Source organism: Corticimicrobacter populi, from assembly GCF_003123725.1.
GTDB lineage: Bacteria > Pseudomonadota > Gammaproteobacteria > Burkholderiales > Burkholderiaceae_B > Corticimicrobacter > Corticimicrobacter populi.
In genome coordinates this window covers 403,701-514,980 of sequence record NZ_QETA01000001.1, presented here as the reverse complement: position 1 = coordinate 514,980, position 111,280 = coordinate 403,701, and the positions used below count along the sequence as shown (strand labels likewise).

The window sequence follows — 111,280 nt, the reverse complement described above, 5'->3', positions numbered from 1 at the left end:
AACCGACCTGGTTGCGGCTGATATCCAGCGACTCAGACACAGCTTTGCGCTTTTCATCTGCAGCTTGATAGCCAATCAGCGACTGACGAGCTTCTTCGAGACGCCCCACCTGGAAGCCCTGCTCGAATCGGACCACCCCACGGGATTCGACGTCTTGGCGATAGCTGGCCAGGGGCACATTGGTCGTGTCACCGTAGATTTCAGCACGAGCAGCAGGCTCGGCAACGCGCAGGCTGATGAGTTCATCCTCCCACCGGCCCACCGTCGTGATGCCAGCGATCTCGTCAATGTTGCGCACCTGAGTCACGACGCGTAGCGTGCCCGGGAGCCACGTTTGCAGCATGTGCTGCAGCATGGCACCCGAAGAGGTCGCGGGCCCGGTCAAGGCGCTATCCATCGCACGCAGGCCGACACCGATGGCATCAAGATCGGAGAAGCTGATCTTTGCATCCGATCCGACGCTGACTGCGCCCCGCTTTACCGCCAGAGCGCCGCTCATGTGCATATGCACTTTCGAGGCTGTTTTATGAGACATTTCCGATTTCCTTTTTTATTCGCCGCCGCCCGATTCGGGCAGGGAAACGATGCCGTTGAGGGCGATCACAGCCAAGCGCGGCGTTTCCGCGCTCGGCAGATGTCGTGCGATATGCGCACCTGGGATAACGGTCCCATCGGTACCAGCCGAAATGATTCCTGTAGCCGGGTCAAAAGACACCTGGTCGCCGATTTGACCGGCGCTGCCAAGTTCGACGTACACCTCGCCCATGCTCAAGAATTCGACCGCGCTTGCATTCGGCGCGTATGGGTTGTCAACTGCATACAGGTTCGGGTTGATCAAGATGCCCGCAAACACACCGGTACCGCCGGCCTGCACAGTTTCGACCGACTGATCTTTGTAGGTCAGTGCCCGGCCGAATACGTTGTTCAACACACTCGCACTGTCGATGATGGCCGAGCCAGCACGAGTCGGCCCGTCATGGCTGATGTTGCCGGGGATTCCGGACAACAGATGGGTTCGAGCAGTATTGGGGATCATTTCTTTTCGCTCCAGAGTTTGGCGGCGGCGTCCTCGGCTCGCGCGGGTTTTTGATCAGCGTTGACGATGGTTTCAGAGTCCGGCCGGGCCGCCTGCAAATAGCCTTCCAGGACATCCATTTCAGCGCCGTCATGGGCCTTGATGCCGAGTTTGCCGACGGCGTACTTGGCGACATCAGAGGCAGACAGCATCTGAGCGCTGTCGAAAGCCCCAATGAATGGAGTCACACGCTTTGCAAGCGCATCACGAGCAGATACCTGCTCGGCCATCTGCTTGATGATTGCGCCAGTATCCTGTCCCTTGGCGACCTGCCTGGCCAAGTCGCTGACAGACTGTGCCAGTGCTACAGCATCTGCCGCCTTTGTCGCTTTCGCACGCGCCGCCTTGAGACCATCCATGGCATCCTTCAGCCGTTTGATTCCGTCGGCGGTCGGTGCAGCTTCGACCTCCTTGGCTGCTTCCTGGACTTCCTCCAGCGCTTCCTTGGCCTCGGCTACAGCCTCTTGCGCCAGTTCGACCATTTCGGCAGCCCCTTCAGCAGACTCAACCGTTTTCGCGGCCGCCTCCTTTTCCTCAGGCGTTGCAGCCGCTGCAGTCGCGGCGGCAGGGTCCGCGTCGGTCGATGGCTTCTTGTCGGGATCGACTTCGTCGCCTGTCTTCGGGGTATCGTTGTCCGAGCCAGCGGGTTTCTTTTCCGCCAGTACCTGCTCGATCAACGCACGCAATTGCGCAAGTTGTTCTTCGGTAAATTCCATATTGATGAACTCCGCTGAGTCGTAAGTGATAGTGAGGGCGTCTTGAACCTTTAGATCCGGCCCTGTCCGCCCTTCGTCGACAGATGCCAGATGGTTAAACAGGATGTCCCGCTGGACGGCGTCGTAACGCTGTCCTTCGAACTCTCCCGAGGCGAACTCGTAACGGCATCGGTAGCTTGGCGACAGCTCCACCTTGCCGCGATCAATCAGCCCCTGCATCGACTCCGAATAGAGCCTGATGTTGTTTCGTAAGTAGGGATAGTCAAAATAGGCAGACTCTCCGGTCGTGCCTTGCACCCCCTTTTTCTCGGCTGGAGTGCCTTCTGCACCAAGAAACTCATGCTCATTGATCCACGGCACCAGGTTTGCAGACTTGATCGTCTCCGGCCGTTCCAGTTCTTCCTGTGGCCTATACACCTGATAGACCTTGTCAGGCTCAGGTGCGCCAATTTCGCTGCCCAGATAAGGGAACACACCCACTTTGGTGATCGGATTGTTCCGCACCAGCAGAAACCCGTTCACATCGGTTTGTCGTTGGCTCATGATTCGTCATCAAGATATTGAGTAAAGTCCAGGACTGGCCGCATACGGCATTTGCAATGGATCAGCACACCTGGCAGCCCCTTTTGTCCTGTACGTCTGTCGATGACAGGGGGATCATCCAAGTCAAAAATCTGGCCGTCATACTCGACATGCAACTCTCTTGGCTCCGCGCTGCCACCGCTGTGGATCCATTCAAATCTCTTGACCCCGGCAGACTTCATCCGAGCGTCATTCATAGCCGCAGTGATCTTTCGGGTCTGGTCGGTGGCGATCAGCTTGGCCCGGTTCTTTGTGACCTGGCCCAGGTGTCCGATCTCCTCGAAGACTTCCCGTGTCCCCTGCCCGCCCGACTGAATGGACCGCATGACAATGCCCTGGATTTTCTCCAGATACTGCGCCGGCACGCTCTTGATCAGCGCGACGTTCTCCGCCGTGCTGGCCAGGATCTTGTCGTAAAGTACTGCAGGCATCTGGGGCGTTTTGATAGTCAGGCCGCCAGACATTTCACGCAGCGATGCACTAAGGTTCTTTTTCGAAAACCGATCCACTTGATCAATCATTCGGTTCGCTAACGGGCCGGCACATTCAGAAAACACCCGACTCCACTTCCGCCCCAGACCAGACAGAATGCGGCGTGCCTGAGTGGTCACGCTCTCATCCTGGGCCGCCAGTGGGTTTGCTTCGTAAAGGCCAGCCAGCCCCTTTTCAAAATCGGCAAGCATTGTTCCGATCATCGATTCGATGCTGGCTCGATACCGCTGCTCTGCAGACTCCGGATGAGCAAGCGCCGAACCCTTAAACTGCTCGGCCCGGCGCTCCTGCCCCCACTGCTGGCGGCGTTTCGTTACCATGCGCTTCGCCATCTACGAACTCAGCCTCCTCGATGTTGTGGTAATCGCCTTCGCGGTCTTCTCGCAGCCGAGTCCGGATATCCTGTGCGTCGATAGCGCCCGTGTTAAACAGCACAGAGTCACGGTCCGCCTTGACCTTTTCGATATCAGCCCATTCCTTCGCAGTCGGGCTGTCCAAAGGCAGCCATTGGATGCTGATCTCCATTTCCGTCACGATCTCTTCCGATCGGGCCAGAATCCTGTAGTGCCGCTCAAGCAGTGGCGACAGATCATTGGCCTGGATGCTCTCCAGGTCCTCCCTGTACACACTCTGTTCGTATTCGCCCGTGGCGTTGAAGCCTTTGGGTTGCGTCTGCAGCAATTTCGTCGCAGGCACGTTTGCCACTGCCGCCGCCAGTTGGAACTGAGTCATGATGACTGTGTCCACATCAGCCAGCGCAGTGTCAAATTGCTGGATCGTTTCATCTGCACCGCCCACGCGCACACCGTAGTTATCTCGGTACGCAACCCACTCAGCTAGGTTCTTTTCGAGCGCATCACGGTTTCCGAGTGCCGCATCGCCAACGCCCAGAGACGTAAGCCTCTTGGTCATCAACAATTGAGGGCCCTCATTCGCGCTGCGCTCTGCCGCATATGCCCGCTCCATCATCCTCTGGGGTACAGACACCCCCAAGAATCGATACGATGGCTTTAGGTAGTCCGGCACCGGGTACGGGACGAAGATATGCAGATGAGACCGGTGGTAAACCCGATCTCCGATGCGCCAGAATGTGGGCACGTAGTAATCGCGCGCCGCCGGGTCCCTCAGGTTCCGCTCAGTCAGTACCGGCGTCATCCAGTTGGGATCAATCTGAGACATCCCCCGGTAGGATCCTGGACGCACGCCATCGATGTTGAACGGTGCCTTGTAGTATTCCTCAGGGTTGTCGCTGTCAATTTCGAACAAAACAACACGCCCACCGTACACACGACCAAAATGGATCATCTCGCGCATGTTTGCAACGACCGCGAACCTGCTGTCATATGCCCGAAGTCGCTTCGACACATCCTCAGATCCGCATGTCAGCAGGAATCCATTTCGTATTGCATCCCGCCCAGGCATGCCACAGGCCTTGTCGATCAGCCAGTTGGTCGCCAACATCGCACAGGCTTGGTAGCCGATAAATGCACTGCCCGCCGCGTAAAAACCCAGTTGGGCCTCATTGACTGGAGCGAATCCAACCGCAGCCTTTGGAGACACCCTTTCACCAATGTCTCCACTATCAGACGCAACACCAGGCGCACCTTTCGGCTGCTCAAACGCTGGCATCTCAAATCTGGGCCGAATCTTCTCACCAAGCGGATGCGTCGAGAAAAGCCCCCGGCGCGGCGCGACGGCCGCCTCAGCGTCTTTTCGCTTGAACCAATTGAACATGCTCATGTTTAGCCAAAAAAGCCGCGCGGGCCGTTGAGATTGGTTAGCGCCCAGACCATGGCATCAAGCCGGTCAGGCGATTTTTTTGCAGTGGCTGGCACGTACTCCATCAGCTGGTTTTCCAGCAGGTACAACGCACCACGATGTGACACCCGGCCCTGTTCATACAGAGCAGATATCGGCTCAGCTCGAGCGAACTTGCCCTTGCTTGCGTGGACGCGCACAACGCGGCCCTTGAACCCGGCATTGCGCAGCGTCGATTCCGCCATGTCACCGCCCTGGTTCGTCTCAATGACGATCGCGTCAGCCTGGTGCTGCTCATAGGCAGCCATGGCTTTCTGCGCCCATCCGTTCGGACTGAATTTGCCGCTGTAGTCCCCGTCAACAGAGAACTGGCGATCATCCCCATGCCCATACGAACTGGCCGCCACAATGCCGGTTTCGTCACTCTCATCATTGTTTGTTGTCGCGGGGTCAACCGCTACAACAGTGCGGGCCAACTCATAGCGGATCTGTAAAGCGTGCGCTGCCGCTATCAATCCTTCAGTCCACAATGCCCCTTCAGAATTGAACCGGCGTGGACGCTGCATGTACTGCGCTTCGGCCGTTCTCCGATGCGAGAACAGCGCCGTGCGATGCGACTCGTTGTGCTTGAACGGCCACAACCATCCATCAGGCAGCCCGTGCGCTATCTGTATCCCATGCGTGTTCTCGCTTGGGTACACCTCGCTGTTGTCGATGATCACCGGCAGACACAGGTGATGCCATTGTTCGCCCGATCCTCCACGCAACAAGTAGCCGCTTAGATCGTGATAATGGATACGCTGCATGATGACGACCATGGGTGTCGTCTCCAGCGCCAACCTGGACTTGATTGTCTCGTTGAAGCGGTCATTGATCCCGCCCCGCACAGTCTCGCTGTATGCGTCATCCGGCTTTACCGGATCGTCAATGAGCAGCGCACCCTGCCAGCCTGGCTCCATGTGACCAGCTCGGAAGCCCGTCACTTGCCCTGCGGCAGACGATGCGTACACGCCACCACCATGCTCAGTCCACCACATGGCTTTGCTGTCGGCATCGTCGCGCAGCGTCATAGGCCACATGCCTTGATACGCCTGCGACTTGACAATGCCCCGCGCCGTGCTGCTGTTGAGCAGCGCCAAGTTATGCGAGTACGACAGGTGCATGAACCGAGCGCGATTGTTCAGCGCCAGCCCGCGCCCGATCATATTGATCGTGGCCAATTCGGTCTTGGTGTAGCCGGGCGGCACATTGATGATCAGCCGCGTGATCTCGCCGTCAATGACCCGCTGCAGCGTGCGCTGAATTACCCGGTGGTGCGGGGCCACGATCATCTTGGCCCCCATGCGCTGCTTGAAAAAGTACCGCGCGAAGAACAGCCCCTCGTCCTGGCATCGTACCTTTGCTACCTGGCGGATTACGTCAGGGTCAACATCAGAACTCATCTTCAAGAGCGGAGACGGCAGCGGCGACTGATTTTTCATCGACCACAACCGTCCTATGTTCCATTGGCTTGCCACCCGGGCCGCTCAATTCCCGCTTGTTCGTAAACATGCCACCGCTTTCCTTGGCGGCCTGCTCGAGTAGAGATGCGGCCAAGACGATGTTCTTGCGCTTCATCGACTCATGCACCATCCGCTGAAGTTGGCGCAAACGATAGGCTTGATTGGCCACAGGAATGTCGCTGACTTCAGCAAGAAACCGCTTCCGAGTAGCTTCAAAAATATCCTTGAGCTTCTGGCTCATGCGTGCGCCCGCCTTTGTGGCCGGGTTATACGCCTGGAGCTGTTGGGGGCTCACATCAATCCCGAACTCCTGTTTTACCGCCTCAATCACTTGGGACGGAGCGTCAAAGCATGCCAGCGCTTGGACGATGAACACTTTCTGATCGTCTTTAAGTGCTGCCATAGCTAATATTTCCTAAAACTTGTATAAAACCCGATGCTTAATCTTTCTTGATGGCCACCCATGAGCCCGCATCCATCCCCTAGTTTTCGACTGCCTGCCTTCATATGCCCTCACTGCAGCGCTCACTCTCAAATGACGTGGGAAAAGCTATACAGGCACATTTATGACCCTACGGGAGGGCCGGATGATTATGAGCATGAGGCGTTATGGCAATGTATTTGCTACAGTTGCCGTGGAATTACTCTTTGGCAGGGATTCAATGTGAGCGGAAAAATGCTTTCCCCACAAACAACCTCTGCTCCAATGCCCCATGCCAACCTACCAGATGCATGTTCAAGAGACTACTCGGAAGCGCGCTCAATAGCCCAAGCTTCACCAAGAGGGGCAGCAGCTCTGCTCAGGCTTTGCATTCAAAAGCTGTGTGTAGAACTTGGGCAGCCTGGCAAAAACATCAATTCCGATATCGCAGCGCTGGTAAAAGAAGGCCTACCCACCCGCGTTCAACAAGCACTGGATATTGTGCGGGTCGTTGGCAATGAAGCTGTACACCCCGGGGTGATGACCGAAGAAGACCACGCGGATCAAGTCCACACCCTTTTTGAACTGGTGAACATCATCGTTGAGCAAATGATTTCTCAGCCACAAAGGCTTGAAAACATGTTCGCAAGCCTTCCTGAAGGATCCAGAGAAGCGATCGCCAAGCGAGACTCTAAAAAATAAGCTAAGCGGCTACCTTTAGGCAGGTTCCGCAAGCGCGAGCGATGCTTGTCCTTCCCGCCGCCGGCGCGCGGCTGGCAGCATCAATCATGCGCTGCACATCCCTGGACGCGCCGTATCGCTCAACCACCCCAATGAACTCTTCGACATCATGGCCGCGCATGTAAAGCTTCGGCCTGCCCTCCTTGTCGAACTTGGGTGATTCAAACTCGTCCATCTGCTGGCCGATGTGCATCAGCTCATGCTCGACCAAGCTGCAGAACTCAATGTCGCTGCACTGGGAGCAATAGTCAGCCGCCAGGGTGATGATGAAGTCCGGCACAAAGCCGAACCATTCCCGCATCTGCTGCTCCTGGCGAGCCTTCTGCCAGCCTCCGGCGCGGAACATGAGCTGCTCACACTGGCCAAGGACCGTGCGGCCTTGCTTCGTGAAGGCGGTTGATGCCCACAGAAAGCACAGATCGGCATCGATCAGATGCGAGTGATCTGGATTGTAGAGCGCACCGCCCTCTTCCAAGATGTTTGCCCTTATCCAGTCGCCTATCTCTGGTGCCGGCCGTAGAGTCGTAACGATCGAAGCATCATCACCAACCAGATCGGCGGGCGGATAAGGCCGCGCGGTGATGTCCATGCGTAAGGCTCCAAATAAAACCCCCGCCGATCTCTCGATGGCGGGGCTTTTGTTTTCTCAGGACGCGAGCGCCCTGGCGTTATTGTCGCGGTTTTGGTCGCGGTTTGCCAGAGGCAAATGTCGCGGTTTTTTGATACTGCTTTGACATCTACTCCAAAACGTTAGAACTGTGGCCCTTCCACCAACGCATAAATCAGATGCTGAATGGCGCGATAAGACTCTCTCCACCTACTGTCATCGTTTCGCCCCAGGACATCAATACGAATAGGATTCTCACCACCAGATTTTAGAACACATGGCCTCTCAAAATTAAGCGCCCAAACCTTCTCCCAATAAGGAGTGTCGTACTTATCCTTGATGTTTCGGTCAAATACCAAAGCAACATCGAGGTTTTTTTCACCAAAAAACCACTCAATTCTAGCCCTCAGTTCGCCAAACGGTGTTTTGATAAAAGCGATTTTTTCAACATTGTCAGTGCCAAAATACTCCAATGATAGCCCCAAGGCTTGCACGTCTCTGTGATGAACCGCCATCTCCAAGATCATCTTAAAAAAATTATCAACCGATACTTTTGCCTTTTGGGTGTGGTCTTCCCACATAAAAAGCTTATCGGTTTCGCTGCTTGGCACAACTTTTCCAATTTGACTCAATTTATTCCCCAAAAGGTTTTTAACGACCATTTTTATACCAGAAATTTATCCCCTAAAGATCAATTTCGAGCTATTTCCATTCAAGGCGCACGCCTTATATCAATATTTCCTTGGCCCTGCACAGGAGCATATCGTTGCGCCCACCAATACTCCGCGTCCTCACCATTGCTTACCTCACCCCTGGTGCTACAGATCTGGCCCAGCTCCTCAAGATAAGCCAGGACCCGCTGCACCTGCCGGCGCGCAGATGTCATTGATGTAGTTGCCATCGAAGAAACAGCCACCTTCGTCAGGTGCCGAACTTTGAACCTTCGACCAGGGAATGCCGACATGACCTCGATAATTTCCGGGGCGTATTTCACACTAACCTCCCCACTCTGTCGCGGAACAACCCCAGATAGAGCTTGTATTCATTTTCCGTCAGGCTGACTCCTGTTTCCTCGACAATCCAACGCGATGCGGCCTCGCGCCTTTGCCTTGCGTCCATGCCTGCAAAGCGTTCATGCCGCTGCGGATATTCTGCGGTGACTATCATCCGCTCATGCAGTGGCAGTTCCTGATGAAGATCGTCGACCTTCCTGGCCAGATCGACGACTATTGGCCTGGGATCAACATCCTCATACGGGATGCAATCAGACATATTGCCGACCGTAGGGCCAGACCATTGCCAGCGTGACCAATTCCACAACAAGTCCTCACCAGACACACCGGATCCGATAATTTTGGTTTTGCGAAATTTCGTCATACGGCTGGCCTCATTTGCTCTACTACCATATGAACACCAGGCGTCAGTGAGTACCGCTTGCGTAACGCAAGATCGACGACCTGCACGTCATCGATCCACACGACACCATTCAAAGCATCAAATACAGCCTTGATCACGTTGTCGCTGTCAGGCTTCTTCGCCGGCAATTCAATCCCCTGCAGAGCGGCCTGCTGTTTTTTCTTGGACCAAGACGCGGGTACCGGCATATAAACACCCATCGTGACGACCAACGGTCCAAGTAGCGGTGCGAGCCCAGCCATTGCTTGCTGACCAGCCAGCGCCACCTTGCCCTCGTAGCTGACTGTTTTTGCTGGCGTATACAGCGTGACATGTTTGCCACGCCTTGCGGCGCGCGGCCTCCCCTTGCCGACCGGGATCCCCGGTATCGTGATTTCGACGCTCATTGCTGTCCTCTCTGCTTGCATCACAAGACCTCGTGCACCATGCCGGCCGCTTGCTTTGCCATATCCAGCACGGCAGCCGAATACCGGCGACCGCCCTTTCGCTGATGGTCATCAACGATTCGGCGAGCCCATGCCCGCTTGTCGCTGGGCTGTTGCTGCGGGTCTAGACCAGTCTCCCTGCGGATATGCTCCATGGCTGCAGCAGCCTCGGCCCTTGTCGCCAGAGTCTGCCCTGGCGCAGGCAACGCCGGCGCAGGGTTTGGGATTTCTGGCCATTGTCCACGCGCGAATTCTTCGCGCAGCACCTTTTCCCAATGCAGCCGCAGACGCTGGTATCCGATGTTCAGCAGGTCGTGAGTGCCAATTCGCACGGCGGCCCAGTAAATCGCCGGATGCGTCCAATCGCCACGCAACTCTCGAGCTCTGGCCTCCATGCCAACCGCCGCTTCTCGGAAGGCCGTGTACGGATCAACCTCCGGCCGGCACATGATCCGAAATTCCGGCATTGTCGGAGGCAGCGGCCGTGCGCGGCAGGCCTGCAATCCAGCGGCAATCTCTTGCCCGGTAAGGTCTGAAATCTCCTCTGCCCAGATCTCCGCCAATCGGTCTGGCGACGTGCCAGACCATTGTCGGTCGAATGTCGCGCCGTACATCGCACGCATCCTTTCGATCAGCCGCCCAGCCCAACCCAGAGGCGCAGCGGGTTGTGCCGGCCATTGGTCAGCGTGTTGTGTTGCCAGTTGCATCGATCGTCCCCATGTCGATTGTCTGCGGCCGTCCGCCCTTCCCGGCCTCGATAACCCTGCTCATCCCCGCGCTCCAGGCATCCAGCCTGTCAGCACGTGTTTGCCCTCCCGGCGGTCCTGATTTGTGCAGCCATTCGGACTCAAAGCCACGCCAGCCCCTGGCTGCGCAGATTTCCACCGCCTGCATTGGCGTCATTCCAGCCTTTTCCGATTCGGATACCACCCGGGCCCATGCCGTAGGCGTCAAAGGAGCACGATGGCGCTTGCGCACGGCCAGCCAGTCTCGGGCATGCTGCTCGTTGATGCCAAAAGCGACCAGATCGCGCAAGCCGAGGTTTCGGGGTTTCGCGTCTGGAGGATCGGCAGGAGGAAGGTCGGCAGGCGCGACAGCGCCTTTAGTATTTCCGTCAGGAAATACGTTATTTGGTTCTTGGCTATTGGCTATTGGGGGCTTTTGCTCTGGGTTTCCTGTGGGTTCCTGATGGGTTTCTTTGGAAAACCCAGAATTAACCCGGTGGGTTTCCTCTTCGCTGTACTCTGGTTTCCCAGAATCGTCGTCTAGGTTTGCTTTGGGTTCATCTTTGCGTGGTCTACCTCCCTTCTTGCCATTGGTTCGAGCCCGTTCCCCGGAGGCTCGAGCCTTTTCAATCTCTTCATCGCAACGGCCATGGATCCAGCCGTCCATCGTTTCCTCGAAAAACTCTCCCAAGACGATATCGACTGCCTCTTGCTCTTCCTGGCTTCGGGCACGCAGCAATCTGTACAGTGCTTTTTGTTCGCTGGGCAGCGCCTGCTCGCGTGAGTAGTAAAGGTCCAGCATCCGCCGGTAAGCACCATCCTCGATCATGCTCAAATGGGCTGTAGCCGTGATGTAGTCGCCAATGTGGTGAGGGTAATAGTTCATGCTGCCGCCCTTTCCGCCGCAATCAACTCGGGAACAACCTCGCCGGTATCCACGTAGTACCAATCTGAATCGGTCAGGTTGTTGATCAGCATGCGCTCGAACTCTGTCGGCAGCATGCTGGCCTGGACGCGCAGCATCTTTCGTGACGGCCCGCGCCATGTTGGGGAAACCCCAGCCAAGGCAGCTGCCGCCAGGTTGTGGTGACCGTCCAGCAAGACACGATATGGGCGACCTCTCAGCGATACCTCCATGGTGCGCACCACAAACACCTTGAACTGGCTGGCTTTGCGCAACACCTTATGAGGGTCCAGAAATCGTTGTGAGCTGATAAGGGGCATCGTCATGCCATCGCCTCCTGCTCCTGATCCAGGGCCTCCAGGTCGAATAGCGTGGGCACGCTCATTTCTCGCTCTGCTGCTTTACAGTAAGTGGCACCATCCAGGAAATAGGCCGGATTCAGTTCAGCCGCCCTACCCCTGCGCCCCTGTGCGATCGCCCTGTACGGAACAGTCATCAAGCCACCAAACGGGTCGTATACCCACTCCCCCTTCATGGACCATTGAGCTATCGCGCGATCCACGATATCCAGCGGCAATGGGCAGATATGCTGTTCAGCTTTCTTCGCAGCCTGCATCGTGTTTAACGTGCGCATGCGCGTGATATCGGCCCACACATCCGGATGCCAAGACTGCGTCTGCAGCAGCATAAAATCGGACGGCAACTTTCCCCGGGCTTCCAGGTGTTCGCCGATCATGACATGGTGTTCGAAGTCGTAAACAGTTTCCAAGCTGAACCGCTTGAACAACTGGAAAATGTCCGCATGAGACAGCCCTTCCAGATCCTCGGGCCCCAGCAAACGGTCGCCTGATGACCTGGTGAATCCGTGCGCATCCAACTGCCAGCGTGCGCGGGAATAACCGGTGCTGGTAACCATTGGCGCATTACGATCGAACGGGATACGGTTACCGTCTACGTCCAGGCTGAACGGTTTTTCCTTCACCACAGGAACATCGGCATAGCTCTTTTCCGTACTGCTGGGAGGCTTGCGAAACAGCAGCAGGTATTCGGGCAGCCCGAACGACATCTTGCTCGCATCCTTGCACTGTTCTGACCAGCCCAGCCGATAGGTCTGATTGTTCTCGCGCACCACGTCCGTCACGATGGTCTTCATGCCCATATAGGCAAAGCCGTGCTTCTGGAAATGCTGGATCACATCTACATGGAATGGGTACACCGTTTGAAACCCCATGCCATTCAGGCCACCCGGGACGATACGATCCTTGACGTGAATGGCCGCCAAGCGCCCCGGTTGCAACACGCGCAGAAGCTCCGGAGTCAGGTAATCCATCTGCTGGAAAAAATGCTCGTTTCCATCAGTGCCGCCGAAATCGGCGTAGTTGGCCGAATACTCGTACTGAGCAGCGAACGGAATCGACGACAGCACCAGGCCGATGCTGTTGCTGTCCATGCCGCGCGTTTCCTCGACGCAATCGTTGTTGGCAATGATGTAGTCCTGGCCGCGCACTTCGACGCGCTCCACGCCCATCTTGCGTGTCAGAACCTCGGCCATGGCTGCCGCCGACAGGCCATACTTGCGAATGATTTCTGCCATTTTCTCAGTCATTTCCTTGTGTTGTTGCCACTTGCGCTCGAACTCACGGCGCACGCTACGCTCGGCCGTGGTGTAGATGAAGTCGATGCGCACGGGATGTTCTTGCAGGAACCGCTGCAGCCTATGTATGGCCTGGATCACGTCGGCAAACTTGAACCCTATGCCCATGAAAATGGCCCAGTGACAATGCCGCTGTAGGTTGCAGCCAGAACCAAGCAACACCGGCTTGCTGGCCAGTTCCTGAATCTGCCCATCGTTGAAGGCGATGACGGCTGCTTCCCTGATGTCTGTGTCTTGGGCACCGTACACCGTCGTTAAACCTGGAATGGCCCTTTCCAGTTCACGCCGCTCGTCTTCCAGGTCGTGCCACAGTAAGCGGTGTGCGCCTGGATTTTCCGCGCGCAACTCCAACAGCTTGGCCAGTCGCGCCGGCAAGCTGTTGCGTTTCTCCCGAGCTGCTTCCACGATGCCTATGGCTTCCTGCGCAAACATCTGGCCCTGGCCAATGGAGTCGAACACCCTCTGCTGTGCCGATTCCACCTCATGCCATCGCACGTCCAGCGGCGGCAGCTCGTAGCCGGCATCACTGCAGCCCAGATCTGACGGTTTCTGCACGAACAAAGCCCAGGATGCCATCCACAACCAGAACTCATGCTCTCGATTGGGCATCAGAGTCAGTTGATCTGCCTTTTCGCTGTTGCGCTTGAAGAACCTGGTCTTGGCCTGCGACACATCCATGACGCCCAGAAACGCGCAGTACGCCAGCAACTCGATATACTCATTCGGACTAGGCGTGGCCGTCGCCACAAACCGATATTCGACCTCTCGGCCGCGAATGCGCTGAGACATGTCACGCCGATCATCACCGGCGAACAGCGCCATGAACTCACGGAATGTTTTCGTGCCACCGAAACCGCGCAGGCATGCCGCCTCGTCCAGGCTGGCAACAGAAAACAGGCGCGGGTCCAGCTTCCCGTCCCGCACTGTTTCATAGTTCGTCAGGTAGATCCCTTCCGAGTCATCGCATTCCTCTATACGGCGCACGAACTTGATCTTGATGCCCAGCATGGAAGCGTCGCGGATGAACTCTTGGCGAACACCCAGCGGAATGACGATCAGACCCATGCCGCCAGCGCGCGCGCGGGTGATGCGCACGGCCTCCAACTGGATAACCGTCTTGCCTAGGCCAAAGGCACAAAAAATCGCCCGCCGCCCACCAGCCACTGCCCAGCGAACAATCTGCCGCTGGTGCGGCTTCAGAATGGGATGGATATCGGCATCCGTGATGTCGAAGCCGATTTGCTTTGCCATCTGCACCTTGGCGCGCAGGAAATCTTCGTAGGGCTTCATGCTGACCCCTGGCGCATCTGTGCCGCTTCACTTACAATTTTCTCGTTCATCTTGATTCATCCTCATGGACTTGTTGAACACCGCCCGGCGCAGCTTCACTCTGCGTCGGGCTTTTTCATTCCTGGACCATCCCCAATGCTTGCCGGATATCGGCAGGGGCCGGAAATCTGCGCTCAGCACGCAGCCAATCACCCAATGCGCGGGTTACAGCCTCTGCGTCATCCGATCCGACTGCTCGGAAGTACACTTCGACCAGTTCCTGGGTCAGCTTCGGGCCTCCAAGCAAATCAGCGCAGTAACAAAGCCAGCGCGCGGGGACTTCACTTTCAAAAGGTTTCGACATGGCAAAAAGCTCCATAAAAAATCATTCAATTACCGAAATTCAAGACACGATTTCGGCAGCTCTGTCAGCGTTGTGTGGCGAACCTGTCGCAGTAGAGATCTCTTCGTTCACCGACAACACCGCCTCTTTCCTCAATTGGCAGGTAGATATGAGCCTCTCTGTGTCACAGAAACCGTCACCTGATGACGCGACAATTCCCTTCTGATCCGTCTGGACCATTCCTGCAGCGCGCAGCGCACCATCGGGTACCGCGCAGCCTTGATCCATCAGGATCTGGATGCACTCGCGCAGCAAGTTGATCTGCCGGCCATAGATGTCTTCAAACCGGGCCTTGTGTGGATGGACAGCGATTCGTCCAGGTGCACCAGTGCCGTCTTGATGATTCCCAGCCGACAGCGGCAGAACCAACCAGTGCGCGTTCGGTTTCGTGCGCCCATCAATGTGATGGATGCTCACCATCGGGTCGAAGAATCCATCCTTGCGGCTGGCGATGCAGCCCAGGCTGGCCAACAGATCCCAGAATCGGAGTTGTTCTGCCGTAGGAGCCTTCCCCTTCATGCCACGCGATTTCATCGGACGCCGCTCTTTTGCTGCGCGCGGCCGGTCGTTCTTCCGGGCGGGCGAGACGCGAAGTGGCGTTCTGCGCTGCAATGTGCTGTTCCAGACGCTCATACCCTGAACTCCGACAAGATCGCATCCACAGCAGCCAGCGCCGCCATGTCGCCAACCTCTGGCCACAGGAACCGCGTGGCATGCTGAGTACGCAGAAATGCCACCACTTTGATGTGGTGCTCGTAGAACTCGGCATCGTCCAGGCTGTCGTAGGAAATCGATAGCGGCAGCGCCACCAGCCTGCCTTTCGGACCAGGCACGAACCGGCAGTGCCCAGCACCGACTTCGATCCACTTGCGCATATCCTCTGGATTGGCGAACTGCTCCTGGTTATCGAACAACGCACCCAGCATGGAAAAGTGCAAGCGGTGAAACTTCGGGCTGCGCGGAAACCGATGCTCAAAACTGATCGTGTCGCCCGTCCGCAGTTCAGTCAGCTTGCGCCGGAACCGCGCGTATGCGCGAGCGTCAGCCGGCGTCAGGCCCGCCAGCTTGCCCTGCTCATCTATGCGTAGCGCGATCTTGGCCATACTTACCGCCCCAGCCGCGCCCGCGCATAAGCCATCTGGCCGCGCACATGCTGTTCCATTGCTATGCCCTGTAAAGATTTCGCTCAGCGCGATGCAGCATCGTGCGGGCGTCACGAAAAAGGTCTGCCAACGCATCTTTCTCACTCTGGTCAATGCGACCATCGATAAGGGATTCCACAGTCGTCCCAGCGATCTTTCCCGCCAGAGCGGCAATCTGCATTACTTTTGCTTGCAGGGCTGCAACCTCATCTGGCCAACCGCCAGCGGGCGCTGGAGGTATCACATCCACAGCAAGACCTTGCTCGACCGCCATGGCCTGCATCCAGTCTTTTGCGTATTCCGAACCGCCAGTCTTCTCTTCCATCCACTCAGTCAAGAGAATTGCCATTTCCACGCTGATTGAATCTTCGTGGCTGCGCAGCTTGGCCCGAAGGCTTTCGGGATGGATAGATTTGCCACGACGCTCAGTGAGAAATCGGGCGGCATCCGTTACGCTTCCAGGAGTGCGGCGAACGCTGTTGTAAAGAACGTCCAACCAGTCTGTATTCGAGTATCTGCACGTCACCTTGAAATCTCCGCAATATCAGCGTTTCACCACTAGGTGCCCCGCTCTAACATCCATCCCTCTCGACCAACACTGTCAAATCTGCGGATGGAACTCACATTCAAATCGCCCGAAAATCGAGGCATGGAAACGAAAACTGAACGCCTACTGCGCGAGGCCCATCGCCTCTGCCAAGACATCACCGACCGCCGGGATGTGAGCGACGACCTACTTCATGCAGTCTTTGAAAGGCTCTGCATCGAACAAGAGGGGGTCGAGCTACTGGACAACATCGAAATGGGCACTTACTCGACACTGCACTAGCAGTCAGTCGGGCCGATTGGGATGCGATCGTCTTTGTTCTTGGGATCAGACATTTACCGGCTCCTGGATGGAACTCGACTCGGCTGCAGGCCTGCGTCGCTGGGATCGGGATTTTTTCGAATGCAACGAAATCAGCTTGCTCCCTGCGGAGAAGCCGAACCCAAGACCATCGTCCGATCGGTACACCTGCGATACCCGCCCCTGGGAGACGCCGATATGAACGGCGATCTCACTTTGGGTCATACCCCAGTCCAACAGGTCTTGGATGTGTTTTTTCCATGTGATCATGCCTCTATTATTAGATATCTAATCACTCATGTCAATAGCACACTAATTTAGTTTTCTAATAATCTAGCTTCATGAAATCGAGCAAACCAATCGGATCTCGTTTGCGGCAGCGCAGAACTGAGCTAGGCTTATCTCAGCAGGCTCTTGCTAGCGCCAGCGGGGTAAGCCAAGGGCTTATCGGCCAGATCGAATCCGGCATAAACAAAGGGACAAAGCACATCCTTCAAATTGCAGCGGCATTGCAGGTCGCGCCGGAGTGGCTTCTGTCGGGAGGTGATGATCCACCCTACATAAGCGAGAGTGATCAGAATGCCAATTCGAATGTCTCAGCCGGCCCAGACCTACGCGGCAACGTGCCGTTGATTTCATCGGTGCAGGCTGGTGCGTGGACTGAAATCGCCCATACGTTCCGACCGAGTGATGCGGAGCTATGGTTGCCCTGCCCCGTCAAGCACGGCCCCAGGACGTTCTGCCTGCGCGTTGAGGGTGAGAGCATGAAGAACCCAGGAAGCAAGCCATCTTACGATCCAGGCGACATAATTTTCGTAGATCCTGATGTCTGTGCATCGCCTGGCAGTCGGGTCGTAGTGAAGCTCGACGATCAGGACAAGGCCACGTTCAAACAGTACATGGAGGAAGATGGCAGGAAGCTGCTGAAGGCTCTGAATCCCGACTGGAAGCCGCGCTACATCGAGATCAATGGAAACGCGACAATCTGCGGAGTCGTAATCGGGAAGTGGGTTGAAGAGTGAAACTCTATTCCTGCCAGTGGGTCAAACGAGCATTGAAAACTTAGTAGGTAGGCGCTGAAAAGCGCCTTCTTGCGCAGACCATGCAACAAGAAATGTATTTTTAGATAAAAAGTAAGGAGTCGAACGTGGAAGAATTCAAGCGACGGATTGCAGCTCACATCGATCATGTCAAAAAGGTCGGGGCGCACTGCGTATCGGAAGAGACAACCAAGCAAGCGCTGATTCTGCCGCTGCTCGACATCCTTGGATTTAGCCCTTACGACCCCACGCGGGTACAGGCCGAGTACGGCGCTGACTTCCCCGGTGTCAAAGCCACTGAGCGTGTCGATTACGCTCTGTTCAGCAACGGCACGCCTGTCTTGTTCATCGAGGCAAAGGCACATAGCCAAAACCTGAATAATCATTGTCCTCAACTGTCCCGGTACTACAACGCGACGCCCGAGGTCGCAGTGGCCGCCATTACCAATGGCCGGGAATGGCGCTTTTTCACTGACCTGGTGAATCGCAACATCATGGACAGCGCCCCATTCCTGATTGTGGATTTTGAAAATCCCGACGATGATGTGGCCGAGCAACTCCGGCGCTTCCACTACGATCAACTCGAGGCTGGAGCCCTGCGCGCACTGGCCGAGGAAAACATTTATCTCACATCCTTCAAGGACGCCATCACATCATCCTTGCGCGATTGTGATCTCGATTTTGTGCGATATGTGGCATCGCGGGCGAACGTACAGCGACAACTCAACGCCCGGTTCCTTGAGAGCATTCAGCCGCTGGTAGTGCAGGCGGTTGCCCAGTCAGTCAGCGCCATGGTGGCCACCAGTCTATCCAGGCCAACCAAGATGGAAGAGGCACCTGCTCCTGAAATCGTGCCGGACGAAGATGCGCCAGTCATTGACCCGAGCAACGACAAGATCGTTACCACTGCGGAAGAACGGCGACTATTCGAAATCAGCCAGGACATTCTGCCTGGCGAGAACCTTTCCATGCGCGACACTGAAACCTACTTTTCGGTCGTGCTGGATGGGAAGTCGAACCGCTGGCTTTTCCGCTTCTGGGGTGACAAGCGCCAACCATCTATCCAGTTCATTGAGCCCATCACCGAGGCGCATCAGGTTGAAGCTGAACGCGCCGGCATGGAGTTGGCCAAGAATGGGCAAATCCTGCTTGGCAAGCCGGAAGATCTGTACCGTCTGGCTGGGATCGTGCGCGACGCACTCACTTACTGCAAGAACAATGACAATTTCCGGCGTACCTCCAAAAGGTCTGCTGATGGTGACGAAGGCTAAATCACGCATCCCAAAGTAAGACATAAATCAGCCAGGTATGCACATCGATTTAATACTGGAGAACAGCAAGATGAAAAAAACAAGCATGATTGTGGCGCTCTTGGCAGTTTCAGTACCGTCTGCAGCTCAAGCGGCTGACCTGCCTCGCTACGATCCCGAGACTTACTGCCAACAGATATCCAATACATCAGGGGGATCATCAATGATCTACTCCGGGTGCATCGACATGGAACAATCCTCATATAACAAGCTCAAGTCTGCCTGGGACTCGCTGCCCGGAAGGACACGGGAGTATTGTGATCAGATTGCCAGAACCACCGGAGGCAGCTACGCAATACTAGATGGCTGCATCGACATGGAGACACAGGCAGCATCGAACCAACAAGGGTTCAAGTTCTGATCCAACCCATATGTCAGTGAAATGGGTGATCCAGCCCTAGAACAACGTACTTCAGCGGATGAAATGTTAGGCCCGATGGAGGCTCATGGGCCGATGCGTTCATCTGCTGACTCACAATAATGAGGCTCTCCTTCCATGAACAGTAACGATTCCTCTTCAAAAAATCGTGTTTGGCGCAATTCCACGATGACCTTTTGTTATCTCGGCCATCCCGATATTGTTCAATACGACTGTATCGTCCAGCAGGATGGGAGCACGCTGACAGTAAAGTACGACAGAAAGGGGGAGGCGGCAGAGCAGTCGGTTTGTGTGGTGTACACCGGACAAGAAGCTGGCCCTGGGCACTGGAGGCTATCTGGGTCTGATGGCTGCGACTCGACCCTGCACCAGTTCGCCCCTGAGAGCGCTATTCTCGAAGGGTACTGGCACTTCCCACAATCACAAAGCAATGATGACCGTGGATTCTGGCGCATCCAGCTATCAGATTTGACCAGCCATAATCCTTAGACCACCATGCACAAACTGTCTATTGAACAAAAGCTATTTGCAAAGCGCCAGCAAATCAATCGGTGGCGGCGCTTGCATAGGCAGAAGATGAAAGCCCGACGCGCGCAACACCGGGCACACAAAAAAATCACATCAAAAGCTTATCGTGCTAGGCAGGTAGTTATGCCCGTCCCGGTCATTGTCAAGATCAAGGACTATGAACCTCGCGGACAACTCCTAGCATTCATTGAGCACGCCAACCGCATCCTTATGGGTGGAGGCTCTATCCGGCTGGATTTCAGCAAAATCACAGAGCTTCATCCATGCGGAACTCTCATTTTTATGGCAAATTTTGACATATGGATAGAACGGTATCCCGGAAAAATACAAGGTAACTATCCGGATGACGAGGTTGTCGAACAGTTGCTACAACACTTTAAGGTCATGGAAAAACTAGGCCTGCCTAACAGAAAAACCATCAATCACGATCGCGTTAGATTCTGGCACTATAAAAGTGGGAAGACTGTTGATGCTGCCGCCTATCGAGATTTGGCCACTACCGTGCGTGACAACATCGAACATCCAGAACGAGAACTATTTGCAGATTGCTTAAACGAAGCAGTGGCCAATACCGTTGGACACGCTTACGATTTCGAGAAACCCTGGCTCCCTCCCCATGACCACAGAAAATGGTGGGTCGTTTCATCATTGCGAGATGAACATGTCTTCGTTGCAATTTATGATATGGGGGTTACCATTCCTGGATCGTTGAGGCGCAAACCCGAGTTGAGTGATTTCTTGCGCCTTCGCCGCTTCAAAGATGCTAGACTGATAGAAGCGGCGACTGCAAGCTCCCGCACAAGTACGCGACTCCCTCATCGAGGCAAAGGGCTGCCCGAAATGTTAGAATTTTCGCGAAACTTAGCTTCTGGCTTCTTGTCTATAGTAAGTGGGCGTGGCGCATACTACTACGACCCTCAGACAGGCGTAGCCTCTCGCAAGAACCTAGAGTGCACAATTCCAGGGACACTTGTCCTTTGGCAGATACCATTCGAGCAACATATCGATGAGCGTGAAAATGATCTCAATAGCTAGGGACTTTTCTTTGTCGCCCGCAGCGCGGTACAGAAAAGAAGGGCCTAACTCTGGTCAGCGCTTCCGTGAAGAACTCCTCTACCCTCCCCTTGCGGCAGGTCAAAAAGTTATCGTTAATCTCGATGGTGCGGTAGGTTACGGCTCATCGTTTTTAGAGGAGGCGTTTGGGGGGCTCATAAGATCCGGACTCACACTTGATGAGCTGGAATCTCGACTCACCATTGAAAGCAAGCTAGCAACCTATAAGAACCGAGTATGGCGCTACATTCGATCAGCAGCAGCGTTGGCGCGCCCTCGCGGGTAGGAAATGGATCTCTCCACCTGGCTGAAGGACTATGGTCCCGCAATAGCTTGGGCAGTGGCTGCTGCTGGCTGGCTGGTCAGCAGCAGACAAGCGAATAAACGAGAGCGTCGCAAAGAAATACGTACAGACATTGCGACCATCTCAGCATCAATAAATGAAGTCTTGAAGCATGTAGAATCCACTTTGAGCGCCAAGACACCCAGTGATCGAGATATTGCATACCTAAGCATTACAACAACACTTAGAGATATTGATATGCAATTAGAGCGCCTACTTGGTAGGCGTTACAAGACTTCATGCGAAATTTACCGTACATCCTGCCGAACGTCTTCGGAAAACTTTTTTGACTGTGCGTCAGGGGATAAAGTGCTGCATCCCAGTGAAGATGTACACATAAAAAGAGAAGTTTTTCTGGAGACACATCAACAGGCCATGCTATTGATCCATTTGATGCATGAGCTATTTCTCCACGAATTTGAATCCTAGACAGCCCATTTATTGCTGAAAGGAAGGCAAGCAGGCAGCCAACCTTGCCTTCACTTGCCAATCTACTTCAAGAGATCAACAGTCAGCTTGACTTGAGAGTGGTCGGAACCGTCCATTCCATCAAACAGAACGATGCTTTGTCCGGGACGCACAATCCCGCTCGGGCCCACCATCAAAGTAGCAACGCTGGGACATTCGACGGTGGTCATCGACCGACCATCTGGAGCTACCACCCCACGATCATACAAACGTCCTGCCTTCTCGGTTTCCATAACGACATCGATCAAGACTATGCCATCATCCCCGCGAAAGCCATTGATGCTCAACGATACCTTGTTATGAGATTTACCATCCGCACCCACAGCAGCGTTTGCGCACCTCGGGTCAAAAGACGGCCCTGGCTGCTGGAAAGTAACCGTATCGTTAAACGAGCCGTCGTCACGCACTGACACGGTATGTGTTCCTGACGGATACTGTTCAGACTCAACCTTGACAACGATATCACCAGCCACAGCTACGGCGCTCAGCAGGCTGAGTGCGCAAGCACCGGCAGCCCATGCACCGAGACGTTTTACTTTCATATCATCTCCATAAGGGGTAAACCCTACCTAACGGCAGGCCAAGTTATTTCTTTAGCATTACGCCCCTGAGCTCCTCTCCCCAGGGGGTTTATTGGCCTACGACTTTGCATTCTCGCCGCGCTACCTCTTCATCAATAATTTGCTCTTGCATGGCAATTTGTTGACGCAAGCCATCGGCAACGATCGACATCTCCGGACGTTCTTCGATCCGCGCAAGGTGCTCACGATCGAATCCAAGATCGCGTTTCATTTTTTCCAGATCCATGATGGATTCCTTAAATGTATGCCGCACATGCGGTCCTTCCAGAGTACCGTCACGACTCCTTTTTCCTCAAAAACAAATAAACACAAAATGTTTAAAATCCATGCTTTCTCCCTCCCCTAGGAATAAGCATGAGCACCAGCTTCAGCAACTATCAATTGAAGTCCGAACTTGGATTCATGGACGTCATCGGCCATGTGATCGTATGGATCATCCTGGCGATCGTAACGCTCGGACTCGCCCTTTTCGTGTTCCCCTACTACATGCAGCGATTCATCATCAGCAAGACCTATGCCTATAACGAACAAGGGCAACGCGTTGGCCGGCTGGTATGCACGATCGACTTGGCCAGCATCATCGGCAACATCATCCTATGGGCGATCATCAGCATCATCACGCTGGGTATCGGCTACCTGGTCTTCATGTACAAGATCAATGCCCACTGCATGAACCACACAAAAATCGTCGGTGTGAACGACCTGTAAAGCCTTTCTTGCCGCCACATGCGCGGCATATCAGCAAATAAGCAGCCCGCTATTTGAGCGGGCTTTTTTGCGCCCTCTGCCGCGCCAATCTGTCGGGCCTGCGCTGTATGAGCCGGGCCATGGACAATCTAATCATTGATTGCAAAGAGGCGTGCCTCGCCACAAATTATTAGATTTCTATTGACGAATGAAAATTAGAGTTCTAATATTCATATGTCGACTCACAGACCGCCTAGCGCCAAGCGCAGCAAGCAATGAGTCAGCAGCCCCCCGGCATAGCCGGCACAGCACCGCTCTTTAACAACTTGCATGAGATAAACAGTGAGCACGGCACACGCCAAGCCTCACCAGGACTCAGCCCCCACCTGACAGGAGCGTCGCAACGCTTCGGGAAAAAGACTAGGGGACGAACCGGACAGATCGTTTGGTCAGGAAAGCACTGGCCGCAGCACTCGATTGGAATCCGGGGATCAGGATCGCTACCTGACGCGAAACCCACTATGGATCGCGCAAATCCGATTGCAGGATCAGCCGGCAACCAACGGCAGTCTGCTATGAGACGTGGTGACAGACTGAAACAGACAGTCGAAAAGGGCCTCTTCGGAGGTCGCTTTGGTGGGCAGCTTCATCACGAGGCTGTGAATTGAAGCGAGTACAACATGACACAGCAAATTAACCTCCAAATCCCAGCACAGACACTTTCTCTGTCTCTGGCCAAGTTGCTCCCGCTGCTTGCAGAAGAGCAGCAGAGCAAGGTCGCAGTCCCCGATGTTCCAGCCACCATCGGTGCAGAGTTGCAGGGCGGCATCTACGTCGGCCCGATCATCTTGGATGGCAAGATCGTGCACCTGATCGCAGCGCCAGAGAGCCTGGGCGATCATGACTGGTCGATCGCCACGGAAAAGGCTGCCGAGTATCGCGTCGGCGGATTCGAAGACTGGCGTCTGCCAACGAAAAGTGAAGCGATGGTCGCTTTTGCCAATGCGCAGGAGATTTTTGACAACGTATATCACTGGACCAGCACCGTACACGGTGACTACACCTGGGCGGTCGATTTCGAGGCCGGCCTCGTGTTCGACCTCAGCCGTTGCTACGAGTTCCGCGTCCGCCCTTTCCGCAGCTTCGTCGCTTGATCCATTCATCCATTTTTCCCGTGGCCAGGGCGGCCCCGTAAGGGATATGCCTGGACGCGTAGGCCGGTAGAGCGCGCATGTACATCACCGGCAGTCAGAGCGCCTCGTTGGTTCCTCGCCTCACCTCCTGGATTGCAGAGGCTGCTGCCGCAGCCCTGCAGCGTGATCTGACCGGCTGGCCCACGCACGGGCCAATTGCGGGCTTGGCCGAGTGGTCAGGCTGCAGCCTTCCAAGCTGCCTACGCGGGTTCAATTCCCGCAGCCCGCTCCATCCACTCAATTGCACGTTTGGGAAGGCAGCAAACCCTCTCCCTTGATGCGACTCGCTGGCAGACGAGTGATAAATACATTGCCTCCACGCCGATGAAGCTGGGCGCAGGCAGCGCTGTGGATACGGCCCACGATCATTGAACATGTGCCATTCAATGCGGCTGGCCCACGAGACGGGCCATTGCTGGCATAGCTCAGATGGTAGAGCAGCCGCCTTGTAAGCGGCAGGTCGCGGGTTCGATGCCTGCTGCCAGCACCAAACATCCAGCCACTCAGGCCGCAGCACTCCCTACCCTCACCTGCATTTTCTGCCCGACTGGCAGACAGGAGTGCTGCGCCCTGATGGGCCGCTACGTGAGCAGAGCAAAGCCCCGCCGGGACGCCACAGGGAGAGCCGCATAAGCCGGACCCGGCCCGTCATCACAACATCAGGAGATAGTCATGCGCATCGCAGCAGCACTGCTGGATGATCTATATCGGACAGCCCCTCCAGGGGATGCCCCTGGTGAATGGCCAGCAACGCCCGAACCTGAAGTACTCAGCCCCAGCGCTGCGGCATCGGGTTTTGCGCTGGCACTGGCCGAAAACCGAGACGCCTTCGGCATGTCGGCGTCAGATGCCGCCGACTGCATGCTCAATATTCTGGCGGCTGACGACGATCTTCTCAATGACGCATTCGCGGTACTGCTCGAGCCTGGGCTATATCCGGCTCGTGCAGATCAAATCCGCCGGAGGCTGGCCGACTGGTGCAGCGCGATTGCAAACGAGCATCAGGAGACACAGCCGTGACGACAAATACTGAAAACACGAAACGCAGGGATGTAGCGATCAAAGCCGTCCTGACCCTGATATTGCTCCTATGCCTGTCCGGCATTGCCATTTGCGTGATAGCCCTTCTTGTCGGCTCTGGCGCGGCAGCGGCAAGCAGCATGGCAGCGGCTGCACTAGCGATCGCACGCGGCGGAGATGCATATTTCCAGAGGGAATGGCAATGATCACAAAAAAACTCACGCTGGACGAGTGGGCAGATCTGAAACGACAAGAGTTGAATGATTTTTCTGACGATTGGGCAGAAAGCCAGGGGGAAAATGGGACCAAAGACTGGCCGGAAAAAATGTCATCAGACGAGTGGAATGAGCAGCTTTTAAGTTTTGTCGGAGCCACGAAATGATCAATACGCAGCAACTGCGAAAGGTCCTGTGCGACGGAGATCTTAGCTACGAGGAAATCATGCAGCAGATTGATGTAGGCGGCCTACTCGATCACATCGACGCCCAGGCAGCGGAGATCGCGCGGCTGCGCCAGCCGTGGCAGCCCATCAAGACGGCTCCGATGGATAGAACGCAGGTTCTGCTTTCGACCCCATCAGGAAAGGTTGCTGATGGCATGTTTTATCAGCGGTACGGAATTTGGTCGTGGCCGTATGTGATGGTGAATCCTACGCACTGGATGCCGCTGCCTGCGCCGCCTGCCGCTGAAATCGGGAGGGCTATGCCATGACTGACAAGTACGAAGCACTGCGGAAGGCATTGCCAGAATTGGTTGAAGAAGCCAGACGCCAAGGCGGCACCAACCCCCGCGCACAGATGATCATCGACTTGCTGGCAGATCACGATGCTCTGAACGCCGATAACGAGCGGCTGCGGGTGGCGCTGCGTTGGACGGCAGCCACCCTGCAGGACGCAACAGCAAGCCTAGATCTGGTTTTCGAGGAAGATCAGATCACGATCAACAGCGAAACCAAGACTGTCGCCCAGATTCTAGATGCGGCTGACGCCGCACTGGTCCTCACCAAAGGAGAACTGGATGCATCGTAGCCTTCTCCGCCTGCCCGATCTGCTCATCCTGCGCCCGATCAATGCACTTGGCGACTGGCTTGTGCCGGATTGCGAGCCGATCCGCTGGCCTCACATAGTCGGAGCTGCCGCCGCTTGGTTATTCATCTCAATACTCATGACTGTTGGTCACTGGGCTGGGTTCTAACTCTTTTCATAACAGGAACATCATGAACGAACTGACCATCAACGGCGCGGGCGGATTCAGCTTGACGCCAAAGTCGCTGGACGAGGCAATGCGTTTTGCCGACATTTTGTCGAAGTCCAGCATCGTGCCGAAGGACTTCGCTGGAAACCCAGGCAACATTCTGGTTGCTATTCAGTGGGGGCTGGAACTGGGCCTCCAGCCTATGCAGGCAATGCAAAATATCGCGGTGATCAACGGCCGCCCGTCGCTGTGGGGTGATGCGGTGATCGGCATCGTGCGTAGCTCCCCTGCCTGCGAATACATCTACGAAAACGACGACGGGAACATGGCTACCTGCCGCGTGAAGCGGCGCGGCGAGGATGAGCAGGTGCGCACGTTCAGCATGGATGACGCCAAAACCGCCGGTCTGCTGGGCAAATCTGGCCCCTGGTCAAACTACCCCAAGCGCATGCGCCAGATGCGCGCCCGAGCATTCGCGTTGCGCGATGTGTTCCCCGACGTGCTACGCGGCATGCCGGTAGCCGAGGAGGTCATGGACACGCCAACTGAACGAAATATGGGACCGGCACACCAAACCTCGGCCCCACGCGCCATCGCGTATGAAGAATTGCCGCCCTACCCCCAGTCCAATCTGGCGGAAAACATCCAAGCCTGGCGCAATGCCATCGAAGTAGGCCGTATCACACCTGAGCGCGTCATCGCCAACATAACAAGCAAATACACGATCACCGAAGAGCAACGCCAGCAGATTGAAGCGCTGTCCGAACCGCAAGGAGCCGAACAATGATTACCCACAATGTCCTGCAAGGCAGTCCTGAATGGGATGCGCTGCGCTTCAAGTCATTCACCGCCAGCGAAGCGCCTGTGATGATGGCTATGTCCAGCAAAATGACGCGCAACGATCTGCTACGCATGAAGGCCACCGGCACCGAGCGGGAATACAGCGACTGGGTACAGCGCAACCTATTCGACAAGGGGCATGAATACGAAGCGGCGGCGCGCACCATCCTTGAGCGCATCATCGGCGAAGAGCTCTACCCGACTGTCGGTACTGACGAAGAAACCGGCCTGCTGGCGTCCTTCGACGGCATCACAATGCTGGGCGACGCGATCTACGAACACAAGATGTGGAACGAGGCGCTGGCAGACGCTACGCGCGCCAATGAGCTTCCACCCGAGTATTTCTGGCAGTTGGAACAGCAACTGCTGGTTTCCAATGCGGATCGTGCGATGTTCGTCGTGTCCGACGGTACCGAAGAAAACTTCGTCATGATGGAATACAGACCGGTTCCCGGACGCGCCCAGCAGTTGCTGGCCGGCTGGAAACAGTTCGCTGAAGACCTGCAGGCCTACCAGCCCGCCGAGCCCGAGCTGGTCGTTGTCGGACGGGCACCGGAAAATCTGCCAGCACTGCGCATCGAGGTCACCGGCATGGTGACGGCCAGCAATCTGCGCGAATTCAAAAACCACGCCCTGGCGGTGATCGGGAGCATCAATCGCAACTTGGTTACTGACCAGGATTTTGCTGATGCGGAGAAAGCGGTGAAATGGTGCGGCGAAGTGGAAAGCCGCTTAGCAGCAGCCAAGCAGCATGCGTTGAGCCAGACGGCCAGTATCGACGAACTTTTCCGCACGCTGGACGAAATCAGCGGGGAGGCCCGCGCCACTCGCCTGGAAGTCGACAAGCTAGTGAAGGCACAGAAAGATGTGCGCCGCTCGGAAATACTGACTGCTGCACAGCATGCCCTGGCAAACCATGTCGCTACGCTCAACAAGCGTATTGTGCCGGCCGTCCTGCCGGCTCTTGATGTGAACTTTGCTTTGGCCATGAAAGGAAAGCGCACAATTACTACGCTGCAGGACGCTGCCGACAGCGAGCTGGCAAAAGGCAAAATCCAGGCCAATGATCTGGCTGACAAAATCACAGCAAACCTGAGCACGATTCGGGCAACTGGGTACGCATTCCTATTCGCCGACATCGCCACCCTGGCACACAAGGCACCAGACGATCTGCAATTGCTGATTGCTGCACGCATTGACACACACGAAAAGGATGAAGCGGCGCGCCTGGAAGCCGAGCGCGAGAAAATCCGGAAAGAAGAAACTGCAAAGCTGGAAAGCGCAGCGAAGGAGCAGCAGGAACGTGATGCTGCTGCCGCCACGGCCCAGATCCAGTCCGATGCTATGCGGACCGGCGGTGACCCGGCCAGTCTTGTCCCACACGTTCCGTCCAATACCAGCGTTCCCGCGTATCAAGGCCTAGACTTCAGTGCTACGCCCTCCCAATCTGTGACGGCAAGCGCCGCTTGTGCAGGATACACCCGCTCCCTGAGCGGCAGCGCGGAAACAGCAACACTGCGCCTGGGCCAGATCAATGAGCGCCTTTCGCCTATCACGCTGACCGCTGACGGCCTGACCACCCTCGGATTCACACACTCCGCAACGGACAAGGCTGCAAAGCTGTACCGCGAATCCGAGTTCCCCAGCATCTGCGCTGCGCTGATCCGTCACATTGATCTGGCGCACGCAGCACATGCCAACGCCGCCGATACGACGGAGCCAGTAATCGCCTGACCAAGGAATCATTATGCGCATCGCAAAAGACCACACCGTCGAAATCAGCTTGATCAATCGGGACGTCAGCTCCTTTCGTCTCATCTTGGGGCTTGCCATCAGCCGCCTGCAAAACTGCCCCATGCAACAGATGATCGGCACCCCGCTGAACGTCCAGGACGGTATCAAGGGCCGCGACCTGATCGACGTCAAAGACATGCTCACCAAACTCGCCGACGAGTTTGATTTGGGTGAACCAAACCTAGAGCCTGCTGCAGTCAAACAATTGATTGAGCAGCTGGAGCGGCAACCTCATCAACCAGCATCTCCCTCCCGCCCCAAGATCGGCGAGTACCTGGCCGGCCAGGGAGGCATCTACGCCGGAAATATCCAGGGCGATGACGGCGTGCTGTACGGCCTGATCATCGCCAAGCCACAGGATGTGGGCGCGGCACGCTGGGCCCCTGACGGCGAACGCGATCTGAGCGAGTGGGACGGGCTGACGAACACCAGCCGCCTGCGCAACGAATGCCCGGCGGCAAAACTGGCCAGCGACTACGAGGCTGACGGCAATATCGACTTCTACCTGCCGTCGCGCCGCGAAATGATGGTCGCGCTGGCGAACGTGCCGCACCTGTTCAGCAAAGAAGGCTGGTACTGGACCAGCACTCCACGCAGCGAAAGCTACGCCTGGGCGGTCGATTTCGAGGACGGCCTCGTGGACTTCTTCTACCGTAGCAGCGAGTTCCGCGTCCGCCCTTTCCGCAGATTTCCGCTTTAACCCTTCACCCATTCCCCCTGCATCGCAATCCATAGGAGCCACGCAATGACCACCAACACCATCCCGGCCATCGGCCAGCACTGGCCCGAACAGGGCGGCGTCTATCTGGGACAACGCCTGATCGGCAATATCTCCCACCACATCATCGTCTCGCCCAGCATCGAGCACGATATCGAAGACGTTGAATTCTCAGACATTGATCAGGTCGTGGCTGATGCTGGCGAGATCTACGGCCATAGCGACTGGCGTGCGCCGGAGCAAGAAGATCTGATGCTGGCCTATGTGAACGCGCCGGCGTTGTTTGTGCGCGAGGGCACGGGCAGCATCTACTGGTCCCGATCCGAGCACCATGGCTGGCCCTGGGCGGTCGATTTCGAGGGCGGCGACGTGGGCGACAGCCGCCGTTGCAACGAGTTCCGCGTCCGCCCTTTCCGCAGCTTCGTCGCTTAATCCATTCATCCATTTCGCGGGCGTAGCCCGCACCTGACATGGCACTTCACACTGACACCGAGATATACAAGGCAACATACGCACTATGTCAGCTCGTCACGCAACTTGTGGCGAGCATGCCCAGAAACTACAAGGCAGACTTCGGTGCGGATTTACGCCGTGATTGCATGCGCCTGGTGCGGCGTGTCTATGAGGCGAACACCTCAGACGACAAGGCCGGGATTCTCCAGCGCATGCGCCAAGAGGTCGAGTCCATCAACCTGTCGTTGAGACTGTCGGTGGATCTTCGGCTGGTATCTCGTGGTCAGTATGCGAGGGCCATAGAAATTACCGCGAGCATCGGTAAGCAGGCCTCAGGGTGGCAGAAACACGCGGAGCGTGCGCTTGACGCCGGTCTGTCACGGCAGTCCGGACAATGCGCCATTGAATCTGGTCGAGCCGCTGCCCCAAAAGGGCACCGCCAGGCGCAACAGGGATATCGTCGGCAGCAGCCGCAGTGATCCCGCGCAGTTCGCCTGCTGAATCCTCCGGGCCTCGGCAGGCTGACATGAATAGCTCGAAGACCCTGGGCGGTCGATTTCGAGGACGGCAACGTGAACAACAACAACCGTAACAACGAGTTCCGCGTCCGCCCTTTCCGCAAATACAACCGTGTGTTTTTATGGATACTTGCTATTCGTTCGAATTGCTGGCGCAGGCTTATTTCGACTGCCGCCGGCACAAACGCAATACCGCCAGCGCACTGCGCTTCGAGCAGGATCTGGAGCGCAACCTGCTGGCCCTACACGAAGAGCTGACAAGCGGATCATATCGGCCCGGCCGATCAATTTGCTTTGCCATCACCCGGCCACGTCCGCGAGAGGTCTGGGCGGCAGACTTCCGGGACAGGATTGTCCACCACCTGCTGTACAACCAGATCTCCGGGCGGTTTCACCGAAGGTTCATTGCAGACTCCTGCGCCTGCATCCCTGGACGCGGCACGCTATACGCTGGTCAACGGCTTGAGGCGAAGATCCGCAGCCAGACGCAAAACTGGAGCAGACCCGGACATTACCTGAAATGCGATCTGGCAAATTTTTTCGTCAGCATCGACAAGCGAGTGCTGTGGCCGCTGCTGGCCCGGCACATCCCCGAACGCTGGTGGCGCATGCTCGCCAAGCTGACCCTGTTCCACGATCCACGCCTGGACTACGAGGTGCGCGGCAGCTTGGCCGACTTGGCAGCGGTGCCACCACACAAGCGCCTGACGAGCGCCGACCGATGGCACGGCCTACCGATCGGCAACCTGAGTAGCCAGTTTTTCGCCAACGTGCTGTTGGATGCTCTGGACCAGCATATCAAGCACACCATCGGGTGCCGACACTACATCAGGTATGTCGACGACTTCGTGTTGCTGCACGAATCGCCGCAATGGCTGAACGATGCCAAGGTCAACATCGAATCGTTCCTGCCTAGCCTGGGCCTCGCGCTGAATCCCCGCAAGACCATCCTACAGCCAATCAGCCGAGGGGTGGACTTCGCTGGCCACGTCATCAAGCCATGGCGTCGTCAGGTGCGCCGCAGGACTGTCCGGTCTGCCCTATCAAAAATTGAATCCATGCCGGACAGCGAAACCCTAGAAACCATCAACAGCTATCTGGGGTTGATGTTGCACTCAGACGGATACCACGACAGGTCAACCGTCACTCGCGCCGCACGCAAACGCGGTCACTCAGTAGCCTGGGATGCAACCAAGGCATATCGAAAAAGGAAAATCAATGTGGTTTAAAAACCTGCAAATCTACCGCCTCCCCAGCCCCTGGAACATCACTGCAGAGGCGCTTGAAGCACAGCTTGCAGCGCATGCCTACCAACCGGGCAGCGGTCTCGAAGCACAGCGCCTGGGCTGGATTGCACCACGCGAAGGTGGCGGCCTGGTACACGAGATCGGTCGCCAGTTGCTGATCGCGCTGCGCGCAGAAAAGAAGCTGCTGCCCGCCTCTGTCGTCAACCAGGTGGCCAAGGCTCGTGCCGCCGAGCTTGAAGAGCAGCAGGGCTTCAAGCCTGGCCGCAAACAGATGAAGGATCTCAAGGAACAGGTCACGGATGAGTTGCTGCCCAAGGCATTCAGCATCCACCGCGACACCCTGGTCTGGATCGATCCAGAATCGGGCTGGCTGGGCGTAGATGCCGCCGCCACAGCCAAGGCGGACGAAGTCCTCGGCCTGCTGCACAAATCGGTCAGCCCGCTGCCGCTGCGACCACTGCATGTCATCCAGTCGCCTGCCGCCGCCATGACCGCCTGGCTGGCCAGCGATGAGGCCCCCAGCAACTTCAGCATCGACCAGGATACGGAATTGCAGGCGGCTGGCGAAAGCAAGGCCACGATCCGCTACGTCAAGCATCCCCTCGAGCCAGATGACATGCAACGCAAAATCGCCTCCGGTAAGCAATGCACCCGGCTGGCACTCACCTGGGCCGATCGCATTTCCTTCGTGCTGACCGAGAGCCTGAGCATCAAGCGGATTTCTCCCCTGGATGTACTCAAGGAAAACGCCGAAATCAGCGGCATGAACGACGACGAGATTTTCGATGCCGACATGATGCTGATGACCGGCGAACTGAGCAAACTGCTGGCCGACCTGGTTTATGGACTGGGCGGCGAGAATCCAGAACAGGATCAATCATGAATCTCGCACTCGCGTACGACACAGAAACCACAGGCCTGCCGCTATTCTCCGAGCCGTCAGAAGACCCGCGCCAACCGCACATCGTTCAACTGGCTGCCGCGCTGGTCGATCTGGACACGCGCAAGACGGTCAGCAGCATTGACGTCATCATCCGACCGGACGGCTGGGGCATCCCGAGCGATGTATCCGAGGTCCATGGCATCACAACAGAAATTGCAATGGATCTGGGTATTCCAGAAAAAGACGCCCTGGCCATGTTCATGGCACTGTGGGACGGGCGCACACGAATCGCACATAACGAATCATTCGATGCCCGCATCATCCGCATCGCGCAGCACCGGTTCGGATATGCCGATGAGGTTATGGAATCGTGGAAATCCGGCAAGGCGGAATGCACCGCTAGGCTGTCTACGCCCATCGTGAAATGCCCCCCCACAGCTAAGATGCGTGCCGCCGGCCGGAATCACTTCAAAACGCCAAATCTGGCCGAGGCGTACCGCCACTTCACCGGACAAGAGCTGCAAAACACTCACAACGCCATGGCCGACGTGCAGGGTTGCCTGGCCGTGTACTTTGCGCTGCAGGATCCGGTCAAAGCCGAATTGTCCACATGATCTGTGCATAACCCTGGGGAAAGCCTGGGGTCATGTCACCCAATCGTAATAACCACGCGCTTGGCCTGTTCACTGGTCAGTGATTGCGCACGCCCATACGCACCCCGAGAGGGCCGCGCCACAGAACATCGTGGCAATCCAACCGCCGATCGAGCGCTGAGCGGCGTGCGGGAAGGCCCACATAGAGACGGTCAGTGTCGAGCCTCCGACACTGACCTGGACGGCATGCTGCTCATGCTGCACCCACTGCAAGAGGATCCCGCCGCAGGGATATGACGCAGCTGCTGGAACGAGGGTAACCCAGCCGCGAGCCTGAACGCGCGCAGGCCCATGCCCGGCATGGTGAAAGCCCGGGGTCATCACATAGGCGGCGGCGTGGAAGGACACGCATCAGGGTCAATCCCATGGGTGATTCCTGGGGATACAGGATTGAGGTCACTGGCGGGCATCGCGCAAGCGGTGAAACCAATTCCCGATCAACCGGAGGCAGACATCAATAACCGACCGACGACGAGCTGGTATCAAGCCCAGCCCGCCTATGTGATGACAAAACAAGCGGAGGAACAAGGTATGAGCGACACCATCGACGATTTCCGCGCCCTGAATCAGTACCACAAAGAACAGCGTGCCGCCGGGCGCGAGGCAGCCCCGGAAGCCCTTGATGCGGCAGGCGTCCGGTACACGGTCCACAACGGCGGCGCACACATCATCGTCCAGCATGCCGGCAAACGCGTCGACTTCTGGCCTGGGCCCGGCCGCTGGCGCGACTACAAAGCAGGCAAGCGCGGCTACGACATCGAGTCACTGATTGACTATCTAAAAGGTCAAGGGAAATGAGCAAGAAAAGCAAGCAGCGCAGGCAAAAGCCTGGGCGCGACTATCCAGCACCATGGGAGCGCGAATCATGAACCGCCAGCAACGACGTGCCGCCGAGCGCCAGCAGGCCCGACAGCGAGCCCAGCGCCGTGTAGAGCGCCCTATCCCTGTGCCCATGATTGTCAAGATGACAACCGTACTTGCCCCACTGGAGTCCATCCTCAAACAGCTTGAGCTGGATGGCACCGTGCATGTCGATGATCAAGGATCCCCGATCTTCAAAGTTGCTCATGAAAACCGTTGGTTTGCAATGGTGCCAGCCTTACTGGGCGTGGTTGACATGTTCGAGATGTGGGCAACCCGGCATAGCAAACAGTTTGATGTATCTGCCCTGTCCCGTCTCGCTCACAAGCTCGAGTACGGGATGCCCGTCATGAAGGCCGACACAGACGCCGTGCGTGCGTTGTTGCCTCGCATGCAGCGCGTAGCTTGCTATCTGTCTCACGACGAAGCAAAGAATCTGATTCTGCAGACACAGATCAAGGAAGAAATGGAGGCTGTACGGTCATGAGGCATGACGCTCACACGCTGGAACTTGGTTTCCCGGACGAACTCATCATTGACAACTTTGCGGGTGGCGGCGGCACCAGCACCGGACTGGAAGCGGCATTCGGCCGACCAGTAGATATTGCCATCAATCACGATCCTGAAGCTCTGGCAATGCACGCGATCAACCACCCATACACCAAGCATCTGTGTGAAAGCGTCTGGGACGTTGACCCCATTGAGGTGACGGGCAATCAACCCGTAGCGCTTGTATGGCTGTCGCCCGATTGCAAACACTTCTCGAAGGCGAAGGGCGGCACCCCGGTTTCCAAGCATATCCGGGGCTTGGCCTGGGTGGGAATGCGCTGGGTTGCCTTGTGTAAACCACGCGTTCTAATGCTTGAAAACGTAGAAGAATTTCAAACCTGGGGGCCAGTCATCATCAACGAAGACGGCTCTTCATACCCCGACCCGAAGCGTAAAGGTCGCACATTTCAGAGTTTCATTCGGCAATTACGCCAGCACGGGTATGCCGTTGATTGGCGTGAGCTGCGCGCATGCGACAACGGAGCGCCCACCATCCGCAAACGTCTGTTCCTCGTCGCACGGCGGGACGGTCTGCCCATCATCTGGCCGGAAGCGACGCATGGCGATCCTGCATCGCGGGAAGTGCTGGCCGGGATGCTGACCCCATACAGAACGGCGGCAGAGTGCATCGACTTCGATCTACCCGCGACCAGCATCTTTGACCGCCCGAAGCCATTGGCGGTAAACACCCAGCGGCGCGTCGCCAAAGGGTTATGGCGTCACGTTCTGAACAGCGCCAAGCCATTTATCGTCACCAACACCAGTGGACATCCTGGTGCACCTGCCGATCAACCCCTGCCCACCGTAGCCACCGGCAACCACCACATGCTGGGCCAGCCGGTAATGACGCCATTCCTGACTGGCGCTGGCGGCCCATCGTATTCCGGCAAACCCACACCGACCGACCAGCCGCTGGGAACGCTGACAACCGAGAATCACCGTGCCGTGGTAACACCAACGCTCGCCCCATTCATCACGGAGCATGCCAACGCCAGCAACCAGCGCACCATGCCAGCAGACGCACCTCTGCGTACCGTGTGCGCCCAGGTCAAGGGCGGTCATTTCTCATTGGTTTCGCCCGAGTTGCTACCAGTGGACGGTGAAGGCTTCACACGGCAGGACATGCGGCTATTTCAGCGCATCAAAGAGTTTGATGCAGCCATTAATGCAGAAGCCTCCGGGTACGCGATTGCCCCGCTACGCGGCACCAGTGACTCACAGATGGGTGGCCATGCCGTAGAGCAACCACTCTCCACGGTGGCGGCCAGCGGAACGCACCACGCCCTGGTTGCCGGGCACATCACGAAATTCAACACCGGATCGGTTGGCACGGGTCTGGATGAGCCGCTATCCACAATCACCGCCGGCGGAATGCCGAAGCGACCCAGCACCGGAATCACGCAGGGGCTTGTCGGCGCGCACCTCATCACCATCGGCTACGGTGAGCGCGAGGGGCAAGCGCCGCGCGCGCAGGACATTGAGATGCCGCTTGGAACGGTCGTGACGGCGAACAAGCACGCCATGGTGGCCGCTCATCTGGCCCACCTGACGCACCACGGCGACCGCCCCGGCACAACACCGGCAGAACCTCTGCCGACGGTAACGGGGGCAAATCGTGGAGAACAGGCCCTTGTCGTCGCCAACCTGATCGATATGGGGCACGGGGAATCGTGCAGCACCGGCGCGAAGCGGTGGAGCAGCGGCGTGCGCAGCTTGGAAACACCTCTGAACTCGGTGACGGCCAGCAGCGTGCCCAGCGCGCTCACCTCGGCCTTCTTCGAGCAGGCGAATGGTGGGTTCTACGACGGCGACGGGCGGCCGGCCGGCGCGCCCATCTCCACGATCACAGCCTCGGGTAGCAACCAGCGCCTGGTGACGGCCTACCTCGTCCAGTATTACAGCGAGGGCGGGCAGGACTCTGGCTGTGTCAGACCCATGCCCACCGTGACCACCAAGGCGCGTATGGGCTTGGTGTCGACCATCCAGGTGCCGGTCGATGCGCTTGCCCCGGAGCACCGGGAGAAAGCGCGCGCGTGCGCGGCCCTGCTTCATGAGCATCTACCCGACCTGTTCCCCGAACCGGCCGAGCTGGCGCTGATGAACTACGGCGGAATCTGGTGGGTGCTGGTTGACATCACTCTGCGGATGCTCAAGCCGCGCGAGCTATACCGCGCGCAGAGCTTCCCAGGCGACTACATCATCCACGAAATCCCCGACCCAAAGCTGCTGTTCAAAGACGGCGTGCAAGTACCAGGCGACCCGCGTCTGATTCCCCGCATCCCCCTGACGATCACGGCCCAGGTGCGGATGTGCGGCAACAGCGTCGCCCCTGCCCAAGCCGAGGCTCTGGTACGAGCAAATTTCGCACACGAAGCCAAGATAAGGAAAGTCGCATGACTGACATTCTTGCTGTTGCCCGGGAAACCGGGCTGCGCCAACACCTCCACGGCGTCAACGCTACAGACGCGAGGATCCTGCTCCAAAGGTTCCTGAATGCAATCAACCAAGACCATGCCGGACGAGTAGAGATCGGCGTGTCTATGTGGCTCAAGGTCCCGCCGTGGTCTTTTGCCAAGAAATTTCCGGGAGGGCAGTTCCTGACCCTCGACATCGCCGCACCAGCCAACACACCACCCGAAGAAATTGCAGCAGCAGCGCTGGCCAGGCTACGCGAGTTCAAAGCCATCAAAATCGGAAATGGGGAATGACACCATGGGGCATCTAAATACCGAAGCTCAATCCTGGAAAGCCAGCATCATGATCGTTGCCGACGCCCTGGGTATCGACATACATGCTTTGCCCGGTGATGCCGGAGGGATCGGTGAATACCTAGCGCAAAAGATTCGCCTCCGTCGGCGTGCATCTTCCCACACACCCTACTGCTGGGCTGTATCTGGGCTGTGGACAGTATTTTTCGGGGAGCACGCTGAATGTGATGCTCGAGCAGAAGCCCGACGAATTGGCGGTACGGCAGAAGCATTCCCGTTATACCGCGACGCAGTGCAAGATCGAGAGGATGCTGAGCGTGTCAGAAACGCAGCAGCCATACTCGATACGCTGACAAACAATCTGTGGGAAGGCCACCCGCTGCGCGCCGAAGCTGCCAGCGGATCGAAGCAGGCCGTGGCTGATCTCTTTGCCGATCAACTTGACAGTCGCTCTGCGGCAAAGGGGGAAGCGTGAGCAAATACAACGACAAAGTGGCGTTCGTTGTGAGTGAGGGTTACGAAAACACTTGCTGTGTCGTCTTTGAGCGAAGCCACGTTGCTGCGCGTAGGGTTGGCGCTGGGGAACTCGGATCGGAGTTTGAGGGCGTCTCATGCCGTCGTGAAAAGGCGCTGGATCAGTTCGCTGGCGCAGGGAAAGTGCCGCCCCGATTCCTCGTTGAGGAACTGGGCTGGTGGTTCACATGCGTCGAGTGCGGCAACCGAACATCAGACGAAGGCGAAGACAGGAACCCAATCACGACGGAATACGAAGGCGACATGGTCTTCTGCTGCGGGAACTGCCGCAACAGTTATCACGAGGAACAGCATCGCCGCGCACAGATCAGGCTGCAGCGCGAATCCGCATGTCTTGCGAAGTTCCCCGGCGTCGATGTTGTATGGGTGAACGACCACAAAGAGGATTCCACTGTCTCCTTCCGATTCCCTGGCGGAGAAAACCCGGCAGACTGGAAAGTCGGCGATACCCATGTGAAAGTCGCGCGCATGGATCAGCCCGCATTTGAGGCATATCAGAACAGCGTTATAGCCACCCGTGCGGCAGAGAGGGAGCATGGCTGACGCCCGAGAACTCATTACCGACGCCGAGCTTGCCGCCGCTTTCGACGGGTCAGACTTTGGCGGCGCTGATCATCGCAAACTTTTGGAAGTTAGTGTGCTGAAGAAGGCTGTCGGTTATCACTGCGGCTGGACTATCACGCAGATCATGGTTCGACTCGGCCTTATCCGCAAGAATGGATTGCCATCGCGTAAAGGACAGCGCCTGCTGCAACTGGCATACAACGATCTGATGATCAACCAAGGGGGCTGACCATGACTGACCTGATCCTGCCCCTAAAGCGCGAGTATTTCGAGCAGATCCGGGACGGCGTGAAAACCGAGGATTACGAACAAGCACTATCAGAGGTGCGGTTTCGATTGCCGCGACTGCGCGTATTCATGCAACTACGAGTTGGCACCAATCAACGATCCGGGAGAGCCCACCTCATAACCGGATGACATCCTAGAACTACTCTGAACGCCACGGCGGCGGCACGAGCCTCACATTCCGATCAAGAGGCTTCAGCACTCCCATGACCCTATCTTTGGGAATAGAAATTTTCTCCAGTATGGATGGAAACTTTCCTTCTGTCTGAATCAGGAAGAACACCCACCACCCACGCCCGTCCGCCATATCTTCGATGGCGCATATCGCTTGTGACTCGCTTCCGTTCAGCCCAAGGTGCTCCCCTATTTCGATGCTCCCAACTGTCGATGATGTGTTGGTCATTTTGCCCTCCTCCAGACATAAGTCGGCATAGAAAAACAAGGATTTATCCATGATACATGATCATCAAAACAAATCACCCCACCACCCCGTGCCACCGGGTTACCCTGCTGCCCAGCATGAAAAAGGCATTTACCCTGACGGCCTTTACCGCTGGAAGGAGTTTGCAGGCCTGATTCCTTACTGCCGGGAAACCTGGCGTCAGCGAGTGTTGGCAGGTACCGCTCCGGCACCCAAGCGCATCAGCGCAAATAGCACGGTATGGCGTGGTTCTGATCTCCTGGCGTGGCTGGCCAACCCAAACGAATACATCCAAGAGCAAGATGGCGAAGAAAATACCACCACTGACTGACTCTCAGTGCCGAAGCGCAAAGTATGGCAACAGCGGAAACAAGCTGTTCGACGGCGGAGGTCTGTACCTTGAGGTCTTGAAGTCCGGACACAAGCGATGGCGACTCAAGTATCGGCGGCCTCTGAACAAAAAAGAAAACGCCCTCACCATTGGTCCGTATCCGGCTGTCACTCTGTCAATGGCCAGGGCCAAGCGCGAACAGGCCAAAGCTCATCTTGCGGCCGGGGTTGATCCGGACACTATTGAGGATACGGATGGCAAGCAAGTCGGCCAGAAATTCAGGGATATCGCAGAAGAATGGCTGAAATTACGTCGGCCTGGCTGGAGCCCTGGGTACCATCAGCGCATTTCGAATGCCTTAAACGCAAACGCATATCCAGACCTCGGGCGGCGAGCGATAGCACAGATATCCGGCAAAGCCGTACTGGATGTAGTCAAGAAAGTGGAATCGCGTGGTGCCTTAGAAATGGCGTCTCGCGTACTTGAATCGATCGGCATGGTATTCCGGTATGCGGTCGGCATCGGCATGACAACAAACGATGTCACGCAGGGTCTTGCTCAGTTTCTGCAGCCTCGCCCTCCAGTCGAGCACTTTCCACATGTCGGCATAAGCAACTTGCCAGATCTGCTCACACGCATTGCCCAATACCACGGCAGGCCGGAAACAAAAGCCGCGCTGAAACTGATGATCCACACCTTCCCGCGCACAAACGAGCTGCGATGGGCTGAGTGGGGCGAAATAGACTTTGAGGCATCAGAGTGGCATATACCAGCACAGAGGATGAAAGGCTCTGTGATCCAGAAGGCAACTGCCGGTGCTCACATCGTCCCGCTGTCCAAGCAATGCCTGCTATTGCTGCAAGACCTGCACAAACTCACTGGCCGCCACCAGTTCCTGTTTCCGGGCATGCGCAGTCCCCGGGTACCGATGAGCAGCGAGACCATCAACAAGGCGCTCAAGATCATGGGGTTTGAAGGGGAACAGACAGGTCATGGATTCAGAGGGCTGGCATCAACGATCATGAACGAATACAGCGGGATTCGGGCAGACGTCATTGAGCGCCAGCTTGCACACAAAGACCGAAACAAGATTCGCCGAGCATACAACCACGCCCAGTATATGGACGAACGCCGGGAATTGATGCAGTGGTGGTCAGACTACCTGGATGCGCAGCGCGAAATGCCCGGGGAATAGCGTGCCCCCATCGATCCGGGATGTGCCCCCAAATATGCCCCCATGAGAAATAGGCATCACTGGGCAAGACTTGGCAGTGCTAGCAATGAAAAAGCCGCTAACCTGTTGGGGTTAACGGCTTTTTGGGCAAGGCTTGCAGCCTTTTGCCTGAATTCTGGTAGGCGATACTGGATTCGAACCAGCGACCTCCACGATGTCAACGTGGCGCTCTAACCAACTGAGCTAACCGCCTAGCGAAGAACAGAATAATACACTGTTTTTTTCGTCTGCGTCAAGCGGCGCAGAAAAATTTTCAACTTGTCCATTTCCGCAGCGACCATGCGTGAATCCGGTCAAGCCGGCACGCGACCCGCTACCATACATAGGCACCATCCGCGCACGCGTCCACATGCCGTGCGCCGGATCGACTCAAAGGAGAACCCCACATGCCCGCAAGCACGGCCCATCACCCCGTACGCTCCGGCCCAGGCACCACATTCGAGCGCATTACAACCGACTGCCAACAGGAGTGGACAGCCTATATCCAGCATGAGTTTGTTCGCCAGTTGGGTGCGGGCACGCTGCCAGCCGATGCATTCCAACGTTACCTGAGGCAAGACTATCTGTTCCTCGTGCACTTTGCCCGAGCCTGGGGCCTGGCGGTCTACAAGAGCCGCAACATCCGTGAGTTGCGTCAGGGTCTGGACAGTCTGAAGACCATCGTAGATATCGAAATGGGGCTGCATATTGAATACTGCGCCACCTGGGGTATCACAGAAGATGAACTTGCTGCGCTCCCCGAAGCGCGTGCCACCATGGCCTACACACGCTACGTACTGGATGCCGGCCAGCGCGGCGACCTGCTGGACCTGCATATCGCATTGGCCCCCTGCCTCATCGGCTATGCAGACATCGCGCAGTGGCTGCAGGCACAGCCGTTTACCGTCAGGGATGCAGACCGCAATCCCTATGCGGCCTGGATAGAGATGTATGCCAGTGCTGAATTCCAGCAAGCGGCCCGCGCCGAACACCTCTGGCTGAATGACCGGCTGGCCGAAGTCGGCCCGACCCGCGCAGCCGAACTGACCGAACTGTTCCGTGATGCCACACGGCTCGAAATCGATTTCTGGCAGATGGGATTGCAGGGCGAAAAACAGTCGCATGACCACTGATTCATATGCAGAAAAGTCATAAGCTCATCCTGCCTGCAACCATATGACACAGGCAGGATGAGGGGTATCATCGCTACTCGTTTTTTGCATCGCACCCTACCTGACCGCAATGACCCCCGCCCTGCGCCGCTGGCTGCAATCACTACGTCCCGAAGCATTCAGCATAGATCGCAGGGAAAAATGGCGTGCCCTGATCGGTGCCACCCTCGGCATCATGATCACGGCAGGTCTGAGCTACCAGCTCAACGACTTGTCGGCCACACATCATTACTGGCTGGTCGCTTCGCTCGGTGCCAGCGCCATCCTGATTTTTCTGCTGTATTCCAGCCCATTGGCCCAGCCCTGGTCCGTCATCGTCGGCAATACGCTGGGGGCAGCCGTCGGCATTACCTGCGCCATCCTGATCCCAAATCCGGTGCTGGCACTGACGGCGGCAGAAGCAGCAATCATTCTGCTGATGTTCCTGCTGCGCTGCGTACATCCCCCCAGTACGGCCATCGCCCTTTTTGCTGCCCTCTATGGCATAGAGGACTACAGCTTTGTATTCTTTCCCATTCTTTTTGATTCATGCGTGCTGGTCGGCCTGGGTATGATCTACAACACGCTCACGGGCAAACGCTATCCTCCGCTCAGGCTGCCGGCAGCAACGGAATCCCCGATCCCGGCCCGCCCTGGCCGCTTCAGCGCCGAAGATCTGGATACCGCGCTCACTCGATACAACCAGGCGCTCAACATCAGCCGGGAAGATCTCGAGCATCTGCTGGACTATGCCGAGACAGCGTCGTTCCAGCGCACGCTCGGGACCCGCACCTGCTCGGCCATCATGAGCCACGATCCCGTCAGCATCGGCCCGGAAGCCTCGCTGCAGACCGCCTGGACGCTGATGCGCCAGCATCGCATCAAGGCGTTGCCGGTCATTGATGCCGAACACCATGTCGTCGGCATCATCACTGTGTCCGACTTCATGCAGCAGGCCAACCTGGATGAGCCGGACACACTCGGTGCCCGCCTCAAGGCCTTTATCCGCCTGCCCGGCAAGGCTGCCACCCGCAAACCTGAACGGGTCGGCCAGATCATGACCACGCCAGCCGTGACTGCCCATGCCGACCAGCCGATGGCCGCGTTGATCCCGCTGTTCGGCGAGGGGCGACACCGCCACATGCCCATCGTCAACGAGCAAAGACAACTGGTCGGCATGCTGACCCAGTCCGACCTGCTGCTGGACTTGTACGCCAGCATCAGGCCGACACGGGCAGGATCTGAGTCGCCAACTCAATAACGATAGCTCAGCCCTGCCGTGATGCTGCGACCAGTACCCTGCAAGAACGTAGGCTGTTGGGCCGCAGGTGGTTGCGCGCCGATCTTTCCCCGTATGACATAGCTGCTGGCATAACGACGATCGGTCAAATTATCTGCCTGCAACCAAAGCCGCCATTGGGAACTGGGCTGATAATGCACGCTGAAACCCAGCAAGGCGTAGGAATCCTGATAGGTCGCCGCCGTATTGGCATGGTCCGTCGGCGTGTCGGAAACAAGCCAGCGTACATTCGGCCCAAAGCGCCAGGCTCCGCTGCGCAGCAATACCTCGGCACTCAACAGGTTCCTGGGTACCCCCGCTATCCTGTTGCCTGCGTATTCGCCGCCTCTGAAACGGAAATCACTGTATGTCCAGGCCAGGCGATACTGCAATCCCATCGTATCGAACAACGGAGCCACACCGCTGACGCCTACCTCCACACCTTGGTGACGTGTCCCGTCACCATAGTTGAGCGTGGCCTGATTGTTGCCGCTTGCATCGAACATTGAAAGCAATTCATCTGTCACTTCACTGCGATAGGCAGTAATCGACCATTCTCCTTCCCATCGAGGCTGTCCGTACTGTCCAACAGCCCCCAGCTCCACCGTGCGTGCTTTCTGCACATCAAGACGGGCTATTTTCGAGGTTGCCGCAGCCGGATTATTGGCAGCGACATCGCCATTCACGATCTCCCAGAATGTCGGAGCCTCATGACTGCGACTGTAATTGGCAAACAGACGCAGATCCTGTGTCGGTGTCCAGTTCATTCCCACGCGCGGTGTCAGATAGCGCCAGTCCTGGTCGATCTTGTTGCCCGTATCGCGATTGCGTGCATTGCGCTCCACCTGACTCCACTTCAAGTCGCCGGACAGGCTCCAGTCAGGCGCAAAGCGCCAGCTTGCGCCCGAGGACAGGTCAAGATTGCGTGCCGTCAGATCGTAGTTGCCAAAACGCTGCAATCGCGAACCATTGAGCGGGCTGACCGCATACAGTTTCCGATCCATGCTGCTGTTGGCAAAGGATGCAGCCAGCCGGTAATCCACCTGCTCGCCAGCCTTGCCATCCAGCGACCATTGAGCCCCGGCCGTATCGCTGTCGGTATCCGTATAGAACGTCGGATTCTTGAAGCTGTCATCGGTATTCTGCCAGTACACCCCAACGGTCTGGCTCAGACGTTCATCGCCCCAACGCGACAGATTGGCCAGCCGCAACTGCTGCGTGTGCCGGCGCGGATCGCGCTGGTAGATATTCATCATCCGGTCCTGCGGACTGTTGCCATCACCCATGACGCCGCGCGGATCGCTCCAGATCCAGCTCTTGGGCACCACATTCGGAATCTGGAAACGCAGATCTGTCCAGTTGAGATAGGTGCGATTTTCGAAACCGTTGTCGAGTACGAAGCCCAGGTTGGCCTGCACACTGCCGCGACGCGATCGCGAATGGTGCCGGTAGCCTTTGTACCAGTCCTGACTGGCGCTGATCCGGCCATCGGCCTTCTCGCCTTGCCATCCTCCTGCAGCCTGGACGGCATATTTGCCGAAGCTGCCCGCCTCCACCCGCGCGGATGCGCGTTCGTCGGCCCCCGTCAGCGACTGGAAATCGATCTCCCCGCCCAGGGTTGTTGCCCCCGGTGCGATGGCATTGGCACCACGCCGGGCGCTGATCAATGCGGCATTGCGCGGTTCCAGCAGGCCGATCACGAATGATCCGTCTGCCTCGTTCAGCGGCAGGCCATCCTGCAGCAGCAACACACCCCGGTTGACCGGATTGCTCTGAATACCTGAACCACGGATGTTCAGGCGAGGCTGGTCGGTGCCGCCAAAAAAGTCCTGGATCACGATGCCAGGCTGATAGTCCAGTGCATCACGCAACGTGGCCAACCGGCCCTCGCGCTGCGGTTCTACCAGATTCGTGCCGCCGGGCACGCGCGCCAGCCGGGCACGCTCCTGCTGAACCGACGCACGCAATGCTGCCTCCTGCTCTCCTTCGACACGGACCGGCGACAGTACCGTCGTCTGTGCCTGCCCGACACCAGCAGCCATCAGCGAAGCCATCGCCAGCGCCCAGCGCCCTGCCCTGTTTCCCTTGCTCATGCGACTCGCATGTCCGACGCCCGAACCTGCCATGCTTTTACAACTCCCGAAGATAATGACCGGCCTGACCCATTGCCACAACCGATGTAAAGTCTGTTTGCGCCTGCGCATGCTCGGGAAGGAAAAACCAGGGCCATCATGACCTGGGACACAGTACACTGGCTACTGAGTCAGGTTCACTTCGACACCTTGCCCCAAAAGCAGGAACAAGAAACATTCTCGAAGATGAATGATTGCAGAATGAGTATCTTTTTCAAATGACAATAGTCAAGCAGGATTTCGAGCTTTTCCATGCCCGCCAGTTGCTGTCGGAACACCCCACGCTGGCAGGCCTGGACGCCCCCCTCATCGGCGTGCTGCTGAACCAGGCTCAGATCCGGCACGCCAAGGCCGGGCAAACGCTGTTCCACGAGGGCGCGTCGGCCCAGCACTATCTGCTGGTGCTGGCGGGACAGATCGAGATCATCCGTTTTAGCGACTCGGGTGAAGAGCGGGTATTCGGACAGTTTTCCGATGGTCAACTGGTGGCAGAAACCGCCATGTTCATGCCACATGGCCGCTACCCCATGAATGCACGGGCCCGCACGGATACACGCTATTGCTGGCTTACGCGCGACGGCCTGCGCCAGGCCTGCCAGCAATCGCCGGCCCTGGCCATGCGCTATCTCGAAAACATGAGCATGCGTGTCTACAAGCGTATCAACGAAGTTGACTGGATTGCCCACAGCTCGGCCCCCCAGCGCCTCGCCGCCTATCTGCTAGACGAACAGGCCCGGCAAGGCACGACCATTCAGCTCCCGCTCAGCCAGCGGCAACTAGCCTCGCGCCTGGGCGTACGTGCCGAAACACTCAGCCGTCTGCTGACCAAGTGGCAGGAGCAGGGCTACCTCGAAGGCAGGCAACGGCAGTGGACCTTGCTGGACATCCCCTATTTCCAGGGGCTGTCCACGGAAGCCCAGCGCGCTTTCTGAAAGCAGGCCTCAAAAGACCTCGGCCACCGCTTCGGCAAACTGAGAAACAGGCCGCTCCAGGCCATAATGCTCGCGCAATGTCCGTCCCGTGTATTCGCGCCGGAACAGACCACGCGCCTGCAGCAGTGGCACGACTTCATCGACAAACAGGTCGAAACCGGTCGGAAACCAGGGTGGCATGACATTGAACCCATCTGCTGCCCCCGCCTCGAACCACTGCTGGATGAGGTCGGCGATCTGATCCGGCGTACCTGATGGTGTCCAGTGCCCTCGCGCACCAGCCAGCTTCTGTATCAGCTGGCGCAGTGTGGGCTGCTCACGCTCCACAATATCGACAATGACCCGGAAGCGACTCGATGTGCTCTGAGGTGCATCGAAATCGAGCGCTTCAAGCGGAAAAGCTGCATCCAGTTGATAGCCGCCCAGATCCACACCCAGCAGATTGCGCAGTTGTGCCAGCGAATACTCGGGCTGAATCAGCTCGTTCAACGCCTCGGCATGCTGCCGGGCTTCGGCCGCAGTACTGCCGATATAGGGGCAGATACCCGGCAATATCCTGATCTGCGCAGCATCCCGCCCGGCGGCTGTCGCCCGTTTGCGCAGATCCTGGCTGAACGCATGGGCACTTTCGAGTGTCTGGTGCGCCGTGAAAATAGCCTCGGCATGACGGGCTGCAAAGTCACGTCCCTCCTCTGACGAGCCTGCCTGCACATAGACTGGACGCCCCTGCGGTGAACGGGGCAGATTGAAGGCCCCCCGCACCCGGAAATGCGCACCTTCATGCCCGATGGCATGGACCCTGGCATCTTCCGCGAAAATACCGCTGTGCTTGTCCACGACCAGAGCATCATCTTCCCAACTGTCCCACAGCGCCGACACCACACGGACGAACTCATCGGCCCGCTGATAGCGCGCATGCGCGTCGGGATGCTGAGACAGATTGAAATTGGCTGCCGCCCCTTCCGCCGACGTCGTCACGATATTCCACCCTGCACGCCCGCCACTCAGGTGATCCAGCGTCGCAAACAGGCGGGCCAGGTTATAGGGCTCGTAATAAGAAGTGCTGGCCGTACCAATCAGGCCTATCCGGTCGGTCACGGCGGCGACGGCCGACAGCCAGGTAACCGGTTCAAAACGATAGCGCGAGCCATAGCGAATATGGTCCGCCAGCGAAGGCGAGTCGGCAAAAAAAATGGCATCCAGCCGAGCCGCCTCGGCCTGCTGCGCCAGGGCCTGGTAATAGCGTATGTCGAGGGCACGTTCCGGCACTGAATCGGGGTGACGCCAGGCTGCCTCATGGTGCCCGCCCGGATAAATGAACAGATTGAGACTGAGCTGCCGCGATTGTGTCGTACCGCTCATGATTCGCTCCGCGTCGGCGTATGCACGATACGACCCGTCAAGTCCTGCGGCGTGCGCAGCAGATTCAGGATCGGGCACCAGTGCTCGACGGCGTCGTGCAATGCCTTGATTTCATCGGGATCGGCCGGCGACGACACATGTACCGTATAGCGGATATTGTGCGGATAGAACGGCACCGCCTCATAGCCGGGCCGGCCCCCACGCGGATCCTGGTCCGCTTCGACCTCGACCTCCAGCCGGTCCAGTGGAATCTGCAGCTCGGCCGCCTGGATCAGGAAGATATGGGTCAGGCAACTGGACAACGCACCCAGCAGCAACTCCGGTGACGAAGGCCCCAGGTCATAGCCGGCAAAATCGTCGGGGCTGTCGCTGATGACCTGATGGTCACGGATACGGATGCGACGCACACCGCTGCGGCCTTCCGCCGTGGCCTGTGCCCTCAGTACAAGTGGCGTGACAGTTTGAGGATCGCGACCCAGGCGAACCAGCCAGGCCTCCCGCTTCTGCTGCAGATACGCTCTCAGATTGCTCATTTGCTTGCTTCCATGACAGGGGTAATATCGATCTGGGCACCCTACAGGCGTGCCCCAACAAGTGGCCCGACGGGACGCCGGGCCATGGTATCCAGCACCTCGGAAAGACTTCCGGTCGGCAAGGCCGTCTGCGCAACATCTACCGGCCCGCACATGCTGTCGGGACGACTCCATCCCTGTGCATCGCGTGCCGAGGCAAAGGCCCGTAGCCAGCCCTGCCTGTCCACCAGGAATGCAGCGCCGGACAACTGCTCTGGTGTCACACCGGCCAGCCAGCCATAGGTCTGCCAGGTTCCGGGCTCTGTAGAAACACACTCTGCCTCGGCCGGGACGTCGGCATTGGGTGGCAACAGCCATACATCGACCAGGCGCGGATCCGGCAATGCTCTCGCGGCAACGGATGATGCGCCTCCATCCTGCACTGCGATCCGGACCTTCTGGCCACGCAAGTCGCTCAGAGAACGAGCATGGCCCCATGCTCCCGTGCACCGGATGGACATGCCCGGTGCCGGCAATGGCTGCAGCCAGGCCTGCTCTCGCTGCAAGGTGGTACCGGCAGCAGCTACGCGCAGATAATCCAATATCTGCCAGACCTCGGCTTCACTCAGCCGTTGGGAGTAGGCATGCCCTGCGGCATACTGCACATGGCCGTACAGTTCTCCAACCGGGCGAGTCTCGAACAGGGCCGCCCCCAGCACGGTCGGCCAGCGTGCCATGCCCACTGTTTTTCGGGTAGGCCCCTCTCCCGGTGCGCCATGACAGGTGATGCAATGCCGCTGGTAATTCACCTGCCCCAGCGACAGGCCTGAAACATCGAAAGCCACGTCAGGCTGACGAAAAGAATGCGCCGAGGCAGGGGCCAGCAACAAGGCGGGAGAAGGTATCGGCCGGTACCCCCACAGCACCGCCGCCAATGCCAGCAGCATCCACCCCAGGGGCTTGCTGGCTACCCTCCATGCCAGCCATGCACAGCCCGATGCCAGCACCAGCGCCACCAACAACCATAATGTCTGGCGCAGCGCCGAGCCGGCCAGCGGCACGGCCGGTTCGGGACGCCATGCCGACACCCAGTCGGGATGCAGATCCAGCAATGCCGCCACACCCGGCAGCCAGCCCTCGGCACCCGCCCCCAGCACCAGCAGGACCTGCCAAGGCACGTTTCCCGGCGTCATGCTTGCCGCATAGACAGCCGGCCACGCAAAGGCACTGCCTGCGGCCAGCCCAAGACCGGCCACAGCGAGTCGCCAACGAGCGCGCCCTGACCACCGGAATGCCAGCAGGCCAGTCAGCACCAGACCGATCCCGACCCAATGCAGCCACCGCAGGCCCAGCGCCAGCCATATCATCCAGACATCCATGGCGGGCATTACCAGGAGTCGTCCAGCCCCAGCAAGGTCAGGGCCCGGTGCCTGAGCTCCGCCAGTGCCGGTTCGCCACGCTTGCGCGGATACGGCAGGGTATTGCTGATTTCACCCAATATCCTGGCCGGCCGATCCGACAGGACAATGATCCGGTTCGCCATGAACACGGCTTCTTCGACGTCATGCGTGACCAGCAATGCAGTAAACCGGGCTTGCTGCCAAAGCGAAACAATCTCGGACTGCATGGTGAGCCGCGTCAGCGAATCCAGCTTGCCCAGTGGCTCATCCATGATCAGCACGGCCGGATCATTGACCAGGGCACGCGCCAGCGCCACACGCTGCGCCATGCCGCCCGACAACTGATGCGGATAGGCACTGCCGAACTGCTGCAGTCCCACCAGAGCCAGCACCTCGCTGATCCGGTCATTTTCCTGTCGCAACAGATTGCGCGCCTCCGGCCCCAGTGCCACATTCTGGCGTACGGTACGCCATGGAAACAGCGTCGGATCCTGAAATACCACTACGCGGGAAGGATCGGGTTGCGTAATATCCTCACCATCTGCCTTGATGAAACCGGCAGCAGGACTTTCGAGCCCGGCAATCAGCCGCAGCAACGTCGATTTTCCACAGCCACTGGGACCCAGCAAGGCCACGAACTCACCCGGCTGGATATCCAGACTGATGTGATCCAGCACGGGCAGCGTCGCCCCCTCCAGGTCGAACCGGTGGCTGACATCATGGATTTCGAGATGTGCGCCCTCGACGGCGGTCATCGCTACCATTTCACCACCCCCTTCTGCCACTCCAGGCTACGATCCCGCACATGAAACAACAGTGTGATCAGGCCGGAAAACACCAGCGCCATCACGATCAGGGCACCATACATGTTGGCATACGAAGCCCAGCCCTGGGCCCACGACAGATACCAGCCCAGCCCGGATTTCACGCCCATCATCTCGGCCGCCACCAATACGGAAAAAGAAGCTCCCAGCCCCATGAACAATCCCACGAACACATGTGGCATAGCCGCCGGCACAGCGACCCGGACGATCAGGAACCAGGGCTTCGCCCCCAGGGTACGCGCCACATCGTAGAAAGCCTTGTTCACACTGACCACACCCGACCAGGTCAGCACCGTGACCGGAAACCAGGTTGCCAACGCGATCAGGAATACCGCCGCCGCCCAGCCGCTGGGGAAAAAGAAAAAGGCCATCGGCAACAGCGCCGTAGAGGGAACCGGGCCCAGAAACCTCAGCACCGGGTGAACCCAGTAGCCAAGCGCCCGCGACCAGCCTATCGCCACGCCCGTCAGGAACCCTGACAGCGCCCCCAGGACAAAACCATTGAACAGAAGCCAGAGCGAATTGAGCAGACTGTCGCCCAACCGCCGCCAATCCGAGGCATAGACGTCGATCAGCGATTGAGGCGGTGCAAAGAACGGTGCGGGCAACCAGGCCAGCTTGGCCGTCAGCAACTCCCATACCAGCGTAAAGAGCGCCAGCACCAGCAGCCACGGCCCTGCCACGCGCAGCCGCCGGGTGGCTCGCACCACTGGCTGCACAGGCAATGCGGCAATCGCCAGCCCGATACCCAGCAATACCAGCCCGATACCCAGCTCCCGTGTATAGCCCCACTCCGTAAAACCAACCTGAACGTTTGGCCAGAGCAACGTTATCCAGCCAACAGCCAACCACAGTGCGGCAGCCAGGGCACCGATACGCCAGAAACCCTGCCCTGCCAGCCACCCGGCCTTCGTGGCAGCATCATGCCCCAGGCGACCTGCCGTTGCTTGATCAGACGAGGACATCGGGCACCACCGCAGCAGCATATTTTTCGACATCCAGGTTCGGATTCAGCACCTTGATGGTTTTGAGATCGGTGGCATAGCCGACCACTTCTTCCCTCAGCTTTGCTCCGGTGCTGGCGTGGCCATGCGTATGGCTGCGCAATATGGCCGCCACGCGCTCGGCCGGCACCTTGGAGGGAATGTGCGGAGCAAAAATCCTGGCCGACTCATCGGGATTGGCTGCCGTCCAGCGCTGTGCATCAATTACGGCACGGGAGATCGCGGCTGCGGCATCTGGATCCTCGCGGACCAGCTTGCCTCCCAGCCCCAGCACGCAGCAAGTACGATTGGCGTACTCATGTTCGAGATTGGTGGCGATCTCCTGCAGATCGTTGTCTTCGCGCAGCGTATAGAGCAGCGGATCATCACCTGCGATGGCATCGACTTCTCCCTTGCGCAGCGCCTCGCCAAACAAATCCTGCGGAAACTGGCGCCAGTCGACTTCTTCCGGATCTATCCCCAGTTGCGCCACCCGGATGGCAAAGAAATTCTTGACCGGACTGGCCTGATCCGTGACCGCCACGCGCTTGCCACGCAAATCCTGTACCTGGCGAATATCCGAATCACGCGCTGTCAGCAGACGCATGCAACCGCCATGCGTGCCTACGGCCAGTTTGACATCGAACCCCTGCTCCAGCGGCTTGAACCAGCGCAATGCCATGCCGATGCCGCCATCGGCATGGCCTGTGGCAATCGCCTCCAGCAACTGGTCCGTAGAACCACTGAAATTGATACGTTCGACTTCCAGCCCATAACGGTCGAAAAATCCCTGTTCCAGCGCCACTGAAACAGGCGACTGGCAGACGGCCGTGGGGCTCCAGGCAATCTTGAACTTGCGCGGGGCAGTCCCTTGCGCCCACGCTCGCGCGCCCATGAAGCCCAACGGCGCACTCAACCCGGCTGTCGCAGCCACTTGCAATAACCGACGGCGCGACACAAAACCTGGACGATGAATCGATGATTTATCCATGACCTCACACTCTCCCAATCTAAAAATTGCTACAAAATCTGTAACTGGGAATTCTGCGAGCCTATGAATTGAAAACAAAATACAAGATTTACATATCCTTAATTAAACATAAACTCATTCTGTATAATCTGCGCACGCTGGGAGCAAGATAAAAAAAACGCCCAGCCCATCATTTACGACGAGGATTTATGAAACTCTCCACTCTGGCTGCAGCCATTGCCGGCGCAATCGTGGCTGGTGCCGCGACCTCCTACTATTATTCCCAGAGCGGCTCGGCCGCAGCAGGCAGCAGCGAGACCGTCGTCCTGCAATTCGACCAGGGTGTCGCAGGCGAACTGACCAGCAAGAGCTACCCTAACTACAGCAACGGCGTACGCAGTGCCCTGTTCAGCGTACAGGCCGAAAAGAACCAGATCATCAACCTGACCGTGACGGGTGCCCTGCGCGCGCAGATCAGCGTCCATCACAACGGCCAGATGGTCATCCAGAGCAACGATGGCCGTGGCGGCTGCGGCGGCTGCGGTGGTTATGACCGCGAAAACGCGACCGAAACCACGCTGAGCTTCCGTGCCGAAGAAGCCGGCACCTACGAAATCGCCGTCAGCGGCATCGATGCCCGTGCCTACGGCCCGTTCCGTCTGACCGCCAGCGCCATCAAGCCCTACTCGGGCGAAGCACTCAAGGCAGACCAGAGCGTCACCGATTGGGCAACCGGCAAGGAACTGGAATACAACCTGGCCATCGAGAGCGACGGCATCTACACCATCGACATGCGCGCCAATCCCAACGAGCGCCTTGACCCGTACCTCACGCTGCTCGACGCCAACGGCGTGGAACTCATTAGCGACGACGACAGCGGCGGCAGCCTCAACGCGCGTGTCCAGACCCTGCTCAAGGCCGGTGAGTACAAGATCAAGGCAGGCTCCGGCGACGGCCTCCAGAACTTCCAGGGCGGTTTCACGTTGCAGATCCGCTCGCTGCCGATCCCCGAAGAAAATCGCCTGCAGCCGGGCGAAGCCCTGACGCTCAACGCACCGGCAGCATCGAATGGTCTCTTCACCGGCGAGCGCCAGAGCTACACGCTGCAGGTCGATGATCCCGCACTGGTCAGCATCGACCTGAACACGCAGGGTTTCTATGCCGAGCTGGGCCTCAGCAAGGACGGCCAGACCCAGGCCACCTCGCCGGGCTACGACAACCGCCAGCGCATCCGCAGCATCCTGCAGCCCGGTACCTACAGCGTGACCCTCGACGGCAGCAAACAAAGCGGCCTGTTCACGCTGTCGGCTTCCTCGCAGCCTGTACCCGACAACGCCGGCGGCGGCTCACTGGCCGTGGATGAAGAGCGCCATGCCGTGCTGCTCGAAGGCCTCGACAAGGATGTCTATACCATCGACATCACGCGTCCTGGTCGCTACGTGATCGACATGAGCGCTCCCTCGATCGACAGCTACCTGACACTGCGTCGCAACGGCCGTACCGTGGCCGAGGACGACGACAGCGGTGGCGATCTCAACGCCCGCATCGAGACCAACCTCGAAGCCGGCCAGTACACGATCGAAGCCTCGTCGCTGGGCGGCAGCAGCCGTTCGCAGGACTACACGATCTCGGTTCGTCGCAACTGATCGGCCGTTGACGGCCAAGTGGCGCAGCTTGCTGTTGCGCCACTGCTGAAACACCGCCCCCGTCAAGGGGGCGTTTTTTTGTCTTGGGACAGTCCGGCGGCAAAAAGCCATTGCCCAATTCAATTCGCCCGTTTCCAACAGCGCTTCTCGGTAAAATCCGTGGCATCGGATGCACCGCGCCACGCTTCCAGGTCCTGGCGCACCGCCTGCATCTTCTGTTCGGCCAGGGTATTGGCGATCTTGCCCGCGAACAGATGCACCGGTGGTTCGGGCACAGAGGCGGCTTGCAGAATCAGCTTGGCCACTTTCTCCGGGTCGCCCGCCTGCTTGCCGTCCAAGCCGTTCAAGTGCAGATCCAGCGAGGACTGAGCCTCACTGTAGTCGGCAATCGAACGCCCGGCCACCACCAGCGTGTCCTTGGACAGGAAGCCCGTGCGCACCGGGCCGGGATAAACCACGGTGGCCTTGATGTTCAGTTCGGCCAATTCGGCGGCCAGGGTCTCAGTCAGGCCCGCCAGCGCGAACTTGGAAGCCACGTAGCTGCCCCAGCCTGCGTAGCCGCCCTGGAAGCCGACAATGGAGGCGACATTGAACACATGTCCGCTGCGCCGGGCGCGCAAGTGGGCTAGCGCGTGGCGCAGCACATGCAGTGGCGCGAACACATTGACGTCGAAATTGTGGCGCAGTTCGGTATCGCTCAACGCCTCGATGGTGCCTTGCTGGCCATAGCCAGCGTTGTTGACCAGGCAGTCGATGCGGCCGAAGGTGGCAATGGCCTTGTCGATGGCAATTTGGACGCTGGCCTCATTGACCAGATCCAGCTCCAGCGCAAGCAGCCGCTCGCTGCTTTTACCAAATGCTTGTTGCAGGCTCGCCAGTGTGCGTGATGTCGCAGCGACGGAATCACCGCACGCCAGTGCCTGCCGGGCCAGCGACAGGCCAATGCCACGCGCGGCACCCGTAATGAACCAGACTTTGGAAGAATGTGCTTGTTTTTGCATGGATGAAATCTCATGTGAAATAAATGTCGGGTCAATACGGACTTGCCGTGGAACGCACGATGAGTTCACTCACATCCACGCTGTCTGGCTGTGCAATGGCATAGGCAATCGCCTGCGCCACGGCATGCGGCGGCAAGGCAATGCGACGAAATTCGCGCATGGCCGCACGTGCGGTGTCGTCGGTGATGTGATCGGCCAATTCGGACTCGACTACACCGGGGCTGACCAGCGTCACCCGGATGGCATCGGTTTCCTGGCGCAACCCATCAGATATGGCGCGCACAGCAAACTTGCTGGCACAATAGACCGCAGAAGACTGCCACACCTGACGGGCACCGACCGAGGCAATATTGACAATGTGTCCATGACCTTGCGCCTGCATGACCGGCAGAACAGCGGCAATGCCGTGCAGCACACCGCGCACGTTGACGTCCAGCGTGCGATTCCACTCCTCGATCTTCAACGCGGCCAGTGGCGATAGCGGCATGACACCGGCGTTGTTGATGAGCACATCGACCCGGCCATGCGTGGCGCGAGCCTGGGTGACAATGGTTTGCAGGTCTTCCTGGCGCGTGACGTCCAGCACCATTGCCTCGACATGACCACCCTCGGCGCGCAGTTCGTCCCGCAAGGCAGTGAGCCGGTCCCAGCGTCGCGCGCCGATGTAAAGGTGGTGACCTTGCCACGCCAAATGGCGGGCCGTAGCCTCGCCGATGCCGCTGCTGGCACCGGTAAGCACGATGACCTTGGCTGTGTCCCGTATTGTGGATTGCATGATTTCTCCTTGTGCTTTCCTGGCTGGCGCAAGGGCAAGCCAAGACATTGCTGACAAGGTGAAATCGTAGGCGCGCGTGGCCTGGATGGACTAGATCGATATCTCTTGCATCATTGCCTAATCCTATTCATTACCTACCAAGATAAGCCCTGATGATGCAAAAATATATCCACTTCATCATTCCATGACGGCAAAGCCATGTCCTATGCACAACCCAACCAGTCACGGCAGGCAGAAATGACCGAATTGATCCTGCAACTGGCCCCGCAAGAAGGCTATACCCGCTCGCTGCTCGATGGCGTGCGCCTGATGCGCGCCGATCGTCCGCTGGGGCGCACGCCGGTGCTGTACGAGCCGAGCATCGTCATCGTCTGCCAGGGACACAAGCGCGGCTATCTGGCCAACAGGGTCTACCACTACGATGCACAGCACTACCTGGTGCTCTCAGTCCCGCTGCCGTTCTCGAGCGAAACCGATGCCAGCCCGCAGGAACCTTTGCTGGCCGTGTCCGTACGGCTGGATATGACGGCCGTGGCCGACCTGGTCATCGAAGTCGATCAACAGACCAACCCCACGTTCACAGCACCCGCCGGCATTGTCTCGACACCGTTGGACGCCACATTGGCCGACACCACGGTACGCCTGCTGCGGGCCTTGCGCTCGCCGCTGGAAGCACGAGTGCTCGGATCGGCCATCGTTCGCGAACTGTGCTTCCGTGTTCTTCTTGGGGAACAAGGCAGCGCCATCCGCGCGGCCCTGGCCAGCCACGGCAACTTCGGCCGCATCGCGCGCGTGCTGCGGCGCATTCACACCGACTACGCCCTGCCGCTGGACGTGGCCGCGCTGGCGCGCGAGGCGGGCCTGAGCGTACCGGCCTTTCATGCGCATTTCAAGACCGTGGCCGCAACCTCTCCCATTCAGTACATCAAGTCTGTGCGACTGCACCAGGCACGGCTGATGATGATTCGCGACCATGTCACCGCTGCTGGCGCTGCGGTGCGCGTGGGCTACGAAAGCCCCTCGCAGTTCAACCGCGAGTTCAAGCGGCTCTTCGGCCGCAGCCCCGGCGAGGAAGTGCGCGAAATGCGTTCGGCCTTCTCACTGATGGAGCCTGCCCAGCTTGCAGAAGCTGCAGCGATGCATTGATTCATGACTCAAACGAACTCCCCCGAACTCACACTGACGATCGACGGCACCCGCGTAGAGGGCATCGCAAGCTTCTACGCTGAAATCAATCGCGTATTCATGGCGCAGGAAGACTGGGAACTGGGTGCCAGCCTCGATGCCTTGGATGACATGCTCTATGGAGGGTATGGCGCAGCGCAAGGCAATGCGCCGGTAAGGCTACGCTGGCTGAATGCCGAGCACAGTCGTACAAAACTCGATATCGCCGCGACGCGGGCCCATTACCTCGACAAACTAGCCCGCCCTGACACCTTCAACCATCAACACTGGCTGAGGGCGCTGCATGCCTTGGAGGCCGGCCACGGCCCGACGTACTTTGAACAAATATGTCAGGTCATCGCCGGTCATTCCCGCTTCGCGCTGGAACTAGTTTGAACAGTTGCCACGCAAATCGCTGAGCCATCTCACGACTGCTTGTCGCGCTCTGTTCGTACCGATTGTGATGCCGCCTGCGCCAGACACTCATCCAGCAGACCCGTAGCGTAGGCGATATCCGGTGACTTTGGCGTAAACAGGATGCGGTAGATCACCGGTGCCACCACTTGATCGAGTAGCCTCTGCGAGTCAGGGGGCGAAGCACCTTGCTCCACGCCTCTAGCGATGATGCTGTCCAACGTGCTGAGGATGCATTCCGTGCATTGTCCCGCCCGCTCGGTATTTCCCAGCGCCAGTGCTTCGCGCAGCAAGTCGCGGCCCGGCCCGGAACCCATTTCATCGACAAACTGCTCCAGCCATGTAGACAGATCCTGGTGCCAGTTGCCACTGTCGGGCGGCAGCACATCGGCCTGGAATTGGCGCACCGCCACATCGGCCAGCAACGGTGCCACGCCGCCCCAGCGACGGTAGATAGTCGAAGGCGTCACGTTCGCCCGCTCGGCAATCATCGGTACGGTGATCTCGGCTGTGGATTTCTCTTTCTTGAGCGACTCCACCGCTTCCAGCACGACTGCTTGAATGCGTGCGGCGCGACCACCGGGACGACTGCCCCCCGATGGTGCCGCATCCGTCTGATTTTTCGAGGAAAACCCTATATCTCTCATGGTGTGTCCAAACACTGTCGTCCCAACGCCACTCTACCACTAAAGCAATATTTTAGCTTTAGTGGTAGAGTGGCACCTTAAAGCAATATTTTAGCTTTTATAAAAGACAACATGTTATGACTACTCCCCAGCACACTCAGCCAGTCAGCAGAGGCACCACTTCCTCGTTGGCTCTGCACGGCCTGACCATCATTCTGTTCTTTGCGGCGTCAAGCATGACGACTCCGCTTTTTCCCTTGTACCAAGCCAGTTGGGGGCTCTCGGCCTTTATGATCAGTGTGATCTTTGCGGCCTATGTCGGCACATTGCTGATCTCTTTGTTGTTCCTGGGCGCACTGTCCAATCATTTCGGCAGACGTGCGGTGATTGTGGCGGCGCTCGTGCTGCAAAGCGTCGCGATGATCATGTTTCTTGTTGCGGACAGCGGCCACTGGCTGGTTGCCGCACGACTGGTACAAGGTTTCGCCGCCGGGATCGCAACCACCGCCGTGGCTGCGGCGCTGCTGGATGTGGATCAAAAAACTGGAGCTATGATCAATAGCCTGGCCCCCATGGCCGGCATGGCCGTGGGGGCACTCGGCGCTGGCGCATTGGTCCAGTTCGCGCCACTGCCCCTACGCCTTGTGTATGCCGTTGCACTGGGCCTCAGCCTGATTCAGATCATCCGAACGTTGATTTCCGCGGAAACGTTCCCGGATCGGCGCAGCAACGGCTGGTCGCTGCGGCCAAGGATTGAGATTCCGAGTGGCCTGCGCTCGACCTTCGTTCGCATTCTTCCGCTGAATGTGGCCGTTTGGGGCTTGGGAGCGCTGTTCCTCTCGGTGCTGCCAGGGCTGTTCCATGAAATAGCTACATCCCCGTCCATGGCATGGCTGAGTGGTGGTGCCGTCGGGGTCATGACATTGGCAGGAGCGGCGGCGGTACTGCTGTGGCGCAACAGCTCTCCGGCGAACGCACGTCGCTGGGCCGGGCTGGCGATCATTACCGGCACGGTCTTGATTCTGGCTGGAACAGTTCTGCACAGCTCGACGCTGATCCTACTGGGATCGCTGCCAACGGGCATCGGATTCGGTGGCGGATTCCTGGGCGTACTGCGCAGCCTGGTGACAAAGGCTCGGGCACAGGAACGCGCCGGACTGCTCTCGGCCTTCTACATCGCCAGCTACCTGCCCAATGCGCTTTTGGCAATGGCTGCCGGCTACGCCGCCCAGCACCTGGGAGTGATCCCGGTCACTCAGATCTTTGCTGCCCTCATCATCATGATGGCGATCTGGTCAATAAACATGAAGGTCGCTGACGAATAGCGCCTTCACTTTCAAATTGTGATCACCCATGCCTCACTTCTTTGCCAGGATTTCTTTGACTTCTTTTTCTCGAACCTTCATGGCCATCGCCGTCAGAAAGACCTTGAAAAAGATGCCACTGACAAATGCACTCAGCGTAAGCGTGAAGAACGCAGACACGACAAGATCAGCGAAAAGACTGCCACTACCGAGAATCCTGGGTTGGTAAATCAGGATGCCGAGAAACACCACCCAGTGGCTCATGCAATAGAAACATTGAAAGAGATAACCGACCATGTGCCCCAGCTTTTGCGTCCACGCTCGCAGCGGCGCAAAAACTTCGGTATGCGTGATTGTGATGGCGATGCTGCTGGCAGCGACAGCCAGGACAAGACATGCCAGCAAGGCATGCAGGCTCTCGTGGGCGAGGTAGGTATTCATTTCAATGGCACCGGATTTACGTGTTCGATGAAGACTTGGATTGGCTTTTAATATAACAATCAACAAATTGATTGAATGATAGAGTGAGTGTAGCATGTTGCCAATGAGCACTCACGATCTGTCACCCGTCTTAACGGATCCTGTCGATCTTGCCGATGTGGCCAAGACGCTGGGGCATGCACACCGTTTGGTGCTTCTGCAGCACATTTCCCAGGGAGAGCGTTCGGTGGAACAGTTAGCGGCCCGCTGTGGGTTGTCCCTGGCGAACGCTTCGCAACATCTGCAACTACTCAAGCGTGCAGGTTTCGTGGCAACCCGGCGCGAAGGCAAGCATGTCATCTACGCGATGACTGATGCGCCGGTGACTGAATTGACCTCCGCGCTCTGGAAATTCGTCCAACACAAGCGCAGTCAAATTGCACAGGTCGCGATGGATAGCGTGCATGAACGCGAAAAGCTGGAAGGTCTCACGGTTGAAGCGCTGCTGCGCCGGCTATCTGAAGATACCGTAGTGCTACTGGACGTACGTCCCAGCGATGAATTCACAGGCGGCCACCTCCCCGGTGCCATCAATATCCCATTGGATCAACTGGCTACACGGCTAGAGGAATTGAAGGTGGGTTCCCCTATCGTTGCATACTGCCGGGATCCTTACTGCGTACTGTCATCAGAAGCCGTGACGATGCTTCGCACACGGGGGCACGAAGCGCTGAGATTGTCGGGTGGTTTCCCGGCGTGGCGAGCTGCCGGTTTAAGCGTTGAGGCCGATGAGCGCTGATCCATACAGGTTGCATTGCTCGCTTCCCGAAAGCATTAGGGGTTAAAAAAACAGGCTGGGCACTCTGTGCCGCAGCCTGTTTTCTGCAAGTCATCGCACCGCAGTCCAGTATTCCCTGGCCTGCGGTGTTTTTTTCAGTGGGGCGTATGCACCATGACCCGGCGCACGCACTCTATGGTCCAGATCCAGATGGCCGTGCCGATAAACTCGGAAATAAACCCGTCCAGTCCGATATGCCAAGGCAAGGGCCCCACACCCAACAGCGGCAGCACGATGCAGTGCGCCCCGATAGTGGCTGTTACCCAGGCAAAAGGAATACCCCACCAGGCACCAACTTTCGGGCACCGCTCGACCAGCCAGCAAAACACGAAGGCCATCACCATCGAGAACAGGATATGGACGCCGTTGCCGCCCCAATTGACGACAGTCTGATTGAACATATAGTTCATCGAACCGGCATCGAATCCCATCAGTTCAAGCAGGCCGATGGGTGGCGGTACCGCCGAGGGGGGTCGAGGCGGCAGGATCGTTTCCACGCCGGACTTCACCATGGCAGAGATAAAGCCGGATACCAGACCGATCACCAGCAGGCGACCAAACGGCGTTGACGGTTGCTGCGTACTTTTCCATGCATGCATAGCGACCCCTCCCTCTGAAAAATCCTTCAGACCCTCAGGCGACCGGCGGCTTGCCCTGCCCCGCAGCATCAGCGTGCAACTCGGCATGCGGCTGTGCCTCTTCCTGCGCCTCGTACAACACCCCACCGAGTGCCGCCACCAGCACCATCAGGCCCGTGCCCAACAGCCAGGATAGATACCAGGGTCCATAATCGCCCAGTACCACGCCGAGGATGATGGCAAGAAATGCCAACCCCAGAAACACCATATAGCGGATGAATATCGTCATGACCGTTTCTCCTCAATACGCATGATCATCGGACTTGACGTGCTCGGCATCGACCTTGCCACGCATGACCCAGAACGCCCAGCTTGTATAAGTCAGGATCAGCGGCATGAACACGATGGTGAAGCCCAGCATCCAGCCCTGCGTCATCGTGCTCGCCCCTGAATTCCAGAGCGTCAGACTATGCGACGGCTCGGTCACGGATGGCATGATGAAGGGGAACATGGCGGCCCCTACCGTACCAATCACCGCAATCCAGGTCACAGCCCCTAGCCACCAGGCCAACAGCCGGCGATGCGCACGCAGGGCCAGCAGCCCCAGCAGCATGGCGACATAGGCCAGCACCGGCAACACCCAAAGGATGGGATGTGCCGCATAGTTTGCCAGCAGACCACCACTGACCCGTTCCACGACCTGGTGCAGCGGCGTCTGTGCCACGCCTGCGGCCGGCCCCTGCACGATCTGATAGCCATCCAGGAAAGAGACCCAGATGCCCGCCACCGAGAACAGCACCAGGAATGCCAGCCCGCCCAGCGCCGAAGCCTTGCGTGCGCGCTCGGCGAGTTGCTCCTCGCCACTGCGCATCAGGGCATTGCCCCCCATGTAGATGGACAACGCCACGGACACCAGGCCGCACAGGACGGCAAACGGATTCAGCAAGCCCCAGAAACTGCCGGTGTAGTAGGACGTGAGCCGCCAGTCGAAATTGAACGGTACGCCTTGCAACACGTTACCGATAGCCGCACCGTAGACCAGCATGGGCACGAATCCAGACACGAAGAGTGTCCAGTCCCAGTTGTTGCGCCAGCGTGCCGATGGCATCTTGCTGCGATATTCGAACCCCAGCGGCCGCACGATCATGCTCCAGAGCAGCACCAGCATGACGATATAGAAACCAGAAAATGCCGTTGCATAGACCAGTGGCCAGGCCGCAAAGATCGCCCCTCCACCCAGGATGAACCAGACCTGATTGCCATCCCAGTGCGGGCCGATGATATTGAGCGCGATACGCCGTTCGTCATCGGTGCGGCCCACGAAGCGCAACAGCGTCCCCACCCCCATGTCCATGCCGACCATGATGCCCAGCCCCATCAGCAGGACACCCAGCAAGAGCCACCAGGTTACGGTCAATACAAATGAGAGATCCATGGTTCAGCTCCTGGATTGAACGTGAGAAACCGCAGCCGCAGGATTCGCAGCTACCTGGGGAGTCGGCCCGTTGTCCGGACCACCCTCGGTGCCTTCCGGCCCCTTGCGGATGGCACGCAGCATCAGGAACATCTCGATCACGATGAAGATCGTGTACAGCAGGATGAAGCCCGCCACCGAGAACACCATGTAGGCCACGCTGTGCGTGGATGCAGCAAGCCAGGTCGGCAGGACCTCATAGACTGACCACGGCTGGCGTCCCATCTCTGCCACGATCCAGCCCGCCTCACAGGCGATGAAAGGCACCGGAATCATCCATACCGTGAATCGCAGGAAACGCGGATACTGCTCGACCTGTCGTGTCAGTGTCAGAAAGACAGCCATCACGAAAAAGCCCAGCATCAGCAAACCTGCTGCCACCATCACACGGAACGACCAGAAAATCACCCAGACCTCCGGAATCGTATCCTTGGCTGCGCGGTTCACATCCGCATCGGTGATTCGCGTCAGATCGCCTTCCGGCGCATAGCGCTGGACCAGCAGTCCATAGCCGACATCGGCCTTGTGCGCCTCGAACTGCGCCAACGCCTCGGGATCATGCGGATCGGCGCTCAGACGCTGCATCGCCTGCACGGCGGGAACACCGTTGCGTATGCGCTCCTTGGCTCTTTCCTGCAGTTCATCCGCGGCTGGCACTGTGCCATCCAGAGAGTGTGTAACCAATATCGACAGCAAGGCCGGTACCTGAAGTTCCCACAGGTTTTTTTCCTCGCTTTGCGATGGGAAGGCAATCGCGTTGAAAGACATTGGAGCCTCTTCGGCAGTCCACAGTGCTTCCATCGCCACCAGCTTGCTGGGCTGCGTATGCGCACCCACGTAGCCCAGCGCATCACCCAGGGTCAGCACGCCTGCCGTACCCAGTACGCCGAACAGCGCCGCCACGCGGAAAGAACGACGTGCCACCTCCATGTGACGCTTGCGCAGCATGTAGAAGGCACTGACTCCACAGACGAAAATCGCAGCCGTCACATAGCCAGCCAATACCGTATGCACGAACTTGGCCTGGGCATCTGGATTGAAGAACAGGGCCGAGAAGCTGCTCAGTTCCATTCGCATGGTGATCGGATTGAATACCGCGCCCTGCGGATGCTGCATGAACGAGTTGGCCACCAGGATCCACAACGCCGACAGGTTCGATCCCAGCGCCACCAGATAGGTCACCACCAGATGCTGAGCCTTGCTCAGGCGATTCCAGCCGAATACCATCAGACCGACGAAAGTGGACTCCATGAAGAAGGCCATCAGCCCTTCTACCGCCAGCAACGTACCGAAGGTATCGCCAACAAAGCTCGAATAGTAGGACCAGTTCATGCCGAACTGGAATTCCATCGTGAGCCCGGTCGCCACCCCCAGGGCAAAGTTGATCAGCAACAGCTTGCCCCAGAACTGGGCCATGTGCCGATAGACTTCGCGCCCCGTCGTGACATAGACTGTTTCCATCACGGCGATGATGAAAGACAGGCCCAACGTCAGCGGCACGAACAAAAAGTGATAAAGAGCCGTCGCCGCGAACTGTAATCGCGACAGATCGACCACCAGGTCATCAACCATGGGCCTTCCCCTTGCCAAAGTGCAATAGAAATGCAGCGATCAGGGATCGCTGCAATCGATAAAAAGACTTACGGAGTCCGTGCAGCCGGCACTTTGTCCGGATGGCAATGTGTTTGGTCGTCGGTACCGATGTCACATGTCACACCGGGCATATTTTCGAGATCCTGCACAATCTGCTGATCCTGTGTGGTACAGGCGGTCAGGGCCGCCAGACACAGAACACCAGGGAGCAGCATTACCTTCAGTTTCATGGATTGATTTCGCCTATGAAAGATTCTGCATGGATACTGCTTTCAGAAACTGACTGTAACTCAGCAGGCGCTGCCGTTCAATGGATCAATCTGCCATTTTTCCGCTCGCACTGGGGAATGGGGATAAAAAAACAACGACACAAAACCCGGACTGGACTGTGCGCATGATGCATGCCATGCCATTCAGGAAATGGCTGTCCGGCAGATTCCTAGGCGATTTTCGACATCAGCCAGGGGGGATCGAACGCGGTCACGGCAGGCACAGGCCCGCAAAAGCGCTCGACCTCTACCAGGCAACTATGAGCGGCACACCCCTGCCCCAGCTCCGAGGTACCGACATCACGTGTCAGCACATTGGGATTACCATGCTTTTCCAGCATGCCATCGGCCTGCCGGGTATCGTCCGGATCAAATGTCGCCCCTGTCGGCAACACGGCAACTCCCCTGGCCACGCCATCGGAGAGTGCCAGACTGGCCAGGCAGGCACCGCGCGGGTTGAAAACCCGCACGATATCCCCTTCATTCAGCCCCCGGGACGCGGCATCGGCTGGATGCAGCCGAAGCACTTCACGACCATCACGCTTGCCATCGCGGCTGAGTTCGCTGCCATCCATCTGCCCATGCAGCCGCGTCTCGGGCTGGGGCGTCAGCAAATGCAGCGGATACGTTCTGGCCAGTGGCGCGCCCAGCCATTCCTCCGGGTCCAGCCAAAGTGGATGCCCTGTCTGACCTTCATAGCCAAAACGTGCCACTGCTTCGCAGAACAGTTCGATACGTCCCGATGGCGTCTTCAACGGATATTTGTCCGGATCGGCCCGAAATCGTTCAAACAGGAAGAAATCACGACCTGCCTCAGGTAACTCGTAATAGCCCTTGCGCCAGAAAGTCTCGAAATCGGGCGCATCCAGCCCACGCTCCGCAAGCGCCTGGCGCATGCCTGCCCACAGTTCTGGCAACCAGGCATTGGCGGAACGACCACCCGTAAATGCCTCGCGCAGGCCCAGCCGTTCGGCCAGACTGGCAAAGATATCGTAATCGTCTCGTGCCTGCCCTTCCGGCGGCAGCGCCTGATGCATGGCCAACAGAAAGGGATCACGCGAAGAACCACCGATATCGTTGCGCTCAAGTGTCGTGGTGACCGGCAACACGATATCCGCATGACGCGCCGTCGCCGTCCAGAAATTGTCATGCACGACGACGGTCTCCGGACGGCGAAACGCCAGCCTCAGGCGATTGAGATCCTGATGATGGTGGAAAGGATTGCCACCGGCCCAGTACACAAGGCGGGTATCCGGATAGATCAGACGCTGGCCATTGAAATCTGCCTCCTGACCGGGCTGCAACAACAGATCGGCCACGCGGGCGACCGGAATCGAAATACCGACCGGATTGACGCCAACCGGCAACCCACGGATCGGTGAATCGTAGAGTGGATTTCCCATCGCCCCCATGGAGCCATAGCCGAACGCAAAACCACCGCCCGGCAATCCCACCTGCCCCAGGATACTGGCCAGCGCCACCAGCGCCCAGTAAGACTGCTCACCATGACGCGCCCGCTGCAGGCTCCAGGCTGCCGTCAGCAGCACGCGCTTGCCCACCAGTTGCCGGGCCAGCGCTTCTATTTCGTTGGCATCGATCCCGGTGATCTCTGCCGCCCATGTCGGACTCTTGGCCTGGCCGTCGGCCTCGCCCAGCAGATAACTGCGCAACGGGCCAAAATCGGTGCAATGGCGGGCCAGGAATGCCTTGTCCTCCAGGCCATCACGTACCAGGCAGTAGGACAGCGCCAGGATCAGGGCCGTATCGGTATTGGGCCGCAACGGCAGCCATCGGGCCCCCACCGACGCAGCCACATCATCTCGCTGCGGAGAAATATTCAATACGCTGACAGGACGCTTGCGCAGCAGCGCCAGCCAGTCCTGAAGCCTGTGCTGCCCGCCACCGCCCGAATGGATCTCCCAGTTCTTGGAGGCAAGGCCACCAAAGGCCAGCAACAGGTCGCAATGCTCACCGATCGAGTGCCAGGTCGTGACCGGCCCGGCGACTGCTTCTGCTGAGCCCAGGATGCGTGGCAGGAACGCCATGACCGCACCATAGCTGTAGTTGGTCACCTGCCCGGTGAAACCACCCAGGGTATTGAGAAAACGATGCAGCAGAGTACGCGCATGATGCAGCCGGCCGGCGCTGGACCAGCCATACGAGCCACCGAAAATAGCGCTGTTGCCATGAACAGTACGAACCCGGTCCAGTTCGCTTGCCACATGATCCAGTGCAACGTCCCATTCGACAGGGATAAAGTCATCACGCCCCCTGGCCGCACCACCATCACCCGCCAGCCAACCACGCCGCACCAGAGGCCTGGGAATGCGCAACGGCGAATGCTGCATCTGTGGCCAGACATGGATCATCTGCCCCGGATGAGGGTCGTGCTCGAAAGGTTGCACGCCGACCAAACGCTGGTTCTGCACCTGGACACGGAACGCCCCCCAGTGAGATGCCGAACGCAGGATATCGGGTGTGGGAAGATCAGGGCTATGCATGAAACGAGGTCCCTGTGAGACTTGGGAGCATGAAAGGGGACACAGTATATCGGTGTCGATCATCTGATCATCTCGATATAGCTACAGAGAGGGACTTACGAACCTGTAGTTATTTGGGACACCAGAAATCACCCCGAAACGATTCATACAGGCAAGAAAAAACCCCAACCGAAAACGGCTGGGGTTTCATGTTGGTGGAGCCGGCGGGAATTGAACCCGCGTCCGAAAGTCCTCTACAGGCAGTTCTACATGTGTAGTCGATCTATTTGAATTTAACCCTGCACTTAGCGGATCAACGCGCCGGTGCAAGGCGATTCACGTAATTTAGGTACGGTCCGTGTGACCCCAGACAATACCGATTCCTTGTGAATGACGCTGCAGTGGTTCGAAGCAAGCTTCTAGAGGGTTGCCCCTCTCCACCTAACCCAAGGACAGACTAGTGCAGCGGCACTGCTTAAGCAGCGAGTGCGAAACGCTCGTCGTTGGCGTTTGTATTTTTTCCAGTGGATTTACGAGCGAACTGGTGCTCGACATGCCCTGCTCTGCTTCGCGACCCCCGTCGAATCCGGATCGGCCCCGCGCCATTTGATTGTAACGCGCAATGTACGGCTTGTGTACTCAATCACGGAAATTGTCGAACTGCAGTGGCAGATCCACATCAACCTTGCGCAACAAAGCCATGACCGCCTGCAGATCGTCGCGCTTCTTGCCGGTCACGCGCAGCTTGTCGCCATTGATCTGCGTCTCGACCTTGAGCTTTTCGGCCTTGATCGCCGCAATCAGTTTCTTGGACACTGCCTGCTCGATCCCCTGCTTGAGCTTGATTTTCTGGCGTGCACCACCCAGGTTGACCTGGGGCGTTTCGGGATCAATACAGCGCGGATCGATCTTGCGTGCGCTCAGGCGTCCACGCAGGATGTCCTGCATCTGGTTGAGCTGGAATTCACTGGGCGCAATCTGCGTGACCACGAATTCGTCCAGCTCGAAGCTGGCATTGCTGCCCTTGAAATCGAACCGCGTGGCCAACTCGCGATTGGCCTGATCCACGGCATTGCTCAGTTCGTGCTTGTCGACTTCCGACACCACATCAAACGATGGCATGGCTTTCCTCCTGATACATCATCTGTCTACGGCAAACCGCCATCATACCGAAGGCGGCTCGAATCCGCCCATCACCTGCTGGCAAACCTGCAGCCAGGCACGCGCCGCATGCGACAGGTAACGGTCCCGTGGCCAGACATGTGCGGTCTGCCAATAGAGCGATGGTTTGACCAGCCGCGCAATCGACAGATCGTCAGTCTGCATGCGCCGCAACAGCGGCTCAGGCAACAGCGCCACCCCCAGGCCTGCCGAGGCAATCCCGGCAAGAAACTCCCAGTGTGTGCTCTGGGTCGCGATGACCGGCTCGATCCCGGCCTGGACAAACGCCTGCCTCAGGCTGCGGGTCAGCGCAAACTCATCCGTCAGCATCAACAAGGGAACGTCACGCAGCGTCTCCAGCTCCAGCGTCTTGCGCCCGTTCCAGGCCCAGTCCCGCGTGCTCACCGCGCAGATCGGATAGCGCCCGAACGGTCTGACCGTCAGATCCAGGTTGCCATTGACCGGCAACACGGTGGCCCCGACTTCCAGTTCCCCGGCAGCCAGACGCTGCTCAATCTCGGGAGCAGCCTCCTCGCGCAATACCAGCCGTATGCCTGGGTAGGCCTGCCGGTAGGCCTTGATGGCACCGGTAAACAGCAGGTTGACCGTGGGCGGGATACCCAGATGCAACTCACCCCGATCAAGTGCCGCCACATCCTGGACCTCAGCCGACAGTTGCCGCACGAGCGCCAGTGCCTGCTGCCCACGCTCGAACACGATGCGTCCGGTATCGGTTGGGGCAATCATGCGGCCATCACGGATCAGCAACGGCGTGCCAACCTCTTCCTCCAGTTGCCGGATCATCTTGCTGATGGTGGACTGGGTCACGCACAGTACATCGGCAGCCCGCGTAAAGCTGGCCTGACGGACGGTTTCGACAAAATATCGCAACGCTCGCAGGTCCATGACATCACCATGAGAAAAACGAATCAGAAGGATGATTTTAAGTCATAAAAAACGGCCTAGGGACTTCATATACTCGGTTCATCAGCTCAGTCTGAGCATAGAAAACATACATTGCATTTCACGGAGACAAGCAATGACCCTTGATCGTATCCGCCATCCGGCGCTGCACGGCAAAGTCATGACCGCGACAGACGCTGCCCGTTTCATCCAGGATGGCATGACCGTCGGCATGAGCGGCTTCACGCGCGCCGGCGACTGCAAGGCCGTCCCCGCCGCACTGGCACAGCGCGCCGAAAGCGAACCGCTGCGAATTACCCTCATCACCGGTGCCTCGCTGGGGCACGATACCGACAAGATTCTGGCCGATGCCGATGTGCTGGCCCGCCGCCTGCCCTTTCAGGTCGATCGCACGCTGCGCCGCAAGATCAATGCCGGCGAGGTCATGTTCATCGACCAGCACCTGTCGGAAACTGCCGAACAACTGCGCGGCCACCATCTGGCCCCTGTCGATGTCGCCATCATCGAAGCGACCTGTATCACGGAAGACGGCGGCCTGATCCCGACCACCTCGGTAGGCAATTCAGCCCAGTTCGTCCAGCAGGCCCGCCACATCATCATCGAGATCAACGAAAGCGTGCCGACCAGCTTCGAAGGCATGCACGACATCTACAACCTCGAAGAACGCCCACATCGCCAGCCGGTGCCGCTCACGGCGGCAGATCAGCGCATTGGCCAGCCGCACATCCAGCTCGATCTCGACCGGGTCGCAGCCATCGTATTCACGCGCGAGCCCGACAGCCCCTCCAACGTGCTGCCGCCCGACGCCGAAACCCGTGCCATCGCCGCCCACATCAATCGTTTCCTGGCTCAGGAGGTCAAGGCTGGCCGCATGCCGGACACGCTCTATCCGCTACAGGCCGGCATCGGCACGATCGCCAACGCCGTCCTGCACGGTTTCGAAGAATCCGACTTCCACGGCCTGACCATGTACTCGGAAGTGCTGCAGGACAGCGCCATCGCTCTGCTCGACAGCGGCAAGCTGGCTTTCGCCTCGGCTGCCTCCATGACACTGTCTGGTGACGTCTACCAGCGTGTCATCGACAACATGGAATTCTACAAATCAAGGATTGCACTGCGCCCGCAGGAAATCAGCAACCTGCCTGAAATCGTGCGCCGCCTGGGCATCATCGCCCTCAACACGGCGCTTGAGTTCGACATCTACGGCAACGTCAACTCGACGCACGTCAACGGTACGCACATGATGAACGGCATCGGCGGCTCGGGTGACTTTGCCCGCAATGCCCATCTGTCGATCTTCGTCAGCAAGTCGATTGCCAAGCACGGCGACATTTCCAGCGTAGTCCCCATGGTTCCGCACATGGACCACAACGAGCATGACGTGGACATCCTGGTCACGGAAATCGGGCTGGCTGACCTGCGCGGCCTGGCACCGCGCGAGCGGGCCATCCGCATCATCGACAACTGTGCCCACCCGGACTATCGCGAAGAGCTGCGCGACTACTTCAATCGTGCCTGCCAGTACGCCGGCGGCCAGACCCCCCATCTGCTGGACGAGGCCTTCTCCTGGCACACCCGCTACCTCAAGACCCAGAGCATGAAGCCGGCTCGCGCCCACCGCCCGGTACGCGAGGCAGAAGCAGCCCTCATGGACTGACCCCGCGCAACAGCCGTCACAGCACCAGCCTGGGGCCGTGCAGGCAAAACAGCATTCGTGAGTCCTTACACCGACGTCAGATGAGCGCTGACAACAGAGAAAGCGCCAGTTCCATAATGGAAGCTGGCGCTTTTTTTTCAGTGCCTGATGCAGTCAGGCTAGCCATATCACTACCGTTCGCTCAACCGCCGAACGTGATGTAGATCTTGTAGATGACGCTGCCCATGGCTCCCAGCAAGCCCAGTCCCATCAACGAGATGCCAAGGTTGCGCTCGCGCAGGCCAAAGCCGACCAGCATCAGAAATGCACTTCCAACAAGAATAATCCAGAACAGATTGATCCCCGAAAACATACAGTCGCCTCCCTGTTATTTTGCAAGATAGTTATACCAAATAAAAAGCCCCGCATGAGGCGGGGCTTTGCTGCCATGCCCGCGGCATGGCCATGCAACGGCTATGGATTACAGCGCGTTGATGTTGGTTGCCTGCGGGCCCTTGGCGCCTTGGGCGACGTCAAAGCTGACTTTCTGGTTTTCTTGCAGGGACTTGTAGCCGTCGCCCGAGCGGATTTCCGAGAAGTGAGCAAACAGGTCCTTGCCGCCGTCATCGGGCATGATGAAACCATAACCCTTGTCTGCGTTGAACCACTTAACGATACCGGTTGCCATACTGAGTAATTCCTGTAAAAAATTTGGGCTTGCACCCGACATGCATGAAAATCAAGGAAGGGACAGTAGAACAACTTCAGTACCAAAAAGGCAACCTGACACTGCATTGAACCGCAACTCTTGAAAATCGTGCAGAAGCACTATGAAGGTGGTTTACATTCTTGTCAATCGGTCTTGGCAAAACATGCGGGAAAACCACATGATCAGCCGGGACAAAGGCGCTGTCCATCCGGGTCAAAGCGTTTAGAATGAACCCTTTTGCGAAAAAATTATGTGGTTCAAGAATCTACAGGTCTACCGTCTCCCCAGCCCCTGGAACATCACTGCAGAGGCGCTTGAAGCCCAGCTCGCAGCGCATGCCTACCAGCCGGGCAGCGGTCTCGAAGCACAGCGCCTGGGCTGGATTGCACCACGCGAAGGTGGCGGCCTGGTACACGAGGTCGGCCACCAGTTGCTGATCGCGCTGCGCGCAGAAAAGAAGCTGCTGCCCGCCTCTGTCGTCAACCAGGTGGCCAAGGCTCGTGCCGCCGAGCTTGAAGAGCAGCAGGGCTTCAAGCCTGGCCGCAAACAGATGAAGGATCTCAAGGAACAGGTCACGGATGAGCTGCTGCCCAAGGCATTCAGCATCCACCGCGACACCCTGGTCTGGATCGATCCAGAATCGGGCTGGCTGGGCGTAGATGCCGCCGCCACCGCCAAGGCAGACGAAGTCCTCGGCCTGCTGCACAAATCGGTCAGCCCCCTGCCACTGCGACCTCTGCATGTCATCCAGTCTCCTGCCGCCGCCATGACTGCCTGGCTGGCCAGTGACGAAGCCCCCAGCAACTTCAGCATCGACCAGGATACGGAATTGCAGGCAGCTGGCGAAAGCAAGGCCACGATACGCTACGTCAAGCACACCCTCGACCCCGAGGATATCCGCCGGCACATCGCCTCCGGCAAGCAATGCACCCGACTGGCGCTGACCTGGGCCGACCGCATTTCCTTCGTGTTGACCGAAAGCCTGAGCATCAAGCGCATATCCCCGCTCGATGTGCTCAAGGAAAACGCCGAAATCAGCGGCATGAACGACGACGAGATTTTCGATGCCGACATGATGCTGATGACCGGTGAACTGAGCAAGCTGCTGGCCGATCTGGTCTATGGCCTGGGTGGCGAGCAGCCCGCCTGAACACCATCAGCCCTCGCGCCAAGACAGGCCTGCCAGGACAGCAGCCGATACACAAGGAGATCGATCATGCAGGACGATGAACTGATTGCATTGTTGAAACCCATCAGAACCGTTGCCATCGTTGGCCTGTCTCCCCGCGAGGATCGCCCCAGCCATGACGTGGCCCGCTATCTGCAGAACGCAGGCCTGCGTATCGTGCCTGTCAATCCGACCCTGCCCGCCGGCACCACCATCCTTGGCGAAAGCGTACAGCCTGATCTGCCATCAGCCGAGGCGGCATTGACTGCCGAGGGTCTGACACTGGATGTCGTCGATATCTTCAGACGCAGCGAAGCTGTGCCCCCCATCGTGGAGCAGGCCTTGCAGACCCAGGCCAAACTGGTCTGGCTGCAGTTGGGTATCCGTAATGAAGCGGCTGCAGTCGCGGTCACAACTGCCGGTCGACAGATGGTCATGGACCGCTGCCTGAAAATAGAATGGCGACGCCTGCTCGGCAGTGCCTGAAAGCATAACGGCGGTCGCGCAAGGCGCACCGCCGTTATCAGGTTCTCGTATTGAAGCGCCCTCAGGTCGACATGAAAAATACCTTGCGCGCCGCTGGTTGCGAAGTGGAAGCATCGTCCTCGGAAGCCTTCGCCACAGGTGTTTCCACCACGACAGGCTCGGCACCTACCATGCGCTCGACATAGCGGGCAATCGTATCGATCTCGATGTTGACCTTGCTGCCAGGCTGTAAACGCCCCAGCGTCGTGACTGTCTGGGTATGGGGAATCAGGTTGATGGAAATTTCGCAGCCACGATCCTGATCGGACACGCGATTGACAGTCAGGCTGACACCATCGACCACGACCGACCCTTTGATCGCCAGATAACGCCCCAGGTGCGACGGCACCATGATGCGCAGCTCTTTGGATTCGCCCGCCTGATCGAAACGCGTCACGACACCGATACCATCGACATGTCCTGATACCAGGTGCCCTCCCAGGGGATCGCCTACACGCAGCGCCTTCTCCAGATTGACGGGTCCAGGCTGCTCAAGCCCCACCGTCAGCGCCAGACTCTCGCAGGACACATCAACCTCGAAACAGGGTTCCTGAAGGGCCACCACCGTCATGCAGGCCCCCTGGATGGCAATCGAATCACCAATTGCAACATCGGCAAGATCCAGCGATCCCGCATCCACGGTCAGATGTACGCCCATCGCACGCTGGGTCGCTTCTTTTGCCTCGGCCTTGATGCGCCGAACATCGACGATCTGGCCTACGACCGCCACAATACCTGTAAACATGTTCAGTCTCCTTCCACTGCACAATCCTGCGTCGGTATCGACGCCAGCCCCTGCATCAGGGATTGCCAGCGTGCGGCATGACGCAAGCGCAGCCTCAGATCGTCGCCGACCCGGGCGTGCTCCATCCATTCGAAACGATCAGCCAACGATAGCTGGTCAAGTACAGCCAGGCGTGCCGCAGGCAGGCCTGGTCCCACCAGCATCGGTGCCACGTACCATAGTAATTCATCAATGCAGCCACTGCCCAGCAGTGCACCATTGAGACCGGCTCCAGCCTCGACGTGTACTTCATTGATATCCTGCTGCGCCAACCAACGCATCAAGGCCGGCAGATCGACCCGGCCCTGCCCGTCGGGCAAGGCAACGATACGGGCTCCGCGCCCTTCCAGCATCGCCCGACGTTCCGGCGATCCGGCAGCGGTAATCACCCATACATCATCGCCATTCAGGATCCTGGCATCCGGATGCAGACGCAGTTGCGCATCGACGATGACCCGCCTCGGTTGCCGGACAGTGGGCACATGACGCACGGTGAGAGCGGGGTTGTCCGCCTCGACCGTACCTATTCCTGTCAGGATAGCGCAACTACGGGCACGCCAATGATGTCCATCGGCCCGGGCCGCCTCGCCGGTGATCCATTGCGATACGCCATTTTCAAGTGCACTGCGGCCATCAAGAGATGCAGCGATCTTCATCCAGACCCAGGGCGTGCCGTCCCGCATGCGGGAGACAAAGCCAGGATTGAGCGCCAGTGCCTGCTCCAGGCATACACCGATCTCTACCGGAATACCTGCCTCGCGCAGCCTTCGCACACCTCGGCCTGCTACCTGCGGATTGGGGTCCAGCATGGCAGCGACCACCCTGCCGACCCCAGCCTGCACCAGCGTATCGGCGCAGGGTGGCGTACGACCAAAATGACTGCAGGGTTCCAGGGTCACATAGACTGTGGCACCCGCGACATCATGCCCCCGTGCTGCTGCATCACGCAAGGCGCAGACTTCCGCATGCGGACCGCCGGGCGGCTGGGTTGCCCCCTGCCCCAGAATCAGCCCATCACGCACGATCAGGCATCCCACACGAGGATTGGGGGTCGTGCTGTAAAGGACGGATTCGGCCAGCACCAGCGCCTGCTGCATCCAGGCGTGGTCAGTCCCTGCAGCAATCGTCTGAGGCGTCATGCCCATACTCCAGCCGATCCGTTTCAATGCCTGTCGCCAGGCGCAGGCGGACCAGCCAGTTGATTGATGACCTCAACGAACTGGCCAATATCCTCGAAGCTTTGATAGACAGAAGCAAAGCGGATATAGGCAACCTTGTCGAGCCTGAACAGCTCGGCCATGACCAGTTCTCCGATGAATTGCGAAGGGACTTCACGCCGACCATCGGAAAGCAGTCGCTCTTCGATACGCGTGACCGCTGCGTCGATCTCGGAAACGGCCACTGGCCGCTTGCGTAGCGCCAGGGAAAGGCTGCCACGCAACTTGGCCGGGTTGTAGTCAACACGATTGCCGTTGCGCTTGACGACAGCAGGCATCACCAGTTCTGCCCGCTCGTACGTCGTAAAGCGACGCTCGCATGCCAGGCAGCGACGCCGGCGACGGATCGTGTCTTTTTCCTCCGATACCCGGGAGTCGAGCACCTGGGTATCGGTATGCTGGCAGAACGGGCACTTCATGCAGATCAGCGATAGACCGGCAGACGCGTCGTCAGCGCATGCACCTTGGCACGCACTGCTGCAATGTTGTCTGCATCACGCGGATTGTCGAGCACATCGGCGATCAGGTTGGCCGTCAGTTCGCTCTCGGCCTCCTTGAAGCCACGCGTGGTGATCGCGGGCGTACCGACACGGATACCGCTGGTCACGAAGGGCTTTTCGGGGTCGTTGGGGATTGCGTTCTTATTAACCGTGATGTGAGCATCGCCCAGCACCGCTTCGGCTTCCTTGCCGGTAATCTGCTTGGCGCGCAGGTCGATCAGCATGACGTGGCTTTCGGTACGACCGGACACAATGCGCAAGCCGCGCTTGACCAACGTTTCCGCCATAACCTGGGCATTCTTGACCACCTGCTCGGCGTAGGTCTTGAATTCCGGCTGCTGCGCCTCCTTGAAGGCCACAGCCTTGGCAGCGATGACATGCATCAGCGGACCACCTTGGATACCGGGGAAGATCGCGGAATTGATGGCCTTTTCGTACTCGGCCTTCATCATGATGACGCCACCACGCGGGCCGCGCAGCGATTTGTGCGTGGTAGACGTGACGAAATCGGCGTGAGGCACCGGGTTGGGGTAAGCCCCCCCAGCCACCAGGCCCGCATAGTGGGCAATATCCACCATGAAGAGGGCATTGTTATCGCGTGCAATGCGGGCCATGCGCTCGAAATCGATGCGCAGCGCATAGGCCGAGGCACCGGCAACGATCAGCTTGGGCTTGTGCTCGGCAGCCAGCGCCTCGACGCGACCATAGTCGAGCGCCTCGTCGGCATCCAGACCATAGGCCTTGAAATCGTACAGTTTGCCGGAGGCATTGACCGACGCGCCGTGCGTCAGGTGGCCGCCTTCGGCCAGGCTCATGCCCAGTACGGTATCACCCGGCTTCAGGACGGCCATGTACACACCCTGGTTGGCCTGCGAGCCCGAATTGGGTTGCACATTGGCCGCCTCGGCACCGAACAGTGCCTTGAGTCGGTCAATGGCCAGTTGCTCGACCACATCGACGAACTCGCACCCACCGTAATAACGCTTGCCAGGGTAGCCTTCGGCGTACTTGTTGGTCAGTTGCGTGCCCTGGGCTTCCATCACGGCCGGGCTGGCGTAGTTTTCGGACGCGATCAGCTCGATGTGCTGTTCCTGGCGAACGTCTTCCTTCTGGATGGCGCTCCAGATGTCGGGGTCGGCCTGGGCAAGAGTGCGGGTGCGATCAAACATGAGAGTTCCTGATACGGAATTGCGGGAGAGGGAAACCGTCTATTCTAGCCGATCTGCCCAGCAGCCAGCGCCGGATTGAGGGTATAGATACCCTGCATGGAGGCCTGTGCCAACACATGCCCCTCGATGGCCTCCAGCACGGCCCGAGCGGTAAATGCCCCTTCAAGCGCCAGTGTATCGATGTCCAGCGCATACAGCGTGAAGACATAGCGGTGCGGCAGCGCATCATTCCAGGGTGGGCAGGGACCGTCATAGCCGAAGTACTCGCCATTCATGTCGCGGTCGGCGGCAAACCAGCCGGTATAGTCATTGATGCCCTGGCGTGCCCCCATCGGGGCCAGCGGCCCGCCCTTGCCTCGTGGCGTGACACCACCGGAAAAGGCACCTTCGGGAATCTCGCGCATTTCGGCACCCAGCTCGATCAGCACCCAATGGGTGAAATCGGTACGCGGCAGGTCGGCTGGCACCTCGCGCCCTTCCTGGTTGACATCGTCGGGCTGGCTCGGCGCATCCGGATCGTTACAGATCAGGACGAACGAGCACGTTCCCTCGGGCACCTCGTCCCAGGCAAAATGGGGGTTGAGATTGTCTGCCAGCGCGACGTGCGACTGCGCATCAATGCGAGCGAACGCATGGCGCTCGGGAATATGTTCGCCATCGGCAAAAGACTGACTCCAGAATTTCATGGCCTGCTCCTTGTCAATGTCGTCGTGTCCGCATCGGGCGGACACGTATCACTTTACCAAAGCCGTCCGGCAGCACGCACCCTACTTGAGCGTGACGCGTGCAAACTTGCGCTTGCCCACCTGCAGCACATAGGTGCCGGTAATCAGGGTGTGCGCCTTGTCCTCGACCTTCTGACCATCAACGCGCACCCCACCCTGCTCGACATTGCGCTGCGCCTCGGATGCCGATGCCGCCAGCCCGGCATCACGCAGAACCTTGAGGATACCCAACGGCGCGCCTTCCAAAGTGACCTCCGGCATGTCGTCAGGAATCGCGCCATCACGGAAACGCGCCTCGAATGCCGCCAGGGCCTGCTCGGCAGCCGCAGCATCATGGAAGCGCGCCACGATTTCCTGCGCCAGCATGACCTTGGCATCTCGCGGGTTGCGCCCTGCCTCTATCTCGGCGCGCAACGCCGCGATATCTTGCAGCGAACGGAACGAGAGCAGCTCGTAGTAACGCCACATCAGGTCGTCGGAAATCGACATCAGTTTGCCGAACATGGACTCGGGTGCTTCGGTCACGCCGATGTAGTTGCCTTTTGATTTGGACATCTTCTCGACGCCATCAGTTCCGACCAGCAACGGCATCGTCAGGATGCACTGCGGCTCGTGACCGTATTCCTTCTGCAGCTCACGCCCCACCAGGAGGTTGAACTTCTGGTCGGTGCCGCCCAGTTCGACATCGGCCTGCAGCTCGACCGAGTCATAGCCCTGCAGCAGCGGGTAGAGGAATTCGTGAATGGAAATGGGTACCCCACCCTTGTAGCGCTTGGTGAAGTCATCGCGCTCCATCATGCGAGCCACGGTATGGCGCGAGGCTAATTGGATCAGGCCACGTGCGCCGAGCTTGTCGCACCATTCAGAGTTGTAGCGGATTTCGGTACGGGCAGGATCCAGCACCAGGCTGGCCTGCTCGTAATAGGTACGCGCATTCTGCTCGATCTGCTCGCGGGTCAGCGGTGGGCGGGTCGCGTTGCGGCCACTGGGGTCGCCGATGGTAGACGTGAAATCGCCGATCAGGAAAATGACCGTGTGGCCCAGATCCTGCAACTGGCGCATTTTGTTGAGCACCACCGTATGCCCGAGATGAATGTCAGGTGCCGTAGGATCCAGCCCCAACTTGATTCGCAGTGGCTTGCCGGTAGCGCGGCTGCGGGCGAACTTGGCAGCCAGCTCGGACTCGACGAGGAGCTCGTCGCAGCCGCGTCGGGCGATCGCCAGATCGGCTTCGACTTCAGGCGTGATGGGGAACGGAGCTTCAGACATTTCAGTAAAAACCAGCAGTAAAGGATTGGAATGAATCGGGAAATGATAGCGTGCGTAAAAACGCTCGATATTTGGGTATTGATACGATAGGATAACGGGTTAGATAATCTTTTGCCGATTTTTCCCATATTTACTGTATTTTCGTACAGTATAACAGGACATATTGCGTAATGCCGAACGGACAGAACCGCCAGCCCAGGGATTCCGATTCCGCCCCCCGCACCGAACACAGCCACCGCACAGGCTCCTTCCTCCGTCTCGGCAAACTGCAGCGCACGGTCCTGGCTGCCGCCGTGGCGCTCTTCGGCACCGCTGCCGCCATCGGCATGGTACCGCCCGACGATGCCAGTGATCTTCCTGCACGCCGTACGGTATCCAGCATCGTTCCACTGACATTCGAATTGCCGGCCACCGATATCGAGGCAGCGCCTGCCACCGCGCCAGACATCGAAGAAGACATCTACATTTCCGAAACCCGCATCCGTTCGGGCGACACCCTGGCCGCCCTGCTGGCACGCCTCGAAATCAACGAACCCGGCCTGCAGCAGTTCCTGACCGTGACGCCCGAGGCCCGTAGCATCTATCGTCTCTACCCCGGACGAACTGTCCAGGCCGCGCACGATGCCAATGGCAAGATGCGCTGGCTGCGCTATATCCATACGCCCGGCACCACCGAGGACGGCAAGGTGATCACGGCCATGCTGCAGGTCGAGGCCAGCGAAGACGGCTTCCGCGCAGAAGAGCTCAAGCACGATACGACCGGGCAGGTGCGGGTCGCCATGGGAACCATCAACAACTCACTGTTCGGCGCTACTGATGCAGCCGGTGTGCCGGACGCCATCACCATGCAGATGGCGGACATTCTGAGCAGCAAGATCGATTTCATTCGCGATCTGCGCAAAGGCGACCAGTTTCGTGTCGTCTACGAAACTCGCATGCACGAAGGCCGTCAGGCCGGCACAGGACGCGTCCTGGCTCTTGAATTCACCAACAAGGGTCAAGAGCACAATGCCGTCTGGTACCAGGCCGACAACGGCAGCGGCAGCTATTATGACCTGGAAGGCAGCAGCCTGAAGGGTACCTTCACGCGCACGCCCCTGCAGTTCACACGCATCAGTTCCAACTTCGGCCGTCGCATGCATCCCATCCACAAATCGTGGCGCATGCACAGTGGCGTTGACTACGCAGCACCGACCGGCACTCCGATCCACGCCACCGCCAATGCCAAGGTCGCCTTCGCGGGCTGGCAAAACGGCTACGGCAATGTCGTGATCCTGCAGCACCACGGCCAATACACCACCCTCTACGCGCACCAGAGCCGGATTGCTCCCGGTATCACCAAGGGCGCATCAATCAGCCAGGGACAGGTCATCGGCTACGTCGGTTCGACGGGATGGGCGACCGGCCCCCACCTGCACTATGAATTCCGCATCGCCAACAAACCGGTTGATCCGCTTTCCATCGACCTGCCCGTCGCCGAGGCGCTGGACAACCGTCAGCTCAACGAATTCCGACGCAGCACCCAGCCCATGCGCGAACAGCTCGAACTGCTGGCCGAGTTCCAGGACGCCATGCCCGACCTCGGCACCGCACTGGCCAGCCGCTGAAGCCGACTCGCCACACGCACTCGGAAAATACGGCCTGCACGCCTTTGTCAGGCCGTTTCTCATACAGTCATGGAACGCTATATCGGCCTGATGTCAGGCACCAGTCTGGATGGAGTTGATGCCGTCATCCTGCAAATCGATGCCGGCACGTCCGACCAGAGCACCCGTTTCCGCATCGAAGCCCATGCCAGCCTGCCGTTGCCGGACGACCTTCGTGCCGAATTGCTAGCGCTGCACGAACCCTCGCATGACGAACTGACCCGCGCCGCACTGGCGGCCAACAGGCTCGCACGCCTTTATGCCCAGGCCTGCGACGACGTACTGCGACATGCCGGCCTCAGTGCCGCCTCGATACGGGCCATCGGCGCGCATGGACAAACCATCCGCCACCGTCCGGACCAGGGCTTTACCCTGCAACTCAATGCCCCTGCCTTGCTGGCGGAACTGACCGGGATTGCCGTGATCGCTGATTTTCGCAGTCGCGATGTCGCCGCCGGCGGCCAGGGTGCCCCACTGGTGCCCGCCTTTCACGCAGCCGCATTCCGACAGTCGGCACCGCAGGCGATCCTGAACCTGGGCGGCATTGCCAATCTGACGATCCTGCGACCGGATGCCGCTCCACAGGGCTTTGACACGGGCCCTGCCAACATGCTGATGGATGCCTGGTGTCTGCGCCACACAAACCAGCCCTATGACCGCGATGGCAACTGGGCAGGCAGCGGCCAATGCCTTCCAGATCTGCTCGCCGCACTGATTTCCAGCGAACCCTGGTTCGACATGACACCGCCGAAATCGACCGGACGCGACCTGTTCAGCCTGCACTGGCTGGACCAGCGGCTGGCCAGCCATCATGGTCACGCCCTGCGTCCAGAAGATGTGCAAGCCACCCTGCTCGCGCTGACCGTACACACTATCTGCCACGACATGGCACGCCACGCTGCCGATGCCAGCAGACTACTGGTATGTGGTGGAGGGGCTGCCAACAGGCATCTGATGCAGGCACTGACGGACGCATTACCCTGCAAGGTGATGCCGACCGACATGCAGGGTATACCTGCACAGCAAGTCGAGGCTGCTGCCTTTGGATGGTTGGCCCACGCTTTTGAACAAGCAATACCCGCAGGCCTGCCCGAGGTCACCGGCGCACGCCGTGCGACCATCCTGGGTGCTCGTTACCCGGCCTGAGTGCCGGGCTACCGGGCCTGAAATGGCGCAAACCCGGTAAAACCGGGATCAGACCGAGAACGAAGACCCGCAACCGCAGGTCGTGGTGGCATTCGGATTGCGGATCACGAACTGGGAACCATCCAGGTCTTCCTTGTAGTCGATCTCTGCCCCCAGCAGGTACTGAAAGCTCATCGGATCGACCAGCAACTGGACGCCACCCTTGTCAAGGGCGGTATCGTCTTCATTCATGACCTCATCGAAGGTGAAGCCATACTGGAAACCCGAGCAGCCCCCGCCCTGGACAAACACCCGCAGCTTGAGATCGGGATTGCCTTCCTCCGCCAGCAGGTCCTTGACCTTGGCGGCGGCGGCATCCGTAAAGACAATGGGCACCGGCGGTGCTTGCAGATCGACGGTTTCTGTCACTGTGCTCATGATGTACTCCTGCGATCCGCTCCGGATCGCTTGAAAAGACATCCCATCAGGCAACCGATTGGCCAAATGGGATTGATGAAAACTATTATGCAACAAACCTGGATCAGCGTGAAGCTGCCCAGTCCTCAGAGTGACAATTGCTGCGTATGTGCCGCACGCACGCTATCCCCTTCCAGCACCTGCACCGTCACGCTTTCGGGCACAAAACCAGGCGGAATGGCCAGCACGCCCTGGTTGCGCTGATACTGGTCAAAACGCAACACCAGTGCGGCATTGTGCATCTCGCTTGCCTCCGTGCCCGCCTCGGTCGAGGCATTGCTACCCGAAGCCGCGCCGGCAACTGCGCCTACTGCACTGCCTGCCGCCGTAACCGGATGCAGGGCGATCGTGACCGGACTGCCATTCTGCAGACCAGTCGCAGAAAACCGCAACAGACCACTGAACTCCGGCAGCCCCTGCCCCTGACGCGTGACCAGGGTCGTAAAACTCAGCGCATCCCCCTGCAACTTGACATCCATGCCACGCACGCTGACGGATCCTGCAGGACCGGGCGGCAACAGTTGCTCGAAAAAGGCCAATCGTTCGCGCAGACCACCGATTTCTTCCTGCAAGGCACGCATGGACTGCTCCATGGTCTGCCGAGCCCCTTGTTCGATGGCTATCTGACCATCGGCCGTATCCAGTTGCGCACGCAGGAACCGCAATTCAGCTTCCTTTTGCTGCACATTGGCCTGCAGGGCACGTTCTTCAGGTGTCGAGGCCGTACCTGCCACGGGTGTTGCCACAGGTGTCGGCTTCAAGACAAACCACCAGAACACCAGGCCGCACAGCAAGGCACCGACCACGGCTCCCAGCGCAAAGACGGCATAATCATGATGACGTCGCCGACGACGCACACGACTCGCCACCGGCGCAACCTCGAGATCAGCCTGACCTGCGGCAGGCATGCGACTTTCTTCCATTACGGCAGGATGGCAACCTGTTCCAGCCCTGTCGTTTCGGGCAGACCGCACAGCAGATTCATGTTCTGCACGGCCTGACCGGATGCACCCTTGACCAAGTTATCCTGCACGACCAGGATGACCAGTTGGTCACCCCCACCCGGACGATGCACGGCAATGCGAACCATGTTCGATGCGCGCACAGAACGCGTTTCGGGCGTGCTGCCTGCCGGCAACATATCCACGAACGGCTCATCCGCGTAGCGGGCCTCGAACAAAGCCTGAAAATCGATATCGAGGGCTTCGGGACGAATGCGCGCATAGAGTGTCGAATGCATACCTCGCACCATGGGCACCAGATGCGGCACGAAGGTCAGGCCGACCGGCGCACTCGACATGCGGTCGAGCTGCGCAACGATTTCAGGATGGTGGCGATGCCCCGAGACGCCATAGGCCTTGAAAGAGTCGCTGGCCTCGGAAAACAGGGTATGCACCTCGGCCTTGCGGCCGGCTCCGGTCACGCCGGACTTGCAATCGGCAATCAATGTAGCCGTATCGACCAACGCCGATCCGCCTTCGAGCAACGGTGCCAGCCCCAGCAGAACCGTGGTCGGATAGCAGCCGGGATTGCCGATCACCCGTGCCTGACGGATGGCCGCCCGGTTAAGCTCGGGCAAACCATACGCAGAAGCCGCCAGGATATCCGGACAGGTATGCGGTACCTTGTACCACTGCTCGAAGACCTGCACATCCTTGAGACGGAAATCTGCTGCCAGATCGATGATGCGCACACCCTTGTCGAGCAACTCGCGGGCCTGCTGCATGGCGACACCATGCGGTGTCGCGAAGAAAACCACATCGCACTGGTCAAGCCCTGCCTTGTCGGGCGCACTGAACGCCAGATCGACATGACCGCGCAGGTTGGGGAACATGCGGGCCACCGGCACGCCATCTTCCTGGCGCGAGGTAATCGCCTGCAGGGCGACATTGGGGTGTGCCGACAGCAGGCGCAGCAGCTCGACACCGGTATAGCCGGTGCCGCCCACGATACCTACCTTGATAGGGGAGCCAGAAATTTGGGACATGATCAGTGCTGCCTGTGATGTGAGACTACGCTATCGTACAAGTATAAAGGAAGCCAGCCCGCCTGGATCGGCAGACCCTGCTGCCGGTCAGGACAATAGCCGGACGATATCAATCGCGCCGCAGCGGCAAGCCGGCTGCCAGGGAAAGCCGGCGCCGCTCGGCTCTGACCTTGGCACCATAGCCGCCATCGCCCGGGCCGGTCGCGCCGACATAGCAGGCCAGACCGCCATCGACGGATCCGCGCCGCTGGATGCAGTCGCGCAGAATACGAGTACCGACATGAATATTGGCCAGGGGATTGAGCGCATGCCCTCCTTCGCCAAGTGCGTCGAACTTGTCGTGATGCACGCGCGTCATGACCTGCATCAGGCCCTGTGCCCCCACATGGCTTTCTGCAAAGGGGTTGTAGCGCGACTCGATCGCCATGACGGCCAGCACCAGAACCGGATCGATGTCGAAGCGGCGCGCTGCCTCGAAGGCACCGGCGACCATCATGCCCGTGGCGTCATAGGCCACCTTGTACTTGCGGGCGATATAGCTGCGCAGCGCATCCAACTGTTCAGCCGACACTTCCGCCCCCGCCGCATTGCCAATGCGACCATCATCCTGCAGGGCGCGCATCATGTCGAGATCGCCGACCGCATCACCAGACAGGCTGTCCTCGTCGCTGCCGCGCCCGGCCACGCCGTAGCTGTCCCGGCCGGCCATGCTCTCGAATACGCTGAGCGCCGCCTCGTGGGCCTCGTAAAGTCGCGCCCGCATATCGGGCATGACCATGACCATCATGCCTGCAACCAGCACCAGGATGCCCGAGTAAATCGCGGCAGAACGCAGGAACTCCGCAGCCAGATGCTGGGCGTTGCGCCACATGCGCCATGAATCGGTAGACTTGAACAAGCTGGCCATATGTTTCCATTCCATAAGGCCAAGGTCGGTGTTAACCTTGGCGATTGAACAGGCCCCTCCCGCGCCAATAGCGCGCCATACTGTAACACCTTTGCAGGAATCCCCCGTGAATTACCGCGATCTACGAGACTTCATCCTCCAACTCGAACAGGATGGAGAACTGAAGCGGATTGCCGAGCCCGTCTCGTCCCATCTCGAAATCACCGAGATCAGCGACCGCGTACTGCAGGCCGGCGGCCCGGCACTGCTGTTCGAACAGGTCCTGCACCAGGGCCGTCCGGCACACATGCCGGTACTGACCAATCTTTTCGGCACGGCCAAACGTGTCGCTCGCGGCATGGGAGCAGAAGACGTCGCCGCCCTGCGCGACATCGGCGAACTGCTGGCCTCGCTCAAGGAGCCCGAACCGCCCAAGGGCCTGCGCGACGCGCTCGGCAAACTGTCGATGCTCAAGTCGGCACTCTGGGACATGAGTCCCAAAACGGTACGCAACCCAGATTGCCAGGATATCGTGATTGAGGCCCAGGATGTGGACCTCAACCAGCTACCGATCCAGACCTGCTGGCCTGGCGACGTTGCACCGCTGCTGACCTGGGGACTGGTCATCACGCGCGGCCCCAATGCCCGCCGCCAGAACCTGGGCATCTACCGCCAGCAGCCCATCGGCCGCAACAAGCTGATCATGCGCTGGCTGTCGCATCGTGGCGGTGCGCTCGATTTTCGGGACCATGCACGGGCCAACCCCGGCCAGCCCTTTCCGGTAGCCGTCGCGCTGGGGGCCGACCCCGCCACCACGCTGGGGGCCGTCACGCCGGTGCCCGACAGCCTGTCCGAATACCAGTTCGCAGGCCTGTTGCGCGGTGCCCGCACCATGGTCGCAGAGGCACTGGGCAGCGACCTGTCGGTTCCGGCCACTGCCGAGATCATCCTGGAAGGCCATATCCTGCCCAGCTCCGACCCGCGCGCCATCACGCACGAGGTGCCGGAAGGCGTCAATCCGCCGCCCGATAATGGCTACGAAATGGCCCTCGAAGGTCCTTACGGCGACCATACCGGCTACTACAATGAGCAGGACTGGTTCCCGGTCTTCACGGTCGAGCGTATCACCATGCGCCGCCAGCCGTTCTACCATTCCACCTACACGGGCAAACCGCTCGACGAGCCCGCCATTCTGGGCCTGGCCTTCAATGAAGTGTTCGTGCCGCTGCTGCGCCGCCAGTTGCCGGAAATCGTCGACTTCTACCTGCCGCCCGAAGGCTGCAGCTACCGTTTGGCGGTGGTATCGATCAAGAAACAGTACGCCGGCCACGCCAAGCGCGTCATGTTCGGCATCTGGAGCATCCTGCGCCAGTTCATGTATACCAAGTTCATCGTGGTAGTAGACGAAGACATCGATCCGCGCAACTGGAAAGATGTGATCTGGGCCATGACCACCCGCATGGATCCGGTACGCGATACGGTACTGGTCGAGAACACGCCCATCGATTACCTGGATTTTGCCTCGCCTGTCTCTGGCCTGGGCGGCAAGATGGGCATGGATGCCACCAACAAGTGGCCGGGTGAAACCCAGCGCGAATGGGGCCAGCCCATCGTGATGGACCCTGCCGTCAAGCAGCGTGTCGATGCGATCTGGTCCCGTCTGGGATTGTAGTCAGCGAAAAAAATGCATCCACTCAGTCGAGCGGATGCATTTTGCCTTCAATCGTTGCGATTGCGGCGCAGCAAACGCCATCCCACCAGGGCACCTGCGCCCAGCTTGAGCAGCTTGCCGAAACGGCTGCCACCCGACAGCAGCCAGGCAGGGCCTGCCGAAGCCAGCATCGGGTAGCGACGCAGCAGGCGCCACACGACCAGCAGCGAATTGCCATTGAGTGCCAGCGAGGGCACGATCTGCCGCAACCATGAGGCCGGCTGTAGGGCACGCCGCGCGCCGGCGGCATGCTGCAGCAGTTCAGCCCGCTCGATCGCGGCCTGGGTCTGCAGCCAGGCCTTGCGCGTGGCCAGTTGCACGAAGCGCCCTTTACTCATCCCGATATCCCCCTGCTGGCGGTACGTGCGCGCTGACCGCTGCCCCCAGGGCATCGGCATCGCGGCCCAGTTCCTGGATAGTAGCGGCAAACGGCTGGGAAATGGCATCGAGCTGGCGTCTTGCGGACAGCAGCAGCCAGCCTCCCAGCACAGCATAGAACAGTGCCAGCAGGCCCAGGGCAAGATAGCGATACTCTGTCGCCCAGAACCAGACGGCCACCAACAACGAGAACACCAGCAAGGCCAGCGTCAGGAAAATGGCTGCGGCGAACGCCAGACCTATGGCCTGGAAAAGCCGCCCGCGCACTTCGGCCAGTTCCAGCCCGAAGAGTTCGAGCCGCGTGCGGAGCATGGCGGCCAAGCTGGCCGCAATCATGCCCAGTTGACGGCGCAGGCTCATGTCAGCGGCGCGTCAGCAGTCCGAGCAGGAAGCCTGCGACGGCTGCTGCACCAATGGCCTGCCAGGGTTTGTCGTGCACATATTCGTCGGTGGCGCGCACCGCCTTGCGGCCGCGGGCCAGCACTTCTTCCTGGGCATCCTGCAGCGTGAGGCGCGTGCTCTTGAGAGAATTGAGCGCCTTTTCGCGCAGCTCAGAGGCCTTGTCTCCGGTGCTGGAAGCTGCCTCTTTCAGGAGCTTTTCGGCCTCGTCGAGGCTGGTACGCACGCTTTCGATCAGGGTGTCCTTGGGATCCGTGGTTTCGGTTGCAGTCTTGCGAGTAGCCATGCTTATCTCCTGTGGATTGTGCCAATGAGAAGATTTCATCATAGCAGGCCAGGCCAAAATGTCCACTTCCAGCATATAAAGGTTAAGCATATTTCGAAAAGAAATAAAAAGTCCTGAACTCACAAGCCAGATGACATAATCTCGGACTTTTCGCCTCTGCCTTTTCCAGCCATACCACCAGCATGAATCTGTATCCCGTTTTCCTAGATCTGAAAGACCGGGCCGTTCTGGTGGTCGGTGGCGGCGAAGTGGCCGAACGCAAGGCAGAGATGCTGCTTTCAGCCGGTGCCAGACTATCGGTGGGTGCTCCAGACCTGACCCCCGTGCTGACAGCATGGCGTGACGAGGGGCGGATACGACATCTTGATGGCTCCTTCGCAGCCGACTGGCTGGATGATGCCTGGCTGGTGATTGCCGCCACCGACGACGGCGAACTGAACCAGCGCATCGCCGCGCTCGGTGAGGCCCGCCGGATATGGGTCAATGTCGTGGACAATGCCGGCCTGTCCGGCTTTCAGGTTCCCGCCGTGATTGACCGATCACCCGTACAGATCGCCATTTCCTCGGCCGGTATTGCCCCGATGCTGGCACGCCGATTGCGAGAACAGATCGAAACGCTGTTCGATCATTCTCTCGGTACGCTGGCCCAGCTGCTGCAACGCCACCGCAACGCCATCCGTCAGGCCTATCCGCAACTGGGACCGCGCCGGACCTTCTACAGTTGGCTGCTCGACAGCCCCATCGCCAATCTGGTGCGCCAGTCGCGCCCGGAAGCTGCCGAGGCAGCATTGCGGCAAGCGCTGGCAGAACCCGATGCATTTGCCCCCAAAGGCAAAGTCAGCCTGGTGGGTGCAGGCCCCGGCGACCCGGGGTTGCTCACACTCAAGGCGCTGCGTGCACTGAATGAAGCAGACGTGATTCTGTATGACCGGCTGGTCAGCCCCGATATCCTGGCCATGGCACGGCGTGATGCGCACCGCATCGATGTCGGCAAGCATCCAGGCCAAAATCACCGGCAGACTCAATTGCATATCCACGAACAGATGATCGAGTATGCCCAACAGGGGCTGCACGTCGTCCGCCTGAAAGGTGGCGATGCCTTCATTTTCGGCCGTGGCGGCGAAGAATTGCAACACCTCAAGGCCCATGGCGTACCTTACTGTGTCATTCCAGGCATCACGGCTGCGCTGGCCTGTGCAGCCTACAGCGGGATTCCGCTGACACACCGCGAACATGCACAGTCGGTGCATCTGATCACCGCACACACCAAGGGCAGCGCTGCCGAACCCGACTGGGCCGCCCTGTCACGCTCCAGCCAGACGCTGGTGTTCTACATGGGTGTCAGCCAGCTCGACCTGATCCGCAGCAGGCTGCAAGATCATGGACACGATGCAAGCACGCCCTGCGCCCTGATCGAGCAGGGCAGCATGCCTCACCAGCGCACGCTGATTGGCACGCTGGATACCATGCCGGTGTTGGCCCGCCAGCACAATATTGCCGCCCCCGCGCTGCTGATCGTTGGCGATGTCGCACAACTGGGTGAAGAACTGCACTGGTATGGGCAGTTGCTGGACACTGCGACCGTACCTGCTGCACACCCGCCGGCGCAAGCCTGAGCCGGCCGCACATTCTGTGGACTATCTGACAATGCGCAGGGGCATAAGCACCTGGCACCTGCTGTTGGGCATGGGACTGGCGGGCTATGGCCTGGCACTGTCCTTCGGACACCTTGATGCGCTCGCCCTGCCCTGGCTTGGACTGCTACTGATCGCCGCCGTGGCCGTTCACAAGAGCAGTAGGCAGGACCTGCAGATCACAGGGCATCTTCTGTTCATTGTCATGACCGCTGGCCTGGCCCTGCACCTGCTGCCCGGCTTCGGCAATGCCGCCATATTGCAGCATGTCCGCAATGCGCCCGATACCGTCCCTTACTCGCTGTATCTCAACCTCGACAAACCCCTGATCGGTCTCTGGCTGCTGCTGGCATGTCCGTGGATTGTCGGCCCATACGCATTGCGACAGGCTGCCGCATCAGTCCCTGCTATCGCCCTCGCCACCCTTGCCGTGTGCCTGGGGCTGGCATGGGGTGCAGGCTGGATCGCGTGGGCACCGGGACTAGGGCCCGCCGCGGCACTCTGGATTGCCAGCAACCTACTGCTGACCTGCCTGACCGAAGAAGCCCTGTTCAGGGGCTATGTGCAGGGTGGATTGACCCGCCAGGGTGGCATCGCCGCTCGCTGCGCCCTGCCTGCCTCTGCACTGCTGTTCGGCCTGGCACATGCCCCGGGCGGCTGGCCCTGGATACTGCTGGCCGGCGTGGCAGGACTGGGCTATGGCATCGCCTATCGACGTGGCGGACTGGCTGCCAGCGTGGCAGTGCACTTTATCGTCAACCTGGCACACTACGGGCTGTTCAGCTACCCCATGCTGGTACGCTGAGGCTGATCATTACTGCCTGATCAGCCAGTCGATCAGTGAGTCTTCATACGCGCGGCCGGCGATGGCATTGTCGTGATTGATCATGCTGACCACGATATAGCGCTTGCCGCTGGCACTGGTCACGTAGCCAGCAATGGCGCGGACATCACGCAATGAGCCCGTCTTGAGATGCGCCATGCCCTGTGTATCGCGATCCCGCAGCCGTCGGCGAACCGTTCCGTCCAGTCCCAGAATTGCCATTGACGACACATATTCCGGCATGCGCGGCGACAGCCAGGCTGCTTCCAGCATGTGTCCCAGCGTGGAGGCCGAGACACTGGCCCGACGCGACAGGCCCGCGCCATTATCGATATTGAGACCAGCGACATCGATACCTTGCCGTGCCAGGGTATTGGCAGCGGTCTGAGCTGCCGTCGCGACCTGAGCGGGTCGCTGCCCGGACTCGGCCCCCAGCGTCAGCAGCAGATTGCGCGCCGCCACATTATTGCTGAACTTGTTGATCAGGCTGATGGCCTCAATCAGTGGCGGAGATTCGTGTGCAGCCAGCGGCACCGCATCGACCGGCACCGTACCGTTGCGAATCCGGCCACGCAACTCCCCCCCCAGTTCACGCCAGAGATAACGCAGCACCTGTTCTGTCTGTTCCGGCTGGGATTGCGCCAGGCGATAGAAACTGAATTCACCGCAGGAGCCCGCCACCGTGCCGGCCAGCCGGATGCGAACACCATCAGGCGTAATGACCGGAGTGGTGGACACCACCGGCGCACCGGGACAACGCGCATCACTCCAGGTGACCTCGCCCTCGAAACGCACGCCATTGAGCGGTGGATCCATGACCGGGGTCCACTTGCGTGCCACCGGGTCCGGCAGGAACAGCAGCCGGGTAGCACCAAAGCCCACCATGAATGCATCCGGACTGGCGTTGTAGGCACGATCAGCGGAACCGTCGAACGCACCTGGATCAATCGAGACGGCACCAAACACACTACGATCCACGACGATGTCACCCAGCTGCTTGATACCGCGCAGGCGCAATTCGCGCAACAGGTTCCAGAAGTCCTGGAAACGCAACATGGGATCGCCACTGGCCCGGATGTAGAGGGGGCCATTGAGACGCCCCTGGGCATCTGGCAAGGCTCCCGGATCGGCCAGCATCTCGGTGCGCCAGGTATAGCTGGGCCCAAGTTCGGACAGCGCCGCCCAGGTCGTGACCAGCTTCATGACCGACGCCGGATTGCGGGGCACGTCGGCGCTGATCTGCCACAATGGCGGCTGGCCGACTTCCTGGACATACAGCGACCGGGCCGCTTCCGGCAACCCCGACTTGGCCCAGGCCTGATTGACACTGTCAGGCAATGCCTGCGCCCACGCGCCAGCCGTCGCCATGCAGAACAGCGCGCCTGCCGCCAGCGCACGAAACGACCGGACTGCGCCGGACCTGCTAGCCTTACGATACATACCCATCCACCGCTTCCGTCCGGTTTTGCGATAATGCTGCCTTTCCGCGCTGCAATTGCAGGCGCAGATCCCACATTCAACCCGCACTCAGCCAGTCACGTGACCGCCGATTTCCAACTTTCGGATTTTAACTACGATCTGCCCGCCGAGCTGATCGCCCAGACCCCCGCGACCAGCCGTCGCGGCAGCCGCCTTCTGCACCTGGATGCAGAAAGCCGGCTGCATGACCGGCAATTCGTCGACCTGCCCAATCTGCTGCGCAGCGGCGATCTGCTGGTATTCAACAATACGCGTGTGATCAAGGCCCGCCTGCACGGCCACAAGGCCTCGGGCGGCAAGGTCGAAGTACTGGTCGAGCGCATTCTCGACGGGTTCCGCGCATTGTGTCATGTCCGCGCCAGCAAATCACCGGGCCCCGGCATGTCGTTACATCTTGCCGAGGCATTCGATGCCGAAGTCATCGGCCGCCAGGGAGAGCTCTTCGAGCTGCAGTTTCCGGACGATCCCCTGACGTTGCTTGAGCAGCATGGTGCCTTGCCCTTGCCGCCCTACATCACGCATGCAGCCGATGAGGTCGATGACCAGCGCTACCAGACCGTCTATGCCGCACAGCCCGGTGCCGTCGCCGCACCGACAGCCGGACTGCACTTCGACGAAGCCATGCTGGCCCAGCTCGACGACCAGGGCATTGCCCGGGCATTCGTGACGCTGCACGTCGGTGCCGGGACTTTCCAGCCGGTCCGTGTCGACAACCTGCGCGATCATATCATGCATGCCGAACGTTTCGTCGTCCCAACCGAAGTGCTGGCGCAATGCGCCCGCACCCGTGCGGCAGGCGGACGCGTCATCGCCGTCGGCACCACCAGCGTGCGAGCGCTGGAAGCAGCAGCCGCCCAGGCAGAAGAGGATACCGTCGGCCCGACCCGACAGGGCGATACCCGGCTGTTCATCACGCCGGGCTATCGCTTTCGCGCCGTCGATGCCCTGATCACCAACTTTCACCTGCCACAATCTACCTTGCTGATGCTGGTTTCGGCCCTGGCCGGCATGGAACCGATCCGCCGTGCCTATGCGCACGCCGTTGCCGAGCGCTACCGCTTTTTCAGCTATGGTGACGCCATGTTCATCGAACCGCCCGCAAGCGCCTGACCGCCACGCTGCCACACGATTCCGCTCTGGAACACAACTCACGATACGCCACATGACCGGACTGAACTTTACCCTAGAAGCCACTGATGGCAAGGCCCGCCGCGGCCGCATGACGCTCAACCACGGCGTGGTCGAGACGCCTATTTTCATGCCTGTCGGCACCTATGGCAGCGTCAAGGCCATGCTGCCGCACGAACTGCACGAGATCGGTGCCCAGATCGTACTGGGCAACACCTTTCACCTCTGGCTACGTCCCGGCACGGAAGTCATGGACAAGCACGGCGGGCTGCATGGATTCATGCAATGGAACAAGCCCCTGCTGACCGACTCGGGCGGCTTCCAGGTCTTCAGCCTGCAGGGGATGCGCAAGATTACGGAAGAAGGTGTCCGTTTTGCCTCGCCCATCGATGGTGCCCGGCTGTTCCTGACGCCTGAAGAATCCATGCGCATCCAGCGTTCGCTGAACTCGGACATTGCCATGGTGTTCGACGAATGCACCCCCTACAAGATCAAGGATCGCCCCGCCACGCTCGACGAAGCAGCCCAGTCGATGCGCATGTCGCTGCGCTGGGCCCGCCGTTCGCGCGACGAATTCGACCGCCTGGAGAATCCCAATGCCCTGTTCGGGATTGTCCAGGGTGGCATGTACGAAACACTGCGCGATGAGTCTCTGGCCGGCCTGACCGACATCGGTTTCCACGGCTACGCCATCGGCGGCCTGTCGGTGGGCGAACCCAAGGAAGACATGCTGCGCATCCTCGCGCACACCACACCACGCCTGCCGGCCGACCGTCCACGCTACCTGATGGGCGTAGGCACGCCGGAAGATCTGGTCGATGGTGTAGCCAGCGGTGTCGACATGTTCGACTGCGTGATGCCCAGCCGCAACGCCCGCAATGGCTGGCTGTTCACCCGCTTCGGTGACGTCAAGATTCGCAATGCCCGCTATCGCGACGACACCCAGCCACTGGATGAAAGCTGCAGTTGCCATACCTGCAGCCATTTCAGCCGAGCCTACCTGCACCATCTGCAACGCGCCAACGAAATCACCGGGGCGCGGCTCAACACGCTGCACAACCTGCACTTCTACCTGACCATCATGCGGGAAATGCGCGAAGCCATCTCGGCCGGCACATTCGAGGCGTGGCGCAAACAATTTGCGGCCGACCGCGCACGCGGCGTCTGAACCGCTACAATTACCGGTTATCAAAATTTCACAACCAAGGAGCACACATGATTACTCCCGATACTCTCGGCCTGGTTCTGGCCCAGGCCGCCCCGGCCGAAGGCAACGCGCTGATCGGCATGCTGCCGATCATCCTGATGTTCGTGATCCTCTACTTCCTGATGATCCGCCCGCAGATGAAGCGCCAGAAAGAACAGCGCAACATGATCGAAGCCCTGACCAAGGGTGACGAAGTCGTCACCGCCGGCGGCATCGTCGGCAAGATCACCAAGGTGGGCGACGCCTACCTGACCATCGATATCGCCGAGCACACCGACAAGCCCGTCGAAATCCTGGTCCAGAAGAGTGCAGTCGGCACGCTGCTGCCCAAGGGAACCATCAAAACGCTGTAAGGTCATACCACGATGAACCGCTACCCGCTCTGGAAATATCTCACCGTCGTTGTGGCGGTTGTCATCGGTCTGCTCTACACCCTCCCCAATCTGTACGGTGAATCGCCCGCCGTGCAGGTGTCGAGCGCAAAAAGCGTCGTCCGCGTCGACAGCGCCATGCTCGAACGCGTGCTTGCCACGCTGGATCAAGCCGGTATCGAACATACCGGCGGACAATTTGAGCAAAACGGCCCCGTGGGCACCGTCCGCGTCCGTTTTGCCAATACCGACCTGCAATTGCAGGCGCGTGACCTGATCGAACGCACCCTCAATCCGAATCCGTCCGATCCTTCCTATACCGTGGCGCTGAACCTGCTGTCGGCCTCGCCCGCATGGCTGAGCGCCATCGGTGCCCACCCCATGTATCTGGGCCTGGATCTGCGCGGCGGTGTGCACTTCTTGCTGCAGGTCGACATGCAGGACGCCATGCTCAAGCGCTATGAGCGCCTGTCCACCGATGCCCGTACCATCCTGCGCGATGCCCGCATCGAAGTGAACGGCGTCGAGCGCGCCGGTGACAGCATTGTCGCCACCTTTCCTTCCACCGAGGCTCGTGACCTCGGCCTGACCAAGCTGCGTACAGACCTCGCCGACCTGCAATTCACTGAAATCGATGGCAGCAGCCCGCAGTTGCGCGGCGTCCTGACACCAGCCACCCTGCGGGCCACCCAGGACAATGCCCTGCGCCAGAACATCACCACCCTGCACAACCGGATCAACGAACTGGGCGTGTCCGAGCCCGTGATCCAGCAACAGGGAGCCGACCGCATCGTGGTCCAGTTGCCTGGCGTGCAGGACGTGGCCCGCGCCAAGGAAATCCTCGGTCGCACCGCCACCCTCGAAATCCGCCTGGTCGATGACAGCCCCAGCGCCCAGAGCGCACTGGCCTCGGGCCGCGTGCCCTTCGGACTGGAGCGCTATGATGACCGCGATGGCCGTCCGCTGCTGGTGCGCCGCCAGATCATCCTGACGGGTGAAAACCTGCAGGATGCCCAGCCAGGCCGCGATTCCCAGACCCAGCAGGCCGCCGTGCACCTGACGCTCGACGCCAACGGTTCGCGCATTTTCCGCGACGTGACCCGAGACAACGTCAACAAGCGCATGGCCATTCTGCTGTTCGAAAAGGGCAAGGGCGAAGTCGTGACCGCCCCGGTCATCCGCGGTGAAATCCCAGGTGGTCGCGTGCAGATTTCCGGCAGCATGACCGCCGAGGAAGCCGCCGACGTGGCCCTGCTGCTGCGTGCCGGTTCGCTGGCAGCGCCGATGGAGATCATCGAGGAGCGCACCATCGGCCCGAGCCTGGGTGCCGATAACATTGCTCAGGGCTTCAATGCCACGCTGTACGGCTTCATTGCCATCTCTGTCTTTCTGATCGTTTACTACGCACTGTTCGGGATCTTCTCGACCCTTGGACTGGCACTCAACGTCCTGTTGCTGCTGGCACTGCTGTCACTGCTGCAGGCGACGCTGACACTGCCAGGCATTGCCGCACTGGCCCTGACGCTGGGCATGGCCATTGACGCCAACGTACTGATCAACGAACGCATCCGCGAGGAGCTGCGCGGCGGAGCGTCCCCACAGCAAGCAATCAATCTCGGCTTCGAACGGGCCTGGGGCACGATTCTCGACTCCAATCTCACGACCCTGATCGTCGGTGTTGCGCTGCTGGCATTCGGTTCGGGTCCGGTACGCGGGTTTGCCGTCGTGCACGTGCTGGGTGTGCTGACCTCGATGTTCTCGGCCATCGTTGCCGTGCGCGCACTCGTCAATCTCTGGTACGGCAGTCGCAAGAAGCTGCAGAAGCTCTCGATCGGCCAAGTCTGGAAGCCCAAGGACTGACGCCGGCCCTGCCGCCCGAACACATTACGAGCCAATACCATGGAACTGTTTCGCATACATCGCACCATCCCGTTCATGCGTCATGCGCTGATCCTGAACCTGATCAGCCTGATTACCTTTGTCGCCGCCGTGGTTTTCATCGTGCTGCGTGGCTTCAATCTGTCGATTGAATTCACCGGCGGCACGATCATGGAGGTCAACTACCCCCAGACGGCCCAGCTTGACCAGGTACGTTCGGCGGTATCCAGCCTGGGCTACACCGATTTTCAGGTGCAGAACTTCGGCACCTCGCGTGACGTCATGATCCGCCTGCCGCTGGGCGAAGGCCAGACCACCGCCACCCAGAGCGAAAAGGTCATGGAAGCCCTGCGCACGGTCGACAACGGCGTCGAGTTGCGCCGCGTCGAATTCGTCGGCCCCCAGGTCGGCCAGGAACTGGTCTACAACGGCCTGCTTGCCCTGCTGTTCGTCGCTGTCGGCATCATGATCTACCTCGGCTTCCGTTTCGAATGGAAATTCGCCGTGGCCGGTGTGGTTGCCAACCTGCACGACGTGGTCATCATCCTGGGCTTCTTCGCCTTCTTCCAGTGGGAATTCTCGCTGGCCGTGCTCGCTGGCGTGCTGGCCGTACTGGGTTACTCGGTCAACGAGTCCGTGGTCATCATGGACCGGATCCGTGAAAATTTCCGCAAGCAGCGCAAGATGGAAGTCGCCGAAGTGATCGACAGTTCGATCACCCAAACCATCTCGCGTACCATCATCACCCACGGCTCGACCCAGATGGTGGTGCTGTCGATTTTCTTCTTCGGCGGCCCGACGCTGCATTACTTCGCCATGGCCCTGACCATCGGCATCTGGTTCGGCATCTACTCCTCGGTCTTCGTCGCCGCCGCCATTGCCATGTGGCTGGGCGTCAAGCGCGAGGATCTGGTCAAGCCGGTCAAGAAAGACGAAGACCCTGCTGCTGAACTGATGAACTAATGAACTGAACAAGGCTGCGCCGAGCTTTTTTGCGCAGCCCTGGACGAACAGCCTCCGGCCTTTTCGTTCACCCACCGGACGCCTCACCTTGCGGGATACGTCCGGCAATTTTTTGAACCACACCATCCCCGCCCCCGGGATATTCACCCGCTACGGCACCGCCATGAAAGAAACTGCCCTCCGCCGCGCAGGCATTGCGCCCGCCCCCGTTCCCACCCAGACCGATGCGCTGTCGGCACTGGCTGTCCCAGAACCCTCAGACGGCTCGCCACGACCGACCCGCAAGCTCTACATCCGCACCTTCGGCTGTCAGATGAACGAGTACGACTCGGACAAGATGGCCGATGTCCTGCATGCCGATCAGGGTCTGGAGCTGACACAGACGCCGGAAGAGGCCGATATCATCCTGTTCAATACCTGTTCGGTGCGTGAAAAAGCCCAGGAGAAAGTCTTCTCCGATCTGGGCCGCGTGCGCGACCTGAAACGCAAGAACCCGGAGCTGATCATCGGCGTGGGCGGCTGTGTCGCCAGCCAGGAAGGCGAGGCCATCGTCAAGCGGGCACCCTATGTCGACGTGGTATTCGGCCCCCAGACGCTGCACCGCTTGCCCGAACTGATCGCGCGCCGCCGTGAGCAGGGGCGCTCGCAGGTAGACATCAGCTTTCCCGAAATCGAAAAATTCGATGCCATGCCGCCTCCGCGTGTCGAGGGGCCGTCGGCATTCGTCTCGATCATGGAAGGTTGCAGCAAGTATTGCAGCTTCTGTGTGGTGCCCTATACGCGCGGGGCTGAAGTGTCGCGTCCGTTCGATGACGTGCTGCTGGAGGTTGCCGACCTGGCAGACCAGGGCGTGCGCGAAGTCACGCTGCTGGGGCAGAACGTCAACGCCTATCGCGGCAGCATGGGCGACAGCGGCGAAATCGCCGATTTCGCCATGCTGCTCGAATACTTGCACGAAATTCCCGGACTGGAGCGGATTCGCTACACCACGTCCCATCCCAAGGAAATGACGCCCCGGCTGATCGCTGCCTACGGCAAACTGCCCAAGCTGGTGTCATTCCTGCACCTGCCTGTGCAAGCCGGCAGTGATCGTATCCTGGCCGCCATGAAGCGCGGCTACACCACGCTCGAATTCAAGTCCATCGTCCGCAAGCTGCGTGCCGTGCGCCCTGATCTGTCGCTATCGTCCGACTTCATCGTGGGTTTTCCGGGAGAAACCGAGGATGATTTCGAGAAGACCATGAAACTGATCGAAGATGTCGGCTTCGACCAGTCATTCTCGTTTGTCTATTCGCGCCGCCCCGGTACGCCGGCAGCAGACCTGCTCGATGACACCCCACAGGACGTCAAGCTCAAGCGGCTGCAACGACTGCAGGCCCATATCAATGAGTATGCCCTGGGCATCAGCCAGTCCATGGTCGGCAGCGTACAGCGCGTACTCGTCGAAGGGCCGTCGCGTCGCGATCCGAACGAGCTGACCGGCAAGACCGAAAACAACCGCTCGGTCAATTTTCCTGCACCGCAGCGCCTGATCGGCCAGATGGTCGATATCGACATTACCGCCGTCACCACCAACACCCTGCGCGGACGTGTCCGCCTGGAGGAAGATCGCGCATGAATACATCCTCATCCTCTCGCCATGCCGGCGGCTCCCGTCTGCCCGTCGTGATCCTGCTCGATGGCGACAACGAACAGTTGTCCAATCTCTGTGGTCCGCTCGATGAAAACCTGCGCCAGCTGGCTGACGGCTGGGGCGTGCGCCTGAGCCGGCGCGGCAGCCGCATCACACTCGATGGCGAACGTGCCGCGCAGGCCGGCCAGGCCGTACGCGTCTTTCACGAACGTGCCGGGCACGGCCCCCTGTCGGTCGACGACATCCAGTTGGGGCTGGTCGAAATGGGCGCTGGACGACCGCAGGACAGCATCCCTGAGCCCGCAGACAATATCACCACGCCTGACACAGCCAGCAGCGGCATAGCCATGGACAGTCCTATCGTGCTGCGTACCCGCAAGAGCGATCTGCGGCCCCGCACACCCCGCCAGCGCGAATATCTGCAGAACATCCTGGATCACGACATCACCTTTGGCGTAGGGCCTGCCGGCACGGGCAAGACATGGCTGGCCGTGGCCTGCGCCATCGACGCGCTGGAGCGTGAAAGCGTACACCGGCTGATCCTGACCCGGCCCGCCGTCGAGGCAGGCGAACGGCTGGGTTTCCTGCCAGGCGATCTGGCACAGAAGGTCGACCCCTATCTGCGCCCGCTCTACGATGCCCTGTACGACCTGATGGGCATCGAAAAGGTGCAGCGATTGTTTGAGAAACAGACCATCGAAATCGCACCGCTGGCCTACATGCGTGGCCGCACGCTCAACCATGCCTTCGTGATCCTGGACGAAGCCCAGAACACCACACCGGAACAGATGAAGATGTTCCTGACCCGGATCGGCTTCGGCAGCAAGGCCGTCATTACCGGCGACCCCTCGCAAATCGATCTGCCCAAGGGCCAGCAAAGCGGCCTGACGCACGCAGCCCGGGTGCTGGCCAATGTACAGGGGATCGCTACCACGACCTTCACCAGTCAGGATGTGGTACGTCATCCGCTGGTGGCGCGCATCGTCGACGCCTACGATCAAGCTGAGCAACAGACACCGCGCGACAACCGGCACGAAGGCAGACATCGCCATGACTGAGCGCCATCCTTCGGCAAGTGCCCGCAATACGGCACAGGTTGCCGAGACCGCACCGGCCCTGCACTTTTCCGTGCAATACGGCATGCCTGAGACACGCCTGCCACGCTGGAAACTGCGCCGCTGGGCCGAGGCAGCCCTGCGCGACCTGCATCGCCACGACCTGCTGCCGGCCAATGAAGTCGTGCTGACCCTGCGACTGGTCGATGCCGAGGAAGGCCAGTCCCTGAACCGCGACTACCGTGAACGTGACTACGCGACCAATGTACTCACCTTCGAGTACGGCATCGATCCGGATGGCGTCGCGGCTGGCGATATCGTGCTGTGCGTACCGGTGCTGGATCGCGAAGCAGTCGAACAGGGCAAACCGTGGCAGCACCATGCAGCACACCTGACCATACACGGTGTGCTGCATGCGCTGGGCTTTGATCACATCGAGCCCGATGAGGCCGAGGCCATGGAAGCCATCGAAACCCGCATCCTGGCGGGTATGGGCATCGCCGATCCCTATACCGCCTGAGCCAGGAAATCCTCCAGCACGGCCAGTTGTTCTGCCTGCATGAAGGTAGGCGCATGGCCCACGCCTTCGAATTCTGCCAGTTGCGCTCGATCGTGCCGTTCCAGCATTTCATAGGCCGTGCGCCGTGCGAACAGATCCGACTCGTTGCCACGACAAATCAGCACCGGACATTCGAGCGATGCATATGCCTGCCACAGGATCTGCTCGCCCATGGCCAGCGCGGCCCCATCGAGATTGACGGCCAGCGCAATGCCCGGATCGTAGTGCTTGACCCAGCCGGCAGCCGTCTGCACGAACACATGACGCGTCAGCTCCTGCCACTGTGTCTCGCTGTGCGGCCCGAACGATGCCGACACCTGACGAACATACGCCACGGCTAGCTCAAAGGCAGGAAACACCAGTGGCTGAGCCAGGTATTCGGTGATCCGGGCCAGGGCACCGGCCTCCAGATGCGGCCCGACGTCGTTGAGCGTCATGCTGGCAAAACGCAGCTGCCCCAGTTCAGCAGGCATGGGCGACCATGCCCCGTTGGGCTCTGGTCGTATCAACCGGGCCTGCGAGGCACGCGCGCCCGCCAGCCCCAGGCCGATCAGCCCCCCCATGGAAGTCCCTACCCAATGGAGCTCGCGCGGCTGGATACGGGCCAGCAAAGTCAGCATATCGCCAACATATTGCGGAACCGTATAAAATGATGTGTTCGCCAGCCAGTCCGAGCGTCCGCGCCCGACCACATCGGGGCACACCACGCGGTAGCGCCGCGCCAGGCGGCGAGCCAGGGTATCGAAATCCCGACCGGTACGTGTCAGGCCGTGCGCGCACAGCAGGACACGGTCATTATCGGGCGCACCCCACTCCCAGTAGGCCATGCGATGCAGCCCGCCTGGGCTGGAACACAGAACCGCCTGCAGTCGGGGTTCGGTCGTGTCGGACATGAGTGGACTCCCTGTAGATACGCCATCGTGCGGGCATGCCGCCCACCCGAAGCGTTAAAATCGGATTCGAATCCCATTCGCACAATATTAGCGTGATCCGTTGCAACATGTATCGGGATCGCGCACCACAGGATAATTTTGATGGAAGCAGAACGCCAGAACCAGATCGAATCCCGCCTCAACGACTACGCCGAGCGGGCGGGCATTCTTCGGAGGTATCTTTGACTACGATGCCAAGTCTGAACGCCTGGATGTAGTCAACGCCGAACTCGAGGACCCCAACGTCTGGAATGATCCCAAGCACGCTCAGGATCTGGGACGCGAGAAAAAGGCCCTCGAAGACATCGTGCTGACCCTGACCACCCTTGGGCAGGGCATTGCCGACAGCCTCGAGTTGTTCGAAATGGCCAAGGCCGACAGCGATGACGCCACGCTCGAAGCCATCGAGCAGGATGCCGAGGGCTACCGAGAGCTGCTCGAGGGGCTGGAATTCCGCCGCATGTTCAATAACCCGGCCGATCCACTCAACTGCTTCCTGGACATCCAGGCCGGCGCTGGCGGCACCGAGGCTCAGGACTGGGCCTCCATGCTGCTGCGCCAGTACCTCAAGTACGCCGAGCGCAAGGGTTTCGCAGCGCAGATACTGGAAGAATCGGAAGGCGATATCGCCGGGATCAAGTCGGCCACGATCAAGATCGAGGGCGACCATGCCTTCGGCTTCCTGCGTACCGAAACCGGCGTGCATCGCCTGGTACGCAAGAGTCCGTTCGACTCGTCTGGCGGACGCCACACATCCTTTGCCAGCGTCTTCGTCTATCCCGAGATCGACGATTCGTTTGAAATCGAGATCAATCCGGCCGACCTGCGCATCGATACCTACCGCGCCAGCGGTGCGGGTGGCCAGCACATCAACAAGACCGATTCGGCCGTCCGGATCACGCACATGCCCAGCGGCATCGTGGTGCAGTGCCAGAACGACCGTTCTCAGCACCGCAACCGCGCCGAAGCCATGCAGATGCTGAAATCCCGCCTGTACGAGCAGGAAATGCGCAACCGCATGGCCGAGCAGCAGAAACTGGAAGACAGCAAGACCGATGTGGGCTGGGGCCACCAGATCCGTTCCTACGTGCTCGACCAGAGCCGCATCAAGGATCTGCGTACCAACGTCGAAATTTCCAATACCCAGAAAGTCCTGGACGGCGATCTCGATCCCTTCATCCAGGCCAGCCTCAAGCAGGGTGTCTGAGATGAGCCAGACCGACACGGCACCCACGGTCTCCGGCCAACGTTGCACCACGCTGGCCGTGGTCACGGGCACATCACGTGGCCTGGGCGCAGCCCTGGCGCACCAGTTGCTGGGGCCGGATGCCTGTGTCATCGCCCTGGCCCGCCAAGACAACCCGGCCCTGGCCGGGCAGGCCCGCAGCACAGGTGCCCGGTTGCACCAATTGACCGGCGACCTCTCCGATCCCGTGCAGCTCCAGCGGCTCTGCAATGAAATGATCGCTGCCTTGCCGAGGAAGGCCGAGCGGATGCTGCTGATCAACAATGCCGGCACCGTCGCTCCCATCGTACCGGTCGAGGCCTTGCAGGCAGAAGCGATCCATCAGGCCAGCCAGGCCATGCAGCTCAATATCGTCGCGCCCATGGCGCTGACAGCCGCCTTCCTGCAAGCCAGCGCCGGACGCAGCCAGGATCGCCGTGTACTCAATATTTCATCGGGTGCCGGACGCAACCCCATGGCAGGCTGGGCCACCTACTGCACCACCAAGGCAGCGCTCGACATGTATACCCGCGTCCTCAAGCAGGAGCAGGCCACATTGGGTGCCCAGGGCGCGCGCGTCGTAGCCCTGGCACCGGGCGTGGTCGATACCGGCATGCAGGGTGAGATCCGTGCGGCTGACCCGGCAGCATTTCCCGCGCTGGCACGGTTCCAGGCATTACACACCGATGGCCAGCTCAGTGCCCCTGAACATGTCGCCGAGCGCATCCTGATTTACCTGGCACGTGCCGACTTCGGCCAGACCGAGATCGACGACATCCGCAACTACGACTGAGCCGCACAGCCAGCAGGCTATTTTTCTTTTGCACTCTTACGCATTCCTTCGATTACCATGACCCAAGCTGCCTCCCCTTCCGATAGCACTGCCCTGGACGAGAACCGTCTGATCGCCGAACGCCGCGCCAAACTGGGCAAACTGCGCGAAGCCGGCAATCCCTATCCCAACGATTTCGTCCCGGCCGATCACGCCGCCGACCTGCACGCCCGCTACGACGAAGTCGAAGCGGAAACCCTTGAAGCGCAGCAGACACCGGCCCGCGTTGCCGGCCGCATGATGCTCAAGCGCATCATGGGCAAGGCCAGCTTCGCCACCCTGCAGGATGGCAGCGGTCGCATCCAGATCTACCTGGATCGCAATGCGCTGGGAGAGGAATCCTATGCCGCATTCAAGCAATGGGATATCGGCGATATCCTGGGCATCGAAGGTACAGTCTTCAAGACCAAGAAAGGCGAATTGTCGATCCACGCCAGCGCCATCCGCCTGCTGAGCAAGTCGCTGCGTCCCCTGCCCGACAAGTTCCACGGTGTAGCCGACCAGGAGCTGCGCTATCGACAGCGCTATGTCGACCTGGTCATGACCGATGCCACGCGTCAAACGTTCCGCGCACGCAGCAATGCCATCAGCAGCATTCGCCGTCACATGATCGACCATGGTTTCCTCGAGGTCGAGACACCCATGCTGCACCCCATCCCTGGCGGGGCGGCTGCCAAGCCATTTATCACGCACCACAATGCACTGGACATGGAAATGTTCCTGCGCATTGCACCCGAGCTGTACCTCAAGCGACTGATCGTCGGGGGCTTTGAGCGGGTCTTCGAAGTCAACCGCAACTTCCGCAACGAAGGCGTCAGCCCCCGGCACAATCCTGAATTCACCATGATGGAGTTCTACGCCGCGTACGCAGACTATCGTTGGCTGATGGATTTCACCGAATCCCTGATCCGCCAGGCAGCCATCGACGCCTCTGGCACCGCCACACTGACCTACCAGGAGCGCACGCTGGATCTTTCCCTGCCGTTCGATCGCCTGACTATCGTCGAGGCGATTCTCAAGTACGAGCCGTCCTTCACGGCGGCCCAGCTCGACGACGAAGCCTTCCTGCGCACCGAACTCAAGAAGCGTGGCGCAGACGTCAACGGCCCGCAACTGGCCCGCGCCGGCAAGGGTGCGCTGCAACTGGCCCTGTTCGAAGAAACGGCAGAATCGCAACTGTGGCACCCGACGTTCATCATCGACTACCCTGTCGAGGTCTCGCCACTGGCGCGTGCCTCGGACACACAGCCGGGCATTACGGAGCGCTTCGAACTGTTCATTACCGGTCGCGAAATTGCCAATGGTTTCTCGGAACTGAACGATCCCGAAGACCAGGCAGACCGGTTCCGCAAACAGGTCGAAGCCAAGGATGCCGGCGATGAGGAAGCCATGTATTTCGATGCCGACTATATCCGCGCGCTGGAATATGGCATGCCGCCGACCGGTGGCTGCGGGATCGGCATTGATCGCCTGGTCATGCTGCTGACAGATAGCCCCAGTATTCGCGACGTCATTCTTTTCCCGCATCTGCGCCGCGAAGACTGATAATAGTACGGGTACTAAAATACCCAGAAAAAATCCCCTGCCATTCGGTCAGCTGACCAATGGGCAGGGGATTTCTCATTTATGCAAATACCTTTGCACATTCCGAATATCCAAACAAACGCTGTAATGTTTAATGAAACCTGGCGTTCAATTAATAAGAACGCTGATTTATTTCATTTAATAACAACATCAGATCACAGCGATCGAAAAATCCGATCAGGCATTCGTACCGCCTACCGTCAAACCCTCCATGCGCACGGTCGGCATCCCGACTCCCACGGGGACACTCTGGCCTTCCTTGCCGCAGGTTCCCACCCCGGAATCAAGCTGCATGTCATGTCCGATCATACTGATCCGGTTCATCGCATCGGGTCCATTGCCAATCAACGTTGCGCCCTTGACCGGATAGGTAATGCGCCCATTTTCGATGCGATAGGCTTCTGAGGCCGAAAACACGAATTTGCCACTGGTGATATCCACCTGTCCGCCACCGAAATTGACGGCATACAAACCATCACGCACAGAAGCAATGATTTCGGCCGGATCATGCTGTCCAGCCAGCATATAGGTATTGGTCATGCGCGGCATCGGCAGATGCGCAAACGACTCGCGCCGGCCATTGCCTGTCGGTGCCGTTTTCATGAGGCGTGCATTCAGGCTGTCCTGCATGTACCCCTTGAGGATGCCATCCTCGATCAACACGGTCCGTTGCGTCGCATGACCTTCGTCGTCGATATTGAGCGACCCGCGCCGCCCCTCGAGCGTGCCATCATCGACCACGGTCACGCCTGGCGAGGCCACGCGCTGTCCGATCTGGCCTGAAAAAATGCTGGACCCCTTGCGGTTGAAGTCGCCCTCGAGACCATGCCCTACCGCCTCGTGCAGCAGGATACCCGGCCAGCCTGAGCCCAGCACGACGGTCATCTCCCCGGCAGGAGCAGGTCGGGCCTCGAGATTGACGCCAGCCTCGTGGACTGCGCGTTCCACGTAGCTGCGCAGAATGTCGTCGGTGAAATACGAGAGATCTGTACGTCCGCCCCCCCCTGCAGTCCCGATTTCACGACGCCCCTGGGACTCCAGGATAACGGTCAGCGACAGGCGCACCAGCGGCCGCACATCGGCTGCCAGTCGGCCATCGCTGCCCGCAACCATGATCACGTCGTACTCGGCTCCAAGGCTTGCCATGACCTGAATGACGCGTGGATCGCTCCGTCGTGCCATGGCCTCGACCCGTTCCAGCAGGGCGACCTTGTCAGGTGCCGGCAGAGAAGCCAGGGGATCGAGGGCGGGATACAGGACATGCTGCGCGGCATCATGGTCTGCCGGCGCAATTCTCACTCTGCCCTGACCTCTGCCTCCGATCCCTTTGACGGCCCTGGCAGCAGACAGCAATGCTGCCGGATCCAGCGTTTCCGAATAGGCAAAAGCCGTGCGATCACCGCTGAGTGCGCGTACTCCGACACCCTGGTCGATGGCAAAGCTTCCCGTCTTGACGATGCCCTCTTCCAGGCTCCAGCTTTCACTGCGCGTATATTGAAAATACAGATCCGCATAATCGACCCGACGGTTGAAGATTTCCGCCAGCGCACGGGCCATATCGTTTTCGGAAAGTCCCCAGGGATCGAGCAACAGGGACTTGGCAATAGTCAGGGAATTTTCAGCAATATTCATTCGTCGCAAACTGGCAGAGTAAGGATGTTGTATCGGACGTCAGCAGGAAAACAGGCAATCGAGCTTACAGACAAGCTCTATTTCGAACTGCTCCTGCCATAATTTTTTTCAATTTATCGGATTTTAACGAATACTAAACCGCATATTTATACGTATATAATCGGGATTCCGTCATATTGGCGGCAAACCATAACAAGCTACGCTGAAATCAAGGGCATTCTGCCCCCACCTCCCAGGCAAGCATTAAGGAAAATTAAAAAATGGCTCGAAGCGACTACGCAGCTCAACAGGCCCGTATCGAACGGGAAATCCAGAAACTGCAGAAACAGGCCGACGCGCTGCTGCAGAAACAACGCAAGCCAATCGTCCAATCGATTATTCGCACCATTTCAGAATACGGTATTACCCAGGAAGAACTGGCCCCCGCATTCGAAAAGGCCGCCCGCCGCAGCGCAGTCAAGAGCACCGACAGCACCGGCACCAAGAAAGCCGCAGCACCTCGTGCCAAGCGCACTGTAGAACCCAAGTATCGTCATCCTGAAACAGGCGACACCTGGACGGGCCGTGGCAAGGCACCGCGCTGGATTACCGCTGCCGAGGCAGAAGGCAAGCAGCGCGATAGTTTCCTGATACAGAAATAATTCTACTCTGTGTCACCTGGGTTCCCGGTATTCGATGGTTCTAACCTCACCATTGTTACCGGGAAAACCATCAAATACCGCACTCACCATATACGGCATCACACTCGCCAGAGCCTCGTCCTGAGACCAGATCACCGCTGTAGACCGATAGACCTCTTGATCCGCATGCGAGCGGTCACGAATGCTGACCGTCAGGTGGTTACGCTGTGCAATTACTTCCACAGGCACCCAGTCAGGACCATAGCCCCACGGGCCGTATCCCCAGCCCCAGTAGCGGGGGCCATAAAAACCACCATAGAAAAATGGATCCGGCACTGCCTGACGCACCGTACGCGGCTGGCTTTCCGAGCCGTAATCAAGTGCAACCACGAAACGGCCCTGCGCATTTTGCGCCTCGACCAGCCCGGTCGCACCAATGGCGGCTCGTACCATGTCCTGATAGGCCTGCACTTCCAGCCCACTGCCCTCGCCAGCCGCAAACTGCCAAGTCTGCCCTTCCACACCGGATGGCCATTGCTCGAAAGTCGTAACACGTGCGGACAGCGTAGAGGCGCATCCGGCCAGGGCCAGTGCCCCTACCAGCAGAAACAGGCTGCGCATGGGGCCAAACCACCTATTGATCCATTCCATCATTCACGCTCCATCCAAATTGCCACACCATGTGCATAAGACCGTCATGGTCACGGAAAGTTTCCTGTCCGACGGGTCCCGTCCTGCGCCAAACCACTACAATAGCGCAGTCTTGGGAGACGGTTATCATTCTGCCTTCACAACGAGCGCAACCCGACTCCCCTGACAATCATATCCAGAATATCCAGAATTTCACCCGTACCGGCATGACGCCGGCCCTACCGTACTGGCAGGACAACCATGCAGACCGATTCAGCCATCACGATCCATCGCAGCGATTACCGCCCCTATCCGTTCCGCATCGAAACCGTTCAGTTGGCATTCGATCTCGATCCCGCCGGCACGCGGGTCCGCAATACGCTGCGACTGCAACGTGTACCTGGCACCCCTGCCAATACTTTGCTGGTGCTGGACGGCGAAGATATCGAACTGCTGGGCCTGTCCCTCGATGGCCAGCCCGTAGAGGCGGCCCGCTATCGGCTTGACGCGCGCACGTTGTCCGTAGCAGGACTGCCGGAAAGCTGCACTTTGACGATCGACAGTCTGTGCCGCCCCGACGCCAACACCAAGCTCATGGGATTGTATGTATCGGGGGAATCCCTGTTCACACAGTGCGAAGCCGAAGGCTTCCGGCGCATAACCTGGTTCCCTGACCGGCCCGACGTCATGTCACGCTACCAGGTCACATTGCGTGCCGACAAGAATGCCTACCCGGTGATGCTGTCCAATGGCAACCTGATCAGCAGCACAGAGCTGCCCGATAGCCGTCATGAGACCGTCTGGGAAGACCCATTTCCCAAACCCAGCTACCTCTTCGCGTTGGTGGCCGGGCGGTTCGCCTGCCGCCAGAAGACGACCCATACCGCCTCGGGCCGTGAGGTGCTGCTGCAGGTCTACAGCGACCCCGGCTCCGAGGCACAGACCGAATGGGCGCTGGACTCTCTCGAGCGTGCACTGCGCTGGGATGAGCAACGCTTTGGCCTGGAACTCGATCTGGATCGCTTCATGGTGGTCGCCACGCGCGACTTCAACATGGGGGCCATGGAAAACAAGGGCCTCAACATTTTCAATGCTGCCTATGTCCTGGCACACCCCGACTCGGCTACAGATGCCAACTACGAAGCCATCGAGTCGGTCATCGGCCACGAATACTTCCACAACTGGACCGGCAACCGCGTGACCTGCCGCGACTGGTTTCAGCTCAGCCTGAAAGAAGGCCTGACCGTGTTCCGCGATCAGGAATTCACGGCTGACATGATGGCAGAGGCGTTACAGCGTCGCGAGGAAGACGCGGCAGCCGGCTCGTCTGCCGCACTGGCCCAGTTGCGTGCAGCCCAGGCCAGTGCGCGGGCCGTCAAACGCATCGACGATGTCATTGCCTTGCGCGCCGCACAATTCCCCGAAGACGCCGGCCCGATGGCACATCCCATTCGCCCCGAGAGCTACCAGGAAATCGGCAACTTCTACACGGCCACCGTTTATGAAAAAGGTGCCGAAGTCATTCGTATGCAGCATCGGCTGCTGGGCGAAGCAGGCTTCCGGCAAGGCATGGACGATTACTTCGCCCGCTTCGACGGCCAGGCCGTGACCTGCGACGACTTCGTCGACACCATGGAAGCCGTCTACACTCGCCAGCACCCCGGCCAGGATTTTTCGATTTTTCGACGCTGGTATGCCCAGGCGGGCACACCTCGTGTCAAGGTCACCCTGGCGCATGACAGCGCCACACAGCGCTGCACCATCACCCTGCAGCAACGCTGCGACAAGGTGGGGGTTGAAACGCAGCGCGGTGCCGACTACGTCAAGCACCCATTTCACATTCCGTTTGCACTGGGACTGCTGGCCCCCGACGGCACGCCGTTGCCGCTCTCCCTGAATGGCGAGCAATCCGACACGGTCCTGCTCGAACTGCGCGAAGAACAGGCGCAATGGCATTTCGACAGTATCGCGCAACGCCCCGTTCCTTCCTTGCTGCGGGATTTCTCGGCACCGGTCATCGTGGAATACGACTGGACTGACGAAGAACTGGCCCTGCTGTCCGAACACGACCCGGATGCTTTTGCACGCTGGGAAGCGGGTCAGGAACTGGCAGCCCGCGAGATCTTGCGCCATGCCCGCGACATGGATCTGGACGAGCCGGTCACGCTGAGCGCCTCGCTGGTTCGTGCCTGGGCTACGCTGCTGCATACCCCGGCACTGGATCCTGCCTACCGGGCCCGGGCGCTGGCCCTGCCACTCGAGAAAACCCTGCTCGAACGCATGCGACCCATGCATCCAGGCCGGCTGGCAGCAGCCCGTCTGGCCGTGCGCGCCGAACTCGGCCGTCAACTGGGCAGCCTGTGGCTGCAGACCTATCACGAAAACATGACGCCTGGTGCCTACTCGCCCGATCCGCTCTCGACAGGACGACGTTCTCTCAAAAATCTGGCACTGAGCTACCTCTGCGCCCCTCGCAAGCAAGATGGACTGAGTCTGGCCCAGCAACAGTTCCAGAAAGCCGGCAACATGACCGACTCACTGGCCGCCCTGGCCTGCCTGGTCAACGATGCAGATACGATCGTCGCCCAGAATGCCCTGGGTGATTTCTATACCCGCTGGCATCATGACCCACTGGTGGTCGACAAATGGTTCGCTGTACAGGCCGCCAGTTGCAACAGCACGGTCGCCCTGGTTCGCAAGCTGACCCAGCATCCTGCGTTCACGCTGCTGACCCCCAACCGGGTACGGGCCCTGGTCTTCCAGTTCTGCATGAACAACGCACTCAATTTCCATACCGAAGAAGGTGCCGGCTATGCCTTCTGGGCCGAGCAGATGCTGCTGCTGGACCCGGTCAATCCCGAAATTGCCGCTCGTCTGGCGCGTGTATTCGATCGCTGGTCGCTGCACGCCCCGGAGCTGCGTGAAAAGATGCTGGCTGCCCTGGAACTGATCGCCGCAGAGCCATCGCTGTCGCGCAACACGTCCGAAATCATTCAAAAATCCCTGAATCTTGGCGCTCTGGAGGCCAAATGAAGTACAAGACCCTGACCCATTATCTGGTCGAGCAACAGCGCGAGCACCAGTCCATCGATCCTGAACTGCGCCTGCTGCTGGAGATCGTGGCACGTGCCTGCAAGTCCATTGGTCACGCCGTCGGCAAGGGTGCGCTGGGAGGCGTACTCGGCAGTCTGGGCAGCGAAAACGTGCAGGGCGAGATCCAGAAAAAGCTCGATGTGCTG

At 59.1% G+C, this 111,280-nt stretch carries 122 protein-coding genes, 3 tRNA genes and 1 other RNA gene (2 of these 126 only partly in view); 65 read left to right on the top strand and 61 right to left on the bottom strand.

Annotated features, from left to right (window positions below; translation table 11 throughout):
- The 7 genes in view from DD235_RS02480 to DD235_RS02450 are tightly spaced (at most 15 nt apart) and all read right to left on the bottom strand, a layout consistent with a single transcriptional unit that may run on beyond the window.
- Positions 1 to 535: the 5' end (the start) of a major capsid family protein gene (locus DD235_RS02480; protein WP_109060457.1), read on the bottom strand. 548 nt of this gene lie to the left of the window's left edge; 535 of the gene's 1,083 nt are visible here — the first part of the coding sequence; the start codon lies at positions 533 to 535; its stop codon lies beyond the left edge, outside the window.
- A 15-nt stretch (positions 536 to 550) separates the two neighbouring features.
- Positions 551 to 1,036 carry a structural cement protein Gp24 gene (locus DD235_RS02475; protein WP_109060456.1) on the bottom strand — a complete coding sequence of 162 codons (486 nt, stop codon included), beginning with the start codon at positions 1,034 to 1,036 and terminating at the stop codon, positions 551 to 553.
- A complete protein-coding gene (locus DD235_RS02470) occupies positions 1,033 to 2,334 on the bottom strand; it encodes a DUF2213 domain-containing protein (RefSeq protein ID WP_109060455.1) in 1,302 nt (433 codons plus the stop codon). The genes DD235_RS02475 and DD235_RS02470 overlap by 4 nt, the downstream gene beginning before the upstream one ends.
- Positions 2,331 to 3,185: a phage head morphogenesis protein gene (locus DD235_RS02465; protein WP_109060977.1), complete on the bottom strand. Its 855-nt coding sequence runs from the start codon at positions 3,183 to 3,185 to the stop codon at positions 2,331 to 2,333. The genes DD235_RS02470 and DD235_RS02465 overlap by 4 nt, the downstream gene beginning before the upstream one ends.
- A complete protein-coding gene (locus tag DD235_RS02460; protein WP_109060454.1) occupies positions 3,130 to 4,605 on the bottom strand; it encodes a phage portal protein in 1,476 nt (491 codons plus the stop codon). Before DD235_RS02460 ends, DD235_RS02465 begins: the two co-directional genes overlap by 56 nt.
- A gap of 2 nt (positions 4,606 to 4,607) precedes the next feature.
- Positions 4,608 to 6,104, bottom strand: coding sequence for a phage terminase large subunit family protein (locus DD235_RS02455; protein WP_204524175.1), 1,497 nt, complete (start codon positions 6,102 to 6,104; stop codon positions 4,608 to 4,610).
- Entirely contained in the window at positions 6,055 to 6,528 is a 474-nt protein-coding gene (locus tag DD235_RS02450; RefSeq protein WP_109060452.1) for a DUF2280 domain-containing protein, read from the bottom strand. Before DD235_RS02450 ends, DD235_RS02455 begins: the two co-directional genes overlap by 50 nt.
- A gap of 132 nt (positions 6,529 to 6,660) precedes the next feature.
- On the opposite strand from DD235_RS02450, the gene DD235_RS02445 reads away from it, so the two are divergent.
- On the top strand, positions 6,661 to 7,248 hold the full coding sequence (locus DD235_RS02445) for a DUF4145 domain-containing protein (protein ID WP_204524174.1): 588 nt from the start codon (positions 6,661 to 6,663) through the stop codon (positions 7,246 to 7,248).
- A gap of 1 nt (position 7,249) precedes the next feature.
- Here DD235_RS02445 and DD235_RS02440 read toward each other — a convergent pair whose 3' ends face one another.
- The 12 genes from DD235_RS02440 to DD235_RS02385 form a co-directional block, all read right to left on the bottom strand.
- Entirely contained in the window at positions 7,250 to 7,876 is a 627-nt protein-coding gene (locus tag DD235_RS02440; protein WP_109060450.1) for a putative metallopeptidase, read from the bottom strand.
- 161 nt (positions 7,877 to 8,037) lie between these two features.
- The gene (locus tag DD235_RS02435; RefSeq protein ID WP_109060449.1) at positions 8,038 to 8,556 is read right to left on the bottom strand and encodes a hypothetical protein; all 519 of its coding nucleotides are present in this window, start codon (positions 8,554 to 8,556) and stop codon (positions 8,038 to 8,040) included.
- Positions 8,557 to 8,884: 328 nt separating this feature from the next.
- Entirely contained in the window at positions 8,885 to 9,271 is a 387-nt protein-coding gene (locus tag DD235_RS02430) for a hypothetical protein (RefSeq protein WP_109060448.1), read from the bottom strand.
- Entirely contained in the window at positions 9,268 to 9,696 is a 429-nt protein-coding gene (locus DD235_RS02425) for a RusA family crossover junction endodeoxyribonuclease (RefSeq protein WP_109060976.1), read from the bottom strand. The genes DD235_RS02430 and DD235_RS02425 overlap by 4 nt, the downstream gene beginning before the upstream one ends.
- A 20-nt stretch (positions 9,697 to 9,716) precedes the next feature.
- Entirely contained in the window at positions 9,717 to 10,349 is a 633-nt protein-coding gene (locus tag DD235_RS02420; protein ID WP_109060447.1) for a hypothetical protein, read from the bottom strand.
- A gap of 67 nt (positions 10,350 to 10,416) precedes the next feature.
- Entirely contained in the window at positions 10,417 to 11,346 is a 930-nt protein-coding gene (locus tag DD235_RS02415) for a YdaU family protein (protein WP_109060446.1), read from the bottom strand.
- Positions 11,343 to 11,690 carry a hypothetical protein gene (locus DD235_RS02410; RefSeq protein WP_109060445.1) on the bottom strand — a complete coding sequence of 116 codons (348 nt, stop codon included), beginning with the start codon at positions 11,688 to 11,690 and terminating at the stop codon, positions 11,343 to 11,345. Before DD235_RS02410 ends, DD235_RS02415 begins: the two co-directional genes overlap by 4 nt.
- On the bottom strand, positions 11,687 to 14,308 hold the full coding sequence (locus DD235_RS02405; protein ID WP_109060444.1) for a DNA methyltransferase: 2,622 nt from the start codon (positions 14,306 to 14,308) through the stop codon (positions 11,687 to 11,689). Before DD235_RS02405 ends, DD235_RS02410 begins: the two co-directional genes overlap by 4 nt.
- Positions 14,309 to 14,423: 115 nt before the next feature.
- Positions 14,424 to 14,651, bottom strand: a complete 228-nt coding sequence (locus tag DD235_RS02400; protein WP_146193395.1) for a lysozyme family protein — start codon at positions 14,649 to 14,651, stop codon at positions 14,424 to 14,426.
- A 39-nt stretch (positions 14,652 to 14,690) separates the two neighbouring features.
- Positions 14,691 to 15,323, bottom strand: a complete 633-nt coding sequence (locus DD235_RS02395) for a Ref family recombination enhancement nuclease (RefSeq protein ID WP_239990001.1) — start codon at positions 15,321 to 15,323, stop codon at positions 14,691 to 14,693.
- The gene (locus DD235_RS02390) at positions 15,320 to 15,793 is read right to left on the bottom strand and encodes a hypothetical protein (protein WP_109060442.1); all 474 of its coding nucleotides are present in this window, start codon (positions 15,791 to 15,793) and stop codon (positions 15,320 to 15,322) included. The genes DD235_RS02395 and DD235_RS02390 overlap by 4 nt, the downstream gene beginning before the upstream one ends.
- A 61-nt stretch (positions 15,794 to 15,854) precedes the next feature.
- Positions 15,855 to 16,328, bottom strand: coding sequence for a phage regulatory CII family protein (locus DD235_RS02385; RefSeq protein ID WP_204524173.1), 474 nt, complete (start codon positions 16,326 to 16,328; stop codon positions 15,855 to 15,857).
- Between the two features lie 692 nt (positions 16,329 to 17,020).
- On the opposite strand from DD235_RS02385, the gene DD235_RS02370 reads away from it, so the two are divergent.
- The 7 genes from DD235_RS02370 to DD235_RS16680 all read left to right on the top strand — a co-directional run bounded on the left by DD235_RS02370 (position 17,021) and on the right by DD235_RS16680 (position 21,761).
- Entirely contained in the window at positions 17,021 to 17,701 is a 681-nt protein-coding gene (locus DD235_RS02370) for a LexA family protein (RefSeq protein WP_109060438.1), read from the top strand.
- Positions 17,702 to 17,826: 125 nt separating this feature from the next.
- Positions 17,827 to 18,990, top strand: a complete 1,164-nt coding sequence (locus tag DD235_RS02365) for a type I restriction endonuclease (RefSeq protein ID WP_109060437.1) — start codon at positions 17,827 to 17,829, stop codon at positions 18,988 to 18,990.
- Between the two features lie 70 nt (positions 18,991 to 19,060).
- Positions 19,061 to 19,390 (top strand): hypothetical protein, encoded by a 330-nt coding sequence (locus DD235_RS02360; RefSeq protein WP_109060974.1) that lies wholly within the window; start codon positions 19,061 to 19,063, stop codon positions 19,388 to 19,390.
- Between the two features lie 135 nt (positions 19,391 to 19,525).
- Positions 19,526 to 19,897, top strand: coding sequence for a hypothetical protein (locus tag DD235_RS02355; protein ID WP_146193393.1), 372 nt, complete (start codon positions 19,526 to 19,528; stop codon positions 19,895 to 19,897).
- A gap of 6 nt (positions 19,898 to 19,903) precedes the next feature.
- Entirely contained in the window at positions 19,904 to 20,971 is a 1,068-nt protein-coding gene (locus tag DD235_RS02350) for a hypothetical protein (protein WP_162300390.1), read from the top strand.
- On the top strand, positions 20,943 to 21,275 hold the full coding sequence (locus DD235_RS02345) for an STAS-like domain-containing protein (protein WP_338028403.1): 333 nt from the start codon (positions 20,943 to 20,945) through the stop codon (positions 21,273 to 21,275). Before DD235_RS02350 ends, DD235_RS02345 begins: the two co-directional genes overlap by 29 nt.
- A 3-nt stretch (positions 21,276 to 21,278) precedes the next feature.
- Positions 21,279 to 21,761: a hypothetical protein gene (locus DD235_RS16680; RefSeq protein ID WP_146193389.1), complete on the top strand. Its 483-nt coding sequence runs from the start codon at positions 21,279 to 21,281 to the stop codon at positions 21,759 to 21,761.
- Positions 21,762 to 21,823: 62 nt separating this feature from the next.
- Here DD235_RS16680 and DD235_RS02340 read toward each other — a convergent pair whose 3' ends face one another.
- The gene (locus tag DD235_RS02340) at positions 21,824 to 22,342 is read right to left on the bottom strand and encodes a hypothetical protein (RefSeq protein ID WP_109060433.1); all 519 of its coding nucleotides are present in this window, start codon (positions 22,340 to 22,342) and stop codon (positions 21,824 to 21,826) included.
- A gap of 88 nt (positions 22,343 to 22,430) precedes the next feature.
- A complete protein-coding gene (locus DD235_RS16785; RefSeq protein WP_155574603.1) occupies positions 22,431 to 22,607 on the bottom strand; it encodes a hypothetical protein in 177 nt (58 codons plus the stop codon).
- A 128-nt stretch (positions 22,608 to 22,735) separates the two neighbouring features.
- Between DD235_RS16785 and DD235_RS02335 the strand changes: the two genes are divergently transcribed.
- From DD235_RS02335 to DD235_RS16850, 25 genes are all read left to right on the top strand, one after another.
- On the top strand, positions 22,736 to 23,089 hold the full coding sequence (locus DD235_RS02335; protein WP_109060432.1) for a DUF6693 family protein: 354 nt from the start codon (positions 22,736 to 22,738) through the stop codon (positions 23,087 to 23,089).
- 659 nt (positions 23,090 to 23,748) lie between these two features.
- Positions 23,749 to 24,222, top strand: coding sequence for an Lcl C-terminal domain-containing protein (locus tag DD235_RS02330; protein ID WP_109060431.1), 474 nt, complete (start codon positions 23,749 to 23,751; stop codon positions 24,220 to 24,222).
- A 197-nt stretch (positions 24,223 to 24,419) separates the two neighbouring features.
- A tRNA-Gly gene (locus tag DD235_RS02325) sits at positions 24,420 to 24,493 on the top strand.
- Between the two features lie 182 nt (positions 24,494 to 24,675).
- Positions 24,676 to 24,751 (top strand) — tRNA-Thr (locus DD235_RS02320).
- A 182-nt stretch (positions 24,752 to 24,933) separates the two neighbouring features.
- Positions 24,934 to 25,281 carry a hypothetical protein gene (locus tag DD235_RS02315; RefSeq protein ID WP_109060430.1) on the top strand — a complete coding sequence of 116 codons (348 nt, stop codon included), beginning with the start codon at positions 24,934 to 24,936 and terminating at the stop codon, positions 25,279 to 25,281.
- Positions 25,278 to 25,487: a hypothetical protein gene (locus DD235_RS02310; RefSeq protein WP_109060429.1), complete on the top strand. Its 210-nt coding sequence runs from the start codon at positions 25,278 to 25,280 to the stop codon at positions 25,485 to 25,487. The genes DD235_RS02315 and DD235_RS02310 overlap by 4 nt, the downstream gene beginning before the upstream one ends.
- Entirely contained in the window at positions 25,484 to 25,663 is a 180-nt protein-coding gene (locus DD235_RS02305; RefSeq protein WP_109060428.1) for a hypothetical protein, read from the top strand. The genes DD235_RS02310 and DD235_RS02305 overlap by 4 nt, the downstream gene beginning before the upstream one ends.
- The gene (locus tag DD235_RS02300; RefSeq protein WP_109060427.1) at positions 25,660 to 25,992 is read left to right on the top strand and encodes a DUF551 domain-containing protein; all 333 of its coding nucleotides are present in this window, start codon (positions 25,660 to 25,662) and stop codon (positions 25,990 to 25,992) included. The genes DD235_RS02305 and DD235_RS02300 overlap by 4 nt, the downstream gene beginning before the upstream one ends.
- Positions 25,989 to 26,309: a hypothetical protein gene (locus tag DD235_RS02295; RefSeq protein WP_109060426.1), complete on the top strand. Its 321-nt coding sequence runs from the start codon at positions 25,989 to 25,991 to the stop codon at positions 26,307 to 26,309. Before DD235_RS02300 ends, DD235_RS02295 begins: the two co-directional genes overlap by 4 nt.
- Before the next feature lie 188 nt (positions 26,310 to 26,497).
- Positions 26,498 to 27,262: a hypothetical protein gene (locus DD235_RS02290; protein WP_109060425.1), complete on the top strand. Its 765-nt coding sequence runs from the start codon at positions 26,498 to 26,500 to the stop codon at positions 27,260 to 27,262.
- Complete coding sequence (locus tag DD235_RS02285; RefSeq protein WP_109060424.1) at positions 27,259 to 29,049, top strand: YqaJ viral recombinase family protein; 1,791 nt, start codon at positions 27,259 to 27,261, stop codon at positions 29,047 to 29,049. The genes DD235_RS02290 and DD235_RS02285 overlap by 4 nt, the downstream gene beginning before the upstream one ends.
- A 13-nt stretch (positions 29,050 to 29,062) precedes the next feature.
- Positions 29,063 to 29,809 (top strand): Lcl C-terminal domain-containing protein, encoded by a 747-nt coding sequence (locus DD235_RS02280; protein WP_109060423.1) that lies wholly within the window; start codon positions 29,063 to 29,065, stop codon positions 29,807 to 29,809.
- A 45-nt stretch (positions 29,810 to 29,854) separates the two neighbouring features.
- Entirely contained in the window at positions 29,855 to 30,259 is a 405-nt protein-coding gene (locus DD235_RS02275) for an Lcl C-terminal domain-containing protein (protein WP_109060422.1), read from the top strand.
- 38 nt (positions 30,260 to 30,297) lie between these two features.
- A complete protein-coding gene (locus tag DD235_RS02270) occupies positions 30,298 to 30,759 on the top strand; it encodes a four helix bundle protein (protein WP_109060421.1) in 462 nt (153 codons plus the stop codon).
- 161 nt (positions 30,760 to 30,920) lie between these two features.
- Positions 30,921 to 32,027, top strand: coding sequence for an RNA-directed DNA polymerase (locus DD235_RS02265; protein WP_109060420.1), 1,107 nt, complete (start codon positions 30,921 to 30,923; stop codon positions 32,025 to 32,027).
- Positions 32,017 to 32,928, top strand: coding sequence for a recombination-associated protein RdgC (locus DD235_RS02260; RefSeq protein ID WP_109060419.1), 912 nt, complete (start codon positions 32,017 to 32,019; stop codon positions 32,926 to 32,928). The genes DD235_RS02265 and DD235_RS02260 overlap by 11 nt, the downstream gene beginning before the upstream one ends.
- On the top strand, positions 32,925 to 33,542 hold the full coding sequence (locus DD235_RS02255) for a 3'-5' exonuclease (protein WP_109060418.1): 618 nt from the start codon (positions 32,925 to 32,927) through the stop codon (positions 33,540 to 33,542). The genes DD235_RS02260 and DD235_RS02255 overlap by 4 nt, the downstream gene beginning before the upstream one ends.
- A 330-nt stretch (positions 33,543 to 33,872) precedes the next feature.
- Complete coding sequence (locus tag DD235_RS16675) at positions 33,873 to 34,379, top strand: hypothetical protein (protein ID WP_146193387.1); 507 nt, start codon at positions 33,873 to 33,875, stop codon at positions 34,377 to 34,379.
- 67 nt (positions 34,380 to 34,446) lie between these two features.
- The gene (locus tag DD235_RS02240; RefSeq protein WP_146193385.1) at positions 34,447 to 34,929 is read left to right on the top strand and encodes a hypothetical protein; all 483 of its coding nucleotides are present in this window, start codon (positions 34,447 to 34,449) and stop codon (positions 34,927 to 34,929) included.
- Positions 34,926 to 37,388, top strand: coding sequence for a DNA cytosine methyltransferase (locus DD235_RS02235; RefSeq protein ID WP_109060414.1), 2,463 nt, complete (start codon positions 34,926 to 34,928; stop codon positions 37,386 to 37,388). Before DD235_RS02240 ends, DD235_RS02235 begins: the two co-directional genes overlap by 4 nt.
- On the top strand, positions 37,385 to 37,699 hold the full coding sequence (locus DD235_RS02230) for a hypothetical protein (protein WP_109060413.1): 315 nt from the start codon (positions 37,385 to 37,387) through the stop codon (positions 37,697 to 37,699). Before DD235_RS02235 ends, DD235_RS02230 begins: the two co-directional genes overlap by 4 nt.
- Before the next feature lie 49 nt (positions 37,700 to 37,748).
- Positions 37,749 to 38,174, top strand: a complete 426-nt coding sequence (locus DD235_RS02225; RefSeq protein ID WP_146193383.1) for a hypothetical protein — start codon at positions 37,749 to 37,751, stop codon at positions 38,172 to 38,174.
- Complete coding sequence (locus DD235_RS02220; RefSeq protein WP_109060411.1) at positions 38,171 to 38,776, top strand: hypothetical protein; 606 nt, start codon at positions 38,171 to 38,173, stop codon at positions 38,774 to 38,776. The genes DD235_RS02225 and DD235_RS02220 overlap by 4 nt, the downstream gene beginning before the upstream one ends.
- Positions 38,769 to 39,026, top strand: coding sequence for a hypothetical protein (locus DD235_RS02215; protein WP_109060410.1), 258 nt, complete (start codon positions 38,769 to 38,771; stop codon positions 39,024 to 39,026). The genes DD235_RS02220 and DD235_RS02215 overlap by 8 nt, the downstream gene beginning before the upstream one ends.
- A gap of 2 nt (positions 39,027 to 39,028) precedes the next feature.
- Positions 39,029 to 39,214: a hypothetical protein gene (locus DD235_RS16850; RefSeq protein WP_193519536.1), complete on the top strand. Its 186-nt coding sequence runs from the start codon at positions 39,029 to 39,031 to the stop codon at positions 39,212 to 39,214.
- Between the two features lie 10 nt (positions 39,215 to 39,224).
- Here the strand turns inward: DD235_RS16850 and DD235_RS02205 are convergent, their stop codons facing one another.
- Complete coding sequence (locus tag DD235_RS02205; protein WP_109060409.1) at positions 39,225 to 39,536, bottom strand: hypothetical protein; 312 nt, start codon at positions 39,534 to 39,536, stop codon at positions 39,225 to 39,227.
- Between DD235_RS02205 and DD235_RS02200 the strand changes: the two genes are divergently transcribed.
- Both DD235_RS02200 and DD235_RS02195 read left to right on the top strand, forming a co-directional pair.
- On the top strand, positions 39,535 to 39,834 hold the full coding sequence (locus tag DD235_RS02200; protein ID WP_109060408.1) for a helix-turn-helix transcriptional regulator: 300 nt from the start codon (positions 39,535 to 39,537) through the stop codon (positions 39,832 to 39,834). The two genes, DD235_RS02205 and DD235_RS02200, sit on opposite strands and share 2 nt — an antisense overlap.
- Entirely contained in the window at positions 39,806 to 41,029 is a 1,224-nt protein-coding gene (locus tag DD235_RS02195; RefSeq protein WP_109060407.1) for a tyrosine-type recombinase/integrase, read from the top strand. Before DD235_RS02200 ends, DD235_RS02195 begins: the two co-directional genes overlap by 29 nt.
- A gap of 155 nt (positions 41,030 to 41,184) precedes the next feature.
- On the opposite strand, the gene DD235_RS02190 is transcribed toward DD235_RS02195, so the two are convergent.
- Positions 41,185 to 41,261 (bottom strand) — tRNA-Val (locus DD235_RS02190).
- Between the two features lie 193 nt (positions 41,262 to 41,454).
- Here DD235_RS02190 and tenA point away from each other — a divergent pair.
- Positions 41,455 to 42,180, top strand: a complete 726-nt coding sequence (gene tenA, locus DD235_RS02185) for a thiaminase II (RefSeq protein ID WP_109060406.1) — start codon at positions 41,455 to 41,457, stop codon at positions 42,178 to 42,180.
- Positions 42,181 to 42,289: 109 nt separating this feature from the next.
- The gene (locus DD235_RS02180; protein WP_109060405.1) at positions 42,290 to 43,459 is read left to right on the top strand and encodes an HPP family protein; all 1,170 of its coding nucleotides are present in this window, start codon (positions 42,290 to 42,292) and stop codon (positions 43,457 to 43,459) included.
- On the opposite strand, the gene DD235_RS02175 is transcribed toward DD235_RS02180, so the two are convergent.
- Entirely contained in the window at positions 43,453 to 45,570 is a 2,118-nt protein-coding gene (locus DD235_RS02175; RefSeq protein ID WP_109060404.1) for a TonB-dependent receptor family protein, read from the bottom strand. The genes DD235_RS02180 and DD235_RS02175 overlap by 7 nt on opposite strands.
- Positions 45,571 to 45,827: 257 nt before the next feature.
- Here DD235_RS02175 and DD235_RS02170 point away from each other — a divergent pair, with 257 nt between their 5' ends.
- Complete coding sequence (locus DD235_RS02170; RefSeq protein ID WP_109060403.1) at positions 45,828 to 46,541, top strand: Crp/Fnr family transcriptional regulator; 714 nt, start codon at positions 45,828 to 45,830, stop codon at positions 46,539 to 46,541.
- 9 nt (positions 46,542 to 46,550) lie between these two features.
- On the opposite strand, the gene DD235_RS02165 is transcribed toward DD235_RS02170, so the two are convergent.
- The 6 genes from DD235_RS02165 to DD235_RS02140 are packed head-to-tail and all read right to left on the bottom strand — an operon-like array spanning position 46,551 to position 52,613.
- The gene (locus DD235_RS02165; RefSeq protein WP_109060402.1) at positions 46,551 to 47,903 is read right to left on the bottom strand and encodes an LLM class flavin-dependent oxidoreductase; all 1,353 of its coding nucleotides are present in this window, start codon (positions 47,901 to 47,903) and stop codon (positions 46,551 to 46,553) included.
- Positions 47,900 to 48,436 (bottom strand): OsmC family protein, encoded by a 537-nt coding sequence (locus DD235_RS02160; protein WP_109060401.1) that lies wholly within the window; start codon positions 48,434 to 48,436, stop codon positions 47,900 to 47,902. The genes DD235_RS02165 and DD235_RS02160 overlap by 4 nt, the downstream gene beginning before the upstream one ends.
- A 41-nt stretch (positions 48,437 to 48,477) precedes the next feature.
- Positions 48,478 to 49,794, bottom strand: coding sequence for a c-type cytochrome (locus tag DD235_RS02155; RefSeq protein WP_146193382.1), 1,317 nt, complete (start codon positions 49,792 to 49,794; stop codon positions 48,478 to 48,480).
- 8 nt (positions 49,795 to 49,802) lie between these two features.
- Positions 49,803 to 50,579 (bottom strand): ABC transporter ATP-binding protein, encoded by a 777-nt coding sequence (locus DD235_RS02150; protein WP_109060399.1) that lies wholly within the window; start codon positions 50,577 to 50,579, stop codon positions 49,803 to 49,805.
- Positions 50,573 to 51,604 carry an ABC transporter permease gene (locus tag DD235_RS02145; protein WP_109060398.1) on the bottom strand — a complete coding sequence of 344 codons (1,032 nt, stop codon included), beginning with the start codon at positions 51,602 to 51,604 and terminating at the stop codon, positions 50,573 to 50,575. Before DD235_RS02145 ends, DD235_RS02150 begins: the two co-directional genes overlap by 7 nt.
- On the bottom strand, positions 51,591 to 52,613 hold the full coding sequence (locus DD235_RS02140; protein ID WP_109060397.1) for an ABC transporter substrate-binding protein: 1,023 nt from the start codon (positions 52,611 to 52,613) through the stop codon (positions 51,591 to 51,593). The genes DD235_RS02145 and DD235_RS02140 overlap by 14 nt, the downstream gene beginning before the upstream one ends.
- A 188-nt stretch (positions 52,614 to 52,801) precedes the next feature.
- Here DD235_RS02140 and DD235_RS02135 point away from each other — a divergent pair, with 188 nt between their 5' ends.
- The gene (locus DD235_RS02135) at positions 52,802 to 54,238 is read left to right on the top strand and encodes a PPC domain-containing protein (protein WP_109060396.1); all 1,437 of its coding nucleotides are present in this window, start codon (positions 52,802 to 52,804) and stop codon (positions 54,236 to 54,238) included.
- A 119-nt stretch (positions 54,239 to 54,357) separates the two neighbouring features.
- On the opposite strand, the gene DD235_RS02130 is transcribed toward DD235_RS02135, so the two are convergent.
- Entirely contained in the window at positions 54,358 to 55,239 is an 882-nt protein-coding gene (locus DD235_RS02130; protein ID WP_109060395.1) for an SDR family oxidoreductase, read from the bottom strand.
- Between the two features lie 31 nt (positions 55,240 to 55,270).
- Positions 55,271 to 56,014, bottom strand: a complete 744-nt coding sequence (locus DD235_RS02125) for an SDR family oxidoreductase (RefSeq protein ID WP_109060394.1) — start codon at positions 56,012 to 56,014, stop codon at positions 55,271 to 55,273.
- Between the two features lie 198 nt (positions 56,015 to 56,212).
- Here DD235_RS02125 and DD235_RS02120 point away from each other — a divergent pair, with 198 nt between their 5' ends.
- Positions 56,213 to 57,160, top strand: coding sequence for an AraC family transcriptional regulator (locus DD235_RS02120; RefSeq protein WP_239990000.1), 948 nt, complete (start codon positions 56,213 to 56,215; stop codon positions 57,158 to 57,160).
- A 3-nt stretch (positions 57,161 to 57,163) separates the two neighbouring features.
- The gene (locus tag DD235_RS02115; protein ID WP_109060393.1) at positions 57,164 to 57,574 is read left to right on the top strand and encodes a barstar family protein; all 411 of its coding nucleotides are present in this window, start codon (positions 57,164 to 57,166) and stop codon (positions 57,572 to 57,574) included.
- A gap of 29 nt (positions 57,575 to 57,603) precedes the next feature.
- On the opposite strand, the gene DD235_RS02110 is transcribed toward DD235_RS02115, so the two are convergent.
- The gene (locus tag DD235_RS02110; protein ID WP_164497331.1) at positions 57,604 to 58,239 is read right to left on the bottom strand and encodes a TetR/AcrR family transcriptional regulator; all 636 of its coding nucleotides are present in this window, start codon (positions 58,237 to 58,239) and stop codon (positions 57,604 to 57,606) included.
- Positions 58,240 to 58,355: 116 nt separating this feature from the next.
- On the opposite strand from DD235_RS02110, the gene DD235_RS02105 reads away from it, so the two are divergent.
- Positions 58,356 to 59,543 (top strand): MFS transporter, encoded by a 1,188-nt coding sequence (locus tag DD235_RS02105; RefSeq protein WP_275667538.1) that lies wholly within the window; start codon positions 58,356 to 58,358, stop codon positions 59,541 to 59,543.
- Between the two features lie 33 nt (positions 59,544 to 59,576).
- Here DD235_RS02105 and DD235_RS02100 read toward each other — a convergent pair whose 3' ends face one another.
- Positions 59,577 to 59,963, bottom strand: coding sequence for a DUF1360 domain-containing protein (locus DD235_RS02100; RefSeq protein ID WP_109060392.1), 387 nt, complete (start codon positions 59,961 to 59,963; stop codon positions 59,577 to 59,579).
- A 103-nt stretch (positions 59,964 to 60,066) separates the two neighbouring features.
- Here DD235_RS02100 and DD235_RS02095 point away from each other — a divergent pair, with 103 nt between their 5' ends.
- Positions 60,067 to 60,741 (top strand): ArsR/SmtB family transcription factor, encoded by a 675-nt coding sequence (locus DD235_RS02095; RefSeq protein ID WP_109060391.1) that lies wholly within the window; start codon positions 60,067 to 60,069, stop codon positions 60,739 to 60,741.
- Between the two features lie 134 nt (positions 60,742 to 60,875).
- Here the strand turns inward: DD235_RS02095 and DD235_RS02090 are convergent, their stop codons facing one another.
- The 8 genes from DD235_RS02090 to DD235_RS02055 form a co-directional block, all read right to left on the bottom strand.
- On the bottom strand, positions 60,876 to 61,379 hold the full coding sequence (locus DD235_RS02090; RefSeq protein ID WP_162300389.1) for a DUF1440 domain-containing protein: 504 nt from the start codon (positions 61,377 to 61,379) through the stop codon (positions 60,876 to 60,878).
- Positions 61,380 to 61,413: 34 nt separating this feature from the next.
- Positions 61,414 to 61,647, bottom strand: coding sequence for a hypothetical protein (locus DD235_RS02085; RefSeq protein ID WP_109060970.1), 234 nt, complete (start codon positions 61,645 to 61,647; stop codon positions 61,414 to 61,416).
- Positions 61,648 to 61,659: 12 nt separating this feature from the next.
- Positions 61,660 to 62,793: a cytochrome d ubiquinol oxidase subunit II gene (cydB, locus tag DD235_RS02080; protein WP_109060389.1), complete on the bottom strand. Its 1,134-nt coding sequence runs from the start codon at positions 62,791 to 62,793 to the stop codon at positions 61,660 to 61,662.
- A gap of 3 nt (positions 62,794 to 62,796) precedes the next feature.
- The gene (locus tag DD235_RS02075) at positions 62,797 to 64,404 is read right to left on the bottom strand and encodes a cytochrome ubiquinol oxidase subunit I (RefSeq protein ID WP_109060388.1); all 1,608 of its coding nucleotides are present in this window, start codon (positions 64,402 to 64,404) and stop codon (positions 62,797 to 62,799) included.
- A gap of 460 nt (positions 64,405 to 64,864) precedes the next feature.
- Positions 64,865 to 67,195, bottom strand: a complete 2,331-nt coding sequence (locus DD235_RS02070; RefSeq protein ID WP_109060387.1) for a molybdopterin-dependent oxidoreductase — start codon at positions 67,193 to 67,195, stop codon at positions 64,865 to 64,867.
- A 192-nt stretch (positions 67,196 to 67,387) separates the two neighbouring features.
- Positions 67,388 to 67,773, bottom strand: a transfer-messenger RNA (tmRNA) gene (ssrA, locus tag DD235_RS02065).
- A gap of 40 nt (positions 67,774 to 67,813) precedes the next feature.
- Positions 67,814 to 68,296, bottom strand: a complete 483-nt coding sequence (locus DD235_RS02060) for a YajQ family cyclic di-GMP-binding protein (RefSeq protein WP_109060386.1) — start codon at positions 68,294 to 68,296, stop codon at positions 67,814 to 67,816.
- A gap of 42 nt (positions 68,297 to 68,338) precedes the next feature.
- Entirely contained in the window at positions 68,339 to 69,241 is a 903-nt protein-coding gene (locus tag DD235_RS02055; protein ID WP_109060385.1) for a LysR family transcriptional regulator, read from the bottom strand.
- 133 nt (positions 69,242 to 69,374) lie between these two features.
- Here DD235_RS02055 and DD235_RS02050 point away from each other — a divergent pair, with 133 nt between their 5' ends.
- Positions 69,375 to 70,916 carry an acetyl-CoA hydrolase/transferase family protein gene (locus DD235_RS02050; protein ID WP_109060384.1) on the top strand — a complete coding sequence of 514 codons (1,542 nt, stop codon included), beginning with the start codon at positions 69,375 to 69,377 and terminating at the stop codon, positions 70,914 to 70,916.
- A gap of 181 nt (positions 70,917 to 71,097) precedes the next feature.
- Here the strand turns inward: DD235_RS02050 and DD235_RS16840 are convergent, their stop codons facing one another.
- Both DD235_RS16840 and DD235_RS02045 read right to left on the bottom strand, forming a co-directional pair.
- Positions 71,098 to 71,268, bottom strand: coding sequence for a hypothetical protein (locus DD235_RS16840; protein WP_164497330.1), 171 nt, complete (start codon positions 71,266 to 71,268; stop codon positions 71,098 to 71,100).
- 108 nt (positions 71,269 to 71,376) lie between these two features.
- Positions 71,377 to 71,583, bottom strand: coding sequence for a cold-shock protein (locus DD235_RS02045; RefSeq protein ID WP_109060383.1), 207 nt, complete (start codon positions 71,581 to 71,583; stop codon positions 71,377 to 71,379).
- 271 nt (positions 71,584 to 71,854) lie between these two features.
- Here DD235_RS02045 and DD235_RS02040 point away from each other — a divergent pair, with 271 nt between their 5' ends.
- Positions 71,855 to 72,754, top strand: coding sequence for a recombination-associated protein RdgC (locus tag DD235_RS02040; protein WP_109060382.1), 900 nt, complete (start codon positions 71,855 to 71,857; stop codon positions 72,752 to 72,754).
- 66 nt (positions 72,755 to 72,820) lie between these two features.
- On the top strand, positions 72,821 to 73,258 hold the full coding sequence (locus tag DD235_RS02035; protein WP_109060381.1) for a CoA-binding protein: 438 nt from the start codon (positions 72,821 to 72,823) through the stop codon (positions 73,256 to 73,258).
- A 61-nt stretch (positions 73,259 to 73,319) separates the two neighbouring features.
- On the opposite strand, the gene DD235_RS02030 is transcribed toward DD235_RS02035, so the two are convergent.
- From DD235_RS02030 to tyrS, 6 genes are all read right to left on the bottom strand, one after another.
- A complete protein-coding gene (locus tag DD235_RS02030; RefSeq protein ID WP_109060380.1) occupies positions 73,320 to 74,042 on the bottom strand; it encodes a riboflavin synthase in 723 nt (240 codons plus the stop codon).
- Between the two features lie 2 nt (positions 74,043 to 74,044).
- The gene (ribD, locus tag DD235_RS02025; protein ID WP_239989999.1) at positions 74,045 to 75,220 is read right to left on the bottom strand and encodes a bifunctional diaminohydroxyphosphoribosylaminopyrimidine deaminase/5-amino-6-(5-phosphoribosylamino)uracil reductase RibD; all 1,176 of its coding nucleotides are present in this window, start codon (positions 75,218 to 75,220) and stop codon (positions 74,045 to 74,047) included.
- A gap of 23 nt (positions 75,221 to 75,243) precedes the next feature.
- Entirely contained in the window at positions 75,244 to 75,717 is a 474-nt protein-coding gene (gene nrdR, locus DD235_RS02020; protein WP_109060379.1) for a transcriptional regulator NrdR, read from the bottom strand.
- 5 nt (positions 75,718 to 75,722) lie between these two features.
- On the bottom strand, positions 75,723 to 76,967 hold the full coding sequence (glyA, locus tag DD235_RS02015; RefSeq protein ID WP_109060378.1) for a serine hydroxymethyltransferase: 1,245 nt from the start codon (positions 76,965 to 76,967) through the stop codon (positions 75,723 to 75,725).
- A 44-nt stretch (positions 76,968 to 77,011) separates the two neighbouring features.
- Positions 77,012 to 77,653, bottom strand: coding sequence for a YbhB/YbcL family Raf kinase inhibitor-like protein (locus DD235_RS02010; RefSeq protein ID WP_109060377.1), 642 nt, complete (start codon positions 77,651 to 77,653; stop codon positions 77,012 to 77,014).
- Between the two features lie 81 nt (positions 77,654 to 77,734).
- On the bottom strand, positions 77,735 to 78,961 hold the full coding sequence (tyrS, locus tag DD235_RS02005; protein ID WP_109060376.1) for a tyrosine--tRNA ligase: 1,227 nt from the start codon (positions 78,959 to 78,961) through the stop codon (positions 77,735 to 77,737).
- 170 nt (positions 78,962 to 79,131) lie between these two features.
- On the opposite strand from tyrS, the gene DD235_RS02000 reads away from it, so the two are divergent.
- Both DD235_RS02000 and DD235_RS01995 read left to right on the top strand, forming a co-directional pair.
- Positions 79,132 to 80,568, top strand: a complete 1,437-nt coding sequence (locus tag DD235_RS02000) for a M23 family metallopeptidase (protein WP_109060375.1) — start codon at positions 79,132 to 79,134, stop codon at positions 80,566 to 80,568.
- A gap of 69 nt (positions 80,569 to 80,637) precedes the next feature.
- Entirely contained in the window at positions 80,638 to 81,753 is a 1,116-nt protein-coding gene (locus DD235_RS01995; protein WP_109060374.1) for an anhydro-N-acetylmuramic acid kinase, read from the top strand.
- Positions 81,754 to 81,801: 48 nt separating this feature from the next.
- On the opposite strand, the gene erpA is transcribed toward DD235_RS01995, so the two are convergent.
- The 4 genes from erpA to DD235_RS01975 form a co-directional block, all read right to left on the bottom strand.
- A complete protein-coding gene (erpA, locus tag DD235_RS01990; RefSeq protein WP_109060373.1) occupies positions 81,802 to 82,170 on the bottom strand; it encodes an iron-sulfur cluster insertion protein ErpA in 369 nt (122 codons plus the stop codon).
- A gap of 125 nt (positions 82,171 to 82,295) precedes the next feature.
- On the bottom strand, positions 82,296 to 83,117 hold the full coding sequence (locus DD235_RS01985) for a DUF6776 family protein (protein WP_146193379.1): 822 nt from the start codon (positions 83,115 to 83,117) through the stop codon (positions 82,296 to 82,298).
- A 14-nt stretch (positions 83,118 to 83,131) separates the two neighbouring features.
- Complete coding sequence (argC, locus tag DD235_RS01980; RefSeq protein ID WP_109060371.1) at positions 83,132 to 84,196, bottom strand: N-acetyl-gamma-glutamyl-phosphate reductase; 1,065 nt, start codon at positions 84,194 to 84,196, stop codon at positions 83,132 to 83,134.
- A gap of 109 nt (positions 84,197 to 84,305) precedes the next feature.
- Positions 84,306 to 85,118, bottom strand: coding sequence for a lytic transglycosylase domain-containing protein (locus DD235_RS01975; RefSeq protein ID WP_109060370.1), 813 nt, complete (start codon positions 85,116 to 85,118; stop codon positions 84,306 to 84,308).
- Positions 85,119 to 85,209: 91 nt separating this feature from the next.
- On the opposite strand from DD235_RS01975, the gene DD235_RS01970 reads away from it, so the two are divergent.
- A complete protein-coding gene (locus DD235_RS01970) occupies positions 85,210 to 86,754 on the top strand; it encodes a UbiD family decarboxylase (RefSeq protein ID WP_109060369.1) in 1,545 nt (514 codons plus the stop codon).
- Between the two features lie 47 nt (positions 86,755 to 86,801).
- Here DD235_RS01970 and DD235_RS01965 read toward each other — a convergent pair whose 3' ends face one another.
- The 3 genes from DD235_RS01965 to DD235_RS01955 are packed head-to-tail and all read right to left on the bottom strand — an operon-like array spanning position 86,802 to position 87,856.
- Positions 86,802 to 87,131: a hypothetical protein gene (locus tag DD235_RS01965; RefSeq protein WP_109060368.1), complete on the bottom strand. Its 330-nt coding sequence runs from the start codon at positions 87,129 to 87,131 to the stop codon at positions 86,802 to 86,804.
- The gene (locus DD235_RS01960; RefSeq protein ID WP_109060367.1) at positions 87,124 to 87,531 is read right to left on the bottom strand and encodes a phage holin family protein; all 408 of its coding nucleotides are present in this window, start codon (positions 87,529 to 87,531) and stop codon (positions 87,124 to 87,126) included. Before DD235_RS01960 ends, DD235_RS01965 begins: the two co-directional genes overlap by 8 nt.
- A 1-nt stretch (position 87,532) precedes the next feature.
- On the bottom strand, positions 87,533 to 87,856 hold the full coding sequence (locus tag DD235_RS01955) for an ElaB/YgaM/YqjD family protein (RefSeq protein ID WP_109060366.1): 324 nt from the start codon (positions 87,854 to 87,856) through the stop codon (positions 87,533 to 87,535).
- A 182-nt stretch (positions 87,857 to 88,038) separates the two neighbouring features.
- Between DD235_RS01955 and cysG the strand changes: the two genes are divergently transcribed.
- Positions 88,039 to 89,472: a siroheme synthase CysG gene (gene cysG / locus DD235_RS01950; protein WP_109060365.1), complete on the top strand. Its 1,434-nt coding sequence runs from the start codon at positions 88,039 to 88,041 to the stop codon at positions 89,470 to 89,472.
- A gap of 31 nt (positions 89,473 to 89,503) precedes the next feature.
- Positions 89,504 to 90,295: a CPBP family intramembrane glutamic endopeptidase gene (locus tag DD235_RS01945; RefSeq protein ID WP_109060968.1), complete on the top strand. Its 792-nt coding sequence runs from the start codon at positions 89,504 to 89,506 to the stop codon at positions 90,293 to 90,295.
- A gap of 9 nt (positions 90,296 to 90,304) precedes the next feature.
- Here DD235_RS01945 and dacB read toward each other — a convergent pair whose 3' ends face one another.
- Positions 90,305 to 91,753 (bottom strand): D-alanyl-D-alanine carboxypeptidase/D-alanyl-D-alanine endopeptidase, encoded by a 1,449-nt coding sequence (gene dacB, locus DD235_RS01940; protein ID WP_109060967.1) that lies wholly within the window; start codon positions 91,751 to 91,753, stop codon positions 90,305 to 90,307.
- A gap of 33 nt (positions 91,754 to 91,786) precedes the next feature.
- Between dacB and queA the strand changes: the two genes are divergently transcribed.
- The 8 genes from queA to ybeY all read left to right on the top strand — a co-directional run bounded on the left by queA (position 91,787) and on the right by ybeY (position 100,547).
- Positions 91,787 to 92,902: a tRNA preQ1(34) S-adenosylmethionine ribosyltransferase-isomerase QueA gene (gene queA, locus DD235_RS01935; RefSeq protein ID WP_109060364.1), complete on the top strand. Its 1,116-nt coding sequence runs from the start codon at positions 91,787 to 91,789 to the stop codon at positions 92,900 to 92,902.
- 52 nt (positions 92,903 to 92,954) lie between these two features.
- The gene (gene tgt, locus DD235_RS01930) at positions 92,955 to 94,088 is read left to right on the top strand and encodes a tRNA guanosine(34) transglycosylase Tgt (protein ID WP_109060363.1); all 1,134 of its coding nucleotides are present in this window, start codon (positions 92,955 to 92,957) and stop codon (positions 94,086 to 94,088) included.
- Positions 94,089 to 94,135: 47 nt separating this feature from the next.
- On the top strand, positions 94,136 to 94,480 hold the full coding sequence (gene yajC / locus DD235_RS01925; RefSeq protein WP_109060362.1) for a preprotein translocase subunit YajC: 345 nt from the start codon (positions 94,136 to 94,138) through the stop codon (positions 94,478 to 94,480).
- A 12-nt stretch (positions 94,481 to 94,492) separates the two neighbouring features.
- The gene (secD, locus tag DD235_RS01920; RefSeq protein WP_109060361.1) at positions 94,493 to 96,358 is read left to right on the top strand and encodes a protein translocase subunit SecD; all 1,866 of its coding nucleotides are present in this window, start codon (positions 94,493 to 94,495) and stop codon (positions 96,356 to 96,358) included.
- Between the two features lie 39 nt (positions 96,359 to 96,397).
- Positions 96,398 to 97,339: a protein translocase subunit SecF gene (gene secF / locus DD235_RS01915; RefSeq protein WP_109060360.1), complete on the top strand. Its 942-nt coding sequence runs from the start codon at positions 96,398 to 96,400 to the stop codon at positions 97,337 to 97,339.
- 163 nt (positions 97,340 to 97,502) lie between these two features.
- Entirely contained in the window at positions 97,503 to 98,957 is a 1,455-nt protein-coding gene (miaB, locus tag DD235_RS01910) for a tRNA (N6-isopentenyl adenosine(37)-C2)-methylthiotransferase MiaB (protein ID WP_109060359.1), read from the top strand.
- Entirely contained in the window at positions 98,954 to 100,030 is a 1,077-nt protein-coding gene (locus DD235_RS01905; protein ID WP_109060358.1) for a PhoH family protein, read from the top strand. The genes miaB and DD235_RS01905 overlap by 4 nt, the downstream gene beginning before the upstream one ends.
- On the top strand, positions 100,023 to 100,547 hold the full coding sequence (gene ybeY / locus DD235_RS01900; protein WP_109060357.1) for an rRNA maturation RNase YbeY: 525 nt from the start codon (positions 100,023 to 100,025) through the stop codon (positions 100,545 to 100,547). Before DD235_RS01905 ends, ybeY begins: the two co-directional genes overlap by 8 nt.
- On the opposite strand, the gene DD235_RS01895 is transcribed toward ybeY, so the two are convergent.
- The gene (locus DD235_RS01895; protein ID WP_109060356.1) at positions 100,535 to 101,479 is read right to left on the bottom strand and encodes an alpha/beta fold hydrolase; all 945 of its coding nucleotides are present in this window, start codon (positions 101,477 to 101,479) and stop codon (positions 100,535 to 100,537) included. The genes ybeY and DD235_RS01895 overlap by 13 nt on opposite strands.
- Positions 101,480 to 101,620: 141 nt before the next feature.
- Between DD235_RS01895 and prfB the strand changes: the two genes are divergently transcribed.
- The 3 genes from prfB (at position 101,621) to lysS (ending at position 105,120) form a co-directional block, all read left to right on the top strand.
- Positions 101,621 to 102,725 (top strand): peptide chain release factor 2 gene (prfB, locus tag DD235_RS01890; protein ID WP_109060355.1). Its coding sequence is split into 2 segments (ribosomal slippage): positions 101,621 to 101,701 and positions 101,703 to 102,725, totalling 1,104 coding nucleotides; the frame shifts between segments, so codons are not numbered across the junction.
- Position 102,726: 1 nt separating this feature from the next.
- Entirely contained in the window at positions 102,727 to 103,536 is an 810-nt protein-coding gene (locus DD235_RS01885) for an SDR family oxidoreductase (RefSeq protein WP_109060354.1), read from the top strand.
- A gap of 57 nt (positions 103,537 to 103,593) precedes the next feature.
- A complete protein-coding gene (lysS, locus tag DD235_RS01880) occupies positions 103,594 to 105,120 on the top strand; it encodes a lysine--tRNA ligase (RefSeq protein ID WP_109060353.1) in 1,527 nt (508 codons plus the stop codon).
- 216 nt (positions 105,121 to 105,336) lie between these two features.
- Here the strand turns inward: lysS and tldD are convergent, their stop codons facing one another.
- Entirely contained in the window at positions 105,337 to 106,791 is a 1,455-nt protein-coding gene (gene tldD, locus DD235_RS01875; protein ID WP_162300387.1) for a metalloprotease TldD, read from the bottom strand.
- 260 nt (positions 106,792 to 107,051) lie between these two features.
- Here tldD and DD235_RS01870 point away from each other — a divergent pair, with 260 nt between their 5' ends.
- Entirely contained in the window at positions 107,052 to 107,432 is a 381-nt protein-coding gene (locus tag DD235_RS01870; protein ID WP_109060351.1) for an H-NS histone family protein, read from the top strand.
- Between the two features lie 12 nt (positions 107,433 to 107,444).
- Here the strand turns inward: DD235_RS01870 and DD235_RS01865 are convergent, their stop codons facing one another.
- Entirely contained in the window at positions 107,445 to 108,065 is a 621-nt protein-coding gene (locus DD235_RS01865; protein ID WP_109060350.1) for a DUF4136 domain-containing protein, read from the bottom strand.
- 237 nt (positions 108,066 to 108,302) lie between these two features.
- Between DD235_RS01865 and pepN the strand changes: the two genes are divergently transcribed.
- Together pepN and DD235_RS01855 are read left to right on the top strand one after the other, a co-directional pair.
- Positions 108,303 to 111,074: an aminopeptidase N gene (pepN, locus tag DD235_RS01860; RefSeq protein ID WP_109060349.1), complete on the top strand. Its 2,772-nt coding sequence runs from the start codon at positions 108,303 to 108,305 to the stop codon at positions 111,072 to 111,074.
- Positions 111,071 to 111,280, top strand: the 5' end (the start) of a protein-coding gene (locus tag DD235_RS01855) for a class 1 fructose-bisphosphatase (RefSeq protein WP_109060348.1). Its footprint extends 798 nt past the window's final position; the window shows 210 of its 1,008 coding nt (coding positions 1-210); its start codon is at positions 111,071 to 111,073; its stop codon lies off the right edge, out of view. The genes pepN and DD235_RS01855 overlap by 4 nt, the downstream gene beginning before the upstream one ends.

Excerpts from the sequence above, each read along its gene's own strand:
- erpA (WP_109060373.1), bottom strand. The coding sequence starts at position 82,170 with ATGAGCACAGTGACAGAAACCGTCGATCTGCAAGCACCGCCGGTGCCC.
- DD235_RS02205 (WP_109060409.1), bottom strand. The coding sequence starts at position 39,536 with ATGGATAAATCCTTGTTTTTCTATGCCGACTTATGTCTGGAGGAGGGC.
- DD235_RS02055 (WP_109060385.1), bottom strand. The coding sequence starts at position 69,241 with ATGGACCTGCGAGCGTTGCGATATTTTGTCGAAACCGTCCGTCAGGCC.
- DD235_RS02435 (WP_109060449.1), bottom strand. The coding sequence starts at position 8,556 with ATGGTCGTTAAAAACCTTTTGGGGAATAAATTGAGTCAAATTGGAAAA.
- DD235_RS02150 (WP_109060399.1), bottom strand. The coding sequence starts at position 50,579 with ATGGTAGCGATGACCGCCGTCGAGGGCGCACATCTCGAAATCCATGAT.
- DD235_RS02390 (WP_109060442.1), bottom strand. The coding sequence starts at position 15,793 with ATGGCCAAGATCGCGCTACGCATAGATGAGCAGGGCAAGCTGGCGGGC.
- DD235_RS02120 (WP_239990000.1), top strand. The coding sequence starts at position 56,213 with ATGTCCTATGCACAACCCAACCAGTCACGGCAGGCAGAAATGACCGAA.
- DD235_RS02445 (WP_204524174.1), top strand. The coding sequence starts at position 6,661 with ATGACGTGGGAAAAGCTATACAGGCACATTTATGACCCTACGGGAGGG.
- DD235_RS02315 (WP_109060430.1), top strand. The coding sequence starts at position 24,934 with ATGCGCATCGCAGCAGCACTGCTGGATGATCTATATCGGACAGCCCCT.
- DD235_RS02170 (WP_109060403.1), top strand. The coding sequence starts at position 45,828 with ATGACAATAGTCAAGCAGGATTTCGAGCTTTTCCATGCCCGCCAGTTG.
- DD235_RS02045 (WP_109060383.1), bottom strand. The coding sequence starts at position 71,583 with ATGGCAACCGGTATCGTTAAGTGGTTCAACGCAGACAAGGGTTATGGT.
- DD235_RS02165 (WP_109060402.1), bottom strand. The coding sequence starts at position 47,903 with ATGAGCGGTACGACACAATCGCGGCAGCTCAGTCTCAATCTGTTCATT.
- DD235_RS02230 (WP_109060413.1), top strand. The coding sequence starts at position 37,385 with ATGACTGACATTCTTGCTGTTGCCCGGGAAACCGGGCTGCGCCAACAC.
- DD235_RS02030 (WP_109060380.1), bottom strand. The coding sequence starts at position 74,042 with ATGTTTACAGGTATTGTGGCGGTCGTAGGCCAGATCGTCGATGTTCGG.
- DD235_RS02300 (WP_109060427.1), top strand. The coding sequence starts at position 25,660 with ATGATCAATACGCAGCAACTGCGAAAGGTCCTGTGCGACGGAGATCTT.
- ribD (WP_239989999.1), bottom strand. The coding sequence starts at position 75,220 with ATGACGCCTCAGACGATTGCTGCAGGGACTGACCACGCCTGGATGCAG.
- DD235_RS02450 (WP_109060452.1), bottom strand. The coding sequence starts at position 6,528 with ATGGCAGCACTTAAAGACGATCAGAAAGTGTTCATCGTCCAAGCGCTG.
- DD235_RS02105 (WP_275667538.1), top strand. The coding sequence starts at position 58,356 with ATGACTACTCCCCAGCACACTCAGCCAGTCAGCAGAGGCACCACTTCC.
- secD (WP_109060361.1), top strand. The coding sequence starts at position 94,493 with ATGAACCGCTACCCGCTCTGGAAATATCTCACCGTCGTTGTGGCGGTT.
- DD235_RS16680 (WP_146193389.1), top strand. The coding sequence starts at position 21,279 with ATGGATCTCTCCACCTGGCTGAAGGACTATGGTCCCGCAATAGCTTGG.
- DD235_RS02115 (WP_109060393.1), top strand. The coding sequence starts at position 57,164 with ATGACTCAAACGAACTCCCCCGAACTCACACTGACGATCGACGGCACC.
- DD235_RS02460 (WP_109060454.1), bottom strand. The coding sequence starts at position 4,605 with ATGAGCATGTTCAATTGGTTCAAGCGAAAAGACGCTGAGGCGGCCGTC.
- DD235_RS02180 (WP_109060405.1), top strand. The coding sequence starts at position 42,290 with ATGACCCCCGCCCTGCGCCGCTGGCTGCAATCACTACGTCCCGAAGCA.
- DD235_RS02265 (WP_109060420.1), top strand. The coding sequence starts at position 30,921 with ATGGATACTTGCTATTCGTTCGAATTGCTGGCGCAGGCTTATTTCGAC.
- DD235_RS02215 (WP_109060410.1), top strand. The coding sequence starts at position 38,769 with ATGGCTGACGCCCGAGAACTCATTACCGACGCCGAGCTTGCCGCCGCT.
- DD235_RS02010 (WP_109060377.1), bottom strand. The coding sequence starts at position 77,653 with ATGAAATTCTGGAGTCAGTCTTTTGCCGATGGCGAACATATTCCCGAG.
- DD235_RS02360 (WP_109060974.1), top strand. The coding sequence starts at position 19,061 with ATGAAAAAAACAAGCATGATTGTGGCGCTCTTGGCAGTTTCAGTACCG.
- queA (WP_109060364.1), top strand. The coding sequence starts at position 91,787 with ATGCTGCCTTTCCGCGCTGCAATTGCAGGCGCAGATCCCACATTCAAC.
- tyrS (WP_109060376.1), bottom strand. The coding sequence starts at position 78,961 with ATGTCTGAAGCTCCGTTCCCCATCACGCCTGAAGTCGAAGCCGATCTG.
- DD235_RS02235 (WP_109060414.1), top strand. The coding sequence starts at position 34,926 with ATGAGGCATGACGCTCACACGCTGGAACTTGGTTTCCCGGACGAACTC.
- DD235_RS02410 (WP_109060445.1), bottom strand. The coding sequence starts at position 11,690 with ATGACGATGCCCCTTATCAGCTCACAACGATTTCTGGACCCTCATAAG.
- DD235_RS01870 (WP_109060351.1), top strand. The coding sequence starts at position 107,052 with ATGGCTCGAAGCGACTACGCAGCTCAACAGGCCCGTATCGAACGGGAA.
- DD235_RS01865 (WP_109060350.1), bottom strand. The coding sequence starts at position 108,065 with ATGATGGAATGGATCAATAGGTGGTTTGGCCCCATGCGCAGCCTGTTT.
- DD235_RS16850 (WP_193519536.1), top strand. The coding sequence starts at position 39,029 with ATGACTGACCTGATCCTGCCCCTAAAGCGCGAGTATTTCGAGCAGATC.
- DD235_RS02305 (WP_109060428.1), top strand. The coding sequence starts at position 25,484 with ATGATCACAAAAAAACTCACGCTGGACGAGTGGGCAGATCTGAAACGA.
- DD235_RS02125 (WP_109060394.1), bottom strand. The coding sequence starts at position 56,014 with ATGCAATCCACAATACGGGACACAGCCAAGGTCATCGTGCTTACCGGT.
- miaB (WP_109060359.1), top strand. The coding sequence starts at position 97,503 with ATGAAAGAAACTGCCCTCCGCCGCGCAGGCATTGCGCCCGCCCCCGTT.
- DD235_RS01985 (WP_146193379.1), bottom strand. The coding sequence starts at position 83,117 with ATGCCTGCCGCAGGTCAGGCTGATCTCGAGGTTGCGCCGGTGGCGAGT.
- DD235_RS02455 (WP_204524175.1), bottom strand. The coding sequence starts at position 6,104 with ATGAAAAATCAGTCGCCGCTGCCGTCTCCGCTCTTGAAGATGAGTTCT.
- DD235_RS02275 (WP_109060422.1), top strand. The coding sequence starts at position 29,855 with ATGACCACCAACACCATCCCGGCCATCGGCCAGCACTGGCCCGAACAG.
- DD235_RS02225 (WP_146193383.1), top strand. The coding sequence starts at position 37,749 with ATGATCGTTGCCGACGCCCTGGGTATCGACATACATGCTTTGCCCGGT.
- DD235_RS02350 (WP_162300390.1), top strand. The coding sequence starts at position 19,904 with ATGCACAAACTGTCTATTGAACAAAAGCTATTTGCAAAGCGCCAGCAA.
- cydB (WP_109060389.1), bottom strand. The coding sequence starts at position 62,793 with ATGGATCTCTCATTTGTATTGACCGTAACCTGGTGGCTCTTGCTGGGT.
- DD235_RS02330 (WP_109060431.1), top strand. The coding sequence starts at position 23,749 with ATGACACAGCAAATTAACCTCCAAATCCCAGCACAGACACTTTCTCTG.
- DD235_RS02420 (WP_109060447.1), bottom strand. The coding sequence starts at position 10,349 with ATGTACGGCGCGACATTCGACCGACAATGGTCTGGCACGTCGCCAGAC.
- DD235_RS02335 (WP_109060432.1), top strand. The coding sequence starts at position 22,736 with ATGAGCACCAGCTTCAGCAACTATCAATTGAAGTCCGAACTTGGATTC.
- DD235_RS02260 (WP_109060419.1), top strand. The coding sequence starts at position 32,017 with ATGTGGTTTAAAAACCTGCAAATCTACCGCCTCCCCAGCCCCTGGAAC.
- DD235_RS02060 (WP_109060386.1), bottom strand. The coding sequence starts at position 68,296 with ATGCCATCGTTTGATGTGGTGTCGGAAGTCGACAAGCACGAACTGAGC.
- DD235_RS02160 (WP_109060401.1), bottom strand. The coding sequence starts at position 48,436 with ATGAGCAATCTGAGAGCGTATCTGCAGCAGAAGCGGGAGGCCTGGCTG.
- DD235_RS16675 (WP_146193387.1), top strand. The coding sequence starts at position 33,873 with ATGCCCGGCATGGTGAAAGCCCGGGGTCATCACATAGGCGGCGGCGTG.
- yajC (WP_109060362.1), top strand. The coding sequence starts at position 94,136 with ATGATTACTCCCGATACTCTCGGCCTGGTTCTGGCCCAGGCCGCCCCG.
- DD235_RS02070 (WP_109060387.1), bottom strand. The coding sequence starts at position 67,195 with ATGCATAGCCCTGATCTTCCCACACCCGATATCCTGCGTTCGGCATCT.
- lysS (WP_109060353.1), top strand. The coding sequence starts at position 103,594 with ATGACCCAAGCTGCCTCCCCTTCCGATAGCACTGCCCTGGACGAGAAC.
- DD235_RS01995 (WP_109060374.1), top strand. The coding sequence starts at position 80,638 with ATGGAACGCTATATCGGCCTGATGTCAGGCACCAGTCTGGATGGAGTT.
- ybeY (WP_109060357.1), top strand. The coding sequence starts at position 100,023 with ATGACTGAGCGCCATCCTTCGGCAAGTGCCCGCAATACGGCACAGGTT.
- DD235_RS02095 (WP_109060391.1), top strand. The coding sequence starts at position 60,067 with ATGAGCACTCACGATCTGTCACCCGTCTTAACGGATCCTGTCGATCTT.
- DD235_RS02475 (WP_109060456.1), bottom strand. The coding sequence starts at position 1,036 with ATGATCCCCAATACTGCTCGAACCCATCTGTTGTCCGGAATCCCCGGC.
- DD235_RS16785 (WP_155574603.1), bottom strand. The coding sequence starts at position 22,607 with ATGGATCTGGAAAAAATGAAACGCGATCTTGGATTCGATCGTGAGCAC.
- DD235_RS02090 (WP_162300389.1), bottom strand. The coding sequence starts at position 61,379 with ATGCATGCATGGAAAAGTACGCAGCAACCGTCAACGCCGTTTGGTCGC.
- DD235_RS02145 (WP_109060398.1), bottom strand. The coding sequence starts at position 51,604 with ATGTCCTCGTCTGATCAAGCAACGGCAGGTCGCCTGGGGCATGATGCT.
- tenA (WP_109060406.1), top strand. The coding sequence starts at position 41,455 with ATGCCCGCAAGCACGGCCCATCACCCCGTACGCTCCGGCCCAGGCACC.
- DD235_RS02100 (WP_109060392.1), bottom strand. The coding sequence starts at position 59,963 with ATGAATACCTACCTCGCCCACGAGAGCCTGCATGCCTTGCTGGCATGT.
- DD235_RS01945 (WP_109060968.1), top strand. The coding sequence starts at position 89,504 with ATGCGCAGGGGCATAAGCACCTGGCACCTGCTGTTGGGCATGGGACTG.
- DD235_RS16840 (WP_164497330.1), bottom strand. The coding sequence starts at position 71,268 with ATGTTTTCGGGGATCAATCTGTTCTGGATTATTCTTGTTGGAAGTGCA.
- DD235_RS02425 (WP_109060976.1), bottom strand. The coding sequence starts at position 9,696 with ATGAGCGTCGAAATCACGATACCGGGGATCCCGGTCGGCAAGGGGAGG.
- DD235_RS02040 (WP_109060382.1), top strand. The coding sequence starts at position 71,855 with ATGTGGTTCAAGAATCTACAGGTCTACCGTCTCCCCAGCCCCTGGAAC.
- DD235_RS02195 (WP_109060407.1), top strand. The coding sequence starts at position 39,806 with ATGGCGAAGAAAATACCACCACTGACTGACTCTCAGTGCCGAAGCGCA.
- DD235_RS02175 (WP_109060404.1), bottom strand. The coding sequence starts at position 45,570 with ATGAGCAAGGGAAACAGGGCAGGGCGCTGGGCGCTGGCGATGGCTTCG.
- DD235_RS01905 (WP_109060358.1), top strand. The coding sequence starts at position 98,954 with ATGAATACATCCTCATCCTCTCGCCATGCCGGCGGCTCCCGTCTGCCC.
- DD235_RS02110 (WP_164497331.1), bottom strand. The coding sequence starts at position 58,239 with ATGAGAGATATAGGGTTTTCCTCGAAAAATCAGACGGATGCGGCACCA.
- DD235_RS02355 (WP_146193393.1), top strand. The coding sequence starts at position 19,526 with ATGAACAGTAACGATTCCTCTTCAAAAAATCGTGTTTGGCGCAATTCC.
- pepN (WP_109060349.1), top strand. The coding sequence starts at position 108,303 with ATGCAGACCGATTCAGCCATCACGATCCATCGCAGCGATTACCGCCCC.
- DD235_RS01885 (WP_109060354.1), top strand. The coding sequence starts at position 102,727 with ATGAGCCAGACCGACACGGCACCCACGGTCTCCGGCCAACGTTGCACC.
- DD235_RS02200 (WP_109060408.1), top strand. The coding sequence starts at position 39,535 with ATGATACATGATCATCAAAACAAATCACCCCACCACCCCGTGCCACCG.
- DD235_RS02395 (WP_239990001.1), bottom strand. The coding sequence starts at position 15,323 with ATGAGCGTCTGGAACAGCACATTGCAGCGCAGAACGCCACTTCGCGTC.
- DD235_RS01960 (WP_109060367.1), bottom strand. The coding sequence starts at position 87,531 with ATGAGCCTGCGCCGTCAACTGGGCATGATTGCGGCCAGCTTGGCCGCC.
- argC (WP_109060371.1), bottom strand. The coding sequence starts at position 84,196 with ATGTCCCAAATTTCTGGCTCCCCTATCAAGGTAGGTATCGTGGGCGGC.
- DD235_RS02130 (WP_109060395.1), bottom strand. The coding sequence starts at position 55,239 with ATGCAAAAACAAGCACATTCTTCCAAAGTCTGGTTCATTACGGGTGCC.
- DD235_RS02295 (WP_109060426.1), top strand. The coding sequence starts at position 25,989 with ATGACTGACAAGTACGAAGCACTGCGGAAGGCATTGCCAGAATTGGTT.
- DD235_RS02345 (WP_338028403.1), top strand. The coding sequence starts at position 20,943 with ATGAGCGTGAAAATGATCTCAATAGCTAGGGACTTTTCTTTGTCGCCC.
- DD235_RS02440 (WP_109060450.1), bottom strand. The coding sequence starts at position 7,876 with ATGGACATCACCGCGCGGCCTTATCCGCCCGCCGATCTGGTTGGTGAT.
- DD235_RS02255 (WP_109060418.1), top strand. The coding sequence starts at position 32,925 with ATGAATCTCGCACTCGCGTACGACACAGAAACCACAGGCCTGCCGCTA.
- DD235_RS02405 (WP_109060444.1), bottom strand. The coding sequence starts at position 14,308 with ATGAAGCCCTACGAAGATTTCCTGCGCGCCAAGGTGCAGATGGCAAAG.
- DD235_RS01975 (WP_109060370.1), bottom strand. The coding sequence starts at position 85,118 with ATGGAATGGAAACATATGGCCAGCTTGTTCAAGTCTACCGATTCATGG.
- DD235_RS02085 (WP_109060970.1), bottom strand. The coding sequence starts at position 61,647 with ATGACGATATTCATCCGCTATATGGTGTTTCTGGGGTTGGCATTTCTT.
- DD235_RS02075 (WP_109060388.1), bottom strand. The coding sequence starts at position 64,404 with ATGGTTGATGACCTGGTGGTCGATCTGTCGCGATTACAGTTCGCGGCG.
- cysG (WP_109060365.1), top strand. The coding sequence starts at position 88,039 with ATGAATCTGTATCCCGTTTTCCTAGATCTGAAAGACCGGGCCGTTCTG.
- DD235_RS02155 (WP_146193382.1), bottom strand. The coding sequence starts at position 49,794 with ATGGATGTCTGGATGATATGGCTGGCGCTGGGCCTGCGGTGGCTGCAT.
- DD235_RS02470 (WP_109060455.1), bottom strand. The coding sequence starts at position 2,334 with ATGAGCCAACGACAAACCGATGTGAACGGGTTTCTGCTGGTGCGGAAC.
- DD235_RS02035 (WP_109060381.1), top strand. The coding sequence starts at position 72,821 with ATGCAGGACGATGAACTGATTGCATTGTTGAAACCCATCAGAACCGTT.
- DD235_RS01955 (WP_109060366.1), bottom strand. The coding sequence starts at position 87,856 with ATGGCTACTCGCAAGACTGCAACCGAAACCACGGATCCCAAGGACACC.
- tldD (WP_162300387.1), bottom strand. The coding sequence starts at position 106,791 with ATGAATATTGCTGAAAATTCCCTGACTATTGCCAAGTCCCTGTTGCTC.
- secF (WP_109060360.1), top strand. The coding sequence starts at position 96,398 with ATGGAACTGTTTCGCATACATCGCACCATCCCGTTCATGCGTCATGCG.
- DD235_RS02340 (WP_109060433.1), bottom strand. The coding sequence starts at position 22,342 with ATGAAAGTAAAACGTCTCGGTGCATGGGCTGCCGGTGCTTGCGCACTC.
- DD235_RS02240 (WP_146193385.1), top strand. The coding sequence starts at position 34,447 with ATGAACCGCCAGCAACGACGTGCCGCCGAGCGCCAGCAGGCCCGACAG.
- tgt (WP_109060363.1), top strand. The coding sequence starts at position 92,955 with ATGACCGGACTGAACTTTACCCTAGAAGCCACTGATGGCAAGGCCCGC.
- DD235_RS02415 (WP_109060446.1), bottom strand. The coding sequence starts at position 11,346 with ATGAACTATTACCCTCACCACATTGGCGACTACATCACGGCTACAGCC.
- DD235_RS02400 (WP_146193395.1), bottom strand. The coding sequence starts at position 14,651 with ATGTCGAAACCTTTTGAAAGTGAAGTCCCCGCGCGCTGGCTTTGTTAC.
- DD235_RS02430 (WP_109060448.1), bottom strand. The coding sequence starts at position 9,271 with ATGACGAAATTTCGCAAAACCAAAATTATCGGATCCGGTGTGTCTGGT.
- dacB (WP_109060967.1), bottom strand. The coding sequence starts at position 91,753 with ATGTATCGTAAGGCTAGCAGGTCCGGCGCAGTCCGGTCGTTTCGTGCG.
- DD235_RS01965 (WP_109060368.1), bottom strand. The coding sequence starts at position 87,131 with ATGAGTAAAGGGCGCTTCGTGCAACTGGCCACGCGCAAGGCCTGGCTG.
- DD235_RS02465 (WP_109060977.1), bottom strand. The coding sequence starts at position 3,185 with ATGGTAACGAAACGCCGCCAGCAGTGGGGGCAGGAGCGCCGGGCCGAG.
- DD235_RS02290 (WP_109060425.1), top strand. The coding sequence starts at position 26,498 with ATGAACGAACTGACCATCAACGGCGCGGGCGGATTCAGCTTGACGCCA.
- DD235_RS02285 (WP_109060424.1), top strand. The coding sequence starts at position 27,259 with ATGATTACCCACAATGTCCTGCAAGGCAGTCCTGAATGGGATGCGCTG.
- glyA (WP_109060378.1), bottom strand. The coding sequence starts at position 76,967 with ATGTTTGATCGCACCCGCACTCTTGCCCAGGCCGACCCCGACATCTGG.
- DD235_RS02050 (WP_109060384.1), top strand. The coding sequence starts at position 69,375 with ATGACCCTTGATCGTATCCGCCATCCGGCGCTGCACGGCAAAGTCATG.
- DD235_RS02270 (WP_109060421.1), top strand. The coding sequence starts at position 30,298 with ATGGCACTTCACACTGACACCGAGATATACAAGGCAACATACGCACTA.
- DD235_RS01895 (WP_109060356.1), bottom strand. The coding sequence starts at position 101,479 with ATGTCCGACACGACCGAACCCCGACTGCAGGCGGTTCTGTGTTCCAGC.
- nrdR (WP_109060379.1), bottom strand. The coding sequence starts at position 75,717 with ATGAAGTGCCCGTTCTGCCAGCATACCGATACCCAGGTGCTCGACTCC.
- DD235_RS02135 (WP_109060396.1), top strand. The coding sequence starts at position 52,802 with ATGAAACTCTCCACTCTGGCTGCAGCCATTGCCGGCGCAATCGTGGCT.
- DD235_RS02370 (WP_109060438.1), top strand. The coding sequence starts at position 17,021 with ATGAAATCGAGCAAACCAATCGGATCTCGTTTGCGGCAGCGCAGAACT.
- DD235_RS02000 (WP_109060375.1), top strand. The coding sequence starts at position 79,132 with ATGCCGAACGGACAGAACCGCCAGCCCAGGGATTCCGATTCCGCCCCC.
- DD235_RS02140 (WP_109060397.1), bottom strand. The coding sequence starts at position 52,613 with ATGGATAAATCATCGATTCATCGTCCAGGTTTTGTGTCGCGCCGTCGG.
- DD235_RS02280 (WP_109060423.1), top strand. The coding sequence starts at position 29,063 with ATGCGCATCGCAAAAGACCACACCGTCGAAATCAGCTTGATCAATCGG.